The sequence below is a fragment of the Saccharopolyspora flava genome (genome assembly GCF_900116135.1).
Classification (GTDB): Bacteria; Actinomycetota; Actinomycetes; order Mycobacteriales; family Pseudonocardiaceae; genus Saccharopolyspora; species Saccharopolyspora flava.
This window is the reverse complement of record NZ_FOZX01000001.1, coordinates 1,376,151-1,461,917: the sequence shown is the minus strand read 5'-3', so window position 1 is coordinate 1,461,917 and position 85,767 is coordinate 1,376,151. Positions and strand designations below refer to the sequence as shown.

The 85,767-nt window shown below is 69.8% G+C and carries 90 protein-coding genes, 4 tRNA genes and 2 pseudogenes (1 of these 96 cut by a window edge); 60 read left to right on the top strand and 36 right to left on the bottom strand.

What is annotated here, in order from left to right; all coding sequences use genetic code 11:
- Positions 1 to 312 (top strand): annotated as a pseudogene (locus tag BM424_RS28735) (hypothetical protein); the annotation flags it as partial.
- A gap of 507 nt (positions 313 to 819) precedes the next feature.
- On the opposite strand, the gene BM424_RS06795 reads toward BM424_RS28735, so the two are convergent.
- From BM424_RS06795 to BM424_RS06780, 3 genes are all read right to left on the bottom strand, one after another.
- Complete coding sequence (locus BM424_RS06795; protein WP_093414475.1) at positions 820 to 1,875, bottom strand: fatty acid desaturase family protein; 1,056 nt, start codon at positions 1,873 to 1,875, stop codon at positions 820 to 822.
- 77 nt (positions 1,876 to 1,952) lie between these two features.
- Entirely contained in the window at positions 1,953 to 2,369 is a 417-nt protein-coding gene (locus tag BM424_RS06790; RefSeq protein ID WP_093414474.1) for a hypothetical protein, read from the bottom strand.
- Between the two features lie 395 nt (positions 2,370 to 2,764).
- Positions 2,765 to 2,965, bottom strand: coding sequence for a hypothetical protein (locus tag BM424_RS06780; RefSeq protein WP_093414472.1), 201 nt, complete (start codon positions 2,963 to 2,965; stop codon positions 2,765 to 2,767).
- A gap of 95 nt (positions 2,966 to 3,060) precedes the next feature.
- On the opposite strand from BM424_RS06780, the gene BM424_RS06775 reads away from it, so the two are divergent.
- Entirely contained in the window at positions 3,061 to 3,249 is a 189-nt protein-coding gene (locus BM424_RS06775; protein ID WP_093414471.1) for a MerR family transcriptional regulator, read from the top strand.
- A gap of 1 nt (position 3,250) precedes the next feature.
- On the opposite strand, the gene BM424_RS06770 is transcribed toward BM424_RS06775, so the two are convergent.
- Entirely contained in the window at positions 3,251 to 3,922 is a 672-nt protein-coding gene (locus BM424_RS06770; RefSeq protein WP_245775638.1) for an HAD family hydrolase, read from the bottom strand.
- Positions 3,919 to 4,764 carry a winged helix-turn-helix domain-containing protein gene (locus BM424_RS06765; protein ID WP_093414469.1) on the bottom strand — a complete coding sequence of 282 codons (846 nt, stop codon included), beginning with the start codon at positions 4,762 to 4,764 and terminating at the stop codon, positions 3,919 to 3,921. Before BM424_RS06765 ends, BM424_RS06770 begins: the two co-directional genes overlap by 4 nt.
- Positions 4,765 to 4,904: 140 nt before the next feature.
- On the opposite strand from BM424_RS06765, the gene BM424_RS06760 reads away from it, so the two are divergent.
- From BM424_RS06760 to BM424_RS06705, 12 genes are all read left to right on the top strand, one after another.
- Positions 4,905 to 5,252 carry a hypothetical protein gene (locus BM424_RS06760; protein ID WP_093414468.1) on the top strand — a complete coding sequence of 116 codons (348 nt, stop codon included), beginning with the start codon at positions 4,905 to 4,907 and terminating at the stop codon, positions 5,250 to 5,252.
- A 209-nt stretch (positions 5,253 to 5,461) separates the two neighbouring features.
- On the top strand, positions 5,462 to 5,866 hold the full coding sequence (locus BM424_RS06755; protein ID WP_139274016.1) for a hypothetical protein: 405 nt from the start codon (positions 5,462 to 5,464) through the stop codon (positions 5,864 to 5,866).
- 91 nt (positions 5,867 to 5,957) lie between these two features.
- Complete coding sequence (locus BM424_RS06750) at positions 5,958 to 6,191, top strand: hypothetical protein (protein ID WP_139274015.1); 234 nt, start codon at positions 5,958 to 5,960, stop codon at positions 6,189 to 6,191.
- A gap of 105 nt (positions 6,192 to 6,296) precedes the next feature.
- On the top strand, positions 6,297 to 6,545 hold the full coding sequence (locus tag BM424_RS06745; protein ID WP_139274014.1) for a hypothetical protein: 249 nt from the start codon (positions 6,297 to 6,299) through the stop codon (positions 6,543 to 6,545).
- Positions 6,545 to 6,724: a hypothetical protein gene (locus tag BM424_RS06740; RefSeq protein ID WP_093414462.1), complete on the top strand. Its 180-nt coding sequence runs from the start codon at positions 6,545 to 6,547 to the stop codon at positions 6,722 to 6,724. Before BM424_RS06745 ends, BM424_RS06740 begins: the two co-directional genes overlap by 1 nt.
- A gap of 96 nt (positions 6,725 to 6,820) precedes the next feature.
- Positions 6,821 to 8,287, top strand: coding sequence for an FtsK/SpoIIIE domain-containing protein (locus BM424_RS06735; protein ID WP_245775637.1), 1,467 nt, complete (start codon positions 6,821 to 6,823; stop codon positions 8,285 to 8,287).
- Positions 8,288 to 8,386: 99 nt separating this feature from the next.
- Positions 8,387 to 8,956 (top strand): GGDEF domain-containing protein, encoded by a 570-nt coding sequence (locus BM424_RS06730; RefSeq protein WP_093414459.1) that lies wholly within the window; start codon positions 8,387 to 8,389, stop codon positions 8,954 to 8,956.
- 11 nt (positions 8,957 to 8,967) lie between these two features.
- A complete protein-coding gene (locus BM424_RS06725; RefSeq protein WP_093414458.1) occupies positions 8,968 to 9,156 on the top strand; it encodes a hypothetical protein in 189 nt (62 codons plus the stop codon).
- 11 nt (positions 9,157 to 9,167) lie between these two features.
- Entirely contained in the window at positions 9,168 to 10,076 is a 909-nt protein-coding gene (locus tag BM424_RS06720) for a hypothetical protein (RefSeq protein WP_093414456.1), read from the top strand.
- A 113-nt stretch (positions 10,077 to 10,189) separates the two neighbouring features.
- A complete protein-coding gene (locus BM424_RS06715; RefSeq protein WP_093414455.1) occupies positions 10,190 to 11,563 on the top strand; it encodes a replication initiator in 1,374 nt (457 codons plus the stop codon).
- 2 nt (positions 11,564 to 11,565) lie between these two features.
- On the top strand, positions 11,566 to 11,748 hold the full coding sequence (locus BM424_RS06710; RefSeq protein WP_093414453.1) for a helix-turn-helix transcriptional regulator: 183 nt from the start codon (positions 11,566 to 11,568) through the stop codon (positions 11,746 to 11,748).
- Between the two features lies 1 nt (position 11,749).
- The gene (locus tag BM424_RS06705; RefSeq protein WP_093414452.1) at positions 11,750 to 12,946 is read left to right on the top strand and encodes a tyrosine-type recombinase/integrase; all 1,197 of its coding nucleotides are present in this window, start codon (positions 11,750 to 11,752) and stop codon (positions 12,944 to 12,946) included.
- Positions 12,947 to 12,999: 53 nt separating this feature from the next.
- On the opposite strand, the gene BM424_RS06700 is transcribed toward BM424_RS06705, so the two are convergent.
- A tRNA-Lys gene (locus BM424_RS06700) sits at positions 13,000 to 13,075 on the bottom strand.
- A 98-nt stretch (positions 13,076 to 13,173) separates the two neighbouring features.
- On the opposite strand from BM424_RS06700, the gene BM424_RS06695 reads away from it, so the two are divergent.
- The 3 genes from BM424_RS06695 to BM424_RS06685 all read left to right on the top strand — a co-directional run bounded on the left by BM424_RS06695 (position 13,174) and on the right by BM424_RS06685 (position 15,542).
- The gene (locus BM424_RS06695; protein WP_093414450.1) at positions 13,174 to 13,410 is read left to right on the top strand and encodes a GNAT family N-acetyltransferase; all 237 of its coding nucleotides are present in this window, start codon (positions 13,174 to 13,176) and stop codon (positions 13,408 to 13,410) included.
- Positions 13,411 to 13,605: 195 nt separating this feature from the next.
- Positions 13,606 to 14,793: a cobalamin-independent methionine synthase II family protein gene (locus BM424_RS06690; protein ID WP_175547942.1), complete on the top strand. Its 1,188-nt coding sequence runs from the start codon at positions 13,606 to 13,608 to the stop codon at positions 14,791 to 14,793.
- Positions 14,794 to 14,855: 62 nt separating this feature from the next.
- Positions 14,856 to 15,542 carry a class I SAM-dependent methyltransferase gene (locus tag BM424_RS06685; RefSeq protein ID WP_093414732.1) on the top strand — a complete coding sequence of 229 codons (687 nt, stop codon included), beginning with the start codon at positions 14,856 to 14,858 and terminating at the stop codon, positions 15,540 to 15,542.
- 3 nt (positions 15,543 to 15,545) lie between these two features.
- On the opposite strand, the gene BM424_RS06680 is transcribed toward BM424_RS06685, so the two are convergent.
- Positions 15,546 to 16,085 (bottom strand): chorismate mutase, encoded by a 540-nt coding sequence (locus tag BM424_RS06680; protein ID WP_093414447.1) that lies wholly within the window; start codon positions 16,083 to 16,085, stop codon positions 15,546 to 15,548.
- A gap of 178 nt (positions 16,086 to 16,263) precedes the next feature.
- On the opposite strand from BM424_RS06680, the gene BM424_RS06675 reads away from it, so the two are divergent.
- A complete protein-coding gene (locus BM424_RS06675) occupies positions 16,264 to 16,824 on the top strand; it encodes a phosphatase PAP2 family protein (protein ID WP_175547941.1) in 561 nt (186 codons plus the stop codon).
- A gap of 8 nt (positions 16,825 to 16,832) precedes the next feature.
- Here BM424_RS06675 and BM424_RS06670 read toward each other — a convergent pair whose 3' ends face one another.
- Both BM424_RS06670 and BM424_RS06660 read right to left on the bottom strand, forming a co-directional pair.
- The gene (locus BM424_RS06670; protein ID WP_093414444.1) at positions 16,833 to 17,447 is read right to left on the bottom strand and encodes a YigZ family protein; all 615 of its coding nucleotides are present in this window, start codon (positions 17,445 to 17,447) and stop codon (positions 16,833 to 16,835) included.
- Between the two features lie 536 nt (positions 17,448 to 17,983).
- On the bottom strand, positions 17,984 to 19,105 hold the full coding sequence (locus tag BM424_RS06660) for a 5-methyltetrahydropteroyltriglutamate--homocysteine S-methyltransferase (RefSeq protein WP_093414441.1): 1,122 nt from the start codon (positions 19,103 to 19,105) through the stop codon (positions 17,984 to 17,986).
- A 171-nt stretch (positions 19,106 to 19,276) separates the two neighbouring features.
- Between BM424_RS06660 and BM424_RS29715 the strand changes: the two are divergent.
- Positions 19,277 to 19,891 (top strand): annotated as a pseudogene (locus BM424_RS29715) (FAD-dependent oxidoreductase); the annotation flags it as partial.
- Between the two features lie 47 nt (positions 19,892 to 19,938).
- Positions 19,939 to 20,436 carry an FAD-dependent oxidoreductase gene (locus tag BM424_RS29710; protein WP_281248676.1) on the top strand — a complete coding sequence of 166 codons (498 nt, stop codon included), beginning with the start codon at positions 19,939 to 19,941 and terminating at the stop codon, positions 20,434 to 20,436.
- Positions 20,437 to 20,497: 61 nt separating this feature from the next.
- On the opposite strand, the gene BM424_RS06650 is transcribed toward BM424_RS29710, so the two are convergent.
- Together BM424_RS06650 and BM424_RS06645 are read right to left on the bottom strand one after the other, a co-directional pair.
- A complete protein-coding gene (locus BM424_RS06650; RefSeq protein WP_093414440.1) occupies positions 20,498 to 21,322 on the bottom strand; it encodes an aldo/keto reductase in 825 nt (274 codons plus the stop codon).
- A 133-nt stretch (positions 21,323 to 21,455) separates the two neighbouring features.
- Positions 21,456 to 22,673: an MFS transporter gene (locus BM424_RS06645; protein WP_093414438.1), complete on the bottom strand. Its 1,218-nt coding sequence runs from the start codon at positions 22,671 to 22,673 to the stop codon at positions 21,456 to 21,458.
- A gap of 381 nt (positions 22,674 to 23,054) precedes the next feature.
- Between BM424_RS06645 and BM424_RS06640 the strand changes: the two genes are divergently transcribed.
- A complete protein-coding gene (locus tag BM424_RS06640) occupies positions 23,055 to 24,422 on the top strand; it encodes an arylsulfotransferase family protein (RefSeq protein WP_245775636.1) in 1,368 nt (455 codons plus the stop codon).
- A 236-nt stretch (positions 24,423 to 24,658) separates the two neighbouring features.
- Here the strand turns inward: BM424_RS06640 and ctaD are convergent, their stop codons facing one another.
- A complete protein-coding gene (gene ctaD / locus BM424_RS06635; protein ID WP_425441977.1) occupies positions 24,659 to 26,347 on the bottom strand; it encodes an aa3-type cytochrome oxidase subunit I in 1,689 nt (562 codons plus the stop codon).
- A gap of 226 nt (positions 26,348 to 26,573) precedes the next feature.
- Positions 26,574 to 27,143, bottom strand: a complete 570-nt coding sequence (locus BM424_RS06630; RefSeq protein WP_093414434.1) for an SACE_7040 family transcriptional regulator — start codon at positions 27,141 to 27,143, stop codon at positions 26,574 to 26,576.
- Positions 27,144 to 27,239: 96 nt separating this feature from the next.
- Here BM424_RS06630 and BM424_RS06625 point away from each other — a divergent pair, with 96 nt between their 5' ends.
- From BM424_RS06625 to BM424_RS06615, 3 genes are read left to right on the top strand one after another with little or no spacing between them, the layout of a single operon-like run.
- Positions 27,240 to 28,853 carry a carboxyl transferase domain-containing protein gene (locus tag BM424_RS06625; RefSeq protein WP_093414432.1) on the top strand — a complete coding sequence of 538 codons (1,614 nt, stop codon included), beginning with the start codon at positions 27,240 to 27,242 and terminating at the stop codon, positions 28,851 to 28,853.
- Positions 28,854 to 28,863: 10 nt separating this feature from the next.
- Entirely contained in the window at positions 28,864 to 30,861 is a 1,998-nt protein-coding gene (locus BM424_RS06620; protein ID WP_093414431.1) for an acetyl/propionyl/methylcrotonyl-CoA carboxylase subunit alpha, read from the top strand.
- Positions 30,862 to 30,865: 4 nt separating this feature from the next.
- A complete protein-coding gene (locus BM424_RS06615) occupies positions 30,866 to 32,023 on the top strand; it encodes an acyl-CoA dehydrogenase family protein (RefSeq protein WP_093414429.1) in 1,158 nt (385 codons plus the stop codon).
- Positions 32,024 to 32,094: 71 nt separating this feature from the next.
- Here the strand turns inward: BM424_RS06615 and BM424_RS29385 are convergent, their stop codons facing one another.
- Positions 32,095 to 32,568, bottom strand: a complete 474-nt coding sequence (locus tag BM424_RS29385) for a hypothetical protein (RefSeq protein WP_093414428.1) — start codon at positions 32,566 to 32,568, stop codon at positions 32,095 to 32,097.
- 527 nt (positions 32,569 to 33,095) lie between these two features.
- On the opposite strand from BM424_RS29385, the gene BM424_RS06605 reads away from it, so the two are divergent.
- From BM424_RS06605 to BM424_RS06585, 5 genes are all read left to right on the top strand, one after another.
- On the top strand, positions 33,096 to 33,335 hold the full coding sequence (locus BM424_RS06605) for a hypothetical protein (protein WP_093414427.1): 240 nt from the start codon (positions 33,096 to 33,098) through the stop codon (positions 33,333 to 33,335).
- A 234-nt stretch (positions 33,336 to 33,569) separates the two neighbouring features.
- Entirely contained in the window at positions 33,570 to 34,160 is a 591-nt protein-coding gene (locus BM424_RS06600) for a ScbR family autoregulator-binding transcription factor (protein ID WP_093414425.1), read from the top strand.
- 312 nt (positions 34,161 to 34,472) lie between these two features.
- Positions 34,473 to 34,545, top strand: a tRNA-Glu gene (locus BM424_RS06595).
- Positions 34,546 to 34,569: 24 nt separating this feature from the next.
- Positions 34,570 to 34,646 (top strand) — tRNA-Asp (locus BM424_RS06590).
- A gap of 29 nt (positions 34,647 to 34,675) precedes the next feature.
- Positions 34,676 to 34,749: transfer RNA gene (locus tag BM424_RS06585), tRNA-Phe, on the top strand.
- A 159-nt stretch (positions 34,750 to 34,908) separates the two neighbouring features.
- Here the strand turns inward: BM424_RS06585 and BM424_RS06580 are convergent.
- The 8 genes from BM424_RS06580 to BM424_RS06545 form a co-directional block, all read right to left on the bottom strand.
- A complete protein-coding gene (locus tag BM424_RS06580; RefSeq protein ID WP_139274013.1) occupies positions 34,909 to 35,262 on the bottom strand; it encodes a hypothetical protein in 354 nt (117 codons plus the stop codon).
- 426 nt (positions 35,263 to 35,688) lie between these two features.
- Entirely contained in the window at positions 35,689 to 35,991 is a 303-nt protein-coding gene (locus BM424_RS06575) for a hypothetical protein (RefSeq protein WP_093414422.1), read from the bottom strand.
- Entirely contained in the window at positions 35,988 to 36,260 is a 273-nt protein-coding gene (locus BM424_RS06570) for a hypothetical protein (RefSeq protein WP_139274012.1), read from the bottom strand. Before BM424_RS06570 ends, BM424_RS06575 begins: the two co-directional genes overlap by 4 nt.
- Positions 36,253 to 36,597, bottom strand: a complete 345-nt coding sequence (locus tag BM424_RS06565) for a hypothetical protein (protein ID WP_093414419.1) — start codon at positions 36,595 to 36,597, stop codon at positions 36,253 to 36,255. The genes BM424_RS06570 and BM424_RS06565 overlap by 8 nt, the downstream gene beginning before the upstream one ends.
- Positions 36,598 to 37,073: 476 nt before the next feature.
- Positions 37,074 to 37,532: a dihydrofolate reductase gene (locus tag BM424_RS06560; protein WP_093414418.1), complete on the bottom strand. Its 459-nt coding sequence runs from the start codon at positions 37,530 to 37,532 to the stop codon at positions 37,074 to 37,076.
- A complete protein-coding gene (locus BM424_RS06555; protein ID WP_093414416.1) occupies positions 37,529 to 38,326 on the bottom strand; it encodes a thymidylate synthase in 798 nt (265 codons plus the stop codon). The genes BM424_RS06560 and BM424_RS06555 overlap by 4 nt, the downstream gene beginning before the upstream one ends.
- A 165-nt stretch (positions 38,327 to 38,491) precedes the next feature.
- The gene (locus tag BM424_RS06550) at positions 38,492 to 39,397 is read right to left on the bottom strand and encodes an alpha/beta hydrolase (protein WP_093414415.1); all 906 of its coding nucleotides are present in this window, start codon (positions 39,395 to 39,397) and stop codon (positions 38,492 to 38,494) included.
- A gap of 65 nt (positions 39,398 to 39,462) precedes the next feature.
- Positions 39,463 to 40,101 carry an MBL fold metallo-hydrolase gene (locus BM424_RS06545; protein WP_093414413.1) on the bottom strand — a complete coding sequence of 213 codons (639 nt, stop codon included), beginning with the start codon at positions 40,099 to 40,101 and terminating at the stop codon, positions 39,463 to 39,465.
- Between the two features lie 351 nt (positions 40,102 to 40,452).
- On the opposite strand from BM424_RS06545, the gene BM424_RS06540 reads away from it, so the two are divergent.
- On the top strand, positions 40,453 to 42,078 hold the full coding sequence (locus tag BM424_RS06540) for a PstS family phosphate ABC transporter substrate-binding protein (RefSeq protein WP_093414412.1): 1,626 nt from the start codon (positions 40,453 to 40,455) through the stop codon (positions 42,076 to 42,078).
- Between the two features lie 25 nt (positions 42,079 to 42,103).
- Here BM424_RS06540 and BM424_RS06535 read toward each other — a convergent pair whose 3' ends face one another.
- From BM424_RS06535 to BM424_RS06525, 3 genes are all read right to left on the bottom strand, one after another.
- Positions 42,104 to 42,724 carry a P-loop nucleotide/nucleoside kinase family protein gene (locus BM424_RS06535; RefSeq protein ID WP_093414410.1) on the bottom strand — a complete coding sequence of 207 codons (621 nt, stop codon included), beginning with the start codon at positions 42,722 to 42,724 and terminating at the stop codon, positions 42,104 to 42,106.
- A gap of 157 nt (positions 42,725 to 42,881) precedes the next feature.
- Positions 42,882 to 45,236 carry an ATP-binding cassette domain-containing protein gene (locus BM424_RS06530; RefSeq protein ID WP_093414408.1) on the bottom strand — a complete coding sequence of 785 codons (2,355 nt, stop codon included), beginning with the start codon at positions 45,234 to 45,236 and terminating at the stop codon, positions 42,882 to 42,884.
- Between the two features lie 113 nt (positions 45,237 to 45,349).
- Entirely contained in the window at positions 45,350 to 45,976 is a 627-nt protein-coding gene (locus BM424_RS06525; protein ID WP_217649628.1) for a TIGR03086 family metal-binding protein, read from the bottom strand.
- A gap of 178 nt (positions 45,977 to 46,154) precedes the next feature.
- Between BM424_RS06525 and BM424_RS06520 the strand changes: the two genes are divergently transcribed.
- Positions 46,155 to 46,781 (top strand): maleylpyruvate isomerase N-terminal domain-containing protein, encoded by a 627-nt coding sequence (locus tag BM424_RS06520; RefSeq protein ID WP_342742595.1) that lies wholly within the window; start codon positions 46,155 to 46,157, stop codon positions 46,779 to 46,781.
- A gap of 56 nt (positions 46,782 to 46,837) precedes the next feature.
- On the opposite strand, the gene yczE is transcribed toward BM424_RS06520, so the two are convergent.
- The gene (gene yczE, locus BM424_RS06515) at positions 46,838 to 47,548 is read right to left on the bottom strand and encodes a membrane protein YczE (RefSeq protein WP_217649627.1); all 711 of its coding nucleotides are present in this window, start codon (positions 47,546 to 47,548) and stop codon (positions 46,838 to 46,840) included.
- 61 nt (positions 47,549 to 47,609) lie between these two features.
- On the opposite strand from yczE, the gene yczR reads away from it, so the two are divergent.
- The gene (gene yczR / locus BM424_RS06510) at positions 47,610 to 49,055 is read left to right on the top strand and encodes a MocR-like transcription factor YczR (protein ID WP_093414402.1); all 1,446 of its coding nucleotides are present in this window, start codon (positions 47,610 to 47,612) and stop codon (positions 49,053 to 49,055) included.
- A 383-nt stretch (positions 49,056 to 49,438) separates the two neighbouring features.
- Here yczR and BM424_RS06505 read toward each other — a convergent pair whose 3' ends face one another.
- A complete protein-coding gene (locus BM424_RS06505; RefSeq protein ID WP_093414400.1) occupies positions 49,439 to 50,347 on the bottom strand; it encodes a hypothetical protein in 909 nt (302 codons plus the stop codon).
- Between the two features lie 322 nt (positions 50,348 to 50,669).
- On the opposite strand from BM424_RS06505, the gene BM424_RS06500 reads away from it, so the two are divergent.
- The 4 genes from BM424_RS06500 (at position 50,670) to BM424_RS06485 (ending at position 55,633) form a co-directional block, all read left to right on the top strand.
- Positions 50,670 to 51,827 carry a S8 family peptidase gene (locus BM424_RS06500; protein WP_245775634.1) on the top strand — a complete coding sequence of 386 codons (1,158 nt, stop codon included), beginning with the start codon at positions 50,670 to 50,672 and terminating at the stop codon, positions 51,825 to 51,827.
- 121 nt (positions 51,828 to 51,948) lie between these two features.
- Positions 51,949 to 52,533, top strand: coding sequence for an RNA polymerase sigma factor (locus tag BM424_RS06495; protein WP_093414731.1), 585 nt, complete (start codon positions 51,949 to 51,951; stop codon positions 52,531 to 52,533).
- Positions 52,530 to 53,003 carry a hypothetical protein gene (locus tag BM424_RS06490; RefSeq protein WP_093414397.1) on the top strand — a complete coding sequence of 158 codons (474 nt, stop codon included), beginning with the start codon at positions 52,530 to 52,532 and terminating at the stop codon, positions 53,001 to 53,003. Before BM424_RS06495 ends, BM424_RS06490 begins: the two co-directional genes overlap by 4 nt.
- Positions 52,988 to 55,633, top strand: a complete 2,646-nt coding sequence (locus tag BM424_RS06485; RefSeq protein WP_245775633.1) for a CHAT domain-containing protein — start codon at positions 52,988 to 52,990, stop codon at positions 55,631 to 55,633. Before BM424_RS06490 ends, BM424_RS06485 begins: the two co-directional genes overlap by 16 nt.
- Here the strand turns inward: BM424_RS06485 and BM424_RS06480 are convergent.
- Positions 55,630 to 56,796 carry a pyridoxal phosphate-dependent aminotransferase gene (locus BM424_RS06480; protein WP_093414395.1) on the bottom strand — a complete coding sequence of 389 codons (1,167 nt, stop codon included), beginning with the start codon at positions 56,794 to 56,796 and terminating at the stop codon, positions 55,630 to 55,632. The genes BM424_RS06485 and BM424_RS06480 overlap by 4 nt on opposite strands.
- Before the next feature lie 189 nt (positions 56,797 to 56,985).
- On the opposite strand from BM424_RS06480, the gene BM424_RS06475 reads away from it, so the two are divergent.
- On the top strand, positions 56,986 to 58,194 hold the full coding sequence (locus BM424_RS06475; protein ID WP_093414394.1) for a DUF445 domain-containing protein: 1,209 nt from the start codon (positions 56,986 to 56,988) through the stop codon (positions 58,192 to 58,194).
- Positions 58,195 to 58,203: 9 nt separating this feature from the next.
- Here the strand turns inward: BM424_RS06475 and BM424_RS06470 are convergent, their stop codons facing one another.
- A complete protein-coding gene (locus BM424_RS06470; protein WP_093414392.1) occupies positions 58,204 to 58,749 on the bottom strand; it encodes a CGNR zinc finger domain-containing protein in 546 nt (181 codons plus the stop codon).
- Between the two features lie 92 nt (positions 58,750 to 58,841).
- On the opposite strand from BM424_RS06470, the gene BM424_RS06465 reads away from it, so the two are divergent.
- The 6 genes from BM424_RS06465 to BM424_RS06440 all read left to right on the top strand — a co-directional run bounded on the left by BM424_RS06465 (position 58,842) and on the right by BM424_RS06440 (position 62,102).
- A complete protein-coding gene (locus tag BM424_RS06465; protein ID WP_093414391.1) occupies positions 58,842 to 59,222 on the top strand; it encodes a VOC family protein in 381 nt (126 codons plus the stop codon).
- A gap of 93 nt (positions 59,223 to 59,315) precedes the next feature.
- On the top strand, positions 59,316 to 59,726 hold the full coding sequence (locus BM424_RS06460) for a helix-turn-helix domain-containing protein (RefSeq protein WP_093414389.1): 411 nt from the start codon (positions 59,316 to 59,318) through the stop codon (positions 59,724 to 59,726).
- 6 nt (positions 59,727 to 59,732) lie between these two features.
- Complete coding sequence (locus tag BM424_RS06455; protein WP_093414388.1) at positions 59,733 to 60,395, top strand: hypothetical protein; 663 nt, start codon at positions 59,733 to 59,735, stop codon at positions 60,393 to 60,395.
- A 115-nt stretch (positions 60,396 to 60,510) separates the two neighbouring features.
- A complete protein-coding gene (locus BM424_RS06450) occupies positions 60,511 to 60,795 on the top strand; it encodes a DUF2516 family protein (protein ID WP_093414386.1) in 285 nt (94 codons plus the stop codon).
- Positions 60,795 to 61,535: an alpha/beta fold hydrolase gene (locus tag BM424_RS06445; protein WP_093414385.1), complete on the top strand. Its 741-nt coding sequence runs from the start codon at positions 60,795 to 60,797 to the stop codon at positions 61,533 to 61,535. The genes BM424_RS06450 and BM424_RS06445 overlap by 1 nt, the downstream gene beginning before the upstream one ends.
- Before the next feature lie 18 nt (positions 61,536 to 61,553).
- Positions 61,554 to 62,102 carry a YbaK/EbsC family protein gene (locus BM424_RS06440; RefSeq protein ID WP_093414383.1) on the top strand — a complete coding sequence of 183 codons (549 nt, stop codon included), beginning with the start codon at positions 61,554 to 61,556 and terminating at the stop codon, positions 62,100 to 62,102.
- A 114-nt stretch (positions 62,103 to 62,216) separates the two neighbouring features.
- Here the strand turns inward: BM424_RS06440 and purU are convergent, their stop codons facing one another.
- The 4 genes from purU to BM424_RS06420 all read right to left on the bottom strand — a co-directional run bounded on the left by purU (position 62,217) and on the right by BM424_RS06420 (position 65,359).
- Entirely contained in the window at positions 62,217 to 63,089 is an 873-nt protein-coding gene (purU, locus tag BM424_RS06435) for a formyltetrahydrofolate deformylase (protein ID WP_093414382.1), read from the bottom strand.
- Between the two features lie 32 nt (positions 63,090 to 63,121).
- Positions 63,122 to 63,847 carry a maleylpyruvate isomerase family mycothiol-dependent enzyme gene (locus BM424_RS06430; protein ID WP_093414380.1) on the bottom strand — a complete coding sequence of 242 codons (726 nt, stop codon included), beginning with the start codon at positions 63,845 to 63,847 and terminating at the stop codon, positions 63,122 to 63,124.
- Between the two features lie 132 nt (positions 63,848 to 63,979).
- Positions 63,980 to 64,834 (bottom strand): class I SAM-dependent methyltransferase, encoded by an 855-nt coding sequence (locus BM424_RS06425; RefSeq protein WP_093414379.1) that lies wholly within the window; start codon positions 64,832 to 64,834, stop codon positions 63,980 to 63,982.
- 6 nt (positions 64,835 to 64,840) lie between these two features.
- The gene (locus BM424_RS06420) at positions 64,841 to 65,359 is read right to left on the bottom strand and encodes a DUF2505 domain-containing protein (RefSeq protein WP_093414377.1); all 519 of its coding nucleotides are present in this window, start codon (positions 65,357 to 65,359) and stop codon (positions 64,841 to 64,843) included.
- Here BM424_RS06420 and BM424_RS06415 point away from each other — a divergent pair.
- The 12 genes from BM424_RS06415 to BM424_RS06360 all read left to right on the top strand — a co-directional run bounded on the left by BM424_RS06415 (position 65,346) and on the right by BM424_RS06360 (position 78,852).
- Complete coding sequence (locus BM424_RS06415; RefSeq protein WP_093414375.1) at positions 65,346 to 66,509, top strand: UDP-N-acetylmuramate dehydrogenase; 1,164 nt, start codon at positions 65,346 to 65,348, stop codon at positions 66,507 to 66,509. The genes BM424_RS06420 and BM424_RS06415 overlap by 14 nt on opposite strands.
- Before the next feature lie 54 nt (positions 66,510 to 66,563).
- Positions 66,564 to 67,592, top strand: a complete 1,029-nt coding sequence (locus BM424_RS06410) for a S1 family peptidase (protein WP_245775631.1) — start codon at positions 66,564 to 66,566, stop codon at positions 67,590 to 67,592.
- A 278-nt stretch (positions 67,593 to 67,870) separates the two neighbouring features.
- The gene (locus BM424_RS06405; protein WP_093414372.1) at positions 67,871 to 69,010 is read left to right on the top strand and encodes a L,D-transpeptidase; all 1,140 of its coding nucleotides are present in this window, start codon (positions 67,871 to 67,873) and stop codon (positions 69,008 to 69,010) included.
- A gap of 253 nt (positions 69,011 to 69,263) precedes the next feature.
- Entirely contained in the window at positions 69,264 to 70,559 is a 1,296-nt protein-coding gene (gene mshA, locus BM424_RS06400) for a D-inositol-3-phosphate glycosyltransferase (RefSeq protein WP_093414370.1), read from the top strand.
- The gene (locus BM424_RS06395; protein WP_093414369.1) at positions 70,556 to 71,041 is read left to right on the top strand and encodes a type III secretion system chaperone family protein; all 486 of its coding nucleotides are present in this window, start codon (positions 70,556 to 70,558) and stop codon (positions 71,039 to 71,041) included. Before mshA ends, BM424_RS06395 begins: the two co-directional genes overlap by 4 nt.
- A 626-nt stretch (positions 71,042 to 71,667) precedes the next feature.
- Positions 71,668 to 72,411, top strand: coding sequence for a phosphoglyceromutase (locus tag BM424_RS06390; RefSeq protein ID WP_093414367.1), 744 nt, complete (start codon positions 71,668 to 71,670; stop codon positions 72,409 to 72,411).
- Between the two features lie 256 nt (positions 72,412 to 72,667).
- Positions 72,668 to 73,915, top strand: coding sequence for a sensor histidine kinase (locus BM424_RS06385; protein ID WP_245775629.1), 1,248 nt, complete (start codon positions 72,668 to 72,670; stop codon positions 73,913 to 73,915).
- Positions 73,912 to 74,592 (top strand): response regulator transcription factor, encoded by a 681-nt coding sequence (locus BM424_RS06380; protein WP_093414364.1) that lies wholly within the window; start codon positions 73,912 to 73,914, stop codon positions 74,590 to 74,592. The genes BM424_RS06385 and BM424_RS06380 overlap by 4 nt, the downstream gene beginning before the upstream one ends.
- Before the next feature lie 153 nt (positions 74,593 to 74,745).
- Positions 74,746 to 75,837, top strand: a complete 1,092-nt coding sequence (locus BM424_RS06375; protein ID WP_093414729.1) for a Ppx/GppA family phosphatase — start codon at positions 74,746 to 74,748, stop codon at positions 75,835 to 75,837.
- Positions 75,834 to 76,979, top strand: coding sequence for a hypothetical protein (locus BM424_RS06370; RefSeq protein WP_093414362.1), 1,146 nt, complete (start codon positions 75,834 to 75,836; stop codon positions 76,977 to 76,979). The genes BM424_RS06375 and BM424_RS06370 overlap by 4 nt, the downstream gene beginning before the upstream one ends.
- A 95-nt stretch (positions 76,980 to 77,074) precedes the next feature.
- The gene (locus BM424_RS06365; RefSeq protein ID WP_093414361.1) at positions 77,075 to 77,965 is read left to right on the top strand and encodes a sugar phosphate isomerase/epimerase family protein; all 891 of its coding nucleotides are present in this window, start codon (positions 77,075 to 77,077) and stop codon (positions 77,963 to 77,965) included.
- A 101-nt stretch (positions 77,966 to 78,066) separates the two neighbouring features.
- Positions 78,067 to 78,852: a thioesterase family protein gene (locus tag BM424_RS06360; protein ID WP_093414359.1), complete on the top strand. Its 786-nt coding sequence runs from the start codon at positions 78,067 to 78,069 to the stop codon at positions 78,850 to 78,852.
- A gap of 123 nt (positions 78,853 to 78,975) precedes the next feature.
- Here BM424_RS06360 and BM424_RS06355 read toward each other — a convergent pair whose 3' ends face one another.
- A complete protein-coding gene (locus tag BM424_RS06355; RefSeq protein WP_093414358.1) occupies positions 78,976 to 80,604 on the bottom strand; it encodes a long-chain fatty acid--CoA ligase in 1,629 nt (542 codons plus the stop codon).
- A gap of 141 nt (positions 80,605 to 80,745) precedes the next feature.
- Here BM424_RS06355 and proC point away from each other — a divergent pair, with 141 nt between their 5' ends.
- The 5 genes from proC to BM424_RS06330 all read left to right on the top strand — a co-directional run bounded on the left by proC (position 80,746) and on the right by BM424_RS06330 (position 84,466).
- Positions 80,746 to 81,555, top strand: a complete 810-nt coding sequence (gene proC / locus BM424_RS06350; RefSeq protein ID WP_093414356.1) for a pyrroline-5-carboxylate reductase — start codon at positions 80,746 to 80,748, stop codon at positions 81,553 to 81,555.
- A 311-nt stretch (positions 81,556 to 81,866) separates the two neighbouring features.
- Complete coding sequence (locus BM424_RS06345) at positions 81,867 to 82,091, top strand: helix-turn-helix domain-containing protein (protein WP_093414355.1); 225 nt, start codon at positions 81,867 to 81,869, stop codon at positions 82,089 to 82,091.
- Between the two features lie 181 nt (positions 82,092 to 82,272).
- The gene (locus tag BM424_RS06340; RefSeq protein ID WP_010241351.1) at positions 82,273 to 82,374 is read left to right on the top strand and encodes a 30S ribosomal protein bS22; all 102 of its coding nucleotides are present in this window, start codon (positions 82,273 to 82,275) and stop codon (positions 82,372 to 82,374) included.
- Positions 82,375 to 82,508: 134 nt separating this feature from the next.
- Positions 82,509 to 83,543, top strand: a complete 1,035-nt coding sequence (locus BM424_RS06335) for an NAD-dependent epimerase/dehydratase family protein (protein WP_093414354.1) — start codon at positions 82,509 to 82,511, stop codon at positions 83,541 to 83,543.
- A 14-nt stretch (positions 83,544 to 83,557) separates the two neighbouring features.
- Positions 83,558 to 84,466 (top strand): lysophospholipid acyltransferase family protein, encoded by a 909-nt coding sequence (locus BM424_RS06330; protein ID WP_093414352.1) that lies wholly within the window; start codon positions 83,558 to 83,560, stop codon positions 84,464 to 84,466.
- 144 nt (positions 84,467 to 84,610) lie between these two features.
- Here the strand turns inward: BM424_RS06330 and BM424_RS06325 are convergent, their stop codons facing one another.
- Both BM424_RS06325 and BM424_RS06320 read right to left on the bottom strand, forming a co-directional pair.
- A complete protein-coding gene (locus tag BM424_RS06325; protein WP_093414727.1) occupies positions 84,611 to 85,498 on the bottom strand; it encodes an HAD family hydrolase in 888 nt (295 codons plus the stop codon).
- A gap of 196 nt (positions 85,499 to 85,694) precedes the next feature.
- A protein-coding gene (locus BM424_RS06320; protein ID WP_093414351.1) for a sigma-70 family RNA polymerase sigma factor crosses the window boundary here: on the bottom strand, positions 85,695 to 85,767 show its final stretch. 623 nt of this gene lie beyond the right edge of the window; 73 of the gene's 696 nt are visible here — the last part of the coding sequence; its start codon lies off the right edge, out of view — the gene reads right to left on this strand; it ends in the stop codon at positions 85,695 to 85,697.

The following is an 85,767-nucleotide window of genomic DNA, read 5'->3' as shown; positions in this document are numbered from 1 at the left end:
CGTCTTCGGCTGCAAGGAGCGCGCCCGGCGGGGCCGGCACCCGAGCCCGACCGGCGTCCGGCCCGCATCCAGCGCAAGGTCTCCGCGCGCGGCGCCACGCAGGTCACCGGCCAGACCGTGCAGGTCGGTTACCGCTACGCCGGGCGCGTGGTCACCATCGAGGTCGACGAGACCGTGCTACGCGTGTTCGATGAGGCCGACGAGGCAATCACCACCGTGTCTCGCACGACCACCGCCCCGGTCGTCCGGCACAAGGCGTACGGTCACCGCGTCGAAAGCACGATCAGTCAGGAAGTGTCACCCCTCAACTGACCACGATCCGACACCCATCATCAGAAACTAGGCAGGACTGTTGCCGTACGTTCAGGCTCCGGTGCGGGTGAGCGTCGCCTGGAGGTCGCGACTGGTCACGAGGGCGACAGCGGTGAAGCGCTCGCGCGTGGGACCGGGCAGTGCGTACAGCCCATTTTCTCGCAGTGCCAAACCTGATCTCAGCGGCGCTGACACAGGCCGCCGAAGAGGGAGCGAACACCTTCACCCTGCTGGCGTCTCCGGGCACACGTCTGTGACGTCTCTGGCTAGGTATTCGAAGGTTTCCCCAGAAATTCTCGCCCGCCGGCAGCACATGCGAGACCCGGCCCCCGTCGCCGGTGAAACGTCCCTAACGCTCACACGATCACCCCCATGTTCGGATACAGCCACGATCACCCTCGCTCTCGTCAGCGAAGGTCGGCGGGACCTGGACCGGCTACGCAACCTGGTGATCACTTCCCCGGTGACTTGGGCTGGGAACACCCGATAGTTAAGTGCGCAAGCTCATCAGGCTCGCGGCTTCGCGGGGGTTGGGTGAGCGGGACGGCGCAGTGGTGCGCCCACGGCGTGGAGATGGCGCAGTACTTCGGCGTAGGAGTGCAGCAGCCCGCACTGGCTGTAGGAGATGCCGCGCTGGGCGCAGAAGTTGCGGACGAGTGGTTTCGCTCGGCGCAGGTTGGGTCGGGGCATGCTGGGGAACAGGTGGTGTTCGATCTGGTGGTTCAGGCCGCCGAGCAGGAAGTCGACCCACCGGCCACCGGAGATGTTGCGGGAGGTGAGGACCTGTTTGCGGAGGTAGTCCAGTTTTTCGCCCTTGGCCAGGATGGGCATGCCTTTGTGGTTGGGCGCGAAGGAACACCCGAGATACACGCCCATCAACCCTTGGTGCACTGCGATGAACAGGACCGCTTTGAGTGGGGAGAGTACGAGGAATGCCACAGCCAGGTAGCCGATGAGGTGACCGGTGAGCAGCCCGGCTTCCAGCCTGGTGGCCTTGACCTCGCGCCGTAGTACGGCCTGGACGCTGTGGATGTGCAGCAGGACCGCCTCCAGCAGCAGCAGCGGGAAAAACAGGAACGCCTGGTACTTGCTCACCCACCGGTACAGGCCGCGCTTGGTGTGGGATTGGTCGTGGCTGAAGGCGAGCGCGGCGATGGCGATGTCGGGGTCGTCGTCTTCGTGGTTGGGGTTGGCGTGGTGCTGGTTGTGTTTGCCGACCCACCACTGGTAGCTGATCCCGGTGATCGCACTGTGGCAGTGCCCGACGAAATCGTTGCCACGCCGGGAACGGAGGATCTGCCGGTGCCCGGCGTCATGTCCGATGAACGCGAATTGGGTGAACACCACCGCGAGGAACACGGCGGTGAGCAGCTGCCACCAGGAGTCCCCACCGAGTACGAGCGCGACAGCACCCGCGGCGAGCAGCAAGGCGTTCACCGTGATTCGCGCCGCGTAGTACCCATAGCGGCGTTGAAGCAGTCCTGCTTGTTTGATCCAGCGGGACAGCTCCGAGAAGTCGCTGCCGCGCCGACCGTTCGAGGATGGTTTCGGGGATGCAGTCATTGGTGCGTTGCGAACTCCCTCGACAAGTGGCCCGGCCCTCGATCCGTGCGGGTAGTGGACTCTGGCCGGGTGGAAAGTTAGCCGATCAGGTTGCTGAACTGCTGTTGCACAGGACCGAGCAGACTCGGGCCGATCAGCCCCATGACCGCGCCAACGATGACGACGATGCCCAGCAGCAGAGCAATAACGGCAAGGACAAGTCCGCCGGTCGCGACGCCCTTGCCGGTCAGCTGCGGCTGCAGGCCCTTCTTCCGGCCCATAATGCCCAGCACGATGCCGACAATGGCGAACAGGATCGCCAGCGGCGACAGCACGCCGGTCAGCGCGAAGATAAACGCGGCGAGCCCGAACACCAGGGCGAACACCGCTACGGGGCTGGTCTTGGCTCGAGTCACAGCCGACGGCGCGCCCGTGGTCCAGGAGCTGCGGTCCGCGCTCGTTGTGGCTTCTTCGGTCGTGTGGTCGGCGTCGTCGGCACCGCGAGGGTGAGTCATGGCAAGCTTCTCCTCTCCCATCACGTGGGTAGCCCGGTCAGCGCTCGAACGCGTCGCATTTGCATACCCGCCCACGGCAGACCTCACGCCTCCCGTCGGTAATCGGCGGAACGGTGGCGAGGTGTTTTCATGGTCAACACCGTGCCAAAGCGTCAATGAAGTTTGGTGCCGTTCGGGGCTGATGCGGTAGGTCAGTCCCTTTCCTGCGGCGCTCCTCGTCGAGCTTGCGCATCTCGGCGACCACGTCGTCGTAGCGCCAGCGATATTGGCGCCAGGGGTGATCAGGGCTGGTGTGATCCAACCCTTCTGGGCGTAGTCGAGATGGTCCGCCTGGCAAGGCCAAGTTTCTTTGCTAGCTCGGAGCTGGAGATCAACGGAGTCTCGTCATCTGGTGCTTAGAGCGATAGTCGCTGGAGCAAGGTCGGCAGGTGCGTGTGTTCGACGTGCCAGGCCATGCAGTCGATGGCAGAGGGGCCGAGGTCAGCGAGAACCTTCCCGCAGCCTTCTCCGCCGATAGGGCAGGTCCACCACCGGCGGTCGTCGATCACGCACACGCCCAAGTCGAAGATCCAGCCCCCCACGCTGATCTGAGTCACGCGGCAATCGTACGTAAACGCGACATTCGCGGGTATAGGTAGGTAGCCGCGACATTCGGCTGGCTTAGCGTCGGAATGCGAGTGAACGTAGGCGAGTGACCTCGAACTACGTCTCGACCGGCGAAGCTGCGAAAGCGATCGGTGTTGACCGCCGGACGCTTCAGCGGTGGGCGGCGGAGAGCGTCGTTGAACCTGCGCTCGTGACGCCCGGGGGCCATCAGCGGTGGGACGTGGATGACCTCAAAGAGCAGCTGAGGAATATGCGCCGGCGGTCGGACTCCTGACTCAGGTCAGAGCAGATCCGTCGCCGAGAAGGTCGGTCATGTGCTCGATGATCGCTGACGGCTTGTGCGGGGTGAACCGGTCGCGCTTGCCCGGTTTGTTGGCGTAGGCGATGACGGCTGTACCTGCGGCGTGCGCAGCTTGGATGTCTGTCGCCGAGTCACCGATCATCACGCATTCGGCCGCATCAGCCTTGATGTTGGTGATGGCCTGCTGCAAGAGGAAGGGCGACGGTTTTAGCTCGGCGAGCTCGCCACTGGTCCTCGCCGAGACCCCTTGGGTGTGTGCTTCAAGACCGTTGGCGTGGAGGTACGCGCGGACTGCTGCCTCTGAGTTGTTGGAGACGATGACAACCGATACACCGCGGCGCCGTAGAGCTTCGAGAACGTCGGCTGCCCCAGGGGTAGCGGGAGCAACTGAGACCGCGCGGACTTCGAGTTGACGCAGGCGTTCCTCGACCTGGGTCGCCAGGTCTCCGAACTGTGTGGCGTACTCAAGAACGTCGAACGGATCAGGGCTCTGCTCAATTCCTTCTGGCAGAGGCTCCGGGAAGAGCGCGCGGAGCTCGACGGCTACGTCCTGGTTGCTCAGGCCGCCGAACACCGCGCATATCGGGCCGTCGAAGTCCAGTAGCACAACCCTGCTGCGGTCGAGGATTTCGGCAGCCTGGGTCATCGGGGCACCTCCCGCGCGACGGTGTTCCAGATGCTGTCGAACCACATCTGGGACTGCTGGATGAACAGCGAGCTCAGAGACTCCTCATCAGGTTCGGCGGCGTGGTGGAACAGGGTGGCGTCCTTGCCCATGAGATCCCAGATCGGTGTATCGGCGCCTTCGAGGTTCACGACGTGCTCGCGGACCGGGTAGTAGCCGAAGAACGCTTCGAGCTGGTTGATCAGGTAGAGCTTGAACAGCGGTACGGCTGGGTACACGCGAAGTTCTGCCTTGGCATCTGCGATCAGACCGATGCGCTCCATCTCATTGACCGCATCAACGATGGCGAAGGTGTGGCGCTCCATGATGCCGGCCGCGCGCTTGCGGAACTCGGGACTGTCGCCCATGTCCTCGACGCGGGCGGGAAGCGTCCACGGTACGTCCGTGTCCGGGACCAGGAGGCGCACGCGAACGAGCTCAGGACGCACGCGCCCGCTCCGGATCTTGTCGAGCGGTTCGGTCAGCGCGCCATGCAGCGTCTCGCCTGAGAATCCCGCGAAGTCGATCCGCACCTCGGGTTCTTCGAACGCGCGCTCCAGGTGCGGACGCAGACCGACGGGGCGCTCAGTCCTTTCGCGTACGTAGACCCCGCTGCCTTGGCGGGAGACCACGAGGCCTTCCTCGCGCAGGATTCGCAGTGCCTGCTGGATCGTCATCCGTGCGACGCCGTACCGCTGCGCCAGCTCGGATTGAGACGACAGCTTGTCGCCCGGCTTGAGCTTCTTCGTGAGGATCGAGGCGCGCAGCGAGTTCGCGACCTGCTGATACGGCGGCCGAGGGTCATCCGGGTCCAGTTCTGTCATTTGCCCAGGTTAGCGCAGTGTTCCTTGATCTGACTAGCCAGCCTGGCCAACTTGTTGACATGGCTAGCCAAGCTGGTCTAATCTGTACATGGCTAGCCAAGCTGGCCAACATTGAAGAGATCGAGCGGAGGTAGTCAGAGATGCTGAAGAACGTTCCGGTGCTGCTGCAGGGCTACAAGATGCGCGTTGTTGAGGACCCGGTGGTGAAGACCTTCACGAAGGACGGGAAGACCGAGGTCGCGACGAACCAGGAGACCGGCGACCCGATGTACTCGGTGTCGATCTACATGAAGCCGCTCCCGACCGAGGACGGCCGCCGTCCTGCCAAGGGCACCGAGATGAAGGTGACCATCGAGCGGAAGCCCGACGACGAGATCGTCGACGGCGCGGTCGTTGAGCTGCACAACCCGCGGATCTCGCAGTTCGCGCTGGACAACGGCCAGACGATCCTGAGCATGCGGGCCGCTGGGCTGAAGCTCGCGGGCTGACAGTCAACTCGTTGAATTCCAACACGATTCCTTTCTAGGCCAATTCTGGCTGCCTGTTGTTTGAGAACTACATAGTGGGCCGAGCTATGCCCAAAATCGGTGGAAATTGCCACCGGGAGGGCCTTATTGACCCCCGGCCGTCCGCGGATGTACCGGGGGTCTTCATGGCCTTTTGTTCGACGGGCGACACCGAAAGGGATGTGAAGTACATGGGTGAAGATCTGGTTCGACTTGAGTTTCCGAGAGACACCGTTGAGCGGGCGGAGGAGGTGTTCTGGTGGTACCAGGAGATGTTTCACGAGACGCTCACGTCGGATTCCGCTGAGGTGCGCGAGGCGTATGAGTACGGGTGGCAGCTGACTCAGCGGCTGTTCCGGATCGCGGCAGTTGAGTTGTTTTACGCCCGCCCGTGCGATTGCCAGGGCGAGTGTCCGCCCTTTGTGGCGGCCCTTGAGTTTCCGAGGTCCTGGGTGGACCAGACGATGAGATTCCCTGACTGCGAGCCGTGGGAGTTCAACCGGATTTGGCGGCTGTCAGCCGCAGAGATGTTCAAAGCAATCCGGGCGCGGGTGACGTCCGGGATTTCTGAAAAGGAGCGTGCGGAATGTCGCTGAAGTACTGCCCGGCGTGCCACTGCGACCAGTGGCGCTACCGGCACACGCACGACCAGTACTGCTCGGATCGGTCCTGGGCGGTGTGGCTGTGATGAACAAGGTTCTGCGAGATGCAGCGCTGGAGGATTTGCGGCGGTTGTCCACCGAGCTCACGACCGCGTTCGCGACTGCTGGCGAGGTGGCTTACGCGGTGGATGTACCGGGTGGACCGAGCTCAAGCGGTGCTGCGCTGCATGAGGTGGCAAAGCAGCTCTACGAATCGCTGCACGCCGTCACGAAGGTAATCCGCAGGGTCGAGGAGCTGGAGGACGAGCCCGATGAGTGAGCTGTTTAACGCGTCGGTTGGTTTTCACGGTTCGGGCTGCGTCGGCGGCCGGTAGCCAGGTTTTCCCCGGGACGGTCCCGGGAGGGTGAAGGAGGGTGATTGTTGGTGGAGATCTCGAAGCAGCTGTTCCGGCGCAATTCGCGCGGGGTGAAGCGGTTGTCGGCGATTGGTTCGCTGATGGATCAGTTGAACCAGGACGTGAACAAGGTCGAATTCCTCGATGGCGAGTTCGTGGAGGACCGGCATTACGCGGAGGCCCAGGAGTTGGCCGCTGCGGTGGCGAAGGCGGCGGATGCGGTGCGTGAGGGCATCGCCGAGCACGGTGGATCGAGTGTTGCGAAGGAGTACAAGTAATGGCCAATGCAGATGGTGTGACCGGCACGGTGCGCGAGATCGACGCGACGATGCTGGAACTGACCAAGACCGTGACGAACTTCGGTGTTCCGAAGGGACTGGGTGGTCCGTTGAACGGGCTCAAGCGGGCGGTGGGCGATCTGGTGGCTCACCTGGAGATGTCGCAGCGCAGAAGCTAACTGAACGACCGCAAGCACGGCAGGGCGTCGGATTCCCCAGCGGGAGTCCGACGCCCTTTCTCATGGAAAGGGCAGGCAGTCATGCGGGATACGCGAGTGGGCACGGAGAAGACCCCGGCGCGGGTGGTCGGCGGCTGGATGCTGCGGCACCCCCGCACGATGGGCAGCACGACGGCGGTGAGCTCGGCGAGCGTGATGGTCGGCTACCAGACGGTCCTGTGGGCGGCTGGGATCGCGGTGCTGGCCGGTGCCTCGTGGAGGCTGCTGGATGCCCCGACCTTCGACCGCTTCGCCGGACGGCTGCTGCGGGCCTGGTGGAGACGCTGGGTCATTTACCAGCGCCAATGGATGCGGGTGGTCGCGGCGTGCGGGCTGGTGACCTCGGATCACCGGGGCGATTCGCTGGTGCCGAAGCTGGTCGCGGTGCGGTCAAACTGGGTCTGGGACTCGCTGCACATTCGCATGGCCAAGGGGCAGGAGCCCGAGGACTACGGCCAGGCGCTCGATCGGCTGGCGAACTCCTTCAAGGCTCACGCGGCTTCGATGCGCATCCTCAAGTCCGGCAAGATCGCGCTGGATTTCCAGCGGCGCGAGCCGTTCAACGAGATGGCGATCCCGCTGCCTGCCATGCCGGAATCGATCGAAGCGGTGGATCTGCGCAAGCTGGAGATCGGCCGGGATGAATTCGGCCGGCCGTTCCACCTCGACCTGCTCAAGCGGGACATCCACGTGCTGCTGGCCGGGGAGACCGGCGCGGGCAAGGGCTCGTGGCTGTGGGGGCTCCAGCGGGCGCTGGCACCGCTGATCCGAGCCGGACACGTGCGGCTGTGGGTGATCGACCCCAAGGGCGGCATGGAACTCGGCGGCGGCCAGGAGATGTATCACCGCTTCGCCGACAGCGACCGCACCGGACTGGCGCTGATGAACGAGTACGTCGAGACCCTGGATCAGCGCAAGTTCGACCTCGGCCGTCAGGGCATCCGCAACGCGACCCCGTCGCGGGACACCCCGCTCGATGTGTTGATCTGCGATGAGCTCGCCGCGATGACGGCCTACAGCGACCGGGACATCCGGGTGGAGTTCCACCAGCTGCTGTCCAAGGGCCTCACTCAGTACCGCGCGGTGGGCGGCCGGATCGTCGGCGCGACGCAGGAACCCACCAAGGACGTCGTTCCGATGCGTGGGCTGTTCCCGACCAAGATCGCGCTCCGGGTCGACGCGGCCTCGTATGTCGACATGTGCCTCGGCGAGGGCATGCGGGACCTCGGCGCGTTCGCCGACAAGATCCCCGCCTACCTGCCCGGTGTGGCCTACGCCAAGACCGACGGCCGCAAGGAACCCCGCCGAGTGCGCGCGGCCTTCAGCACCGACACCGACATCACCGAGCTCGTGGCCTTCTGCACCGAGCTCAACAACGTCACGCCCATCCGCAAGGAGATCGAGCTGCCTGACGGCACGGTCACCAACCCCTACGAGGTCAATTTCGAGGACTTCGAAGACGACGAGGTCGAAGAGATCGAGCAGTTCGAAGGCGAAGACGACGGCGACGAAGAGATCGCCTGATGAGGCTCCAACAGCCTTAATGACCAGGAAGTTTTAACGGCCCGCCCGAGAACTCTTGGCGGAGTCGGGCGGGCCTTACCTCGAATGGAGGCAAGACCCATGCTGGCACGACTCGCTCTGAGTGTCACGACCGCGACCACGGTGGCGGCCACCGGCTGCGCCTGGCGCTACCGGCAACGAACCCTCACCGACCCCCTCACAGGGTTAGCCAACCGGGCTGCCCTGGAGACCGAGTTCCGGCGGCGGCGTCGCTCCGGACCGGTCGCGGTGGCGGTCGGGGATATGAACGGGTTCAAGGCGTTCAACGACACCTACGGCCACCGCTTCGGGGACCAGGTCCTGATCGAAGTTGCCCGCGTGCTGGCACGGGAAACAAGCCGCGGTGAGCTCCCGGTCCGGCTGCACGGCGACGAGTTCGCGGTCCTGCTGCCCGGCGTTCACAACCAGGCAGCCGCAGAGCACCGCGTTCGCCAGCTCCAAGACGCCATCGCGCAGATCACCGCCATTGACGGTCAGCCGGTCGAGGTCTCGATGGCGCTGGGCGTGATGACGATGCCGGCCGAATCGGCAGACCTCAGCCGTCTGCTCGGGTCGGCTGATGACCGGATGTACGGAGACAAGCACACCAACCGCTCGCGCACTGAGATTGCGATTCCTCAACCACAGTAAGGAGATTCACCATGCACATCGTCCACGTTGAACTGTCCGGAAAAGGCGTCCTGATAAGCCTCGGCGTTCTGGCCTTCGTGCTCGCCGTGCTGGCACTCGTGTGGCTCGCGCTGAGCCCGGCCTTGGCGATCGGCCTCGGAATCGGGTTAATCCTGCTGGTCCGAGGCCTGATCGCGCTGTTTTCTCCCGCGAAGCAGTAGGAGGCACCACCATGCCCGAAACCGAACAGCCCGAGGACACGGGCCACGACGGTCGTACGCGGCGGGTGCGCAAGCTCGGGGACCGGATCTCCGAGGCGCGTCGCCTGCGGGGCCTGATCCGCGACCCTGACCTTCAGGCCGTGGAGATGGAGCGCAACGGGCGGCGGACCCTGGCCGGGTTGTGGTTCTTCCTGGCGCTGGGCCTGGTGTTCACCACCACGGGGGTGCAGCAGTTCCTCGCTGGGAAGGCCACATCGGCTGATCCGCTGTGGTGGGCGGCATGGACGGTGGAGCCGATGTTCGCCGGTCTGCTGATCGTGCTGCTCAACTTCGAGGCGGTGATCCTCGCTCACGGGGTTTCACCTGATCACCAGTGGTGGTCCCGGCTCAAGCGGGTGCTGCTGACCTCGACGCTGCTGATGAACGTCATCCCGCAACTGCTCCCGCTGCTGCGGGGCCTGTGGGCGGAGTTCAACGCGGGCTCCGCGGTCGTGCACGCGATCATCCCGGTGATCGTCTACGGCATCGCCGAAGTCATCCCGGTCATTCAGGCCCGGCAACGTCAGGTCATCTTGGCCGCCTACGCCGCCACCGACCGGAACCGGCACGAGGAGTCGGAACAGCCGGTGGTCTCGGATCAGCTGGAAGGTCTGGAACGACCGGTCACCGAGGTGATCGACCGTCGGCAACCGGCGGAACGTCCGGCCAAGCCCTCGGCAGCCCTGAAGTCGATGAACCTTCCGGCGGACATCCACAAGTCGATTACCGACGCGTGGGAACGCGCCAAAGCCGATGGCCGGGAGTTCACCCCGGCTGATGTCCGCCAGGTCGTCCGGCTGCCGGAACCGATGGCTACGCAGATCGCCACCGATCTCAACGCCACCGAACACTCCGCCACCAACGGCCACGCTGTGGCCTGAACTGGCGGCTTCACACAACTGAATATCGCGAGTTCAACCCTGCTCGGCGGGCATCCACCGGGCACGGGACCGACCTCCGTGGGTGCTCCGCCGAGCCCTCGTCTGGAGGTCGTATGGCATTGCCCGAACTACCGGATGTCGACCGCCTCGCCCGGCGGCTCCAATCCTCGGACTACAAGCAGTGGCGCTCGATGGTGGAAGCCACCGGCGGATGCGCCCACCCGGTCCGGCTGTCCGGACACTGGATGCTCACCGACAAGACCACCGGCACGGTGCTGACCAAGCCGGACGGCACGCCCGCGATGAAGTCCGGGCACCTGTTCGCCCCGTGCGGAAACCGCCGCGAGAGCGTCTGCCCGGCCTGCTCCGACCGCTACGCCGCCGACGCGTTCCACCTCGTGCGTGCCGGGATGTCCGGCGGCTCCAAGGGCGTGCCGGTCACCGTGGCCGACAAACCGCGGCTGTTCGTCACGCTGACCGCCCCGAGCTTCGGGCCGGTCCACAACCGCCGGACCTCGGCCAACGGCAAGGTTGTTCCGTGTCGCTGCGGTCGCTACCACCACGAGCACGACCCGGCCATCGGCCAGCCCATCGACGCCGGTGCCTACGACTACACCGGGCACGTCCTGTGGCAGGCACACGCCGGGAAGCTCTGGAACCGCTTCACCATCTACCTCCGGCGGCACATCGCCCGCGCGGCCGGCATCACCGAGAAGGAACTCAAGGAGCACGCCCGGCTGTCGTATGCCAAGGTCGCCGAGTTCCAACGACGCGGCATCATCCACTTCCACGCGATGATCCGCCTCGACGGCCCCGACGGCGCTGCTGACGCCGCCCCGCCCTGGGCCACGGCCGATCTGCTCACCAATGCCATCCACGCCGCGCACACCGCGACAGGCGTTGAAGCTCCTGAGATCAACCGCAACAAGCGGCTGCTGAGCTGGGGCGAACAGATCGACGTCCGTCCGATTCGCGCGGCCGATGCCCGCCTGGTCGAAGACGACCAGGGCACGATCACCGATGACCGGCTGGCCTCCTACGTCGCGAAGTACGCCACCAAGGGAACCAGCAAATCCGAAGCCGCAGACCGCCCGGTCCGGTCCCGCGAGCACATCGACCTGCTTGAGGTCTCCGAGCACCACAAGAAGATCATGCGCACCGCCTGGGACCTCGGTGGCCTCGAAGAACTCGACAGCCTCAACCTGCGGCGCTGGTGCCACATGCTCGCCTTCCGAGGGCACTTCCTGTCCAAATCGCAGCGCTACTCCACCACGTTCAAGCGCCTCCGGGGCGACCGCCAGACCTGGCGATTCGAGCAGAACCTCGACGAAATCGGCGTGACCGCCGACTCCGTGGCCGTGATCAACCACTGGGAAATGACCAGCGTCGGCCACCGCAACCCCGAGGAACAAGAACTCGCCCTCGCCATCGCCGACCGGCAACGCGCGGCCCGAAAACACCGCTACGCCAACGAAAGGAAGGACTGACCATGATGCGAAACCTGTGGGGAATTGACGACGTCGCCAGCTACCTGGGTGTGCCGGTCGGCACCCTCTACCAGTGGCGCAGCCGTGGATATGGCCCGACCGGACGCAAGATCGGAAAGTACGTCAGGTTCAAGCCCGAGGACGTCGAGGACTGGTTCGAATCTCAGGCTGCGGGGGTGGTCTGAGATGGCGGGTCGTCTGCCGCTTCCGCCGGGAACGATGGGCGAGGTCTCGGTCAAGCAGGTCGGGAAGTCCTGGTCGGGAAGGGCCTGGTACCGGCGGGAAGACGGGACGTATGCCGACGTGCGTCGTCGCGGCCGAACCAAGGAGCTGGCTCGGCAGGCTGTCCGGGACGCGGTCAAAGACCTCGTCCCCGCGTCTGACAGCACCGACCTGACAGCCACATCACTGTTCGCGGATGCTGCCCAAGCATGGATCGATGAGTTCAGGAAGGACGCCGAGAACGGCACGTACTCGCTGACCTCGCTCGACACCTACGAGAACGTCTACGAGAACCACGTCAAGCCGAGCCTCGGTGAGCTTCGCCTGTACGAGGTGAAGACACCGGTGGTCAACAAGCTCTGCCAGGCGAAGCTCAAGAACAACAGCCTGACGCTGGCGAAGCTCGTGAAAGCGGTGATCAGCAACGTCATGATCTTTGCGATTCAGGCTGGGGCTGTCGAGACCAACCCAACGAAGGGCATCGCCGCCCTGTCCGAGCGGAGAGCCAAGATCAAGCGGAAGAAGCCGCGGGCTTTGACCAAGGACGAACTGAGCGACCTGCTCAAGATCCTTGACCAGGATGAGAAGGCGAAGAAGCGGGACTTGCCTGACCTCGTGCGCTTCTTCATCGCGACGGGCGAACGAGCCGGTGAGGCTCTGGGTGCTCACTGGGAGGACTTCGATCCGGAGTCCAAGAAGCTGCGGATGAGCGGCAACCTGATCCGTGCACGCGGCAAGGGTGCGCTGCGCAACGATGGGAAGACGGACGGATCGGCGCGAGACATCGCGCTCCCCGATTGGGCGGTGAACATGCTCCAGGAACGTGCCGAGCAACTGGGTGAGGTTGATCCTGGTAAGCCGATCTTCGTCAACACGAAGGGTGGGTACCTCAACGCGTCGAACGTCTACAACCGGACGTGGGCGCCGTTCCGGAGCCGCGCTGGCTACGAGTGGGTGACCTTCCACACGCTGCGCAAGACGGTCGCGACTCTGCTGGACGAAGCTGGCCTGACCGCTCGCCAGGTGGCCGACCTGCTGGGCCACTCGCGGGTGTCGATGACCCAAGACGTGTACTTCGGCCGGGGGCAGCAGTCCCGAGCCAGTGCCGAAGCCCTGGCCTTCGTGGTACCCATCGAGGGGCCGGGGAAAGTTGGCAATTAATTGGCAACCGGGCCTCGGCAACAAAGAACCCCAGGCCTATGACCTGGGGTTTTTGGTGGGCCGCCAGGGGATCGAACCCTGAACCCGCGGATTAAAAGTCCGCTGCTCTGCCAGTTGAGCTAACGGCCCGCGTGCCCCAGGTTACAAGGTCCGGATGATCTCCGTGGCCCGTGGTCGCGGCAATTCGGACCGAAGTCACACCACACCGACCGAGGAGAGGACTACTCGTGACCTACCTGCAGCGGCTCGCGACGCGCGCGGACCTGCTGCAGCACGCGATCGCCCAGGCTCCCGAACTCGGTTTCCGGACCATCGCCACCACGATCTTCGCCTCGAACGAGCGCAGTCTGCGCCTCTTCCGCGCCCACGGCTTCCAGGAGTGGGGACACCTCCCATCAGTCGCCGACCTCGACGGCCGCCACGAAGACGTCGTCTTCGTGGGTCTCCCACTCGCCCGGTACTGACCGCGGTCAAAAACTGCAACATTCGTCGGTCAAAAACTCCGGTTTTTGACCTGGTGAATGTTGCAGTTTTTGACCGTGCGGGGTGGTGGTTTCGTCGGGTGGTGGGGTTGTTGACCTGGGGGTGGGGGTGGAGAAGGGTTGGGGGTGCGGTCCTGCGGGCCGTGTTCTTGAGGGTTTGTCGACATGGGGAGAGCTGTGAGCCGGATCCTTGCGACGCACACCGGAAGTCTGATCCGCCCGAGCGAGCTGCTGTCGTTCCTGTCCGCGAAGGCCGGTGGGGCCGCCGTGGACGAGGACGCCTACCGGGCCTGCCTGGCCGAATCCGTCGACGACGTCGTCCGCAAGCAGGTGGAGGCGGGCATCGCCGTCGTCGACGACGGCGAGATGGGCAAGGCCAGCTGGATCACCTACCTCTACGAACGCATCAGCGGCCTGGAATCGCGGCCGATCCGGCTCGACGGCCCGAGCATGCTGCCGCCGAGCCGCGACCGGCAGGCGTTCCCGGGCGCCTACGCCGAGCTCGACGCGCTCGACGAGGCCGCCACCCGCAAGAGCAACTCGCAGGCCGACGAGCAGGAACCGGCGGCGTGGTTCTGCACCGGCCCGCTGCGCTACGACCGGACCGCGATCGACCGCGACATCGCGAACGTGAAAGCCGCTGTGGCGCAGCACGACGGAGTCGAAGCGTTCCTGCCGGTCGTCGCCCCGGCCAGCGCCTACTGGCTGACCAACGAGCACTACGACTCCGACGAGGAGTTCGTGTTCGCGCTGGCCGACGCCCTCAAGGAGGAGTACCGGGCGATCGTCGACGCCGGCCTGATGCTGCAGGTCGACGACGCGGTGCTGATGCACGAGTGCGACACGATCCTCGCCAAGGGCGGCACCTACGACGACTACCGGCGGTGGGCGGAACTGCGCGTGCGGGCGCTCAACCACGCGCTGGAAGGGCTGCCGGAGGAGCGCGTGCGGTATCACGTGTGCTTCGGCAGCTGGCACGGTCCGCACGCGTTCGACCCGCCGCTGCGCGACGTCGTCGACCTGATCCTCCAGGTCAACGCGGGTGCGTACGCGATGGAGCAGGCCAACCCGCGGCACGAGCACGAGTGGCGGGTGTGGGAGGACGTGAAGCTGCCGGACGGCAAGAAGCTCATCCCCGGCGTCGTCACGCACCACACCAACGTCGTCGAGCACCCGGAACTGGTGGCGCAGCGGCTGATCCGGCTCGCCGGGGTCGTGGGCCGGGACAACGTGCTCGCCGGGACCGACTGCGGTTTCGCGCAGGGCGCCTTCGTGCACCGGGTGCACGAGGAGATCCAGTGGGCGAAGCTCGCGGCGCTCAGCGAGGGTGCGCGACTGGCGTCGGAACACCTCTGGAGTCGTTGACGATCGAGCGGCGCAGCGGTCGAAATCGCTGCGCCGCTTCGGTTTTCGACTACGATGAAGAGATGTCGAGAACTGCGCGCGACGTGGACGGTCTGCTGCGGATGCTGGACGAGATCTTCCCGTCGCCCCAACCGTTCTGGGACGACTTCTACGCGGACCGCGACCGCGCCGTCCCCTTTTTCGTCACCAGTCCCGACGAGAACCTCGTGTCCTACGTGGACGAAGGGCTGCTGGAGCCGGGCCGGGCGCTGGATTTCGGCTGCGGCGCCGGCCGCAACGCGATGCACCTCGCCGCAACGGGTTTCGACGTCGACGCCGTCGACCTGTCCGAGACCGCCATCGCCTGGGCTCGCGAACGGGCGCCGGAAATCCGCTTCCGGCAAGGGGATGCGTTCACCCTCGACCTCGCCGGGCCGTACGACCTGATCTACGACTCCGGGTGCTTCCACCACCTGGCGCCGCACCGCCGCATCAGCTACCTCGACCTCGTCGACCGGCTGCTGGCGCCCGGCGGCCACCTGGCCATGACCTGCTTCGTCACCGGCGCCGACAACACCGGGGCCGAGCTGCCCGACGCCGACCTCTACCGGCAGGGCGCGCTGCACGGCGGGCTGGCCTACAGCCCCGACGAGCTGCGCGCGATCTTCGCCCACCTCACCCCGGTGGAGATCCGCCCGATGCGCGCCCAGCCGCCGGGGTCACCGGTGTTCGGCGAGGACTTCCTGCAGGCCGCGCTGTTCCGCCGCTGAGGCTCAGGAGCAGATCGACGGGGTCGCCCGGCCCAGCGCCGCCTGGTGCAGGGCGTCGAGGTCGTGCGCGGTGTGCGCGTAGGCGCTGAGCAGGTGGCCGGTGCAGGACGGGCCGTCGCGGAGCTCGTCGGTGTCGCGCAGCTGCACCAGGATCGCCTCGCCGAGCCGGTCCAGCTCCGGGCGGATCTCGCCGAGGTCCGGACGTTCCGTCGGCTGCTGGTCGGGGTGCGCGGTCCAGTAGGCGTGCAGCCCGCGCTGGACGAGCTTGCTGGCCTCGATCTGGTCGCGGAAGACGCGCGTGGCCTCCTCCGGGTCGAGCCCCAGCTCGACCGCCCGCGCGGCGACGCCGTCGAGGACCTGCTGCTCGCGCTCGGGGTCCTCGATCGGCGAGTCCGTCCCCCACTTCGCGGCGGCCACCTGGTCGGACAGCACCACGCGCTCAGCGGCCGATCCCACCAGCGGATCCAGGGCGCCTTCGGCCTGCGCCGGGGCACCGAGCCCCAGCATCGCGAGCACGGCACCACCGACGACCAACGACCTCATCGGAAACCTCCCCAGGATGATCAGGTATCTCCAGTCATACACCCGATCCCGACCCGGGCGACACGATTTCAAGGGAAATCGGGTTCCCGACTTCCCTTGAAATCGGGAACCCCCCGCTCCGCCGAGGCCGGGATCGGGGCCGGGGCCGGACGCCGGGAGTCCGGTTAGTGTGGGCGGGGTGGAGCACAGCACCGACTGGTACGGGATCGTCGCGGGCTGGGGCGTCGCCTCGCCCGGCTGGGTGCAGGCCGTCGCGCTGGTGCTGACCGACGCGCTGCTGCTCGCGTTCATCCCCGTCGCCGGAATCGTGTGGTGGCGGGTGGACCGGCGGGCCCGGGCCGCGCTGGCGATCCTGCTCTCCGGCGGTGCCGCCTGGGTGCTCACCGATCCCGTCAAGGACGTCGTCCGGCAGCTGCGACCGTGCCGGACGTTGCCGGTGCGCACCGTCGAGCACTGCAGCGAGGTCGGCGTCTTCTCGTTCCCCAGCGGTCACTCGGCCGCCGCGGCGGCGTTCGCGGTGACGGTGGCCGTGCTGTGGCGGCGGGTGGCCGCGATCGTGGCCGCGGTGGCCGTCCTGGAGGCGTTCCTGCGGGTCTACCTGGGCGTGCACTACCCGCACGACGTGCTCGCGGGCCTGCTGTTCGGCGCCGTCATCGGCGCGTTCGCCGCCGTCGCCGCCAAACCGGGCGCGAAACGGCCGCCGGCCGTCGCCGAGACCGCTGCCGTCCCGGGGCGCTGACGCAGCGCTCAGAGCTCGGCGTGGATCAGCTCGCCCTCGGTGGCCTGCGCCGATCCGCCCGTGGTCTCCGCCAGCCAGGCGTGGAAGGCCTCGACGTCGGAGACCGGGACGTGGACGTGGAAGCGGACCGCGGCGTCGTAGGAGGTGTCGGCCACCTGGTAGCCGGCCGACCGCAGATCGTTGTCGAGCCTGCCCGCCAGCACGTAGTCGGCCTCCACCCGCAGGACCCGGACCGGCCGCCGCTCCAGCGTCCCGACGTGCTCCAGCGCCTCGGACACCGCGCCGCCGTAGGCGCGGACCAGACCGCCCGCGCCCAGCAGCACCCCGCCGAAGTAGCGGGTCACCACGGCGACGGCGTTGGTGATCTCGTTGCGGCGCAGCACTTCCAGCATCGGCACCCCCGCCGTGCCCGCGGGTTCGCCGTCATCGCTGGACTTCTGGATCTCCCCGGAGTCGCCGAGGACGAACGCCGAGCAGTGGTGCCGGGCGTCGTGGTGTGTCTTGCGCTGCAGCTGGATGAACTCCCGCGCCTCGTCCTCGGAGGTCACCCGCAGCAGCGAGCAGATGAACCGGGACTTGCGCACCTCGATCTCGTGCTCGCCCGACCGCTTGATCGTCCGCATGCAACCTCCCCGGCACCATCCTCCCACCTGGGGGTTCACCGATCGGCGTGTGGGGATTTTCATGCAAAAGGCGGGCGATTTCCGGACTGTCGGTACCGCCCCGTACCGTCCACCCTCATGGAGCAGTCATCGAGCCCGTTTGAACCAGGCGTGCGAGTGCGTGCCACGTTCGGCCGGTTCCGTGATCAGGAGGGCACGGTGGTGGAGACCGCCACCGGTCTCCCGCAGGTCTTCGAGGGCCCGGTCCTCTGGGTCAGATTCGACGGTGCCGAAGAACCGGGACTCGTCGCGGGCCGCTTCCTGGAGGAAGCGGCGTGATTTCTTGAATCCCGTGGTCATCTTGCTCAGCGGTGCCAGTAGCAGAACCTGAGCGGCTCCGTGGACTGCGGGTGCCGTCGCTCATGTATGTCCAATACACGGCGCGACGGCCGTCCTCGCCACGAAGCCGCTCAGAACCTGCGGCGGTGCGAGTTGCTCAGGTGGGGCAAAGAGAAAGCGGCTGGCGCCGCTTGCCCTGATGAGCCCCAGACTCCTGATCAGCCCCAGACCTCCTGGGCCGTTTCCACGACCAGGCGGAGCTTGGCGACCTCTTCCTCGTAGGTCAGGGCGTTGCCGTCCTTGGTCGAGGCGAAGCCGCACTGCGGCGACAGGCACAGCTGGTCGAGGTCGACGTACTTGGCGGCCTCGTCGATGCGGCGCTTGAGCTCGTCCTTGGACTCCAGCTCACCGCGCTTGGTGGTGACCAGGCCCAGCACCACGTACTTGCCCTTGGGCACGTGCCGCAGCGGGGCGAAGCCGCCCGAGCGCTCGTCGTCGAACTCCATGAAGAAGCCGTCGACCTCGAGCTGGTTGAACAGGGCCTCGGCGACGAAGTCGTAGCCGCCCTCGGCCACCCACGACGACCGGAAGTTGCCCCGGCACATGTGGGTGGTCACCGTCAGCGTGTCCGGACGTCCGCGCAGCGACTCGTTGATCAGCTGGATGTCCTTGATGTGCGCGTTCTCGCCGTCCTCGCCCCGCGCGTTGAGCATCTCCCGCTGCTTGGGGTCGTTGAGGTAGGCCAGGCTGGTGTCGTCGAGCTGCAGGTAGTGGCAGCCCAGGTCGGCCAGCGCCCGCACCTCCGCCCGGTAGGCGGCGGCCAGGTCGGCGCGGAACTGCTCCATGTCCGGGTAGACCGTCGAGTCCACCGCGGCGGGCCCGCCCCGGTAGGTGAGCATGCCGGGCGACGGGATGGTCAGCTTCGGCGTGTTCTTGGTGGTCTTCGACGCCAGATAGGTGAAGGCGTCGGCGAAGATCGTGCCCGAGAGCTTGATCTTGTCGGTGACCTTCAGGTCCGGGGTGATGAACTCGATGTCGCCCTGGGCGTTGTGGAACTGGACCTTGAGGCTGTTGTCGTCGACGCGCTCGACGCCGTCCAGCTGGTACAGGAAGTCCATGTGCCAGGAGCTGCGGCGGAACTCCCCGTCGGTGGCGCTCTGCAGGCCGACGTCCTCCTGCATCTTCACGACCTGGGCGATCGCCTCGTCCTCGATGCCGCGCAGCTCGGCGTCGTCGATGCGGCCGGCCGCGTGCGCGTCGCGGGCTTCGAGGAGGCGTTCGGGTCGGAGCAGGCTGCCGACGTGGTCGGCCCGGAACGGTGGTGCAACACGTGGGCTCATGGGACGCAAGATAGTTCTCGGGTCACGGCGTGCCTAGGTGAGTTTTCATTTTCCGAAAATCCGTCCACGTACGGGTGTCCGCACACCCGTTCACGGCGTGTGACCAAGGACAATTCGGTACATACGGTCGAGTGGATAAAATTGTGGGGGCAGCACTGTCGGGGATGACGGATGGAGACGATGCGAGTTCTCGTGATCGGAGCCGGAGTCGGGGGACTCGCAATCGCCAACGGATTGCTCGGCAAAGGCTATGACGTGCAGGTTTTCGAGCACCACGACGCGCTTCGGACGTCGGGTGCCGGCATCACGGTCTGGAGCAACGGCACCGCCGCGCTGCGCGAGCTGGGCGTGGACATCAGCGATCTCGGCCACCAGCTGGACAGCCTCCGGTCACTCACCGAATCCGGCCGGTTGCTCTGGGAAGCCGATCTCGACGAGGTGACCGAGCGGCTCGGCTCGCCGACCGTGCAGATCCCGCGCCGCAGGCTCATCGCCGAGATGGCCGGATCGCTGCCCGCGGGCGCGCTCCAGTTCGGCCGCCGCTGCGTCGCCGTCACCGAGCACCCCGATCACGTGCGCGTGGACTTCGCCGACGGCTCCAGCGCCACCGGCGACCTGCTCATCGGTGCCGACGGCCAGCGCTCGGTGGTGCGCAAGCAGGTCATCGGCGGCGAGCCCGCCAAGCCCACCGGCTGGGCCAGCTGGCAGGGCCTGACCAGCAGCGACCTGCCGGTGGCCGGAGGCAGGCAGACCCTCAACATCGCCGGGCGCAACGCGCACTGCGGGCTCATCCCCACCGGCGACGGGCTGCTGCACTGGTGGTTCGACATGCCGTGGCGGGAGGGCGACCCGGTGCAACGGTCGCCGACCTGCGCGAGATGTTCCGCGGCTGGCCGGAGCCGGTGGAGGCGCTGCTGGCGTCGGTCACCGACGACGACCTGGGCTTCTTCCCGCACATCCGGCACAAGGTCCCGCAGGTGTGGGGCGGTGCCCGCAGCACGCTGCTCGGCGACGCCGTGCACGCGATGCCGCCCGCGGTCGCCCAGGCCGCCAACCAGACCCTCGAGGACGCCTGGCTGCTGACCCAGTACCTGGCCGACGGCGAGAGCGGCCTCGCCGACCGGCTGCGCGCCTACGAGTTCGAACGCCGCCCGCGCGTCCTCAAGGTGTCGCGCACGGCCGCGCTGACCTCCGCGCAGCGCCGCACCCCGATCCAGCGCCTCGCGCGCTTCCCCGGCTGGCTGGCCACCCACAGCCAGGTGGTGTCGCTGCGCTCCGGCAGCAACGTGCTGCGCTCGATGGCCGTTAAGCCGGCCCTGCGCGCGGCCTGAACAGCGAGAAGGGCCCGCGACCTGATCAGGTCGCGGGCCCTTCTCGCCGTTCGGCTCCGGATCACATGTCGTCCGGGTTCGGGCCGACGCGGACGCCGTTCTCCAGGGCCGTGAGGGCCTTGATGTCGTCCTGCGCGAGCTCGAAGTCGAAGACCTCGATGTTCTCCTGGATGCGGGACGGGGTGACCGACTTCGGGATGGTCACGTTGCCCAGCTCGATGTGCCAGCGCAGCACGATCTGCGCCGGGGTCTTGCCGTACTTCTCCGCCAGGTTGGCGACCGTGGCGCTGTCCAGCAGACCGTTGTTGCGGCCCAGCGGGCTCCACGCCTCGGTCAGGATGCCGTGCTCGGCGTGGAAGGCGCGCAGCTCGGCCTGCGGCAGGTTCGGGTGCAGCTCGATCTGGTTCAGCGCGGGCACCACGTCGGTCTCGTCGAACAGGCGCTTGAGGTGCGAGATCTGGAAGTTCGAGACGCCGATCGCCTTGGCGCGGCCGCTCTTGTGGATCTCCTCGAAGGCCTTCCAGGTCTCGACGTACTTGTCCTGGCTCGGGACCGGCCAGTGGATCAGGTACAGGTCGACGAAGTCCAGGCCGAGCCGGGACAGGCTCGCGTCGAAGGCCTTCATCGTGCTGTCGTAGCCCTGGTCGTCGTTCCACAGCTTGGTGGTGATGAACAGGTCGTCCCGGCTGATGCCGGACTCGGCGACGGCCTTGCCGACGCCTTCCTCGTTGCCGTACACCTTCGCGGTGTCGATGCTGCGGTACCCGGCGTCGAGCGCTGCGCGAACCGGGGCGATGACGTCGTCGGCCGGAACCTGGAAGACGCCGTAGCCCAGCTGGGGCATCGAAGCACCGGTGTTCAGCGTGACGTTCGGAACCTGAGTCATGTGGGTGTTTCCTCCACCGAATTCGGGATTGGTCTGGCCACCGTTCGAGCGTGAAGCAGGGCCCCCGTCCGGCTGGAACCGATTCAGGGGCCCTTGCATTCCAGAGCACTCGTGTGAGCTGAGCAACCGCAGATCAGGCGGTGATCTCGGACTCCGCCCCGGTGGCCTGCTGCGAGGACTGGTGCGAGACGACGACCTCGCGCCGCTTCGGGCGGGTGTCCAACCGGCCCGACAGCACCGCGAAGCTCAGCCCGACCAGCGCCAGCAGCGCACCGACCCAGCTGGGCGACACCAGTCCGAACCCGGCCGCGATCACCACGCCGCCCAGGTAGGCGCCCAGCGAGTTGGCGATGTTGAAGGTGGACTGGATGCTCGCCGAGCCCAGCGCCGGGGCCTCCTTGGCCTGGTCCAGGATGCGCGCCTGGATGCTGGGGATCGCGGTGAAGCCGGTCGCGCCGATCAGGAACACCATGATCGGGGCCATGATCGGGCTCTGCGCGGTCAGCGCGAACACCGCCAGCGACACCGCCAGCGCCGAGATGCCCGCGCACAGCGTCTTCAGCGGCGCGCGGTCGGCCAGCCGGCCGCCGAGCGCGGTGCCGACGGTCATGCCGACACCGAAGACGGCCAGCAGCGGGGTGACCGCGGTGGCGCTGAAGCCGGTCACGTCGGTGAGCACCGGCTTGATGTAGCTGTAGAAGGAGAAGATCGCGGCGAAACCGAAGACCACGACGGCGAAGGCGATCCACACCTGCGGGTTGCGGAAGGCCCGCAGCTCGCCGCGCAGGCTGACCTCGGTGGGCTTGGGCTGCTTGGGCACCAGCACCGCCACGGCCGCCAGCGCGATCACGCCGATCACCGCGACCAGGCCGAACGCCCAGCGCCAGCCGAGCGCGTGGCCGAGCTGGGTGCCGATCGGCACGCCGACGATGTTGGCGACGGTGAGGCCGATGAACATCATCGAGATGGCCTGCCCGCGCCGGTCGGCGGCGACCAGTCCGGCGGCGACGACGGCGCCGATGCCGAAGAACGCGCCGTGCGGCAGACCGGAGATGAACCGGGCGGCCAGCAGCGTCCCGTGGTTGAGGGCGAACGCCGAGAACAGGTTCCCGGCGGTGAACAGCACGAGCATCCACAGCAGCATCGTCTTGCGGCGGGCGCGCAGGCCGAGCATGGTCAGCGCGGGCGCGCCGATGACGACGCCGAGTGCGTACAGCGAGATGTACCCGCCGGCGCCGGGGATCGACACCTGCAGGTCGGAGGCCACTTCAGGCAGCAGCCCCATCATCACGAACTCGGTCGTTCCGATCCCGAATGCGGCGATGGCCAGGGCCAACAGGGCAATGGGCAACGAATTCTCCCGTGTGGTGAAGGTGTGGTCTTCTCCGCGCGCTGCACTGCACGGCGTGGTCAGGCGTGGTCGTTCGCCTTGATGGTGCGAGGAGGCTGCGGAAACGATTCAGTTCGGCGCCCACGATGGCGCTCCGCACACGTTCAACAGTACTCAGGCGTGCGCTGTTCCTCGTCGGAGTATGAAGCGCGCCACTGTCGAGGTCGCTCGTTCGGACCAAAGTCCTGCGAGATCAGCTTGTCCACTGTGGAATTCGATCGTGCGGAACGCACAACCGAATGCCGCTCGTATTGGGCGAATTCGGAACTCGTCGAATTTCCGGAAATGGAGAGCTGAATGCGGAAACCGGGTTCACGTCTCGTCGCGGGAGCAGCGCTCGCCATGACCGCGCTGGTCGCCGCCGCGCTCCCCGGCGCCGCGGCGCCACCGGTGCCCAGCCAGTACGTCAGCCGGCCGGACCTGAGTCCGCCGCAGGTGCAGATCGAAACACCCGCGCGCGGCACCGAACCCGGCTACCTCTTCCTCGACCCCCGCGGGACCGCGACCCAAGGCGGCCCGATGATCGTGGACGACTCCGGTCAGCCCGTCTGGTTCCAGCCCTACGGCGACGGTGTGAGCCGGGTGAGCACCGCCCTGCGCACCCAGACCTACCGGGGCGAGCCCGTGCTGACCTGGTGGGAAGGCGATCAGGACCAGGGCTGGGGCAACGGTGAGTTCCACGTCCTGGACCAGTCCTACCAGGAGGTCGCCACCGTCAAGACCGGCAACGGCGTCGACACCGACCTGCACGACATGACCATCACGCCGCGCAACACCGCGTTGCTGCTCGCCTACCACCCGGTCGACGTCGACGGCCGCAAGGTGATCGAGGGCGTGATCCAGGAGGTCGACATCGCCACCGGTCTCGTCCTGTTCGACTGGCGCAGCCACGAGCACATCGGGCTGGAGGAATCGACCGCCCCCGCTCCGCCCGACCCCAACGCGCTGTTCGACTACCTGCACCCGAACTCGGTCACCGAGGACGCCGCGGGCAACCTCCTGCTGTCGGCCCGCAACACCGACGCCGTCTACCAGATCGACCGGAAGACCGGCGCGATCCAGTGGCGGCTCGGCGGTGTGCGCAGCGACTTCGCCGTCGACCCCGCCGCGCACTTCGCCCGGCAGCACGACGCGCGCTGGCTGCCGACCGGTCAGCTGAGCCTGTTCGACAACGCCGCCGACGCGCCCGGACCGCCCTCGCGCGGCATCGTCCTCGACCTCGACCCGGTCGCGCGCACCGCCCGGCTCGCCCAGGCCTTCCCGCACCCCGGCGGGACGACGAGCGTCTCCCAGGGCAGCCACCAGGTGCTGCCCGGCGGCCACCACCTCGTGGGCTGGGGCTCGCAGGGCCAGTTCACCGAGTACGACGCGGCGGGCAACGTCGTGCTGCACGGTTCGCTCGGCGACGGGATGCAGTCCTACCGCGCGCAGCGGCTGCCGTGGGTCGGCACCCCGATGACCCGCCCGGACGTCGCGCTGCGCGAGGAGAACGGCTCCCGGGTCCTCTACAGCAGCTGGAACGGCTCCACCGAGGTCCGCGCCTGGCGGATCCTCGCCGGCGATGACGAGGACGACCTGCACCCGATCGGCGACGTCGCCAAGTCCGGCTTCGAGACCGCCGGCCAGATCGTCCGCCCCGAGCGCTACTTCGCCGTCGAGGCCCTCGACGCCCAGGGCAAGGTCCTCAGCCGCTCCGACGTCGTCTCCTGATTCCCTCTCGGGGGTGGGGAAGTTTTCATGAAAACTTCCCCACCCCCGAAGAACCGAAGTTTTCATGAAAACTTCCCCACACACAGACCACCTGGAGACCCGGATTCCCTGGTGAGAGCCTCTCCACCCCGTTCTCCGAGGGTTCCGTGGGGAGGGGAAGTTTTCATGAGAACTGCGCTCTTGATCTTCTCTCCCGAGGTCGTTGGGGGAGGGAAGTTTTCATGAAAACTGCGCCGTCACCGACGCCGGAGACTCGCGTGAGCCTCGGATTCGAGGCGATCGGTCATGTGCGGGTAGTGCAGCTCGAACGCCGGGCGGATCGAGCGGATCCGGGGCAGCGCCGTGAAGTTGTGCCGCGGCGGCGGGCACGACGTCGCCCACTCCAGCGAGTTCCCGTGCCCCCACGGGTCGTCCACCTCGACCGGAGCGCCGTAGCGGTAGCTGGTGAGCACGTTGTACAGGAACGGCAGCATCGAGGCGCCCAGCACGAACGCGCCGATCGTGGAGACCGCGTTCAGCGCGGTGAACCCGTCGGTGACCAGGTAGTCGGCGTAGCGGCGCGGCATCCCCTCGTTGCCCAGCCAGTGCTGCACCAGGAACGTCGTGTGGAAGCCGACGAACGTGAGCCAGAAGTGCAGCCGGCCCAGCCGCTCGTCCATCATCCGGCCGGTGATCTTCGGGAACCAGTAGTAGACGCCGGCGAACACCGCGAACACGATCGTCCCGAACAGCACGTAGTGGAAGTGCGCCACCACGAAGTAGGTGTCGGTGATGTGGAAGTCCAGCGGCGGCGAGGCCAGCAGGATGCCGGTCAGCCCGCCGAGCAGGAACGTCACCAGGAACCCGACCGAGAACAGCATGGGGCTCTCGAACGTCAGCTTCCCGCGCCACATCGTGCCGATCCAGTTGAAGAACTTGATGCCGGTCGGCACCGCGATGAGGAACGTCGCGAACGAGAAGAACGGCAGCAGCACGGCACCGGTGGCGAACATGTGGTGCGCCCACACGACCACCGACAAACCCATGATCACCATCGTGGCCAGCACCAGCCCGGTGTAGCCGAACAGCGGTTTCCGGCTGAACACCGGCAGGATCTCGGTGACGATGCCGAAGAACGGCAGCGCCACGATGTAGACCTCGGGATGCCCGAAGAACCAGAACAGGTGCTGGTACAGGATCGCCCCGCCGTGCGCCGGGTCGAAGGCGTGCCCGCCGAGGTGCCGGTCGATCAGCAGCCCGAACAGCGCGGCGGTCAGGATCGGGAAGGCCATCAGCACCAGGATGCTGGTGGCCAGCACGTTCCAGGTGAAGATCGGCATCCGCCACATCGTCATGCCGGGGCAGCGCAGGCACACCACCGTGGTGATCATGTTGACCGCGCCCAGGATCGTGCCCAGCCCGGACACGATGAGCCCGGCCGCCCACAGGTCGCCGCCGGGACCGACGCTGTACGGACCGCGCGACAGCGGCGTGTAGGCGGTCCAGCCGAAGTCCGCGGCGCCGCCGGGCATCAGGAACCCGCTGAGCACGATCAGCCCGCCGAACAGGAACAGCCAGTAGGAGAAGGCGTTGAGCCGCGGGAACGCCACGTCCGGCGCGCCGATCTGCAGCGGCAGGACGATGTTGGCGAAGCCGAACACGATCGGCGTCGCGAACAGCAGCAGCATCACCGTGCCGTGCATGGTGAACAGCTGGTTGTACTGCTCCTGCGACACGATCTGGAGCCCGGGGACGGCCAGCTCGCCGCGGATCAGCAGCGCCATCGCGCCGCCTGCGAGGAAGAACGCGAACGAGGTGATCAGGTAGAGGACCCCGATGTCCTTCGGGTCGGTGGTCCGCAGCCACGGCACCAGCCGTCCGCCCTTGTGCGGGCGCCTGCTCGTCGGTGCCCGCGTGGGTACCGCGGTGGGCTGGATGTCGGTGATGGCCATGTCCGCCTCCGGCTGAGCGCGGGAGAGACGTCCCGCTTCAGTCTTCTCCCGGCGTCTGACCCCCGCAATCGCGCATCCGTGCCGCGTCGAGGGCTCGGCAGGGGACAGTTTTAGTCATAACTGCCCACCCTCGATGCCCGAAATGTCGGGACAGTTCTCACTAAAACTGTCCCCGCTGAAACCCTCGCTCCGCGATGCGGAAGCCCCAGGAGAGGGTCGCTCAGATCGCGGTGATGGCGCCGTGCGCCATGTCGCGCAGCAGCCGCGACATCGCCGAGGTGTCCAGGTGCGCGCTGAACGGCGTCGAGTTGATCAGCCCGAACACCGCGTGCACGGCGGCGCGGGCGCGCGGCCGGTCGAGCTCCGGACGGGCGTCGACCAGCGTCTGCACCCACACCTCGACGTAGAGCCGCTGCGACTCCCGCACCCGGCGGCGATCGCGGTCGGAGAGGCTGTCCAGATCGCGCATGTGCACGGTGATCAGGGCCGGGTTGCGCAGCGCGAACTCGACGTGCCAGCGCACCAGCCGCTCCAGCGCCTCCTGCGGGTCGGAGGCGGCGTCGACCCGGTCCTTGCCGCCGAACAGCAGCCGGTCGCTGATGCCGGTCAGCAGCTCCGCCAGCATCGCGTCCTTGCTGCGGAAGTGCCGGTAGAGCGCGGGCCCGGAGATGCCCACGGCGGCGCCGATGTCGTCGATGCCGACGCCGTGGAAGCCGGCGCGCGCGAACTTCTCGGCGGCCGCGGTCAGGATCTGCTCGCGCCGGCTCGGCTTCGCCGCATCGGTGGACATGCCCCGAGATGCTAGACGAAGACGTTAGTCATCGTTAACATGAGTCCTCAGTTAACGATGACTAACCGCCCGAGCCTCAGCGGAAGGTGTGCCCCCATGGATGCGCCCGTCCTGCGCACGTCGGTGGATCCGGATTCGCCGGAGTTCGCGCGCAACGCCGAGCAGCACGCCAAGCTCGTCGACGACCTCAACGTGCAGCTGACCAGAGCTCGCCTGGGCGGGCCGGAGAAGGCGCGGATCAGGCACGTCGAGCGCGGCAAGCTGCTGCCCCGCGACCGCGTGGACGCGCTGCTGGACCGGGGTTCGCCGTTCCTGGAGCTCTCGCCGATGGCCGCGCACGGTCTCTACGACGACGAGGCGCCGGCCGCCGGGATCATCACCGGCGTCGGCCGGGTCGCCGGTCGCGAGTGCGTGATCGTCGCCAACGACGCCACGGTCAAGGGCGGCACCTACTACCCGGTCACGGTCAAGAAGCACCTGCGCGCCCAGGAGGTCGCGCTGCACAACAACCTGCCGTGCCTGTACCTGGTCGACTCCGGTGGCGCGTTCCTGCCCAAGCAGGACGACGTGTTCCCGGACCGCGAGCACTTCGGCCGGATCTTCTACAACCAGGCCACCATGTCGGCGCGCGGGATCCCGCAGATCGCGGCCGTGCTCGGGTCCTGCACGGCGGGCGGCGCCTACGTGCCCGCGATGAGCGACGAGGCGGTGATCGTCCGCGAGCAGGGCACGATCTTCCTGGGCGGTCCACCGCTGGTGAAGGCCGCGACCGGCGCCGAGGTCACGGCCGAGGAGCTGGGCGGCGGCGAGCTGCACTCGCGCACCTCCGGCGTCACCGACCACCTCGCGGCCGACGACGCCGACGCGCTGCGGATCGTCCGCGACATCGTCGGCACGCTGGGCCCGCGCGAGCCGCGCCCGTGGGAGGTCGCGCCCAGCGAGGAACCGGCGGTCGACCCCGGCGAGCTCTACGGCGCCGTGCCCACCGACTCGCGCACGCCCTACGACGTGCGCGAGGTGATCGCGCGCATCGTCGACGGCAGCCGGTTCCAGGAGTTCAAGCAGGAGTACGGCCAGACGCTGGTCACCGGCTTCGCCCGGATCCACGGTCAACCGGTCGGCATCGTCGCCAACAACGGCATCCTGTTCAGCGAGTCGGCGATGAAGGGCGCGCACTTCATCGAGCTGTGCGACAAGCGCTCGATCCCGCTGGTGTTCCTGCAGAACATCTCCGGGTTCATGGTCGGCAAGGAGTACGAGGCGGGCGGCATCGCCAAGCACGGCGCGAAGATGGTCACCGCCGTCGCCTGCGCCCGGGTCCCGAAGTTCACCGTCGTCATCGGCGGCTCGTTCGGCGCCGGGAACTACTCGATGTGCGGCCGGGCCTACTCGCCCCGGTTCATGTGGATGTGGCCCAACGCCCGCATCTCGGTGATGGGCGGCGAGCAGGCCGCCTCGGTGCTGGCCACCGTCCGCCGCGACCAGAAGGACGCGCGCGGCGAGGACTGGTCGACCGAGGACGAAGAGGCGTTCAAGCAGCCGATCCGCGACCAGTACGAGCACCAGGGCCACCCGTACTACGCGACGGCCCGGCTCTGGGACGACGGCGTGATCGACCCCAAGCAGACCCGGGACGTGCTGGGGCTGGCCATCTCGGCGGCGGGCAACGCACCGCTCGAACCGGTCTCCTACGGCGTTTTCCGGATGTGAGGGAGTGAGCATGTTCGACACCGTGCTGGTCGCCAACCGGGGCGAGATCGCGGTCCGGGTCATCCGCACCCTGCGCCAGCTGGGCATCCGCTCGGTGGCGGTCTTCAGCGACGCAGACCGGAACGCGCGCCACGTCGCCGAAGCCGACACGTCCGTCCACATCGGACCGGCGTTGGCGTCCGAGAGCTACCTCAACGGCAAGCGGATCCTCGACGCGGCCCGCGAGACCGGGGCGCAGGCCATCCACCCCGGCTACGGGTTCCTCGCCGAGAACGCCGATTTCGCGCGCGCCTGCGAGCAGGCGGGCGTGGTGTTCATCGGCCCGCCCGCGAGCGCGATCGAGTCGATGGGCGACAAGATCCGCGCCAAGCAGACGGTGTCGGCCGCCGGGGTCCCCGTCGTGCCCGGGCGCAGCGACCCCGACATGACCGACGCCGACCTGCACCGGGCCGCGCTCGACGTCGGGTTCCCGGTGCTGCTCAAGCCCTCGGCGGGCGGTGGCGGCAAGGGAATGCGCCTGGTGCACGCCGAATCCGAGCTCGACGACCAGATCGCCTCGGCACGCCGCGAGGCGGCAGCCGCCTTCGGCGACGACACCCTGTTCGTCGAGCGGTTCGTCTCCCGGCCCCGGCACATCGAGGTCCAGGTCCTCGCCGACGCGCACGGCAACGTCGTGCACCTCGGCGAACGCGAGTGCAGCCTGCAGCGACGTCACCAGAAGATCGTCGAGGAAGCCCCGTCGCCGCTGCTCGACGCCGAGACCCGCGCCCGCATCGGCGCCTCGGCGGCCGACGCCGCCCGCGCGGTCGGCTACACCGGCGCCGGGACCGTGGAGTTCATCGTCTCCGCCGACCGGCCGGACGAGTTCTTCTTCATGGAGATGAACACCCGCCTGCAGGTCGAGCACCCGGTGACCGAGCTGGTCACGGCCGTGCGCGGCGAACGCGGCGTCGACCTCGTCGAGCAGCAGGTCCGGGTCGCCGAAGGCGTCCCGCTCGGCTGGCGGCAGCAGGACCTGACCCTCGACGGCCACGCCGTCGAGGCCCGCGTCTACGCCGAGGACCCGGCCCGAGGCTTCCTGCCCACCGGCGGCGAACTGCTCGCCGTGCACGAAGCCACCGGCCCGGGCGTGCGCGTCGACTCCGGCATCCGGCCGGGCGGCCACGTCGGCTCCGACTACGACCCGATGCTGGCCAAGGTCATCGCCTGGGCACCGCACCGGACCGACGCCCTGCGCCGGCTCGACAAGGCCCTGGCCGACACGACGATCCTGGGGCTGAGCAGCAACATCGCGTTCCTCCGCGCCCTGCTGCACCACCCGGACGTGCTCGCGGGCGACCTCGACACCGGCCTGGTCGAACGCGACCTGGACACCCTCACCGAGAACACCGTCCCCGAGCACGCCTACGTCGCCGCCGCCCTGCACGGCCTGGTCGAGGCCCAACCCGGCAGCGGCGCCGACCCGTGGGACGTCCCGAACGGCTGGCGCATCGGCCCACCCGCCTGGAGCACCTGGCGCTTCGCCGACGACCTCAAGATCCACCTCCGGGGCACCCCGGAGCGCGCCGAGGTCGCGGTGGAGACCGGCGAGACGACCACCACCGCGGAGGCCTCCGCCCACGCCCGCGACGACGCGCTCACCGTCACCTACCGGGGACGCACCCGCCGCTACCGGTTCGCGCACGTCGACGGCACCACCTGGCTGGCCTCCGACGGCCACGCCTGGGCGCTCACCGAGCACCGCCTGCTGGCCGAGCGCGGCGGCACCGCGGGCCGCTCCGACGGCGTGGTCACCGCCCCGATGCCGGGAACGGTGCTGGTCGCCGACGTCACCCAGGGCCAGCAGGTGCGCAGCGGGCAGCGCCTGTTCGTGGTCGAGGCGATGAAGATGGAGCACACCGTCACCGCCCCGATCGACGGAACCGTCACCGAAGTGCACGCGCGGAAGGGGCAGTCGGTCGGGCTCGACCAGCCGCTGGCCGTCCTCGCCGCCGAAGGGGAGGGATGAGGAGATGGTCGACCACCGGCTCAGCGAGGAGCACGAGGCGCTGCGGCAGAGCGTGCAGGACTTCGCGCGCAAGGACGTCGCCCCGGTCATCGCCGACTACTACGAGCGCGAGGAGTTCGCCTACCCGCTGGTGCGCAAGATGGGCGAGATGGGCCTGTTCGGCCTGCCGGTGCCCGAGGAGCACGGCGGCATGGGCGGCGACTACTTCGCGCTGTGCCTGGCGCTGGAGGAGCTCGGCCGCGTCGACCAGTCGGTCGCCATCACCCTCGAAGCCGGCGTCTCGCTGGGCATCATGCCGCTGCTGCGCTTCGGCTCGGACGAGCAGAAGCGCACCTGGCTGCCCAAGCTCGCCACCGGTGAGGTGCTGGGCGCGTTCGGCCTCACCGAACCCGACGGCGGCTCCGACGCGGGAGCCACCCGCACCACCGCGGTCCTCGACGGCGACGAGTGGGTGATCAACGGCGCGAAGGCGTTCATCACCAACTCCGGAACCGACATGACCGGGTTCGTCACGGTCACCGCCGTCACCGGTGAGCGCCCGGACGGCCGCAAGGAGATCTCGGCGATCCTGGTGCCCTCCGGAACCCCGGGCTTCACGGTTGCCAAGAAGTACTCGAAGGTCGGCTGGAACTCCTCCGACACCCACGCGCTGTCGTTCGACGACTGCCGCGTCCCGGCGGCCAACCTCGTCGGCGAGCGCGGGCGGGGCTACGCCCAGTTCCTGGCCACGCTCACCGAGGGCCGGGTGGCCATCGCAGCCCTCGGCGTCGGCACGGCCCAGGGCTGCGTCGACGAGTGCCTGCGCTACCTGGGAGAACGCGAGGCGTTCGGGCACAAGATCGGCGAGTACCAGGCGATGCAGTTCAAGGTCGCCCAGATGGAGCTGCGGGCGCACACGGCCCGGCTGGCCTACTACGACGCGGCGTCGCGGATGGTGCGCGGCGAGCCGTACAAGAAGCAGGCAGCGATCGCGAAGCTGGCCTCGTCGAACGCGGCGATGGACAACGCCCGCGACGCGACCCAGATCTTCGGCGGCTACGGGTTCATGAACGAGACGCCGGTGGGCCGCTTCTACCGCGACTCCAAGATCCTGGAGATCGGCGAGGGCACCAGCGAGGTGCAGCTCATGCTCATCGCCCGGGAGCTCGGCCTGCCGGCCTGACCGGGCCGGAAACGACGACGAGGCCGTGGGCGCGCATCAGGGGGTGCGCCCACGGCCTCGTCGCGTCGGTGTCACATCGGGCGGTAGCGATCGACCGGGACGGTCATCTCCTCGGTCCGCTCCACGTCGGGGATTCCTCCGGAGAAGCCGGAGGGAATCGGGTCGGGGGTGTTGTCGGGGTAGGGGCCGTCCTGGCCTGGCCACTCGGGTGCTTGCGCAGCGGCCTGCTGCATCGGGTTCTGCTGCACCTGTGTCTGGGCCGCGTGCTCCTCCTCGGCGATCTCGAGGTGCTGCATCACCCAGTCACGCGCGAGCGCGGCGGGGGATGTGCCCTGCTTGACGGCGAGCTCGCGGAGACGCTCGTTGGCCAGCAGCGGCAGCCGCAGCTGGTACACCTGAGCGGCACCGAAGCGACGCCCTGACCCGGTGGTTTCGGGGTTGTCAGCCGGGTCCAGCGCAGCCAGGTACGACTCGAATTCGGGGTCCGGTTCGGCTTCCTCGGCAGGCTTGCGCTGCCGATTCGCCTTGGTTCGTCCTAGAGCCACCCGGACACGATAACGGTTGTGTTGCGGCCTGCCTATCGCCGCGAGCCCGGAACCTCGGTCGCGCACCCGGGCCTGCCGCCGCCACCTGCGAGTGAGCCGGGGTGGGCGGGTGTTGGCGAAAACCCGTCCTGACGTGGAAGGCCCCCGCGCCAGGGGGAGGAGCACGGGGGCCGGAGGGGATCTCCACAGGTGCTGACCGGGGGTGTGTCAGCGACGCCGATTGTGGCACGCGCCTCCCTCGCGCGGGGAGGGTTCTCGCCACGATTCGTGCATCCAGCGCTGTCGTCGGCCGCCCGCTCGGCGGTCGCGCGGCGCTACGAGCGGTGAGCCCGCCGAGATCCGGAATGCCGGAGCTGTCGCGTTCGTTGTCCGGTGAGGACGCGGGAATGTGACGCAGCCGATATCCGAAGTGGATCGACCCACGCACGCGATTACTCTCCGTTGGCTTCGAATCACTCTCTGGGGGGCTGCGGCTGTTGACAACCTGTGGATAACCTGCGGCCGAAACCCGAGGCCTGGGAGGCGTCATGTACGGGTCGCTGGACGTACGAAAGTTCTTGTGGCAGCAGGAAGACGGGCAGTCGCGCCAGTCGGGCGCGGTGCCCGGGCAGCGCGTCGGCGAGCCCTCGCGCATCTCGGAGGAGCAGGTCCACCGGGCCAGGATCGCTGTCGCCCGCAGCGCCGAGAGCGCGGAGGACTGCCGCCTGCTGCTGGACATGCTGGGCCTCGTTCCGGACGAGGACGGTCAGCCTCCGGTGGCGCGCTGACCTGGGCCGCGCACGTGGCCGGCCCGGGCGCGGACCGGCTGCGCGTCGGAGCGGCGCGCCGGGTGAACGCTCGGTCGGCGTGCGTTCTCCGAACGTGTGACACGCAGGTGTTCTGCTGAGCGAAAGGTCGGCATCCGAGGTAACTTCCGGTGGCATATTTGATCATCCGTTCGGGCGGGGCCTCGCTCGCGCGGGCGGGTGCGAGCACTGCCATTCGGGGGTCGGAGTCGATCAATGCCGCAGCAGCAGCGGGCGCAGCTCACGCGTCACTCGATCATGGTCGCCGCGGCCGAGGAGATCGACGACGTCGGTTTCGAGGCCGCCAAGCTCAGCGCGATCCTGCGCCGCTGCGAGACGACCAAGGGCGCGTTCTACTTCCACTTCAGCGGCAAGGAGGACGTGGCGCAGGCGCTGGTCGCGCGCTACCGAGAAGTCCTCGACGAGTTCAGGGAGCGCTGGTACCAGCGCGCGCAGAGTCCGATGGCGACGCTGGTCGGCCTCACCTGCGACACCGCTCGTCGCCTGGAGCAGGACGTGATGCTGCGCGCGGGGCTGGCGTTGGCGTGCGGCCACGTCGGTACGGACACCGACGGCTGGGAGTCCTTGTTCGACGATCTCGTCGGTCGCGCGGCCGAGCGCGGTCAGCTGCGCCCGGGCGCGGATCCGGCCGCGGTGGCGCGCCTCTGCTACGCGATGGTGGTCGGCACGAACCTGCTGGAGGCCAGCGACCTGAGGCGCCTCGCGACCCGTCTGGAGGAGTCGTGGCGCGCCCTGCTCCCGGGCCTGGTCGTCGACGGCGCCCGCACGGCCGCCGCAGCCGGATGATCATGAGTCGTGGATCACAAAACGAGCCCGGTGGCGGTTTTGCCCGTTTCAGGCCCCCGCGGGGGTGCCGAGGCCCGTTCCGGGTCAACGTGCCGATCCACCCGCGATGGTGGCGATTGGCCTGGTCAGGCGGCTAGTATTGGCGTCGGGTGCGGGGTGCCGAGGTGGCCCGCGACGGTGCCGCACGGCTTAGGGACCCCCCGGTTTGGGCGGCCGGAAGCGTGTGTCGTAAGCTTTCATCACTGCCAACGGGGCGCCCCGAAAGGGAAAGCCGGTTGGAGGCGACGGCCGGACCGGTTTCGGATCGGTCAAGCCCCCATCGTCTAGCGGCCTAGGACGCCGCCCTTTCAAGGCGGTAGCGCGGGTTCGAATCCCGTTGGGGGTACGAACAACTGAAGAACGATTGCATGGCCCAGTGGCGCAGTTGGTTAGCGCGCCGCCCTGTCACGGCGGAGGTCGCGGGTTCGAGTCCCGTCTGGGTCGCCAAGGCGAACGGCATCAAGCCGGACGCTATCGGCCAGGTAGCTCAGTTGGTACGAGCGTCCGCCTGAAAAGCGGAAGGTCGGCGGTTCGACCCCGCCCCTGGCCACCGCTCAGAGTCACAAGAAGCCCCGTCGATCTCGACGGGGCTTCTTCGTGTCATTTTCCGTCTCAGTTCGAGGGCTACCGGCCAGGTGAATCACGTTCACTTACGGACGCTGCCTGGCTTGCTGCTGATCACTGCGCAAACAGCCATGCGCGGGCCTCATCACTGATCATCGCCTTGGGTGTCGGAGTGCAGAAGCCCATTGTGGACCAGATCCCAGAGAGGCTGATGCGCCTGCAGGTCTGCAACTGAGATCTGAATCGTGCGACCGGCGGTGTCGGTGAGAACCACATCCGGTACGAGCGTCCCCTGTACCGCGACTGCGTCCAGTTCGTAGGTGTCCACCCACCCGGAAGGCACCGCGAGCCAATCAGCCCCGGCCGAGACACGAACGCTGTTGATCACGCCACGGGGAAGCAGGGAATCACCCACGACGATTGCAGCGCTCAGCACGCCGCTGCCGACCAGAATCGGAACAGCCTGTGGTCGTAATAGCGAATGGAAACCGGCGAACAAATCACTCCCACGAGGAGCAGGGCACTCGTTACCAACCCCACGCTGACCGCCATCGAACCCACTGCGGGTTGAAACCACTCCAGAACCGGGCCACGTCCCTCGGGCGCCGGCGGGTAGCGAGCCCAACGTGCCGAGCGCCGCTTACCGGGACGGGCCAGCCTGCTCGGCGCCTCAGGTGGACGGGGCTCACCTGCGCACGGATCAGGTCGTGGCGGCAAATGACCTTCTTGAATGACAACCCCCAACCACACCTCGTGCGCGACCGGTCTTTCGGAGTCTCGTGCGTACCTGAAGGCCGGACGCCAACGTCCCAAGGATCTGCGAGTCCCGCCAGATCACGGGCGGGGTAGTCGGTCGAGGCCCATGGGGGCGAGCAGTAGTCCGGTGAGGGCGCAGACTGCGGCCAAGCGGAGTGCTTTCGGGTGCTTAGTCATCGCTGGACGGCGTCCGTTGCATGAGGATGTCGATCCAGCGGTGGCCTGCCTTGCGGCGGGCGCGTGCCCAGAAGGTCCACACGATGTTGCTGATGATGATGCCGCAGACGAAGAAGGTGATGAGGGCGTAGAAGGTGGCAGGTGCCATTGGCTGCCGGGGCCCGTGGATGACGGTCTGGATGATGATGGTGAGGGCGAAGGGCACGCCGACGCAGGCGACGGTGAGGTAGTAGGCGCGTTCCCATCGCTTCCAGGTGGGCCCGGTCTGCCACCACGCGCGGAGTCGTTCAATCATCCTGTTCGCTCGCCTCCTGGCTCGTTGCGATTCGGCCGCCTGCGGGCCCATATCGTGATCACGAGGTACGCCAGCGCCGACCAGACCAGTTGTGTTGCTGCGACTCCGGTGAAGAACACGACGGCTTCGTGCCAGGACAGCGGGTCGCTGCTGTCGAAGCCGAAGAGGTGTTTTGCCGTGAGACCCCCGAGCATGAGCGCGATGAACCGGAGCCATCCGGCTCGCTCGTGCATTTCGACCAGCAGCCAGGCACGCAACTTCTTACGCATCCCGATCACCCCGGCGGAACACGTCACGGACGTTGACGTTGCTGAATGCCCGCCGCCAGTCGCCGAGGATGATCTCCGGAGGCGCTCCGGTTTCCTCGCGCCTGACCTTCTCTTCCTGAAGGATCGCCGTGCAGGTCACGGCAGTGCCTGCGACCGCGGCCACCATCGCGGCTGGTTGATCCAGGCCGATCAGGAAGGCCGCGATGTAGAGCGGGGCGCCGACGAGGACCCGCAACACCTTCCACCGCGTGGCTGCTGATGCGGGGTCGAACCAGGCGCGTAGCTGTTCGCGCTTCCGGATCGCGCCGATGCCGAGAACGACTGCTAGTGCCCCCACCAGCGTCCCTCGTCCCCATGCTGATAGGTCGGAGGCGATGAGGAGTCCGATGCCGGCGACTTGCGCGAGAAGCGGCCTGTAGCGCCTTAGTCAGTCACTCATCTTGTCCCTCGCTCTTGGGAGGGCGCGCCGTTCGCTACTCATCCCGGTCACGCCGACAGAGGCGGGCGTAGCGCACAACGGGCCTTGCGGCGACAGCCAGGCCCACGACGAGGGGCAGCCCGACCAGTAGCGGAGGGACCCCGTTGATCGCACCTGTCACTCCGACGAACACGAACGCAGCGCCGTTGAGCACGGAGGCCGCATGCCTTTGCCGCTCAGGTCGGAGGTCGGGGTTCCGCTTCACGCGGGGATGGTGAAGGGATTTCAAGATCGGCAGCAAGCCAGTCAGGCGCGGGCCGTGTGGCACGTCACGATCCGGCGTCGCCCAGCAGCGCGGGCATTGCTGGGCTGTGCCAGAACGGCTCCGGCTGGGCTCAGTCCCAGGTGAGGAAGCGGTAGTGGAGGCCTGTGGCGGACTTGTGCCATTCGCCGACTGCGTCGGCGGGGCGGTCGAGTTCGGGGGCGTGGGTGTCGCCTTCGAAGGGTTCTCGGATCTCGGTGACGACGATCTTGTCCGCCACGGGCAGGGCTGCTCGGTAGACGGCTGCGCCGCCGATCACCCAGACGTCGCCGGAAACCGCGGCGAGGGCCGAGTCGAGGTCGGCGAACGTTTCCGCGCCGTCCTGCGGGGTGCGGGAGAGGACGAGGTTGCGCCTGCCCGGCAGGGGGCGGAAGCGGGGCGGCAGGGACTCCCAGGTGCGGCGGCCCATGAGGACCGTGGCGCCGGAGGTCACCGTCCGGAAGTGCTTGAGGTCTTCCGGCAGGTGCCACGGCATGGTTCCGTCGCGGCCGATGACGCCCGTGGACGACTGGGCCCAGATCAGGCCGATCACACCGCCACCGGAGCCTTGATGCCGGGGTGCGGGTCGTAGCCCTGGATCTCGAAGTGCTCGTAGGTGTAGTCGAACAGGCTGTCCGCGGGCTTGAGGTTCAGCGTCGGGAACGGCCGGGCTTCGCGGGAGAGCTGCGTGCGGACCTGCTCCTCGTGGTTGTCGTAGATGTGGCAGTCGCCGCCGGTCCAGATGAAGTCGCCGACGTCCAGGCCGACCTGGTCGGCGATCATGTGCGTGAGCAGCGCGTAGCTGGCGATGTTGAACGGCACGCCCAGGAACAGGTCGGCGCTGCGCTGGTACAGCTGGCACGAGAGCTTGCCGTCGGCGACGTGGAACTGGAAGAACGCGTGGCACGGCGGCAGCGCCATCCGCGGGATGTCGGCGACGTTCCACGCCGAGACGATGATCCGCCGCGAGTCGGGGTTCTCGCGCAGCGTGCGCAGGACCTCGCTGAGCTGGTCGATGTGGCCGCCGTCGGGTGTCGGCCAGGACCGCCACTGGACCCCGTAGATCGGGCCGAGGTCGCCGTCGGGACCCGCCCACTCGTTCCAGATCGTGACCCCGTTGTCCTGCAGCCACGTGGCGTTGGAGTCGCCGCGCAGGAACCACAGCAGCTCGTAGGCGACCGAGCGGAAGTGGACCTTCTTCGTCGTGACCAGCGGGAACCCGTCGGACAGCCGGTAGCGCAGCTGGTGACCGAAGATCGACCGCGTCCCGGTCCCGGTGCGGTCGTCCTTGCGGGCCCCCGTGTCCAGCACGTGGCGGAGGAGGTCTTCGTACTGCGTGTCCGGCATGCCGACGAGCCTACAAGCGGCCCCGGACAGCGCGACTACCACGGTGAACGCGGTCGCTCCAGACCGATGCCTCCGGACGGCGGTGAGCGGGAGGAGCCGGATGGGTGCGCCGGTCGTGTCGACCGTTCGGCGCAGCCGGACGACCGCTGGGCGCAGTCCGGGTTGTCACAGGTGCGTCGAGAAGAACGCGGCGAGGCGCTCCACCGCCGGGTCGACGTAGCGCGGCTCGTCGTACATCTCGTAGTGGCCCGCGCCGTCGATCACCATCAGGTCGACCGGGTTCGGGGCGAGTTCCCAGAGCCGCATACCGGCCTCGTAGGAACCGGTGTTGCCCCGGCGACCTGCCAGCACCACCTGCAGCGGTTGCGTGAGCAGCTGGTCGACCAGGTGGAACGCGTCGTAGCCGAGCAGCAGCGAGTCGCTGCGGGCGAGACGGCGGTTCGGCGAGTGCTCGCTCCTGCCGCGCTCGGTGCGGTAGAAGGTGACCGCCTGGAGGGTGTCGATGTCGGTGATCCCGGCGGCCTCGGCCTCCTCGAGGGTGTCGGGGATCCACGGCACGCGGGTCATCCGGCCGGCCCGGTTCTCCTCGGTGCGCGCGGCGGCCATCTCCTCGAGCGCCCGGGCCGGGCCGTCCGGCTGGAAGCTGCGGAACGAGGTGCCCATGTTGCCGGGCACGACCGTCCCGACCGCCTTGATGCGGTGATCGGTCCGGGCCGTGTGCACGGCGTAGCCGCCGCCCGCGCAGATGCCGAGGACCCCGATCCGCTCCGGGTCGACGCCGGGCATCGCGGCCAGCGCGTCGATCGCGTACGAGATGTCCTCGCCCCTGCGGTACGGGTCTTCGAGGTCGCGCGGCTCGCCGCCGCTCCGCCCCTGGTGGCCGGGGTCGAACACCAGCGCCGTGATGCCCCGGGCCGCCAGCCGGGACGCGTAGTTCGCGCCGATCTGCTCCTTCACGCTGCTGCCGGGTGTGGACAGCACCACGGCACGTGGTGGGGCGTCGTCGTCAGGGCGGTGCAGGTCGGCCGCGAGCTCGAAGGACCCGCGCGGGATGGTGAGGTGCTCGATCATGCGAAACGCCTTTCCGCTGAGATTCCCCCTTTTTCCAGCGTACTGACGTTCGGCGTCTCCGGTTGTCAGCTCACCGGGGGCAGGCTCGCGAGGGCTTCGGAGACGCAGTCGGCCCAAGGGCGGTCGAGCTCGGTGACGCCGGAATCGCCGGTGAAGGCGCTGAAGATCACCACGTCCGGTGTGAGCCGGGACAGGGCTTCGAGGCTGCGCACGAGGGAGTCGTGGTCGCTGTGGCCGGGCAGGTAGCCGGCGAACCAGGCGCCGTCGGCGCCGCGGACGATCGTGTCGCCGGTGAGCAGGTAGCGCGTCCCGTCCGCGCCGGGAACCAGGAAGCAGGCGCTGCCCGGGGTGTGACCCGGTGTCGGGATCACCTCGAAACCGGCTTCTTCGGTTCTCCGCTCGTCGAAAGTGCCGTCCACGGCGGCGGTTTCGCGTGCGAGGGGAGCTTCGGTGGCCGAGATGTGCAGCGCTGAGCCGAAGCGCTGCTTGATGGTGCGCAGCGAGGGGGCGATCTCGTCCCGGTGGCTGAGGTACTGGTGGCGCACGCCGCCGAGCTCGGCCATCGCCTCGATCTCGGACTCCAGCGTGGTGTTGTAGAACAGCACGTTCCCGCGGGGCCCGGCCCACAGGTAGGCGTGGGTGCTCAGTCCGGGGGCGGGGAACTCGGGTTCGGTTTCCCAGAGATCGGGTCGAATTCGCTTCATGGCTACCTCCCGTCGAACGGTTCGCCCCGACGCTAGGAGTTCCAGTTAACTCGAAGTCAAGGAGTGGCGTGGTGCTCTGTTCCGGGAGTCTTCGCTGCGGGAGGGGGACAGTTTTTCCTTGAATTACCCATGATCAACATCCCTTTTGTCCGGACAATTCGAGGAAAAACTGTCCCCTGGCGACGTCCGCTCGGACCGGACCACCGGAGCTCGGCGCGGAAAGCGGGCCCGTGGCACCGGGTTTCCCGGAGTACCAGCGGATGAACACGCCGTGAACAGCGATCGGCACCGCCCCTGAAACCGCGCGAACCGGTCCTACGCTGTGCTGACCAGCGCTGATGGGAGAGGGCAATGGCCAACCTGTGGGCGGGTCTGGTCGGCATCGTCGCCGAACTCGGTACCCCGGCGTGGATCGCGCTGGCCGCGGTGCTCATGCTCGCCGCACCCCTGGCCGACCGGCTGGTGATCCGCCGCAAGCGCATCGACTACCGGGTCCTGTACAACTCGAAGATCGGCCTCGACCCGCTGTCCAGGCACGACGAGCTGTCCGCCGAGGCGGATCCGCGGCTGCGGCACCTCACCGACATGGCCAACCGGATGAGCGTGGTCATCATCCGCATCCGCAACGTCGGCAGCTACGACATCGAGAAGCGCGACTACGACCTCCCGCTCTCGTTCACCTTCGGCAAGCGCGTCGTGTGGGACGCGCGGATCTCCGAGGCGAGCACCCCCGAACTGCGCGCGGCGGCCCGGGCCAACCTCGCGTTCTTCACCGAGGACACCGCGCCCCGCCGACCCGCTCCCGGCGACTCCGGCGACCTGGGTGCCGTGCGGACGTGGCTGCGCAGCCGCATGTCGACCACGATCGAAGCCGGTGCGACCGAGCTCGGCCCGCAGTGGCACGGCGTGCGGGTGGGGCGGTTGGCGCTCAAGCGGCGGGAGAAGTTCAAGCTCGTCGTGGTCCTGCAGGAGCCGGACGAGCGCGCCGGCGGTGAGACGACCAAGACGGTGCTGGCCGACGGCCGGATCGAGAACGGCTGGATCCGCGACGAGAAGACCAAACCCCGCTTCACCGGAGCCGCCGTGGCAACCGGGCTGAGCCTGCTGCTCGCGGGCGCGCTGATCGCGACCTCGATCCACACCGCCGTCTCCGCCGAACCCGGCCACTGCGCGAACGGCTCCCTCCAGATCGCCGGGTCCAGCGCCTTCATGCCGGTCGTCGACCGGGTGGCCGAGCAGTACGAGAAGGACTGCGACGGCGCGACCATCAGCACCTCCGACACCGGCAGCATCGACGGGCTGGGCCTGCTCGGACGAGACGCGGGATCGCCCGTGGTCGGGGTGTTCTCGGACGGCCCGGCCGATCACGGCGACTTCCAGCAGCGGCCGATCGCCGTCGTCACCTTCGCCGTCGTCGTCAACAGCGAGACCGACGTCCCGGGCCTGACCTCCGACGATCTCCGCGCCATCTTCTCCGGCGAGGTGACGGACTGGAGCCAGGTCGGCGGGGCGCCCGGCCCGATCAAGATCGTCGACCGCACCGACCTGTCCGGCACCCGGAAGGTGTTCGAGAACGAGGTCATCAAGGGCGACATCACCGCGCCGACGCTGCCCTGCGACAGCCACGTCCTCGCCCCGGGCGGTCCGCCCGTGCGCTGCTGGTCGCCCAACACCGCGGCCGTGCTCAACCGCGTCGAGACGACGCCGGGCGCGATCGGGTTCGCCGACGTGCACGCCGCCAGGTCCGTCGCCGAGGCCCAGGCGCTGAAGATCGTCCCCCTGGACGGCAAGGAGCCCAGGAGCGACGGCTACCCGTTCTGGGCGGTCGAATACCTCTACACCCGCAAGGCCGAGGAGGACCCGCTGCTGACCAAGTTCCAGGAGTACCTCACCGGCGAGGCCGCCCGCGCGCTGCTGACCGACGCCGAAACCACCCCGTGCGGCAACCCCGGCCAGAAGACCTGCCCCCACGGCTAGGACGGCGAAGGTCGTGCCCCGGGCGTCAGTCCTGGTCGAACCAGCCCGCTGGGAAGACCGGGGCTCGGCCGGTCAGCGCTCGGCGGCACCAGGCGGCGACCTCGGCGCCCAGCTGCTGCGGGGTCAGGGGTGAGGTGTCGATGATCTCCACGGCCCACTCCGGGCCCGGGGCGCGGTTCGTCCAGCGGTGCCAGCGCATCTCCGGCCAGGCGTCCCGGGTGACGGCCTCCGGGAGGTGGCTCGGGTCCGTCGCGTGGGTGCGCAGCCAGGCGGCGAAGCCCTGGTGGAGCGGGATCAGCTCCTCCGGGTCGCCGCGCTTCGCCAGACGTGCCAGGTGGGTCTGCTCGTCGATGTCGAGCAGGCAGGCGGCGACGTCGATCCGGTCGGCGCTCGGGGCGGCGAGCACCTCGCCCAGCGGGACCGGATCCCCCGCGAACAGCAGGTGCTCGCCCCGGGCGTTCAGCTCGATCGCTCGCCGGACCGCGACCTCCACCTGCTGCTGGCGCCAGGCGATGGTCGGGACGGCCGGGATCTCCCCGAGCGTGAACAGCTCGGCGGTCTCGACGGACTCGTCGAGCAGGGGACGTGCGTGCAGGCGCGCGGTGGTCTTGCCGACGCCGGACGCGCCGCTGACGAGCAAGAGCATGGTTCCCCTTCAGGCATGACTCGGAAGGCGTCGGCCTCGCGACGCCGGGACTCGTGAGAACCGAGTCAGCCCAAGCGGAAGAAGAACTGCTGCATCACGTCGAGCACCCTAACGGCCGAATCGGGCCGCCTCCACCGAATTTCGATCCGGGCGCGGCCTAGCGGGCGCCGATGTAGTCCGCCAGGTGCTTCGCGGTGAGGGTTTCGCCGGCGGCGACCAGGTCGGCCGGGGTTCCTTCGAAGACCACCTGCCCGCCGTCGTGACCGGCGCCCGGACCGAGGTCGATGATCCAGTCCGCGTGCGCCATGACCGCCTGGTGGTGCTCGATGACGATCACCGACTTGCCCGAGTCCACCAGCCGGTCCAGCAGACCGAGCAGCTGCCGCACGTCGGCCAGGTGCAGGCCCGTGGTGGGCTCGTCGAGGATGTAGACGCCGCCCTTGTCGCCCATGCGCGTCGCCAGCTTGAGGCGCTGCCGCTCGCCACCCGAGAGCGTGGTCAGCGGCTGCCCGAGCCGCAGGTAGCCGAGCCCCACCTGGTCCATGCGCTCCAGGATCTTGTGCGCGGCGGGCGTGCGGGCCTCCCCGGTGCCGAAGAACTCCTCGGCCTGGGCGACCGACAGGTCGAGCACCTCGCTGATGTCGCGGCCGCCGAAGGTGTACTCCAGCACCTCGGCGTTGAACCGCTTGCCCTCGCACTCCTCGCAGGTCGTGGCGACGGTGTCCATGATCCCCAGGTCGGTGTAGACGACCCCGGCACCGTTGCAGGTCGGGCAGGCGCCCTCCGAGTTCGCGCTGAACAGGCCCGGTTTCACGCCGTTGGCCTTGGCGAAGGCCTTGCGGATCGGGTCGAGCAGACCGGTGTAGGTCGCGGGGTTGCTGCGCCGCGACCCGCGGATCCCGCTCTGGTCGATGGCCACCACGCCCTCCTCGGCCGGCAGCGACCCGTGGATCAGCGAGCTCTTGCCCGATCCCGCCACCCCGGTGACCACGCACAGCACGCCCAGCGGCACGTCGACGTCGACGTCGCGCAGGTTGTTGGCGTTCGCCCCGCGGATCTCCAGAGCCCCCACAGCCTTCCTGACCTGCGGTTTCAGCGAGGCTCGGTCGTCGAAGTGCGTGCCGGTGACGGTGTCGCTCGCGCGCAGGCCCGCCACGTCGCCCTCGAAGCACACCGCGCCGCCGTCGGAACCCGCCCCCGGGCCCAGGTCGACGACGTGGTCGGCGATGCCGATCGTCTCCGGCTTGTGCTCGACGACCAGCACCGTGTTGCCCTTGTCGCGCAGCCGCAGCAGCAGGTCGTTCATCCGCTGGATGTCGTGCGGGTGCAGCCCGATCGTGGGTTCGTCGAACACGTAGGTCACGTCGGTCAGCGACGAGCCGAGGTGCCGGATCATCTTGGTGCGCTGCGCCTCGCCGCCCGACAAGGTCCCGGCGGGGCGATCCAGCGACAGGTAGCCGAGGCCGATCTCGACGAACGAGTCGAGGGTGTGCCGGAGCTTGCCGAGCAGCGGCGCCACCGACGGCTCGTCCAGGCCGCCGACCCACTCGGCGAGGTCGCTGATCTGCATCCGGCACGCGTCGGCGATGTTCAGGCCCGCGATCTTCGACGACCGCGCGCCCTCGTTGAGCCGCGTGCCCTCGCACTCCGGGCAGGTGTCGAAGGTGATCGCCCGGTCCACGAACGCGCGGATGTGCGGCTGCATCCCCTCGCGGTCCTTGGACAGCATCGACTTCTGGATGCGCGGGATCAGGCCCTCGTAGGTGACGTTGACGCCCTCGACCTTGACCCGGGTGGCCTCCTTGTGGAGGAGGTTGAACAGCTCCTTCTTGGTGTAGTCGCGGATCGGCTTGTCCGGGTCGAGGAATCCCGAGCCCATGTAGATCCGCCCGTACCAGCCGTCCATCGTGTAGCCGGGGATCGTCAGCGCGCCCTCGCGCAGCGACTTCGAGTCGTCGTAGAGCTGGGTGAGGTCGAAATCGGACACGGCGCCGCGTCCCTCGCACCTCGGGCACATACCGCCGGTGACGCTGAACTCGCGGCGCTCCTTGACCTTCATGCCCCCGCGTTCCAGCGTGACCGCGCCCGCGCCGCTGATCGAGGCGACGTTGAACGAGAACGCCTGCGGTGAACCGATGTGCGGCTCGCCGATCCGGCTGAACAGGATGCGCAGCATCGCGTTGGCGTCGGTGGCGGTGCCGACCGTGGAGCGCGGGTCGGCGCCCATCCGCTCCTGGTCGACGATGATCGCGGTGGTCAGCCCGTCGAGCACGTCGACGTCGGGGCGCGCCAGCGTCGGCATGAAGCCCTGCAGGAACGCGCTGTAGGTCTCGTTGATCATCCGCTGCGATTCGGCGGCGATCGTGCCGAAGACCAGCGAGCTCTTGCCCGACCCGGACACCCCGGTGAACACCGTCAGCCGTCGCTTGGGGATCTCGACGCTCACGTCGGCGAGGTTGTTGACCCGCGCCCCGTGCACGCGGATCAGGTCGTGGCTGTCGGCGACGTGCATGGTGACTCCGTTCGGCGTTCCCGGATGCGGATCGCGTTCCCGGACGGATCGCGCGCTCACCTGCGGAATCCTGCCACGGCACCCCGACGGCGGCGCCCGTTTCGCCCGGATGATCAGGGCAGGCGGCCGGTGAAGGCCACCAGCTCCTGGAGCGGCGTCGCGTTCGGCGGTGCCTGCTCGGCCGGGGCGAACATGCCCTCGGCGCGCAGCTGGTCCTCGCTGCCCTGCATCTGGAACCGCAGCACGGCGTCGACGGCGCCGTCGTCCGGCGAGTACGGCAGGTCCAGGGCGCGCGCCAGGTCCCAGCCGTGCAGCAGCACCTCGGAGAGGCTGATGGAGGCGATCACCCAGCCCGGCGTGGGGCCGAAGACGAAGCCGTGGTCCGCGTCGAGGACGCCGGGGCGGCGGAACGCGGCCAGGTTGAACTCGACGGCCTCGCGGAAGGCCGCCGTCGTGTCGTCGCCGAGCGATCGCGGCTCCTCGGTGGGCAGGTCGGGCGCCATCCCGGCCGCCGATCGCCCGAAGTAGGTGGCGCCCCCGACCAGGTGCCCGCCGAGCTGGCCGACGGTCCAGCCCTCGCAGGGTGTCGGATCGTCTCGACGCTGCGGCGGCACCGCCTTCAGCACGGCGGACGTGGCGGCGAAGCTCCGCTCCAGCAGTCCGATCAGTTCCGGTCCTCGCACCGGCTCCAGCATGTCCCGCACCTCCTCGGTCTCCTCGTGGGTAGACCACGGCAGCACCGGGAACTCATCGTCACGGAGCCAGCGCACCGGCCAGGAGCCCGTGGGCGGCCAACTCGACCAAGAAGTTCATGCCCGGGACGGTAAGTCGACATGCCGACAACGAGCGAGGGATTTCTCGGACGCGCGCTGTCGGTGGCCGGCGGTAGCTTCCGGAGGCCTGCAACGGGGAGGGAACGTGGTGCGAGACGCATATCTTCGGGCTGCCGGGATCGCCGTTGGACTGATCCGGGAGCCCGCCGTGGCCGAGGCGTGGGAGCGCGAGAGCGCCTTGGCCGAGTTCCGCGTGTCCGGGTTGGTCGGGCACCTCGGGGCTCAGGTGTTGCGGCTGCCGGGCTTGCTCGCGGCCGGGGAACCGGCCGGTGAGCCGATCTCGCTGCTCGACTACTACTCCGGGATGCCGTGGGTCGGGGCCGATGTGCACGCCGAGATCAACGTGAAGCTGCGCGAGCTCGGCGAGGAGGTCGCTGCCGAGGGCCACGCGGCGCTGGTGCGCAGGCTCGACGCCGCGATCGAGGAACTGCGGACGACGTTGCCCGCGGCAGCGCCGGACCGGCTCGTCGAGCACGCCGGTCGCGCGATCCGGCTCGACGACTACCTGGTCACGCGCATGATGGAGATCGCTGTGCACGACGACGACATCGCCGTCAGCGTCGGGGTCGAGACGCCGGAGCTGCCGTCCGATGTGATCGAACCCGTGCTGCGGTTGCTGTCCGGTGTGGCCGCTCGGCGGCACGGGCAGAGCGCGCTGCTGCGAGCGCTGGCCAGGGCGGAACGGGCGCCGTCCACAATCAACGCCCTGTAGACGTAGGGACGCCCCCGCGCTCAACCGGCCTGGGGGTTACCGGGAGTGCGGGGGCGTCAAGGTCCACCCCTGGGGGTCAGGTGGACGGCGTCAATGCTACTGCGTGGTATCCGAGATGTCTCTAGGGGCAGAGATCTTTTTCCTCGCACGGCGGTGAAGCGCAGACAGGTTTGCGTGAGCGGCCCGATCGCCGCCGCGTACAGCACGGTTCCGGGCCCGGCCGTGCCGCCGAGCAGCCAGCCCGCGGCGAGCACGCCGACCTCGAGGGACGCCCGCACGACCCGCACCGATCGACCGGTCCGCGCGTGCAGTCCGGTCATCAGCCCGTCGCGCGGGCCCGGGCCGAGCCGGGCGCCGACGTAGATCGCGGTCGCCAGCGCGTTGAGCGCGACCCCGGCGACCAGCAGCGGAAGCCGCACCACGAGCGCGTGCGCGGGTGGGAGCGCGGCGAGCGTCGCGTCCAGGGCGATCGCGACCAGCAGGACGTTGGCGACCGTGCCGACGCCGGGTCGCTCGCGCAGCGGAAGCCAGCACAGCAGGATCGCCGCGCCCGCGACCGCGTTGGCCGTGCCCATGCTCACGCCCAGCCGCTCGGAGACGCCCTGGTCGAACACGCTCCACGGCGCCAGACCCAGGTCGCCGCGCACCATCAGCGCCAGGCTCGCGCCGTAGAGCAGCAGTCCGCCGATGAGCTGGGCGAACCGGGGCAGAGTCCGGAACCGCATCGACAGCGGGGAGAGATCCACGTGGACCGGTGCTGAGGCCATGCTCCAGTAGTAGCCGTAAATTGGCCTTCAAGACGATGTCCAATCGCACTACTCTGGACCCATGTTGCCGACGCCCGGTGCGCACATCCACGGCCACAAGCTCCGCGACCTCCTCGGGGGCTGGCACCAAGGCACGCGCCCGTCCTCCCAGCTGCTCGCCGACGGGATCCGCCAGCTGGTCCTCGACGGGCGACTTCCTCCCGGCACCCGGCTGCCCGCCGAGCGGGAGCTCGCCGGTTCCCTCGACGTGAGCCGCACCCTGGTCACCCGGGCTCTGGAACGGCTGCGCGAGGGCGGGTTCGCCGCGAGCCGCCGCGGCGCCGGATCCTGGGTGAAGCTGCCGGACTCGCGGCGCGGCGCCGAGGCGCAGGGCGGCTGGTTCCCCTCCAGCGACCCGGGCGTGATCAACCTCGCCCAGGCCACCCCTGGCGCTCCGCCGGAGCTGCGCGGGGCCGTGGAGCGGGCGCAGGTGCGGCTCGCCGAGCAGATCGGCGACCACGGCTACCAGCCGCACGGACTGCCCGCCCTGCGCGCCCGCGTCGCCGAGCGATACACGGCGCGCGGACTGCCCACCAACCCCGAGCAGATCATGATCACCAACGGTGCGCAGCACGCGTTCGCGCTGGTCCTGCGGGCTCTCGTGTCGCCCGGCGAGCGGGTGCTCATCGAGCACCCCACCTACCCCAACGCGATCGAAGCGCTGCGCGCGCACGGGGTGACTCCGGTGGCGGTGCCGATGACCGACGACGGCTGGGACCTGGACCTGCTCGCCGCGACGCTGCGCCAGACCTCGCCGCGGCTGGCCTACCTGATCCCCGACTTCCAGAACCCGACCGGCGTGCTGCTGGACGCCGAAGGCCGCGAGCGGCTGGCGCGGGCACTGGCCCGGACCTGCACGAACGCGGTGATCGACGAGACGTTGCTGGACATCGACCTCACCGGGAGGCAGGCCCCGCCGCCGATCGCGAGCTTCACCGACCGGGTGATCACCATCGGCTCGGCGGGCAAGTCGTTCTGGGGCGGCCTGCGGCTCGGCTGGGTGCGGGCCGGGGAGGAGTTCATCCAGCGGCTGGTGCTCGGTCGCGCCGCGACCGACCTGGGCAGCCCGGTGCTGGAGCAGCTGGTGCTCACCGAACTCCTCGACGACGCCGAACCCGTGCTCGCCCGGCGGCGGGCCGAGGCCGCGGAGCGGCTGGACGTGCTGGTCGGGGCGTTGCGGGAGCACCTGCCGGAGTGGCGGTTCCGGGTTCCCGACGGCGGGCTGTCGTTGTGGTGCGACGTCGGCGAACCCATCGCCAGCAGGCTGGCGGTGGCGGCCGAGGCGCACTCGGTGCGCCTGGCCCCGGGGGCGCGGTTCTCGGTGAACGGATCGCTGGAGCGCTGGATCCGAGTTCCCTACACGCTGCCCGGCGAGCGGCTGGTCGAGGCGATCCAGCGGCTCGCGGCGGCAGCGGGTTCGGTGCGGCCGGGGCCGGCACCGAACCCGCTCACCGTTCCCATCGCCTGAAGCTCACACCCCTCGCAGCGAGCTTCAGGACTGCGCCGGGTGGGACCGCGGGAAGTCCCGTGCGGATTTCGCGGATCCCATCCCTGAGAAGTCGCCGGCCGCCCGTCGGCACGGCCCCTCGACGTGCCGACGGGCGGTACGACCTGCGGGGCGCCGCCCCGGTGCCGCAGGGGCAATCGCGGCACCGGGGCCAGGGCCCAGTCCTGTTCTTCGGCAGGTCAGAGACGCTTAGTCAGCGATGTTCTTCAGCGACGCTGCCGTGCAGGCTGGTGGCGCCCCGGTCCGATCCGGCCGGGCGCAGGCGTCCGGATCGGAGTCCATCGGGTGGTGTTGACACCAGAGTCACCGCAGAAGCGGCTTCATGCAGGCCGGAACGGCCGCTGTTAGTCGGGCGACGCCGTGGTTTCGGCCGATCGTGTGGTGATGTCCGGACCGACGTCGCGGTGCGCCACCAGCGTGGTGGCGCTGTCGGAAAGGTCGGGTGACCCGGGCAGGATGGCGTGCGCGCTGCGCAGGCCACCGAGGCAACCGGTGCCCGCCGAGACCACCGAACCGGCCGGTGGTGAGCAGGGCTCGGGCACGCCCGGGCCCGGATCGCGCTGCCGCTCGACGTCCGGAGCGGGCTGCTCGTCGGGCGCCCGCGGCTGGGCGTCGTCGCGCGCGGTGCTGGTGCCGGTCGCCGGCACCGGTTCGTGGGAGACCGGCTCAGTGACCAGGTCGGGAGTCGTGTCCTGCGGCTGACCGTGGGTCGCCGCGGGGGTGTTGTGGTGGCGCGAGTTGGTGGCCTTCGCCGAGGCGCCCTGGTTCTGCTCGGACGGGGAGTCGGCGTGCGACGAGGAGTTCGTCTGGGCCTGCTCGGGCCGGTCGTCGTTGCCGTTGCCGTTCGAGCGGGCGACCTCGGGTTCAGCGGGTGCCTGGACCTCGGGCTTGCTCGGCTGGACCTTCTCCGGCTTGGCCTTCTCGGGCTGGACCTTCTCCGGCTGGGCGGGCTCGACCTCGGGCACGTCGGGCTTCGACGGCTTCGCGGAGCCGGAGCCCTTCGAGTCCTGCGCGTTCGACCCCGTCGACTCGGAGCTCTTGGACCCGGAGCTCTTCGACTCGGAGGAGGCCGACTGCCCGGAGGAGGTCGACTGCCCGGAAGAAGCCGACTGCCCGGAAGAAGCCGACTGCCCCGGGGAGACGGACTGCTCGACGCTCGGCTTGTCGACGTGCGCGTGCTCGGCGGCCGAGGCCGCGGTCGCTCCGCCGATCAACGCCCCGAGACACACGCCGCTGAACAGCGAGAGCCGCACGAGAAACGCGGCGGTCCGCGAACGGGGACCGCGCGCAGCGCAGCTTCCCTTCACGGTGATCACCGCCAATGTCCGTCAGGTTCGCGCGATCCGTGCGCGGCGGGGCAACGGTTGCGCCGGGGTCGGCGCCTCCGGTTGATATTCAACCACTCCAGGGGGCGATTTCGGACCACCCGGAGCGACGATCACGACAGTTGGGTCAGCATTCTCCATGCATTCGGGGGACTCCGGAAGGGGCCAAACGTTGTCGCCGGAGCGCGCCCGTTCCCCGAAAGGGTCGCGTCCGCTGTGGACTTCGCCCGAAACATGCAGAGTGTCCGCTGTGGATCAGGATCAACAGCGCGGCGGCCCGGAGCTGGCCGAACTCCATCGCATCTGGACGTCCTACGGGCACGAGATGGTGCTGCACGACGCGGGCGGCGACTCGGAATGCCTGGTCAGGAGGGGTGAGCTGCTGGCTCCGGCGGAGTCGCTGGACCCCGTGCTGGACCGCTACCGCCGGTGGATCGACCGGGTGCACCACGACGAGGACCTGATGCTGGCGCGGATCCGGCTCCGCGATGCGGAACGCGATCACTGCGTCGAGCTCGCCCGCGACACCTCCGGCGTGTCGGTGAACAACGTTCACGTGGGCAGTCCGGTCATGTTCGGCACCCCGGTGATGTTCGGCACCGGCGCTGAAGCGGATTTCAGCCCACCGGTTCCGGAACCGCCTGCGGCCCAATGGGAACCGCCGGTGGTCGTGGGCGTTCTCGACACCGGCTGCGACCCGCACCCCTGGTTCACCGGCCGCCCGGGGTTCGTCGCCGCACCGGAGGTGCTCGACGCCGACGACGATTCCGGGCAGGACCGGCAGGCCGGGCACGGCACCTTCGTCAGCGGCGTCGTGCTGCAGCACGCGCCCGGCGCGATCATCCGGCCGCAGCGGGTGCTGTCCTCGCTGGGCTTCACCGACGACCTCACCGTCGCCACCGGGCTGCGCGCCCTGCGGCGCTCGGCGCAGCAGCGGGGCGTGCCGGTCGACGTGGTCGTGCTGACCTCGGGCTGCCACACCGCCGACGACGAGTGCCCGGAGATCCTGGCCGCCGAGCTGCGGGCGATGGACCCGGCGATCGTCGTGGCCGCCGCGGGCAACCACGGCCGGACCAGGCCGTTCTGGCCCGCCGCGCTGCCCGGGGTGGTGGGCGTGGCCGCGACCGGGGCGGACGGCCGGATCGCCGAGTTCTCCAACCGCGGTGACTGGGTCGACGCCGCGGCCCCGGGAGTGGACGTGCGCAGCTGCTTCGTGCGGATGACCGCGGGCGGCGGGCGCGACTTCGGCTACGCCCGCTGGAGCGGGACGTCCTTCGCCGCGCCCCGCGTCGCCGCCGTGATCGCCACCGCGCTGCAGGCCGATCGCGATCCCGAGCGGGCCCGCGACGCCGTCGCGCACTTCTACCCGGCCGCGACCGGTGCGCTCGAAACTGCTGCCGTGGAGTGATTCCAGCGGGCAATTCTTGACTCGATCGTGGTGTATCCGGCTCGAACTGAATCTTTGAGGCCCCCTTCTTCCTCTTACTCGGTGGGAAAGAAGACGAAGCCGAGCTCCGGAGGTGCTGGTCGTGTACGAGGTCGGGGAAGCCGGTCCGGCTGCGGTGCTGCTGAGTCGGGCGGCGTCCGGGGACGAACAGGCGTGGCGGGAACTGGTGGACCTGTACGCGCCGGTGATCTGGGGTGTCGCGCGGGCCTTCACCGGCAACGCCGCGGACGCGGAGGACGTCTGCCAGGCGACGTGGCTGTCGCTGGCGGAGAACCTGGATCGGTTGCGGGAACCGGAGAAGTTGCCGGGCTGGCTGGTGACGACCGCCCGGCGGGAGGCGATCCGCCTGCGCCGGGCGCGGTCCCGGGAAGCGCTGATCGGGCTGGACACCGATCACCTGGAGGGTGCCGAGCGCTCCGAGGCCGCCGAGAACCTGGTCATGCGGATGGTCTCGGCGTCGCGGCTGGCGCAGGCCTTCGGCGCGCTGCCGCAGCGCTGCCAGCAACTGCTGCGCGTCCTGGCGGTCACGCCGGAGGCCAGTTACGCCCAGGTCAGCGAGGCCTTGGGGATACCCAGAGGAACGATCGGTCCGAAGAAGAGCCGGTGCCTGGCCGAGCTGCGCAAGCGGCTGTTCGGCGCCGAACTGCCCAAGGAGGTGGCGGGATGAACCAGCGGATTCCAGCGGAGCTGCGCAAGCTGCGCGAGCTGTTCCAGACCGAGGACCCGGTCCCCGAGCGGGTCCTGGCCGGTTCCTACGCGGCGGTCGCGATGCGATCGACGGGTCGCGACCGGGGCGAGCTCAAGCTCGTCGGCGACTCGGCCGAGGAGAGCGCCGGGGTGCGGACCGGTGAACCGCAGAACCGGGTGCTGACCTTCGCCATGCCCGGACGCGTGCTGGAGATGGACCTGGTGCCGGCCGCGAGCGGGCTGGTCACGGTCTCCGGGCTGGTGCTCAACCGGGCCGGGCAGGCGCCGCCGACCGGCGCGGTCGTGCTGCGCCACCCCTCGGGCGAGCGCCGCGGCGACCTCGACCGGCACGGCGCGTTCCAGGTGACCGACGTGCCGCGCGGGCCGCTGAGCGTGGTCTACCGGCCGGAGCGGGCCGAGCCCGCCTTCGCGGATTGGCTGGTCTGTTGAGCGCCGCGGCGGCGGTGACACCGCCGGAGGTGATCGCGGACGCCGAGCGCTGGCGCGACGAGGCGACCGCCGTGCCGAGGGATGCGCTGCGCGAGGCCGAGCGGTTGCTGGCGGGCGCGGCACCGGACGGGGAACTGCGGGTGCTGGCCCGGCACATCGCCGCGCTGGCCTCGGTCGAGCTCGGCATGGTCGAGCAGGCGCGCAGGCACGTGCGGCTCGGGCTGTCCACCGCCCAGCGCGGGCGGTGGTCGAAGCGGGCCGCGCAGTTGCAGCTGACCCTGGCCTGGATCGAGCTGGAGCGCGGTGACACCGGGGCGAGCTGGGCGAACCTGGCCGCGGCCGAGCCGCACCTGCCCGCCGACGACCGGCCGAAGGCGACCTGCGTGCGGGGGCTGCTGCACTGCCAGCGCGGTCATCACCGGGACGCGCGGCTGCGGCTGACCAGCGCGCTGGCCCACCTCGACGGCGACCGGCGCTGGCGGGCGAACGCGCTGCTCGGGCGCGGCCTGGCCAACCTCTACACGAACCGGCTGGAGGAGGCCGAGCAGGACTTGGCCGACGCCGAGCGGCTCTTCGCCGCCGACGGGCGGGGCGCGCGGGCGGCCGGGTGCCGGCACAACCGCGGCTGCGTGGTGTTCCGGGCCGGGGACCTGCCGCGGGCGCTGCGGCTGTTCGAGGAGGCCGAGGCCGCCGGGCTCGACGTCCGAGCCAATCCCGAGGCCCTGGTCGACCGGGGCGAGGCGCTGGCAGCGGCGGGGCTGACCGAGCAGGCTCGCGCGGTCATGGAGCAGGCGGCGCGGCGGCTGTCCGCGACCGGGCGGCAGGGCAGGCTCGCCGAGACGCGGCTGGCGCTCGCCGGTTGCGCGTTGCGGGACGGCGACCCGGCCGCCGCGGTCGAGGCGGCGAGCGCGGCGCGCCGGTTGTTCCGCACCCAGAAGCGGCCGGCGTGGGCGGCGCTGGCCGCGGCGATCGTGTGGCAGGCCAAGCTGCGGACCGGGCAGAGCACGCGCTGCGCCGTGTCGGCGGCGCGGCGGGCCGCCACCGCCTGCGAGGAGTTCGGCTGGCGCGCCACCGCGGCGGAGCTGCGGCTCACCGCGGGCAAGACCGCGCAGCGCGCGGGACTGCACTCGGTGGCGCGCAAGCTGCTCCGCCGCTGCGCCCGGCTCCGCGAGGGCGAGGCGGTGCCGCCGCAGCTGCGGGCGCTGGGCTGGCTGGCGGACGCGCTGCTGGCCGAGCAGGACGGCAACACCGCCCGCCTGCTGCGGTCCTGCCGCGCCGGGCTCCGGGCGGTAGACGGTCAGGCCGCGGACATGGCCGCCTTCGAGATGAGGGTGCACGCGCTGGGGCTCGCCGACGAGCTCGGCGAGGTCGCGGTGCGGGCCGCGCTGCGCGTCGGCGATCCGCAGCTGGTGCTGCGCTGGACCGAGCGCTCCCGCGCCAGCGCCCTGCACCGGCGTGCGCTGCTGCCGCCGACGGATCCGGCGCTCAACGACGCCCTGGTGCGGTTGCGGGGTGCGGTGCTGGACGCGCAGCACTCCACCGATCCGCAGCGCAGCATGAGCACCGTCGCGGACCTGGAGGAGCGGGTGCGGCGGCGGGCGATGCTGGTGCAGGGCCGCACCGACCGGCTGCGCGCACCGGCCGAGATCGCCGAGATCAGCGCCGAGCTCGGCGACGCCGTGCTGCTGAGCCTGTTCTCCGAGCGAGGCACCCTGTTCGCGGTGTCCATCGTGGACGGTGAGGTCGGATTGCACGCGCTGGGGCCGGAATCGGCCGCCGACGCCCAAGCGCTGCGGCTCCGGCACCTGCTGGCGCGGCAGGCGTGCGGGGTGGCGTCGCGGGCGGCGCCGATGTTCGAGCACGGGATCGCCGTGGCGGCAGCGGAACTTCAATCCCAGCTGCTGGCACCGGTTCTCGCCGAGCTGGAGCGGGGCCGCGACCTCGTCGTGGTGCCGACCGGGCGGCTGCACCTGCTGCCGTGGTCGGTGCTGCCCGCGTGCGCCGGGAAGGCGGTCACGGTGAGCCCGTCGATCCGCTGCTGGCTGGGCGGTGCCGCGCGCGCCCGCGTGTCCGAGCCGGGCGGCGAGCGGGTGTGGGTGGCCGGGCCCGGGCTGGATCACGCCGAGCGCGAGGTCACGACCTTGCAGCGGCGCGGCGGCGGGCGGCTGCTCGCAGGCGATCAGGCGCGCACCGACCAGGTCCTGTCCGCAGTGGACGGAGCGTCGGTCGCGCATCTGGCCGCGCACGGTCACTTCCGCGCCGACCAGCCGCTGCTGTCCTGCCTGGACCTGGCCGACGGTCCGCTGTACGCGCACGACCTCGACGGCCTGCACCGGAGCCCGGCCACGGTGGTGCTCTCGGCCTGCGACGTCGGCAAGTCCGCGATCAGCAGGGGCGATCAGCTCAGCGGGCTGACCGCCACGCTGCTCGAACGCGGCACGGCCACGGTGATCGCCAGCGTCGTCCCGGTCCCCGACGAGCGGACCGTGGAGGTCATGCTGACCCTCCACGAAGCGCTCGACGCGGGCCTGCCACCCGCCGCGGCTCTGGCGAAAGCCCAAGCCGTGCACGGGGAATCGGGATTCATCTGCATCGGCTACGGAGGTGGTGCAGGCCCGTCGAGCCGCTAGCGGAGCTTGTGCAGGCGCCGGATCCCCTCGTCCAGGACCTCGTCCTTCTTGCAGAAGGCGAAGCGGACCAGGTGCTGGAAGTCGCCGGGGTTGTCGCAGAAGACCTGGACGGGGATGGCGGCCACGCCGACGCGTTCCGGCAGCGAGCGGCAGAACTCGGCGCCGTCGGTGTAGCCGAGCGGGCGGACGTCGGTGCAGATGAAGTAGGTGCCTTCGCTGTCGAGCACGTCGAAGCCCGCTTCACCGAGGCCTTCGGCCAGCCGGTCGCGCTTGCGCTGCAGGTCGCTGCGCAGGTTCTCGACCCAGGGCAGCTCGTGCCGCAGGGCGTGGGCGACGGCCGGCTGGAACGGGGCGCCGCCGACGAAGGTCATGAACTGCTTGGCGGCCCGCACCGCCGCGACCAGCTCGGCCGGTCCGCACACCCAGCCGATCTTCCAGCCGGTGGCGCTGAAGCTCTTGCCGACGCTGGAGATCGACACGGTGCGCTCGGCCATGCCGGGCAGGCTCGCCAGCGGGTGGTGCTCGCGGCCGTCGAACAGGAGGTGCTCGTAGACCTCGTCGGTGACGGCGATGACGTCGTTGTCCCGGCAGACCTGGGCGATCGCCGCGAGCTCGTCGTCGGTGAACACGGTGCCGGTCGGGTTGTGCGGCGAGTTGAGGATCAGCGCCCGGGTCTGCGGGCCGACGACCGAGCGCAGCTGGTCGAGGTCGAGCTCGAAGCGGTGGTCGGGGCCCTGGCGCAGGCCGACGGTCTTGCGCACGCCACCGGCCATCGCGACCGCGACGGGGTAGGAGTCGTAGTAGGGCTCGACGAGCACGACCTCCTCGCCGGGCTCGACCAGCGCCATCATCGTCGCGGTCAGCGCCTCGGTGGCGCCGACGGTGACCAGCACCTGGTCGGCGGGGTCGTACTCGGTGCCGTAGCGGGCGCGGTGCTCGCTGATGGCCTCGCGCAGCTCCGGCTCACCGGCGCCCGGCGGGTACTGGTTCACGCCGTTGGCGATGGCGTCCCGCGCGACGCGCAGCATGGCCTCCGGGCCGTTGGTGTCGGGGAACCCCTGGCCGAGGTTGACCGCGCCGGTGCGGCGGGCCAGCTCGGTGATCTCCGCGAAGATCGTGGACGTGAACGGCTGGAGACGCGAGGTCAGAGCAGGAGTGCGCACGCCTGCCGAGCCTAATACACCGAACAACCCGCGTGACCAGCGTTTTAAGGCTCCCGTGGAGTGGGATCGGGCGTCGTGTCGACGCTCACGTCGTCGCGTTCGCCCCGGCTTGCCCGAAAACGCTGCCACAATCGTGGAGTGCACCCCACGACGGTCCCCGACTCGGACAAGCGCCGGAGCCTGCGGCGGATGAAGGCCGTGGCCACCGCGTTCCTGCTGGTGGCGACGGCGGTCTACTTCTTCGCGCGGTGGCAGGAGAACGCCGGGGCCGGGGCGTGGGTGGGCTACGTCCGGGCCGCGGCGGAAGCGGGCATGGTCGGTGCGCTGGCCGACTGGTTCGCGGTCACGGCCCTGTTCCGGCGACCGCTGGGCCTGCCGATCCCGCACACGGCGATCATCCCGACCCGCAAGGACACCATCGGCCGCAGCCTCGGCGACTTCGTCGGCACGAACTTCCTCGCCGAGGACGTGGTGCGCGACAAGCTGCGCAGCGCCGGGATCAGCCGCCGCATCGGGCTCTGGCTCGACGACGACGAGCACGCCGAGCGGGTCACCTCGGAGCTGGCCACGGCGGTGCGGGGCGCAGTGCGGGTGCTCCGCGACGACGACGTGCAGGCGATCATCGAGCACGGGGTGGTGCGCAAGCTCGTCGACCAGCAGTGGGGCCCGCCGCTGGGCCGCATCCTGGGCCAGGTGTTCAGCGACGGTTCGCACCACAAGCTGGTGGACCTGGTCTGCGACCGCGCCTACGACTGGGTGCGCGACAACCACGAGACGGTGCTGCGGGTGGTCAGCCAGCGCGCGCCCTCGTGGTCGCCGAAGTTCGTCGACGCGATGCTCGCGGACAAGATCTACGCCGAGGTCCTGTCGTTCGCGTGGGCGGTGCGCACCGATTCCGAGCACCCGATGCGCCAGGCCGTGGACCGCTTCCTGGTCGAGTTCGCCCACGACCTGCAGCACGACGAGAAGACGATGGCCAAGGCCGAGCAGATCAAGCACCAGGTGCTGGAGCACCCGGAGGTGCAGAACCTGGTGTCGTCGGCCTGGGGCACCGCCAAGAAGATGCTGCTCGACGCCGCCGAGGACCCGTCCAGCGAGCTGCGCGTGCGGGTCCGCGACGGCCTCCGCTCGCTCGGCGCCCGGCTGCACGCCGAGCCCGAGCTGCGGGAGAAGGTCGACGGCTGGCTGGAGGGCGCCGCGACCTACGTCGTGTCGAACTACCGGGACGAGCTGACCACGCTGATCACCGACACGGTGGAGCGCTGGGACGCGCAGGAGACCTCGCGCAAGATCGAGCTGCAGGTCGGCAGGGACCTGCAGTTCATCCGCATCAACGGCACCGTCGTCGGCGCCCTGGCCGGCCTGGCGATCTACGCGATCTCGGAGCTGCTGATCTAGTTCCGCGCCCTAGGCGGGGGTGTGTCTCTCCCGCCAGGAGCGCGCCTTCTCCCGGTTCCCGCAGACCCGCATCGAGCACCAGGTGCGGGATCTGTTGCGGGAGCGGTCGTAGAACGCCCACAGGCAGTCCTCGGCCGGGCAGATCTTGATGCGTTCCCAGTGCTCGGTGTGCACGAGCCGGGTGGCGGCGACGAGCACGCTGCCCAGCGCGTCCACCCCGACCAGCGAGGGGATGCCGTTGCGCAGCTGCACCTGCACGGGCCACGTCGTGTTCGCCAGGCCGGTGGGGCGGGTTCCGCAGGCCACCGACGACCGCATGGTGTCGCGGATCTCGCGGGCCGCTTCGACTTCGGGAACCACGACCAGGCCGCGTTCGGTGCACCACCGCTGCCATTGGGCGTGATCGTCGAGGACTTCGGTGCCCTTCTCGGCGTCGCAGGTGTTGAGGAAGGCCAGGACTAGCTCGATGTCGTGGTCGAAGTCGAGTCCGACCGCCTCCAGCACAGACGCACGGTCCACTTCCGGAGCGACAGCTCTGCTGTTCACGGACACCATCGTAAGCCAGTAGGGGGTTGCGGCCGACCCCTGTAACCCTCATTCTGCTGATTGGTGGTTAGTTAGCTCCGACACAGCTGAGGAGAAGTGCGATGAGTGCCTTGAAGCTCGCGGCGTTCGCGATCGACTGCGCGGACCCGCGCCGCCTCGCCGAGTTCTACGGGCGGCTGCTGGGCTGGCGGATCGACGAGGAGGAGTCCGGCGACCGGTGGGTCGAGCTCGCCGATCCCTCCGGCGGCGCCCCGCTGGCCTTCCAGCTCGACCCGCACCACCGGCCCTCGACCTGGCCGAGCTCGGAGGTCCCGCAGATGGCGCACCTCGACGTTCGCGTGGACACGCTCGACGAGGGGCACGAGCGGGCGATCACCGCCGGGGCGGTCCAGCTGCCGCAGCCGCCCGACCAGCTCGACGCGAGCTTTCGCGTCTACGCCGATCCCGAAGGTCATCCGTTCTGCGTGTGCGCCTGTCAGTAGGGTTTCCGGCCGAGTGCCACCAAGGTGTTAGCTGGGTGCTTGCAAGAGCTAGCACTCGAGGTTATGGTGGGTGTCGAACCGGAGAGGTGCCCGATGGAACGCATGGACAAAGCCGTCCCCAAGGCCGTGAACCAGGCGGTCAGCGACCTCGGTGGCTACATCCGGACCCAACGCAACAACGCCCAGATCTCGTTGCGGCAGCTGGCGAAGCTCGCCGGCGTGTCCAACCCGTATCTGAGCCAGGTGGAACGCGGGCTGCGCAAGCCGAGCGCGGAGATCCTCCAGCAGATCGCCAAAGGGCTGCGGATCTCCGCCGAGGCGCTCTACGTGCAGGCCGGAATCCTGGAAAGCCGCGAGTCCGGCCCCGTGATCGACGCGATCCTCGCCGATCCGGAGCTCAGCGAGCGGCAGAAACAAGTGCTTCTGGACATCTACTCCTCGTTCCGGCGAGAGCAAGACGCCGACGGGGACAGCGATGGGGACACCCACCAACCCGAGGAGTGAACCGCGATGCCGGCTTTCCCCAAGACCGAAGACGTCAACAAGGCCTTCAAGGAAGGCGTCGACCAGGCCCGGACCCCGCTGCTGGCGGCGCTCGGCGCCGGTGACCTCGCCGCGCAGGCCGTGCTCGACGCCGTCGGCAAGTTCCGCAGCCAGGTCGCCGAGCGCACCGAGTTCGCCCGGTCCGAGCTGCCCAAGGACTTCAGCGAGTTCAAGGCCAAGCTCGACCCGTCCGAGGTCCGCAAGCAGCTGGAGACCTACGGCGAGTCGGCCAAGAAGTTCTACGAGCAGCTCTCCGAGCACGGCGAGGAGACCTTCAAGAAGCTGCAGGACTCCGCGCAGGTGAAGAAGGTCCGCGAGCAGGTCGGCACCGCTCAGGGCAAGGTCGAGGACACCGTCGGCGACGTGCGCGGCCTGGCCGACGACGTGCTCGGCAAGGTCACCCGCACCTTCACCAAGGACGACGAGCAGCCGCAGGCCGACAAGACCGAGGCCGACGAGGCCGAGGTGAAGAAGGCCGAGGAGCCCAAGGCGGAGACCGCCAAGCCCGCCGCCGAGAAGCCGGCCGCCACCAAGACCGCGCCGGCCAAGGCCACGGCCACCAAGACGACGGCGGCCAAGACGACCACCGCCAAGAAGTCCACCACCGCCAAGACCGGCGACAACAACTGATCACCGCGAGCACCGGTCCCGGCACCCCTCGGGTGCCGGGACCGCTCGTCATCGGAGGCGGGTGCCCTCGGAGGCGCCCGGCACGTAAGGTGGGCACGTGGGTTTTTCGAGCGGAATGCCGCTGTACTGGTGGATCCTGACGGTCATCTGGATCGTGTGCATCCCGGTCGGTGTGTTCGCGTTCGTGCACGCCGCGCTGCAGCGCGCGGATGCCTTCACGGCCGCGGACAAGTTGAACAAGCTGGCCTGGCTGGGGATCACCGGCGCCGCCGCGCTGCTGCTGATCGTCGACACGCGCGGGCCCTACGGGATCATCTGGATCGCCGGTCTGGTCGCGTCGCTGGTCTACATCGTCGACGTGCGGCCGAAGGTGAAGGAAGTCCAGGGACGGTCCTGGTAGTGCGCGCCCGCTGGCGCGTGCTGGGCTCCGGCACGCCGGTGACGCTGGTCGCGCACGGACTCGGCGCGACCGAGGGCGAGGCGCGCATCCCCGCGTCCGGCCTGCGCGGCACCCGGGTCGTGCTCACCCTGCCCGGGCACGGCTCCGCGCCCGACGCCCCGGCCGGGTACTGGAACTACGCCTCCGTGGCCGCCGACGTGCTCGCCGTCGCCGACGAGGTCGGTGCGACGCAGGCCGTCGGCGTCTCGCTCGGGGCGGGCGCGCTGACCCGCATCGCCGCCGAGCACCCCGATCGCTTCCAGCGCCTGGCGCTGCTGCTCCCGGCCGCGCTGGACCGGCCCCGCGAGCCCGCCGCGGCCTGGGCCTACGAGCGGCTCGCCGCCGCGATCAGCGCCGACGACGACGGCGCGAGCCTGCGGGAGGCGCTGGCCGCCGAGATCCCGCCCGGCGTCGAGGTCGGCGATCACCTCGAACAGCGGGCGCACGCGCTGTCCCGGCTCGCCGAAGCGCTGCACGAGCTGCCCGAGCAGGTGCCGGTCCCCGACGCGAGCGCGCTGGCGCGGGCCTCGGCCGAGGTCCTGGTCATCGGCGCCACCAGCGATCCGATGCACCCCGCCTCGGCGGCGAAGGCCACCGCCGCCGCGTTCGGCGACGCCCGGCTGGAACTGCTGGAATCGCAGGCGCCGATGCTCACCCACCGCAAGCTGCTGCGGGACCTGCTGACGGGATTCCTGCGCTGAGCGTTCTATCGTGCGGCCATGGGTTTCGATTGGTCCGCGGCGGCGGGAACGCTGGAAGTCACGACGGCGCTGGAGCGCCTCGACCTGCTCGCCGACCCGGTCGCCGAGTCCGTGCGCGCGCTCGGTGACGACCGGATCGGTGCCACCGAGATCGACCCGGACCTGGCCGACACCGCCGCGTTCTGCGAGAAGTACGGCTCGCCGCTGGAGCTCTCGGCGAACTGCGTGGTGGTCGCGGGCAAGCGGGCCGGCGAGGTCCGCCGCGCGGCCTGCGTCGTGCTGGCCACCACCCGCGCCGACGTCAACGGCGTGGTCAAGCGCCGCCTGGACGTCCGCAAGGCGTCCTTCGCCCCGATGGACGAGGCGGTGGAGCTGACCGGCATGGAGTACGGCGGCATCACCCCGTTCGGCCTCCCGGAGGACTGGCCGATCCTCGTCGACCCCCGCGTGGTCGAGGCCGGCGCGGTCGTGGTCGGCAGCGGCCTCCGCCGCAGCAAGATCATCACCCCGGCCGACGTCCTCACCCGTCTCCCCGGATCCGAAGTCCTCGAAGACCTCGCCCGCTGAGCGGTGGTCCCGAGGGGCGCGTGCGTCACCAGGGGACAGTTTTAGCCATAATTGTCCGGGTAAAACGGACATTGATCATGGGTGATTATGGCTAAAACTGTCCACTGACGACGGTCAGAACACAACGGTGCGCTTGCCGTGGACCAGGACTCGGTCCTCGACGTGGGAGCGGAGACCGCGGGCGAGCACCATCTTCTCGATGTCGCGTCCCTTGCGGACCATGTCCGCCACGTCGTCGGTGTGATCGATGCGGATCACGCCCTGCTCGATGATCGGACCCGCGTCCAGCTCGGCCGTCACGTAGTGGCAGGTCGCGCCGATCAGCTTCACACCCCGCTCGTAGGCCTGGTGGTACGGCCGGGCACCGGCGAACGATGGCAGGAAGCTGTGGTGGATGTTGATCGCCTTGCCCGCCCACCGCTCGCACAGCTCCGGCGGCAGCACCTGCATGAACCGGGCGAGCACGATCGCGTCCGGGTCGTGCTGCTCGGCCAGCTCCCGGACCTGCTCGAACGCCGCGGCCTTGCCCTCCGGGTCCTTGCTGAACGGCACGTGGTGGAACGGGATGCCGTGCGCCTCGGTGATCGGCCCCAGCTCCGGGTGGTTGCCGATCACCGCGCACAGCTCCACGTCCAGCTCCCCGGAACCGACCCGGCCGAGCAGGTCGTGCAGGCAGTGGGCCTCCTTGGACACCAGCACCACCACGCGGCGGCGCTCGGAGGTGTCCCAGATCCGCCACTCGGCCCGGTCGCTGAGCTCGCCCGCGACGGCGCCGAAGCGCTCGCGCAGCTCCTCGATGCCGAACGGCAGCGAGTCCGCGCGCACCTCCTGCCGGGTGAAGAACCAGCCGGTCGTGGTGTCGGTGTGGTGACCGGCTTCGACGATCCATCCGCCGTGCTCGGCGAGGAAGCCGGACACGGCGGCGACGATCCCGGTCCGGTCCGGGCAGCCGAGGGTGATGACGAAGCGACGTTCGGAAGAGCTCACGAGCAAGATTGTCGCAGGTGGGGTGGGTTCCTTCAGCGTCCGGCCGCCACGCCGGCCAGCGCGGCGTCACCGGTGATCGAAGCGGAACTCGGCCGTCCCCACACGCGGCGGTACACCGCGTCGGCGGTGCCCGCGACGGTCGCGCCCGTCTCCAGCCCGGCGCCGGTGGGAGCTCCGGTCTCGGGGCGTTCGCCGGGGCGGTAGGTCACCAGCCAGGCCCGGCCCGCGTCGGCCGCGTGGTAGAGCACGGTGCCGTCGTGCCCGGCGGAGCTCCAGTCGCCCAGCGGCAGCAGGACGGTGAGCATCTCGTCGATGCCGTCGGCCGCCAGCTCCGGGTCGAAGACCAGGTCGTGCGCCTGCCCGAGGGCGATCTCGGCGTCGAGCCGGTGGATCGCGGTCTCGTGCGCGACCCGCCGGGCCCAGCCGGTCGGGGTCGCGTCGGCGAAGAACGCCCACACCCGGCGGTCGGGGTCCATCGTGGACAGATCCGAGACGACCTCGGCGCGGAGTTCGTCCCACCAGGACAGCAGCGCGTCGAAATCCGCGGGCGCGTCGGGGACGTCAGGGCGCGCGTCGCCGGGCCCCGACCGCAGCGACGCCCGCACCCGCGCGTAGACGCGCGCGAGGTGCCCGGTCATCCGCCGGACGTCCCAGCCCGGGCAGGTCGACACCGGGGCGTCGGGACCGGCTTGCAGGACCGCACGCCGGAAAGCGTCCGCCTGCTCCTGAAACGCCTTGAGGTGGAAGTCGCGATCCATTCCCCCATTAAAGGCGTTACCCCGCCCTGGGGGAAACGTCTGGTCCCGACGTGTTCGTGGGCGCGCAGTTTTCATGAAAACTTCCCCACCCACGGACTCCCCGGGGTGGTGCGGTTTTCATGAGAACTGTCGTCACCCGAGGTCGGGGGCGACGGAGGTCCAGGGGACGGTGATCTCGCCGAGCCGCCAGCGGGGGTGGCGGTCGAGGACCGGCCACCGCTCGGCGAGCAGGCGGGCGGTGTGGGCCCAGCGGGCGCGGGGGCCGAAGGTGGCCAGCGGGGCGGCCGTCGCCCAGCACGAGTCGAGCTCGCCGAGCAGCGCGTGGATCGGCTCGCCGGGCACGTTGCGGTGGATCAGCGTCTTCGGCAGCCGCTCGGCCAGGTCGGACGGCTTGTCGATGCCCGAGGGCAGGCAGGCGAGGGTGAGCGTGCGCGGGCCTTCACGGCTGAGGGTCACCCAGCAGCAGCGCCGGCCGATCTCGTCGCAGGTGCCTTCCACCAGCAGCCCGCGCGGGGCGAGCCGCGAGCACAGCTCGTCCCACGCCTTCCACGCCTCCGGCTCGGTGTACTGGCGCAGCACGTTGAGCGCGCGGATCAGCGCGGGACCGGGGAAGTCGCGGATCCCGGCGGCGAGCCCGGCGAGCTCGAACCCGCCGCGCCGGAACTCCAGCCGCGGCGGGTCGGCGACGGCCTTGCCCGCCGCCACTCGCTCCGGGTCGATCTCCAGGCCGACGACCCGTAGCCGCGGGTGCAGCCCGGCGAGCCGCTGCGCGAGCTCGACGGTGGTGGTGGGGGTGGCGCCGTAGCCGAGGTCGATGACCACGGGTTCCTCGGCGGTGCGGACCGCGCGGGCCACCCACGGGGTGGCGGCGATCCAGCGGTCGATGCGGCGCAGCCGGTTGGGGTTGGTGGTGCCGCGCGTCGGCATCCCCATCGCCCGGGCGCGCCCGGCGGCGAGCCGGGGGTTGCGCTTCTTCGGGACGTTCATCGCGGCTCAGCCGCGGGAGGCCAGCCAGGAGGCGGTGAAGTGGTCCTCCTCGACCAGCATCTTCTGCACCTGGTCGACGACGAGGTCTTCGAGCTTGCCGCCGACGAACGGGACGGTGACCTTGACCGAGCCCTCCACGACGAGCTCGCTGACCGCGGTCCCGGTGGGCTCGACGAGGTCGCGCAGCCACATCGAGCCGGTGATCGAGCAGGGGGCGCCGGCGATCTCGGCCGCGATCTCGCCGGTGTAGTGGCCGTCCTCCTCGCGCCGCCAGGACTCGCTGCGGTCGATGAGCAGGTCGCCGCCGACGACCGTGCGGGCCAGCGACGGGAGCTTGTCGGCCGGGACGCCCTGGCGGGTCTGGAAGCGGGCCCCGTCGTCGGTGTTGACGTGCTGCAGCAGGGTCGCGGTGGAGCCGCCGAGCTCCTCGAGCCGGGCCGCGAGGTAGTCGGAGTCGATCAGCGCCCGGTACACCTCCGCGGCGGGCCGTTCGGAGGTGCTGCGGTGCTCGATGCGGCGTGCCATGCAGCGGAGGTTACCTTTGGCAGTCGTGAGTGCCTCTACGTCCGGTGCCGAAGAAGTGCGCGACGACACTGCCCTGCCTGGTGAGAAGCCGGGCGGTGGGTCGCCGCTGGCCGAGTTCACCACCCTGCGACTCGGCGGCCCGGCGACCGGCCTCGTGGTCGCCACCAGCGAGAACGAGCTGGTCGATGCGGTCCGCGCGGCCGACGGCGGCGGGCACCGGCTGCTGGTGCTCGGCGGCGGGTCGAACCTGGTCATCGCCGACGAGGGCTTCGACGGGCACGCGGTCCGCATCGCGACGAAGGGCCGCGAGTACGACAACCTCGGCGACGGGTTCGTGCAGCTCACCGCCGAGGCGGGCGAGGACTGGGACGACGTGGTCGCCGACTCGGTCGCGCAAGGCCTGGGCGGGCTGGAGTGCCTGTCGGGCATCCCCGGCCTGGCCGGGGCGACGCCTGTGCAGAACGTCGGCGCCTACGGCGTGGAGGTCGCGGAGCTGCTGGTCTCGGTGGACCTGCTGGACCGCCGCACCGGCCGGGTGCGGACCGTGCAGGCCGCCGACCTGGGCCTGCGCTACCGCACCAGCGTCCTCAAGCACAGCGACGAGGCCGTGGTGCTGCGCGCCCGGTTCCGGCTGCACGACAGCGGCCTGTCGGCGCCGATCCGCTACGCCGAGCTCGCCCGCACCCTGGGCGTGGAGCCCGGGGAGCGGGTCGACGCGGCGAAGGCGCGGGAGGTGGTGCTGGGGCTGCGGCGCGGCAAGGGCATGGTGCTCGACCCGGCCGACCACGACACCTGGAGCGCGGGCTCGTTCTTCACCAACCCGATCCTGCCCGAGGCGGAGCTGCCGGCCGCGCTGGAGCGCATCGCGGAGAAGGTGGGCCCGGACCAGCGGATCCCGCAGTACCCGGCCGAGGGCGGCGGGAAGCTGTCGGCGGCGTGGCTGATCGAGCGCGCCGGTTTCGCCAAGGGGCATCAGGGCCCGGGCGGCCGGGTGGCGCTGTCGGGCAAGCACACCCTGGCGCTGACCAACCGCGGCGGCGCCACCACCGCGGACCTGCTGGAACTGGCCCGCGAGGTGCGCGACGGCGTCCGCGAGGCCTTCGGGGTGACCCTCGTTCCCGAGCCCGTGATGGTCGATTGCGCGGTCTGATCCAGCGGCCATCCAGGTGACTCTTAGTGACTAATAGATAACCCTGTGTGTTAAATGGCAGAGGTGGAGGGGGCCACCATGCTGAGCATCAGGGAACTTCGCGACCGCGCGGTCATCCGTCCGATCAAGCGCGCCGTCGAGGATCAGCTGCTGGACCTGCCCGGGGTCACGGGCGTCGACATCGGCAGCCGGACTCGCGCGGGCAGCCGCCTCCGCGAGCAGGTCATCGTCGTGTCGGTCGCGCGCAAGCGGCCGCGCGAGGTCCTCGGGCGGGACGGCTGCGTGCCCGCCGAGCTGTTCGGCATCCCCACCGACGTGGTCGAGGAGCAGGCCGTCCTGCAGCACATCCACCGCTCCTGGGAGGAGCCGCTGTGGTGGCCCGCCCGCACGATCGGCTCCGACGACGGCGGTCCCGGGTGCCCGCTGCGCGCGGTGCGCGGCGGCAGCGGTCTGGCGCCGTGCCGGTCGGTCCGGCTGGAGGACGGCGAGTTCCACCGCATCGGCACCCTCGGGGTGCTGGTGGCCGGTGACGCCGAGCCGATGGGGCTGACCACCTTCGACGTGGGCTGCCTGGACGACGCGTGGTCGGTGGGCGACCGGATGGCCGAGCCGGAGAGCGGGCGGGTGCACGCCGAGCTCGCCCGGGCCGCGCTGTCGGGGCGGGTCGACGCCGCCGCGGTCCGCGTCGTGCCCGGCCTGACGGCGTCGCCGGAGGTCGGCAGGCTCGGGCCGGTCACCGGTCACGCGCGCGCCTACCCGGGTGAGCCGGTCCGCAAGCACGGGTTCGGCACCGGCCTCACCGACGGCGTGGTGACCTCGGTGGACGCCACGATCCGCGTCGATCACGGCGCGGCGCTGGGGGTGCGGGTGCTGCGCGAGCAGATCCGGATCACCACCGATCGCCCGCACTTCTGCGGGCCGGGTGACGCCGGGGCGGCCGTCGTGGACCCGTCGGGCCGGTTGCTGGGGTTGCACGTGGCCGGGGCCGATGGCGGGGCGATCGGTTACGCGACGCCGATCGGCGACGTCCTGTCCGAACTCGACGTCCGGCTGCACCCGCGATTCCAGCCGCTCGGGGTCTGAGTCCGTTCGGGCGGTCGTTCGGGCGAATTGTGCTCGGATTCGCGCGGAACGCCATTTCGCGCCGAATGTCGTCCTTTCGGGGGCAGGTGGCGCGGCGTTCGGCGGTTGTGATGCGATGCACAAGCCTCCCGGACATCTTTTCGCGCCGTCGCGCGTCTTAATGGTGGGGGCGAGGAGAACCGCCGGCTGGAGAGAAGCGCGTTCGCTTTTCCGGCGGTGACCGTTTTGCCACTTATCGACTTAATTTCAGAGAGGATTTTTCCAAAGTGAGTGGTGTGATGCGGCTGCCGTGGCGCGTGTTGTTGGGGGCGTTGGCGGCCGTCCTGCTGATCGCGAGCTGTTCTGCGCAACCGCAGGAGCAGTCCCAGCCCGCTCCGCCTGTCGCCGCGGTCCACTTCGAGCCGGGCACGGGTGCGGCTGAGGTCAGTCCGACCGCTCCGATCAAGGCGGCCGTGGACAAGGGCCGCTTCGAGTCCGTCCAGCTGACCAACGCCGACGGCAAGGCCGTGGCCGGTCAGCTGGCCGCCGACGGCAAGAGCTGGCAGGCGACCGAGGCGCTCGGCTACGGCAAGGAGTACACCTGGTCCGGCCAGGTCGTCGGGGCCGACGGCAAGAAGGCGCCGGTGCAGGGCTCCTTCCGCACGGTGCAGCCGAAGAAGACGATCCGGGCCACGGTCAACCCGACCGACGACGCCCAGGTCGGCATCGCGATGCCGATCAGCGTCAAGTTCGACGAGCCGGTCAAGGACAAGGCGGCGGCGGAGCGCGCGCTGAGCGTGCAGGCCTCCAACCCCGTCGAGGGCTCGTGGGCGTGGCTGTCGGACAAGCAGGTCGACTACCGGCCCAAGGAGTACTGGCCCGCCAACACGCACGTCACCGTCAAGGCGAACCTCTACGGCGTGCCCTACGGCAACGGCGCCTACGGACTGGCCGACCTGACCAGCGAGTTCAACATCGGCCGCGCGCAGATCGTCAAGGCCGCGGTGGGCACCCACCAGATGGTGGTGATCCGCGACGGCCAGCAGGTCGCCAGCTACCCGGCCAGCTACGGCGAGGAGTACGACCCGGGGCGCAACACCCCGAACGGCACGTACATCGTGATGGAGAAGAACCCCGTCGAGATCATGGACAACCCGCGCTACGGGTACCACGACGTGCGCAAGACCTTCGCGGCCCGCTTCTCCAACCACGGCGAGTTCATCCACGAGAACCAGGAGAACGCCGCCGCGCTGGGCAAGGTGAACAACTCGCACGGCTGCATCAACCTCAGCGCCGCCGACGCCAAGGCCTACTACGACAGCGCCCTGCTGGGCGACCCGGTCGAGGTCACGGGCTCGGCGAGCTCGATGGAACCGCGCTACGACGTCTACGACTGGATCCTCACCTGGGACCAGTGGAAGTCCAAGTCCGCTCTGTGAGATCCGTCGTGGGGGTGGGGAAGTTTTCATGAAAACTTCCCCACCCCCACGACGTCGCGGCGGGAGCTCGACGAAGGTCTGTGATGGAAGCCACCGAGGGGCGGCGGAGCGGGGGTCGTTCCGCCGCTCGGGGGTAGCGTCGTGGGTTGGCTCCGAGGTTTCAGCGCGTCGACGGGAATGTTTCGGCGGCGTGCGGTGTCGGGGTTGATCGGGTCCGAACAACTCGGGCCCACCGGCTTGCGATGGGCAGCAGATGACTTCCAGGACCTTACGGATGCGGCCGCGCCGCGCCGCCGTCTTCTCGTTGCACACCTCCCCGCTGGAGCAGCCCGGCACCGGTGACGCGGGCGGGATGAACGTCTACATCGCCCAGACCTCCCGGCGGCTCGCCGAGCTCGGCACCGAGGTGGAGATCTTCACCCGCGCCACCTCCTCCGACATCCCGCCGATCGCGGAGCTGGCACCGGGGGTGCTGGTCCGCAACGTGGTGGCCGGCCCGTTCGAGGGCCTGGACAAGAACGATCTCCCCTCGCAGCTGTGCGCGTTCGCCGCCGGCGCGCTGCGGGTGGAGGCCCGGCACGATCCGGGGCACTACGACCTGGTGCACTCGCACTACTGGCTGTCCGGCCAGGTGGGCTGGCTGGCGCGGGAGCGCTGGGGCGTGCCGCTGGTGCACACCGCGCACACGCTGGCCAAGGTCAAGAACGCCAACCTCGCCGAGGGCGACTCGCCGGAACCGCGGGTGCGGGTGCTGGGCGAGGAGCAGATCGTCGACCAGGCCGACATGCTGGTGGCCAACACCGAGTTCGAGGCCACCGATCTCATCGACCGCTACGACGCCGACCCGGACGCGGTGGCCACCATCCCGCCGGGGGTGGACCTGGAGGTCTTCTCCCCGGGCGACGGGGTGGCCGCGCGGGAGGAGCTGGGCGTGCCGGCCGACGCGCTGGTGCTGGCGTTCGTCGGCCGGATCCAGCCGTTGAAGGCCCCGGACGTGCTGCTGCGCGCGGCCGCCGAGCTGCTGCGACGTCGTCCGGAGCTGCGCGAGCGCCTGGTGGTGCTGGTGGTCGGCGGGCCGTCGGGCAGCGGCCTGGAGCGGCCCCGCGCCCTGCAGCAGCTGGCGGTGGACCTGGGCGTGGACGACGTGGTGCGGTTCCTGCCGCCGCGCGGCGGGGCGGATCTCGCGCGGCTGTACCGCGCCGCGGACGTGGTGGGGGTGCCCAGCCACAACGAGTCGTTCGGGCTGGTCGCGCTGGAGGCGCAGGCCTGCGGCACGCCGGTGGTGGCGGCCGCGGTCGGCGGCCTGCCGGTCGCGGTGGCCGATGACGTGTCGGGCGTGCTGGTGGACGGGCATCGCACCGGGCAGTGGGCGGACGCGCTGGGCTCGGTGCTGCTGAACCCGGAGCTGCGGCACCGGCTGGCGGCCCGCGCGCGGGAGCACGCGAGCACGTTCTCGTGGGCGCGCACGACGGAGTCCCTGCTGGAGACCTACGCGCAGGCGAAACTGGCGTTCAACCGGAGCCTGCGGATCGAGGAGGTGACGGCGTGACCCCGGAACAGGTGATCACGTCCACGCTGGAGGCCAACGAGCTCGCCTACCAGGACAAGGGCGAGGGGCGTTTCTTCGTGACGCTGCCGGGCACGAAGAAGCTGCAGACGAACTGCTGGCTGATCGTCGCCGAGCACGCGCTGCTCATCGAGGCCTTCGTCTGCAGGCAGCCGGACGAGAACCACGAGAACGTCTACCGCTACCTGCTGCGCCGCAACGCCAAGCTCTACGGCGTCCACTACACGATCGACAAGACCGGCGACCTCTACCTGGTGGGCCGCATCAGCCACCAGGCCATCACCCCGGACGAGCTCGACAGGATCCTCGGCCAGGTCCTGGAAGCAGCCGACGGCGACTTCAACACCCTCCTCGAACTCGGCTTCGCCACAGCCATCAGAAGGGAATGGGCCTGGCGGGAGTCCAGGGGAGAGTCCCTCGCCAACCTCCAGCCGTTCAAGCAACTGGTGGACCAAGAGGACTAGAACGCCAAGAAACCCACGTCAGGCAAGCGCCGAAGGCGCTTTCTCACTACCCCACCTAAGGCACTGGCACCGCCGCGGGTTCTGAGCGCCTTCGTGGCGAGTACGCCGTGACGCCGCGTATTCGAATACTCAAGGAGCGGCGCACGGAGTCCACGAAGGCGCTCAGGTTCCGCTACTGGCACCGCCAAGCAAGGTGATGACCCCCAAGAAGAGACCGGGAGGGGCGGCTCGGGAGAGAGGGGGAGTCACGAGCTCGAGCCGCCCCACCGCGGTGGTCCCGCCTGACGGGTTTGGAGGGCGGGGGGCACCCTGAACCCGGCGGGGCGCGGTTCGTTGGGGGAGCTGAACCGCGCTCGCGCTCTCGCGAGATCGGGGAGTGCGTGGGAGCCGATCAAGGAGAGCGTTGTCAACTTCGCAGAGTTATGTAGCTGCCACAAGGCCGCCGCATTACTCCATTCGTGTGATGTTCGACAAAGAAACTAGAGCACGCGGCGTGGAAGGCGCCACATCTTCCACGGAAAGTGACGGCCGACACTGACGTGTCACAGCCGGGCGGTGATCACGTAACTCTCGGGTGAAGCTCACAACCCCGCTGCCCTGCGGAGGGGGACGGATAGCCTGGGTCCATGACTTCGACTTTGGTGCTGCTGCGGCACGGTGAGAGCACGTGGAACGCCGAGAACCTGTTCACCGGCTGGGTGGACGTCCCGCTGTCGGACAAGGGCCAGGCCGAGGCCAAGCGCGGCGGTGAGCTCCTGCGCGAGGCGGGCGTGCTGCCGGACGTGCTGCACACCTCGCTGCTGCGGCGCGCGATCTCCACGGCGAACATCGCCCTCGACGGCGCCGACCGCCACTGGATCCCGGTGAAGCGCGACTGGCGGCTCAACGAGCGGCACTACGGCGCGCTGCAGGGCAAGAACAAGAAGCAGACGCTGGAGGCCTACGGCGAGGAGCAGTTCATGCTCTGGCGCCGCTCCTACGACACCCCGCCGCCGGAGATCGAGCTCGGCAGCGAGTTCAGCCAGGACACCGACCCGCGCTACGCCGACCTGGGCGCGGAGATGCCGCGCACCGAGTGCCTCAAGGACGTCGTGGCCCGGCTGCTGCCGTACTGGGAGTCGGCGATCGTGCCGGACCTGAAGGCCGGGAAGACGGTGCTGGTGGCCGCGCACGGCAACTCGCTGCGCGCGCTGGTCAAGCACCTGGACGGGATCTCCGACGAGGAGATCGCCGGGCTGAACATCCCCACCGGCATCCCGCTGCGCTACGACCTCGACGAGAACTTCAAGCCCACCAACCCGGGCGGCACCTACCTCGACCCGGAGGCCGCCGCCTCGGCCGCCGCGGCCGTGGCGAACCAGGGCCGCTGACCGCCGCACCGGCTTCACCCGGAGGGCACCTCGGAACGTTCCCGAGGTGCCCTCCGCTCGTCGCTCACGTGGGTGACGGGTGGCGAGAAGTCGCCGAGTCGGGGAACGGAGCGCTACCGAGGTCCGGGTGGTAGCTGAACCGGCTCCGATCAGGGGGTGAACCACAGGTGAAGAAGCGCCCGATTCGTGTCACGGGCGTCACGGAACGCCCTCGTGGACTGGCCTTTCCCCACCCGCGCTTGCTTACGATGCAGACGTGACCGCATTGGGCTGGACCGCCCTGATCATCGCCGCGCTCCTGCTGGGCGCGGTCGGCGGATTCTTGGTTGCCAGAGGCTCGCGACCGTACCGCTCGTCCAAGCCCCAGGGCCCCACCGTCGCCGAACTCCTGCAGCGCCTGGTGCACACCAGCACCAACGGCGTCGTCGTGCTCAACCGCTTCGGCGACGTGGTGCTGCACAACCCGCGCGCCGCCGAGCTGGGCGTCATCCAGGACTACCGCGCCGACGCCCGCGCCCAGAAGGCCGCCGAGCAGGCCGTGCGGACCGGTGAGCCGGTGACCGTCGACCTGTGCCCGCTGGACGGGCGCGTCTCCCTGGCCGGCCGCGGCCCGGCCGCCGTGCTCGGCGACGTCCGGCCGCTCGGGGACGGCTTCGCCGTCGTCGACGCCGCCGACCAGTCCGACTCGGTGCGCCTGGAGGCCACCCGGCGCGACTTCGTGGCCAACGTCAGCCACGAGCTCAAGACCCCGGTGGGCGCGCTGGCGCTGCTGGCCGAGGCGCTGCTGGACAGCGCCGACGACGCCGAAGAGGTCAAGCGCTTCTCCACCAAGATCCTGCACGAGTCCACCCGCCTGGGAACGCTGGTCTCGGAGCTGATCGCGCTGTCCCGGCTGCAGGGCGCCGAGCGGCTGCCCGAGCTGACCACCGTCTCGGTCGACGAGGTGGTCGAGGAGGCGCTGGGCCGGTCCCGGCTGGCCGCCGAGTCCGCCGGGATCGAGATCGCGGTCGACGGCCCGTCCGGGTACCTGCTGGAGGGCGACCGGGCGCTGCTGGTCACGGCCCTGACGAACCTGGTCACCAACGCGGTCAACTACTCCCCCCACGGCAGCCCGGTGTCGATCTCCCGCCGGTTGTCGGAGGACTTCGTCGAGATCGCGGTCACCGACCGCGGCATCGGCATCGAGCCCGAGCACCACGAGCGGGTGTTCGAGCGGTTCTTCCGGGTGGACCCCGCGCGCTCGCGGGCCACCGGCGGCACCGGCTTGGGGCTGGCCATCGTCAAGCACGTCGCCGCGAACCACGGCGGCGAGGTGAAGCTGTGGAGCAGGCCGGGAACGGGCTCCACCTTCACCATCCGCGTTCCCCGGCACAGCGCCGGTGAGAGCGACGACGAGAGCGCGGGCGAACCGACCACCGAACCCGATCGGGCGGCACCTGCCGCGCGGTCCACCACCGAAAGCGCGGACGGCGTGACAACCGTCGAAACGGGAGGAGTCCGGTGACCAGAGTGCTGATCGTGGAGGACGAGGAGTCCTTCGCCGACCCGCTTGCCTTCATGCTCCGCAAGGAGGGCTTCACGGCCGCCGTCGCGGCCAACGGCACCGATGCCCTCGACGAGTTCGACCGCAACGGTGCGGACATCGTGCTGCTCGACCTGATGCTGCCCGGGATGAGCGGCACCGACGTGTGCAAGCAGCTGCGGCAGCGCTCCGCGGTCCCGGTGATCATGGTGACCGCGCGCGACAGCGAGATCGACAAGGTCGTGGGCCTGGAGCTGGGCGCCGACGACTACGTCACCAAGCCCTACTCGGCGCGCGAGCTCATCGCCCGGGTGCGGGCGGTGCTGCGCCGCCGCGGCGAGGCCGAGGAGTTGCAGCCGCAGGTGCTGGCGGCCGGACCGGTGCGGATGGACGTCGAGCGGCACGTGGTCACCGTCGAGGGCGAGGACGTGAACCTGCCGCTCAAGGAGTTCGACCTGCTGGAGTACCTGCTGCGCAACGTCGGCCGGGTGCTCACCCGAGCGCAGCTCATCGACCGGGTCTGGGGCGCGGACTACGTCGGCGACACCAAGACCCTCGACGTGCACGTCAAGCGGCTCCGCTCGAAGGTCGAGCCGGATCCGGCGGACCCGCGCTTCCTGATCACCGTGCGTGGTCTTGGCTACAAGTTCGAGGCCTGAACCGGCCGGGTGCGATCGGTCTCACCCGCGTCGGGCCGCCGACCTGGTGGCAGGCCCCGATGACCTGGTGGCGGGCGCGGCGGGAGTGTTCCGGGACGCAGTTTCCCGCCCACCTGCCGCCCGGGGACGTGTGCGGCCGGTAATTTGTCGGTCATGCGCCTAGGGGTCCTCGACGTCGGATCCAACACCGTCCACCTGCTCGTGGTGGACGCGCACCGCGGTGCGCATCCGACCCCGATGACATCGGAGAAGACCGTCCTGCGGCTCGCCGAGCGGATCGGCGCGCACGACGGCCGGCTCGCCGACGACGACGCGGACGCGTTGATCCGGACGATCGCCGACGCTCAGGAAGCGGCGGTGGCGGCCGGCTGCGAAGAGCTGATGGCCTTCGCGACCTCGGCGATCCGCGACGCCGACAACGCCGTGGAGGTCCTGGGCCGGCTTCGCGACGAGACCGGCGTGGAGCTGGAGGTGCTGCCGGGCGAGGACGAGGCCCGCTACACCTTCCTCGCCGCCCGCCGCTGGTACGGCTGGTCGGCGGGCAACCTGCTGCTGCTCGACATCGGCGGCGGCTCGCTGGAGATGGCGCTGGGCATCGACGAGCAGCCCGACCTCGCGGTCTCGCTGCCGCTGGGCGCGGGCCGGATGAGCCGCACCATGCTGCACGACCCGCCGAAGCAGGACGAGGTCAAGAAGGTCCGCGAGTGGCTCGAGGGCCAGCTGGCGCCGACCGCGAAGAAGTTCCGCAAGCTCGCCCGCCCGGACCGCGTGGTGGCCACGTCCAAGACGTTCCGCTCGCTGGCCCGGCTGACCGGCGCCGCGCCGTCCTCGGCGGGTCAGCGGGTGCCGCGCAAGCTCACCGACACGGGGTTGCGGCAGCTGCTGTCGTTCATCACCCGCATGTCCTCGAACGACCTGGCTTCACTCGACGGTGTGAGTTCGGCCCGGTCGCACCAGCTGGTCGGCGGCGCGCTGGTCGCCGAAGCCGCGATGAAAGCCCTGGGAGTCACCGAACTCGACATCTGCCCGTGGGCGCTGCGCGAGGGAGTCATCCTTCGGCGGCTGGACCACACCAACGGAGATAGTCACACTGCGTTCAAGAGCGGCGTTCCGGTGCGTGCGGGGGGCACGGGCGGGCTCGTGCCGGCGCAGGAGAGTGCGTCCGGCCCGACACGGAATGAAACCGAGGCACCGGTGGACGGAACTGGACTGCAACCGCGGCACGGGGCACGGTGGGAGCGATGAGTCGGGACAGCGGGGCGGACCAGCCCACCCAACGCACCGTGGCAGAGCTGCTGGCCGAGTACGGCGGCAGCTCCGACAAGAGTTCCCGGCGCCGCCGCAGGAAGGCCGAGGACCCGACCGAGACCGCGCCTCAGGAGATCATCAACCGGGTCCTGTCGGACAGCGGCAAGATGCGCCCGGTCAACCCGGACGAGGAACCCCCGGCCGGCCGCAGGCACGGCGGGCAGCCGCCGCAGACGCCGCCGGCCCAGCCCGCGCAAGCTCAGCCCGCTCAGCCGCAGCCCTCTCAGCCGCCTCAGCCCCAGGCCGCTCAGCCCCCGCAGCCGACACAGGCGCCGCAGACCCCGCCGCCCGCGGCGCAGCAGCCTCCGCAGGCGCCTCCGGCCGCGCCGCAGCAGGCGCCCGAGACCCCGGCGGACCCGCCGCCCGGCAGCGCCGGTTATTGGGCGCAGCGCTTCAGCAGCGCGGGCAACGCGGTCGCCTCCGGGCCACCGGCGCCCTCGGCGCCGAGCAACGACGCCGAGGCGACGATCCGCCAGCCCGCGCTGCCGACGCCGCCCCCGGGCGCGGGCCCGGCCGCCGGACCCGCGGGACCGCCGGTCCCGCCCGCCGGGCCGCCGCAGCTGCCGGAGTCCTTCACCGAGCAGATCCCGCGCATCGACGGTGGCGTCGGGGCCTACCCGGCGCAGGCCGAGCCGGAGCCCGACCCGTTCGACTTCGACGACCAGAGCCTCGCCGAGGGCGGCTACGACCAGCAGCCGTACGACCAGCAGGCCTACGACGAGCCGTACGACCAGGCCTACGACGAGGACTACGACCGCTCGGCGCCCGCAGGGCTCGACGACGACTACGACCCGGACGAGGGCGATCGGCCGCCGTCGGCGGGCAAGGAGTGGGGCACGCTCGCGCTGCAGGGCGTCCTCGGCCTGGTCGGCGGCGGTGCCGTGTGGGTCGGCTTCCGCTGGTTGTGGATCAACGCGACGATCGCCGCGTTCGGCGCCGCACTGGTGTTCACCGGCCTTTTGGTGCTCGTTGCGTGGAAGTTCTTCCGCACCAACGATCTGCAGACCATCCTGCTCTCGGTGCTGGTGGGCCTGTTCTGCACGGTGTCGCCCGCAGCGCTGCTGTTGATCAACCAGTGAGAGGTCGCGGTGTTGGCTCGGACAGGTGATGTGAACGTCCGAAGGTCAGACCGCTGCGCAATCGCTCCGCGACCGTCGGTCATGCTTGGTTCGAGATGACTGGACAACCAACCCGACCCGAGCAGCAGGACACCCCCGACCGCATACCGGTGGGGCTGTCCAGCGCCTCGGTGTGGCCGCAGCCGGCGCGCGCGGCCTTCGAGATGTCGGCGGACCTCGGTTTCGACGGGGTCGAGGTGATGGTCTGGGCCGACGCGGTCAGCCAGGACGTCAAGGCGCTGAGCCGCCTGTCCGAGCAGCACGGGGTCCCGGTCCTGGCCGTGCACGCGCCCTGCCTGCTGATCACCCAGCGCGTGTGGTCGCCGGAACCCGAGGAGCGGCTCCGCCGGGCCGTGGTGGTGGCCTCCGAGCTGGGCGCCTCGACGGTCGTGGTGCACCCGCCGTTCCGCTGGCAGCGCCGCTACGCCGAGGCGTTCCCGGAACTGGTGGAGGAGCTGGAGGAGACCAGCGGCATCCGGATCGCGGTGGAGAACATGTTCCCGCTGCGGCCGCCGAACTCGCTGAACCGGCTGCGCACCGCCCGCTCGGCCACCAAGGGCGCCGGGTCCAAGGGCAACGGCGGGCTCTCGGCGTTCAAGCCCTCGCCCGACCCGACCGACGTGGGCTTCCGGAACTACACGCTGGACCTCTCGCACGCGGCGGCCGCGCACGTCGACGCCGTCGAGCTGCTCAAGCGGATGAGCAGCGGGCTCGCGCACGTGCACCTGGCCGACGGCACCGGGGCCGCGCACGACGAGCACCTGCTGCCGGGCCAGGGGAACCAGCCGTGCGCGGAGGTGTGCGAGGCGCTGGCGGCCGACGGCTACGAGGGCTCGGTGGTGCTGGAGGTCAACACCCGCAAGGCCAAGAATCCCCAGCAACGAGCCGATCTCCTCGCCGAAGCCCTGCTCTTCGCCCGTCTGCACCTGGAGCCGCTGGGCTCTTAGGGCCGCTAACCGACGCCTGATGATCAACTTCGTCGGGGGTCATTAGAATCTTCGATCATGAACTCGTTGCGCGCAGTGGGCTTTCGACCGGTGGACCCCACGTGACCGAGGTCCAGGACTCGTTCTCCGCGGCCACCTCGGTGCGTTCGCTCGGCGACGGCAGTTACGTCGCGAACCTCCACCCCGACTGGGCGGTCGGGGACAACCCGCACGGCGGTTACCTGCTGGCGCTGATCACCAGAGCCGTCTGCGACGGCACCGGCCTGGAACCGCTGTCGATCAGCGCGCAGCACCTGCGTCCGCCGCGCGTCGGTCCGGTGATGATCCGGCTGCAGGCCCTCAAGACCGGCAAGACCGTCACCGTCGTGCGCGCGGTGCTGGAGCAGCGCGGCCAGGTGTGCGTGGACGCCACGGTCACCGCCGGGCGGATGCCCGCGGCCGAACCCGAGTGGTCGGACCTGCCGTCGATGCCGGTGAACCCGCCGCCGGACGCCATCGACCTGAGCCAGTCGACGCGGTTCTTCGACCTCGCCGAGGTCTGCGACATGCGGCTCGACCCGCACACCGCGGAGTTCCTCACCGGCGGCACCGGCGAGCCGCGCTACCGGATGTGGGTCAAGCCGCGCGACGGCCACCCGGACCTGCTGTTCGGCCTGGTCGCGGGCGACCTCACGGTCCCGGTGACGCTGAACCTGGGCCGCTTCGGCTGGGCGCCCACGGTGCAGCTGACCGCCTACCTGCGCGCGCACCCCGCCAACGGCTGGCTGCGCATGCTGGTCGACTGCCGCGCCGTCCACGGCCAGTGGTTCGACGAGGACGTCCAGGTCATCGACTCGGTCGGCCGCCTCATCTGCCAAGCCCGCCAACTCGCCCTCTCCCCCTCCTGACCCGCACCAACGCACCCACGGGTCAAATACCGCAGGTTTTGTCGGTCAAATACCGCAGTTTTCGACCGGTCAAAACCTGCGGTATTCGACCTGTGGAGGGCCGGGGGCTTGACGTGGGTGGGGTCAGGTGAGGTGGATGACGTCGAGGGCGCCTTCGGCGTGGTGCTGGCGGAGGCGCTTCTTGTCGAACTTGCCGACGCTGGTCTTGGGGGCCTCGGTGATGAAGGTCCAGTACTCCGGGAGCTGCCAGCCGGCGACCGAGCCGGTGAGGAACTCGCGGAGCTCGGCAGCGTCGGCGGACTGACCCTCCCGCAGCACGACCGCCACCAGCGGGCGCTCCGACCACTTCTCGTCCGGCACGCCGATGACCATCGCCTCGGCCACTGCCGGATGCGCCATGACCTGGTTCTCCAGCTCCACCGACGAGATCCACTCACCGCCGGACTTGATCACGTCCTTGGCCCGGTCGGTCAGGTGCAGGAAGCCCTCCGGCGTCAGGTACCCGACGTCGCCGGTGCGCAGCCAGCCGTCGTGGAACTTCTCCGGATCGTCGTCGCCGCAGTAGGCCTTGGCCACCCACGGGCCGCGCACCTCCAGCTCACCGACGCTCCGCCCGTCCCACGGCAGGATCCCGCCGTCGTCGCCGACCAGCCGTCCCTCCACCGAGGCGGGCAACCGGCCCTGGCTCTCCCGGTAGGGCCACACGTCCTCGCCGGTGGCCGACGCGGGCGGCCGGGCGAGGCTGCCCAGCGGGGACGTCTCGGTCATGCCCCAGGCGTGCACGACGGTGATGCCGTAGCGCTCCTGGAAGGTCCGCATCATCGCGGGCGGGCAGGCCGATCCGCCGATCACGACCTCGTGCATCGAGGAGATGTCGCGGGGGTTCGCGTCGAGCTCGGCGAGCACGCCCTGCCAGATCGTGGGCACCGCGGCCGCCATCGTCGGCCGTTCGGCGGCCATCATCGTCACCAGCGGTTCGGGTTGCAGGAATCGGTCCGGCATGAGCATCGAGGCGCCGATCATGAACGCCGCGTAGGGCAGTCCCCACGACATCGCGTGGAACATCGGCACCACGGCCAGGCCCCGGTCGCCCTGCCGCAGCCCCATGCCGTCGGTCATGCAGACCTGCATCGAGTGCAGGTAGATCGACCGGTGCGAGTAGACGACGCCCTTGGGGTTCGCGGTCGTCCCGGACGTGTAGCACATGGCGGCCGCGGAGCGTTCGTCCAGCTCGGGCCAGTCGAACTCGTCGGGCTGCCCGGCGAGCAGGTCGGCGTAGCCGTGCACCTCGACCCCGGAGGGGGCGTCCAGCGCCGCCGGGTCGCCGCCGACCACGACGACGTGGCGGACGGTCTTCATCTCCGGCAGCAACTTGCCGAACAGCGGCAGCAGCGTGTGGTCGACCAGCACCACGTGGTCCTCGGCGTGGTTGGCGACGTAGCTGACCTGCTCCGGGAACAGCCGGATGTTGAGGGTGTGCAGCACCGCGCCCATCGACGGCACCGCGAGGTAGGCGGTCAGGTGTTCGGCGTTGTTCCACATGAACGTGCCGACGCGCTGATCACCGGTGACGCCGAGACCGCGCAGCGCGTGCGCCAGCCGGGCGGCGTCCCGGCCGACCTCGGCGTAAGTGCTGCGCCGCGCTCCGTCCCCGGTCCAGGTGACGACTTCGGCGGAGGCGCCGTGGGGGCCGGAGCCCTGCCGCAGGAGCCGGGCGATCGAGAGGGGACCGTCGTTCATCGTGCTCAACATGGTCGAAGCTCCTTCGCGTGGGGAGATCGCTCGGCGATCGCGAAATGAAAGACCTTCGGTTTGTGGTGCAAGACACACTATCTCGCGGGCGGGGTCAACGGGAGGGCTCGACACGCAGCGTGGTCTGGCACCCTGAGGCCCATGACGACCATCGCCGTGCTCGGAGCCGGAAAGATCGGAGAAGCCCTGCTCTCGGGCCTGATCAAGGCCGGCCGGGCCCCGTCCGACCTGCTGTTCACCGAGCGCTTCCCGAGCCGGGCCGAGGAGCTCACCAAGACCTACGGCATCTCGCACGTGGACGTGCCCACGGCGGTGCAGCGCGCGGACGTCATCGTGGTCGCGGTCAAGCCGCAGGACATCGAGCCGCTGCTGGACGAGGTGGCGCCGAAGATCCCGGCGGGCAAGCTGGTCGTCTCGCTGTGCGCGGGCCTGCCGACGAAGCTGTTCGAGCGCCGGTTGCCGGAGGGAACGGCGGTCGTGCGGGTCATGCCCAACACGCCGATGCTGGTCGGCGAGGCGATGGCCGCCATCTCCGGCGGCGCGCACGCCGAGGACCACCACCTGGACCTGGTCGAGGAGCTGCTGGGCAGCGTCGGCAAGGTGGCCCGGGTCCCGGAGACCCAGCAGGACGCGGTCACCGCACTGTCCGGATCCGGCCCGGCGTACTTCTTCTACCTGGTCGAGGCCATGATCGACGCCGGGATCCTGCTGGGCATCCCGCGCGCCACGGCCGCCGACCTCATCGTCCAGTCCGCGGTCGGCGCGGCCACCATGCTCCGCGAGGGCGACGGCCACCCGGTGATGCTCCGCGAGGCGGTCACCTCCCCGGCGGGCACCACGATCGCCGGCATCCGCGAGCTGGAGAAGCACGGCGTCCGGGCGGCCCTCATCGACGCCATCGAAGCCGCCCGGGACCGCTCGGTCGAACTCGGCAAGGCCCACGAGGACTGAGCCCCACCGAGTCGCGCAGCGCGAACCTCCCACCAGGACGCCCCGCCCCACCACGGAGCGGAGGTGGGTCGCTGTGGGTGGGTGCGTCACCAGTGGACAGTTTTAGCCAGAATCACCCATGATCAATGTCCGTTTTGTCGGGACAATTATGGCTAAAACTGTCCACTGGTGACCTTCGCGCGGCACGGGTGGTTCCGAAGTCAACTCAACAATCTCGCTGTGTCCCGTTAGTCTCGGTGGAGCACGTGCGTGAGGTTTCCGGCGGACGGGGAAGCCGCCGGGGGCGACACGTGCGAAGGGCACGGTGAAGCATGTCTGCGAACTCCGAACCCAGCCAGCAGGCGCCGCCCAACATGGGCCAGGTGCGGTTCCTCACCGTCGCCGAGGTGGCCAAGCTGATGCGGGTGTCCAAGATGACCGTCTACCGGCTCGTGCACGCCGGTGAGCTGCCCGCGGCGCGGGTGGGCCGCTCGTTCCGGGTCGCGAAGAAGGACGTCCACGCCTACCTCGAGCACGCGTACTACGACGCGGGGTGAGCCGTCCGCGACGATCACCCCCAGGCCCGCCCGGGGGTGATCGGATCGCGCTTGCCGGACCACGGCGGCAGGCCCGAGACCAGGGCAGGTAAAGTTTTGGGTTGGTCGTGCCTGATGCGCTCCTGGCAGCTGCTCCGGCACGGAAGACGTTCGAACCGCCGTCAAGAGTGAAGGAGTCCGCATGGGCTCGGTCATCAAGAAGCGCCGCAAGCGTATGTCCAAGAAGAAGCACCGCAAGCTGCTTCGCAAGACGCGCGTCCAGCGTCGCAAGTTGGGCAAGTGATCTGAGAGCCGCCGTCGACCCCCGGAGTCGACGGCGGTTTTTCTTGCGCGACCCCGCTCGGTAACCCGGTCCGGGCCGGGGGCGCCTGTAGCATCGATCTCTGGCGGCACTCCTTCGACTGCGCGGGGTGACACATGGGGCCGAACGTCGTGCTGGTGACGGGTGTGAGCCGCTTCCTGGGCGGACACCTGGCGGCGCGGCTGGCGGCCAACCCGGCGATCGACCGGGTGCTGGGGGTCGACACCGTCCAGCCCGGCCGCGACCTGATGCGGCGGATGGGGCGCACCGAGTTCGTGCGCGCCGACATCCGGAACCCGCTGATCAGCAAGGTCATCAACAACGCCGGGGTGGACACCGTGGTGCACGCGGCGATCAACACGCACACGGGTCCGGGCGGGCGCGCGACGCTCAAGGAGATGAACGTCATCGGCAGCATGCAGCTGCTCGCCGCCTGCCAGCAGTCGCCGCGGGTCCGCAAGGTCGTGGTGCGCTCCACCTGCGCCGTCTACGGCTCCAGCTCGCGGGATCCCGCCGTGTTCACCGAGGACCTCGAGCCCAAGGACCTGCCGACGTCCGGCTACGCCAAGGACGCGGTGGAGATCGAGGGCTACGTGCGCGGTTTCGGCCGCCGCCGGCCCGACGTGGACATCACCACGCTGCGGTTCTCCAACCTGATCGGCCCGCGCATCGACGCGATGCTGGCCCGCTACTTCATGCTCCCGGTGGTGCCGACGGTCCTCGGCTTTGACGCGCGGTTCCAGCTGCTGCACTCCGAGGACGCGCTGGCGGTGCTGGAGCGCGCGACGCTCGGCGACGCCACCGGCGCCTACAACGTCGCCGGTGACGGGGTGCTGATGCTGTCGCAGGCGATCCGGCGCGCGGGCCGGGTGGCGCTGCCGCTGCCGAGCATGTCCGTCCCGGCCGTGACACAGCTGTTCCGCAGCGCCCGGCTGGTCGACTTCTCCCCGGAGCAGCTGCGGTTCCTCAACTTCGGCCGGGTGGTGGACACCACACGGCTCCGTGAGACCTTCGGGTACACCCCGCGCTGGACCACCCAGCAGGCGTTCGACGACTTCGTGCGCGGACGCGGACTCCGCCCGGTGGTGGAGCCGGAGAACATCATGGCGCTGGAACGGCGCGCCGGGGACCTGCTTTCCAGACTGCGGTGAGAGACGGAGGCGCGATGGCCGATGCGCAGGTGATCCCGTTGCGACCGGAGGACGGCGACCGGATTCCCCCGGCTCCCGAGGAACCCGGGTGGGAGGAGTCCGTCATCGACGTGCTCGCCTTCGCCCGGCGCCGGCTGCTCGGCGACTACCGGGTCGACGAGTTCGGCTTCGACGAGGAGCTCACCGACGAGGTGCTGCTGCGCCTCATCCGCCCGTTCTACGAGAAGTGGTTCCGGGTGGAGGCCATCGGCGCGCACAACGTGCCCGACACGGGGGCGCTGCTGGTCGCCAACCACTCCGGCACGCTGCCGTGGGACGCGCTGATGACGACCATCGCGGTGCACGACCACCACCCGGCCGAGCGGCACCTGCGGATGCTGGGCGCGGACCTGGTGTTCCGGATGCCGATGCTGGGGCCGCTGGCCCGCAAGGCCGGGCACACGCTGGCCTGCAACCCCGACGCCGAGCGGCTGCTGACCGGCGGCGAGCTGGTGGGCGTCTGGCCGGAGGGCTTCAAGGGCATCGGCAAGCCGTTCAAGGACCGCTACAAGCTGCAGCGGTTCGGCCGCGGCGGGTTCGTCTCGGCCGCGCTGCGCACCGGCGCGCCGATCATCCCGTGCGCGATCGTCGGCGCCGAGGAGATCTACCCGAAGCTGGCCGACCTCAAGCCGATCGCGCGCCTGCTGGGGTTGCCGTACTTCCCGGTGACGCCGCTGTTCCCGCACTTCGGCCCGCTGGGCGCGGTCCCGCTGCCGTCGAAGTGGTACATCGAGTTCGGCGAGCCGATCGAGACCAGCGGTTACCCGGAGGGCGCGGCGGACGACCCGATGCTGGTGTTCAGCCTCTCCGACCAGGTCCGCGAGATCATCCAGCAGACCCTCTACCGGCTGCTCTCCCAGCGCACGAACGTCTTCCTGGGCTGAGATCCACCCGGTCTGATGATCCCGAGCGGTCGGCCGTGCAGGGGTGGCCACTTGATGTTCAGGATGTAGCCGACCGGCGCGACGGACGGGGATGCCGCCGCGCCGGTCGTCTCCTCCTCGGTGATCAGGAGCGATCGCGGATGATCAGGAGCGGTCGCGGCGGCGGTAGGCCATGCCCGCGGCGACCGCGCCGGCGGCGGCGCCCGCGCCGAGCACGGAGTTGAGGCCGATGCGGACGGCCTTGCGGCCGGTGCGGAAGTCGCGGATCTCCCACTCGCGGGCGCGGGCGATCTCGCGGAGCCGCTGGTCGGGGTTCACCGCGACGGCCGTGCCCACCACCGACAGCATCGGGATGTCGTTGGCCGAGTCCGAGTAGGCGGTGCAGCGGCGCAGGTCGAGGCCTTCGCTGGCGGCGATCGCGCGCACCGCGTGGGCCTTGGCGCGACCGTGCAGCATCTCGCCGACCAGGCGGCCGGTGTAGATGCCGTCCTCGCTCTCCGACACCGTGCCTAGCGCGCCGGTCAGGCCCAGCCGCCGCGCGATGATCGAGGCCAGCTCGACGGGGGTCGCGGTCACCAGCCACACCCGCTGACCGGCGTCGAGGTGCATCTGCGCGAGCGCGCGGGTGCCCGCCCAGATCCGGTCGGCCATCAGCTCGTCGTAGATCTCCTCGCTGAGGTTGACCAGCTCCTCGACGCTGCGCCCGGCCACGAACGACAGCGCCTGCTCCCGGCTGGCCTGGATGTCCTGCGGGTTCTCCCGCCCGCCGATGCGGAACTTGAGCTGCTGCCAGGCGAATCCGGCCAGGTCACCGGCGTTGAAGAACTTGCGGGCGGCCAGGCCTCGGGCGAAGTGGAACAGCGAGGCGCCCATCATCATCGTGTTGTCGACGTCGAAGAACGCCGCCGCGGTCAGGTCGGGCGGCGTGGTGAGGGTGCCGTCCTGGACCGGGGCGGCGGCGACCGCCGCCTTCGCCGAGGCGCGGCCCGCGACCTTCGCGCTGTCGATCTGCTCTGTGCTGGACGTGCGCATGCCGTTGTGGTCCGCGTCATCGGCCGAGCCCTGCCGTGTCGGCACCGCCGCGCCTCCCGGGTTCCTCCGGAGTGGTGATGTGCGAAGTCCGTGGTCGGAACCGACCCGCTCCGAGGATGCCGTCCGGGTCGGCGTCCTCCTAGCTTAAGACCTCGTCCGCGCCACGATTGCGCACCTACGCCGGGATCGGCAAGAACTAGCGGAGATCGTCGGGCAGGAGTTGCGCCAGTCGGCGGACCGCGCGGTGCTGGAGGGCCTTGACCGCGCCT

Coding starts and splice junctions, on each gene's coding strand:
- BM424_RS06795 (WP_093414475.1), bottom strand. CDS start 1,875: ATGACTGCATCCCCGAAACCATCCTCGAACGGTCGGCGCGGCAGCGAC.
- BM424_RS06790 (WP_093414474.1), bottom strand. CDS start 2,369: ATGACTCACCCTCGCGGTGCCGACGACGCCGACCACACGACCGAAGAA.
- BM424_RS06770 (WP_245775638.1), bottom strand. CDS start 3,922: ATGACCCAGGCTGCCGAAATCCTCGACCGCAGCAGGGTTGTGCTACTG.
- BM424_RS06765 (WP_093414469.1), bottom strand. CDS start 4,764: ATGACAGAACTGGACCCGGATGACCCTCGGCCGCCGTATCAGCAGGTC.
- BM424_RS06760 (WP_093414468.1), top strand. CDS start 4,905: ATGCTGAAGAACGTTCCGGTGCTGCTGCAGGGCTACAAGATGCGCGTT.
- BM424_RS06755 (WP_139274016.1), top strand. CDS start 5,462: ATGGGTGAAGATCTGGTTCGACTTGAGTTTCCGAGAGACACCGTTGAG.
- BM424_RS06750 (WP_139274015.1), top strand. CDS start 5,958: ATGAACAAGGTTCTGCGAGATGCAGCGCTGGAGGATTTGCGGCGGTTG.
- BM424_RS06740 (WP_093414462.1), top strand. CDS start 6,545: ATGGCCAATGCAGATGGTGTGACCGGCACGGTGCGCGAGATCGACGCG.
- BM424_RS06730 (WP_093414459.1), top strand. CDS start 8,387: ATGCTGGCACGACTCGCTCTGAGTGTCACGACCGCGACCACGGTGGCG.
- BM424_RS06725 (WP_093414458.1), top strand. CDS start 8,968: ATGCACATCGTCCACGTTGAACTGTCCGGAAAAGGCGTCCTGATAAGC.
- BM424_RS06720 (WP_093414456.1), top strand. CDS start 9,168: ATGCCCGAAACCGAACAGCCCGAGGACACGGGCCACGACGGTCGTACG.
- BM424_RS06715 (WP_093414455.1), top strand. CDS start 10,190: ATGGCATTGCCCGAACTACCGGATGTCGACCGCCTCGCCCGGCGGCTC.
- BM424_RS06710 (WP_093414453.1), top strand. CDS start 11,566: ATGATGCGAAACCTGTGGGGAATTGACGACGTCGCCAGCTACCTGGGT.
- BM424_RS06705 (WP_093414452.1), top strand. CDS start 11,750: ATGGCGGGTCGTCTGCCGCTTCCGCCGGGAACGATGGGCGAGGTCTCG.
- BM424_RS06685 (WP_093414732.1), top strand. CDS start 14,856: ATGTCGAGAACTGCGCGCGACGTGGACGGTCTGCTGCGGATGCTGGAC.
- BM424_RS06680 (WP_093414447.1), bottom strand. CDS start 16,085: ATGAGGTCGTTGGTCGTCGGTGGTGCCGTGCTCGCGATGCTGGGGCTC.
- BM424_RS06670 (WP_093414444.1), bottom strand. CDS start 17,447: ATGCGGACGATCAAGCGGTCGGGCGAGCACGAGATCGAGGTGCGCAAG.
- BM424_RS06660 (WP_093414441.1), bottom strand. CDS start 19,105: ATGAGCCCACGTGTTGCACCACCGTTCCGGGCCGACCACGTCGGCAGC.
- BM424_RS06650 (WP_093414440.1), bottom strand. CDS start 21,322: ATGACTCAGGTTCCGAACGTCACGCTGAACACCGGTGCTTCGATGCCC.
- BM424_RS06640 (WP_245775636.1), top strand. CDS start 23,055: ATGACCGCGCTGGTCGCCGCCGCGCTCCCCGGCGCCGCGGCGCCACCG.
- BM424_RS06630 (WP_093414434.1), bottom strand. CDS start 27,143: ATGTCCACCGATGCGGCGAAGCCGAGCCGGCGCGAGCAGATCCTGACC.
- BM424_RS06625 (WP_093414432.1), top strand. CDS start 27,240: ATGGATGCGCCCGTCCTGCGCACGTCGGTGGATCCGGATTCGCCGGAG.
- BM424_RS06620 (WP_093414431.1), top strand. CDS start 28,864: ATGTTCGACACCGTGCTGGTCGCCAACCGGGGCGAGATCGCGGTCCGG.
- BM424_RS06615 (WP_093414429.1), top strand. CDS start 30,866: ATGGTCGACCACCGGCTCAGCGAGGAGCACGAGGCGCTGCGGCAGAGC.
- BM424_RS06605 (WP_093414427.1), top strand. CDS start 33,096: ATGTACGGGTCGCTGGACGTACGAAAGTTCTTGTGGCAGCAGGAAGAC.
- BM424_RS06600 (WP_093414425.1), top strand. CDS start 33,570: ATGCCGCAGCAGCAGCGGGCGCAGCTCACGCGTCACTCGATCATGGTC.
- BM424_RS06575 (WP_093414422.1), bottom strand. CDS start 35,991: ATGATTGAACGACTCCGCGCGTGGTGGCAGACCGGGCCCACCTGGAAG.
- BM424_RS06570 (WP_139274012.1), bottom strand. CDS start 36,260: ATGCGTAAGAAGTTGCGTGCCTGGCTGCTGGTCGAAATGCACGAGCGA.
- BM424_RS06555 (WP_093414416.1), bottom strand. CDS start 38,326: ATGCCGGACACGCAGTACGAAGACCTCCTCCGCCACGTGCTGGACACG.
- BM424_RS06550 (WP_093414415.1), bottom strand. CDS start 39,397: ATGATCGAGCACCTCACCATCCCGCGCGGGTCCTTCGAGCTCGCGGCC.
- BM424_RS06545 (WP_093414413.1), bottom strand. CDS start 40,101: ATGAAGCGAATTCGACCCGATCTCTGGGAAACCGAACCCGAGTTCCCC.
- BM424_RS06540 (WP_093414412.1), top strand. CDS start 40,453: ATGGCCAACCTGTGGGCGGGTCTGGTCGGCATCGTCGCCGAACTCGGT.
- BM424_RS06535 (WP_093414410.1), bottom strand. CDS start 42,724: ATGCTCTTGCTCGTCAGCGGCGCGTCCGGCGTCGGCAAGACCACCGCG.
- BM424_RS06530 (WP_093414408.1), bottom strand. CDS start 45,236: ATGCACGTCGCCGACAGCCACGACCTGATCCGCGTGCACGGGGCGCGG.
- yczE (WP_217649627.1), bottom strand. CDS start 47,548: ATGGCCTCAGCACCGGTCCACGTGGATCTCTCCCCGCTGTCGATGCGG.
- yczR (WP_093414402.1), top strand. CDS start 47,610: ATGTTGCCGACGCCCGGTGCGCACATCCACGGCCACAAGCTCCGCGAC.
- BM424_RS06490 (WP_093414397.1), top strand. CDS start 52,530: ATGAACCAGCGGATTCCAGCGGAGCTGCGCAAGCTGCGCGAGCTGTTC.
- BM424_RS06475 (WP_093414394.1), top strand. CDS start 56,986: ATGAAGGCCGTGGCCACCGCGTTCCTGCTGGTGGCGACGGCGGTCTAC.
- BM424_RS06470 (WP_093414392.1), bottom strand. CDS start 58,749: ATGGTGTCCGTGAACAGCAGAGCTGTCGCTCCGGAAGTGGACCGTGCG.
- BM424_RS06465 (WP_093414391.1), top strand. CDS start 58,842: ATGAGTGCCTTGAAGCTCGCGGCGTTCGCGATCGACTGCGCGGACCCG.
- BM424_RS06460 (WP_093414389.1), top strand. CDS start 59,316: ATGGAACGCATGGACAAAGCCGTCCCCAAGGCCGTGAACCAGGCGGTC.
- BM424_RS06455 (WP_093414388.1), top strand. CDS start 59,733: ATGCCGGCTTTCCCCAAGACCGAAGACGTCAACAAGGCCTTCAAGGAA.
- BM424_RS06450 (WP_093414386.1), top strand. CDS start 60,511: ATGCCGCTGTACTGGTGGATCCTGACGGTCATCTGGATCGTGTGCATC.
- BM424_RS06440 (WP_093414383.1), top strand. CDS start 61,554: ATGGGTTTCGATTGGTCCGCGGCGGCGGGAACGCTGGAAGTCACGACG.
- BM424_RS06430 (WP_093414380.1), bottom strand. CDS start 63,847: ATGGATCGCGACTTCCACCTCAAGGCGTTTCAGGAGCAGGCGGACGCT.
- BM424_RS06425 (WP_093414379.1), bottom strand. CDS start 64,834: ATGAACGTCCCGAAGAAGCGCAACCCCCGGCTCGCCGCCGGGCGCGCC.
- BM424_RS06415 (WP_093414375.1), top strand. CDS start 65,346: ATGCGGCGTGCCATGCAGCGGAGGTTACCTTTGGCAGTCGTGAGTGCC.
- BM424_RS06420 (WP_093414377.1), bottom strand. CDS start 65,359: ATGGCACGCCGCATCGAGCACCGCAGCACCTCCGAACGGCCCGCCGCG.
- BM424_RS06410 (WP_245775631.1), top strand. CDS start 66,564: ATGGCAGAGGTGGAGGGGGCCACCATGCTGAGCATCAGGGAACTTCGC.
- BM424_RS06405 (WP_093414372.1), top strand. CDS start 67,871: ATGCGGCTGCCGTGGCGCGTGTTGTTGGGGGCGTTGGCGGCCGTCCTG.
- mshA (WP_093414370.1), top strand. CDS start 69,264: ATGACTTCCAGGACCTTACGGATGCGGCCGCGCCGCGCCGCCGTCTTC.
- BM424_RS06390 (WP_093414367.1), top strand. CDS start 71,668: ATGACTTCGACTTTGGTGCTGCTGCGGCACGGTGAGAGCACGTGGAAC.
- BM424_RS06375 (WP_093414729.1), top strand. CDS start 74,746: ATGCGCCTAGGGGTCCTCGACGTCGGATCCAACACCGTCCACCTGCTC.
- BM424_RS06370 (WP_093414362.1), top strand. CDS start 75,834: ATGAGTCGGGACAGCGGGGCGGACCAGCCCACCCAACGCACCGTGGCA.
- BM424_RS06365 (WP_093414361.1), top strand. CDS start 77,075: ATGACTGGACAACCAACCCGACCCGAGCAGCAGGACACCCCCGACCGC.
- BM424_RS06355 (WP_093414358.1), bottom strand. CDS start 80,604: ATGTTGAGCACGATGAACGACGGTCCCCTCTCGATCGCCCGGCTCCTG.
- proC (WP_093414356.1), top strand. CDS start 80,746: ATGACGACCATCGCCGTGCTCGGAGCCGGAAAGATCGGAGAAGCCCTG.
- BM424_RS06345 (WP_093414355.1), top strand. CDS start 81,867: ATGTCTGCGAACTCCGAACCCAGCCAGCAGGCGCCGCCCAACATGGGC.
- BM424_RS06340 (WP_010241351.1), top strand. CDS start 82,273: ATGGGCTCGGTCATCAAGAAGCGCCGCAAGCGTATGTCCAAGAAGAAG.
- BM424_RS06335 (WP_093414354.1), top strand. CDS start 82,509: ATGGGGCCGAACGTCGTGCTGGTGACGGGTGTGAGCCGCTTCCTGGGC.
- BM424_RS06330 (WP_093414352.1), top strand. CDS start 83,558: ATGGCCGATGCGCAGGTGATCCCGTTGCGACCGGAGGACGGCGACCGG.
- BM424_RS06325 (WP_093414727.1), bottom strand. CDS start 85,498: ATGCGCACGTCCAGCACAGAGCAGATCGACAGCGCGAAGGTCGCGGGC.